General features: G+C 62.1%; 90 protein-coding genes and 1 pseudogene. 45 read left to right on the forward strand and 46 right to left on the reverse strand.

Going from position 1 to position 106,348, the window contains the following annotated elements:
- Positions 1–58: 58 nt before the first annotated feature.
- Positions 59–2,434 carry a phosphoenolpyruvate synthase gene (gene ppsA / locus RGM2987_RS19290; RefSeq protein ID WP_245144309.1) on the reverse strand — a complete coding sequence of 792 codons (2,376 nt, stop codon included), beginning with the start codon at positions 2,432–2,434 and terminating at the stop codon, positions 59–61.
- A 176-nt stretch (positions 2,435–2,610) separates the two neighbouring features.
- On the opposite strand from ppsA, the gene RGM2987_RS19295 reads away from it, so the two are divergent.
- The gene (locus tag RGM2987_RS19295) at positions 2,611–3,429 is read left to right on the forward strand and encodes a pyruvate, water dikinase regulatory protein (protein ID WP_245144312.1); all 819 of its coding nucleotides are present in this window, start codon (positions 2,611–2,613) and stop codon (positions 3,427–3,429) included.
- Between the two features lie 133 nt (positions 3,430–3,562).
- On the opposite strand, the gene RGM2987_RS19300 is transcribed toward RGM2987_RS19295, so the two are convergent.
- The 4 genes from RGM2987_RS19300 to RGM2987_RS19315 all read right to left on the reverse strand — a co-directional run bounded on the left by RGM2987_RS19300 (position 3,563) and on the right by RGM2987_RS19315 (position 7,612).
- Positions 3,563–3,787: an MbtH family protein gene (locus tag RGM2987_RS19300; protein WP_245144314.1), complete on the reverse strand. Its 225-nt coding sequence runs from the start codon at positions 3,785–3,787 to the stop codon at positions 3,563–3,565.
- Between the two features lie 82 nt (positions 3,788–3,869).
- A complete protein-coding gene (locus RGM2987_RS19305) occupies positions 3,870–5,282 on the reverse strand; it encodes an aspartate aminotransferase family protein (protein WP_245144318.1) in 1,413 nt (470 codons plus the stop codon).
- Positions 5,283–5,603: 321 nt separating this feature from the next.
- On the reverse strand, positions 5,604–6,935 hold the full coding sequence (locus tag RGM2987_RS19310; protein WP_245144321.1) for a sensor histidine kinase: 1,332 nt from the start codon (positions 6,933–6,935) through the stop codon (positions 5,604–5,606).
- Positions 6,932–7,612, reverse strand: a complete 681-nt coding sequence (locus tag RGM2987_RS19315; RefSeq protein ID WP_245144324.1) for a response regulator — start codon at positions 7,610–7,612, stop codon at positions 6,932–6,934. The genes RGM2987_RS19310 and RGM2987_RS19315 overlap by 4 nt, the downstream gene beginning before the upstream one ends.
- Positions 7,613–7,788: 176 nt before the next feature.
- Here RGM2987_RS19315 and dsbD point away from each other — a divergent pair, with 176 nt between their 5' ends.
- From dsbD to dsbG, 3 genes are read left to right on the forward strand one after another with little or no spacing between them, the layout of a single operon-like run.
- Positions 7,789–9,516, forward strand: a complete 1,728-nt coding sequence (gene dsbD, locus RGM2987_RS19320) for a protein-disulfide reductase DsbD (RefSeq protein ID WP_245144326.1) — start codon at positions 7,789–7,791, stop codon at positions 9,514–9,516.
- Positions 9,516–10,385, forward strand: a complete 870-nt coding sequence (locus RGM2987_RS19325; RefSeq protein ID WP_245144329.1) for a TlpA disulfide reductase family protein — start codon at positions 9,516–9,518, stop codon at positions 10,383–10,385. The genes dsbD and RGM2987_RS19325 overlap by 1 nt, the downstream gene beginning before the upstream one ends.
- Positions 10,361–11,128 (forward strand): thiol:disulfide interchange protein DsbG, encoded by a 768-nt coding sequence (gene dsbG, locus RGM2987_RS19330; RefSeq protein ID WP_245144334.1) that lies wholly within the window; start codon positions 10,361–10,363, stop codon positions 11,126–11,128. Before RGM2987_RS19325 ends, dsbG begins: the two co-directional genes overlap by 25 nt.
- Positions 11,129–11,268: 140 nt before the next feature.
- On the opposite strand, the gene RGM2987_RS19335 is transcribed toward dsbG, so the two are convergent.
- Together RGM2987_RS19335 and RGM2987_RS19340 are read right to left on the reverse strand one after the other, a co-directional pair.
- Complete coding sequence (locus RGM2987_RS19335; protein WP_245144336.1) at positions 11,269–12,075, reverse strand: alpha/beta fold hydrolase; 807 nt, start codon at positions 12,073–12,075, stop codon at positions 11,269–11,271.
- A 207-nt stretch (positions 12,076–12,282) separates the two neighbouring features.
- Positions 12,283–25,266, reverse strand: coding sequence for a non-ribosomal peptide synthetase (locus RGM2987_RS19340; RefSeq protein ID WP_245144338.1), 12,984 nt, complete (start codon positions 25,264–25,266; stop codon positions 12,283–12,285).
- Between the two features lie 271 nt (positions 25,267–25,537).
- Here RGM2987_RS19340 and RGM2987_RS19345 point away from each other — a divergent pair, with 271 nt between their 5' ends.
- Positions 25,538–26,086, forward strand: coding sequence for an RNA polymerase factor sigma-70 (locus RGM2987_RS19345; protein ID WP_245144341.1), 549 nt, complete (start codon positions 25,538–25,540; stop codon positions 26,084–26,086).
- Positions 26,087–26,220: 134 nt separating this feature from the next.
- Here RGM2987_RS19345 and RGM2987_RS19350 read toward each other — a convergent pair whose 3' ends face one another.
- The 3 genes from RGM2987_RS19350 to RGM2987_RS19360 form a co-directional block, all read right to left on the reverse strand.
- A complete protein-coding gene (locus tag RGM2987_RS19350) occupies positions 26,221–27,234 on the reverse strand; it encodes a GNAT family N-acetyltransferase (protein ID WP_245144344.1) in 1,014 nt (337 codons plus the stop codon).
- A gap of 64 nt (positions 27,235–27,298) precedes the next feature.
- Positions 27,299–28,081 (reverse strand): transporter substrate-binding domain-containing protein, encoded by a 783-nt coding sequence (locus RGM2987_RS19355; RefSeq protein ID WP_245144473.1) that lies wholly within the window; start codon positions 28,079–28,081, stop codon positions 27,299–27,301.
- A 113-nt stretch (positions 28,082–28,194) separates the two neighbouring features.
- Positions 28,195–28,821: a TetR/AcrR family transcriptional regulator gene (locus RGM2987_RS19360; RefSeq protein ID WP_245144346.1), complete on the reverse strand. Its 627-nt coding sequence runs from the start codon at positions 28,819–28,821 to the stop codon at positions 28,195–28,197.
- 181 nt (positions 28,822–29,002) lie between these two features.
- Here RGM2987_RS19360 and RGM2987_RS19365 point away from each other — a divergent pair, with 181 nt between their 5' ends.
- From RGM2987_RS19365 to RGM2987_RS19390, 6 genes are all read left to right on the forward strand, one after another.
- Entirely contained in the window at positions 29,003–30,793 is a 1,791-nt protein-coding gene (locus RGM2987_RS19365; protein ID WP_245144348.1) for an acyclic terpene utilization AtuA family protein, read from the forward strand.
- Positions 30,794–30,821: 28 nt separating this feature from the next.
- Positions 30,822–32,438, forward strand: coding sequence for an acyl-CoA carboxylase subunit beta (locus RGM2987_RS19370; protein ID WP_245144350.1), 1,617 nt, complete (start codon positions 30,822–30,824; stop codon positions 32,436–32,438).
- A gap of 42 nt (positions 32,439–32,480) precedes the next feature.
- Entirely contained in the window at positions 32,481–33,638 is a 1,158-nt protein-coding gene (gene atuD / locus RGM2987_RS19375) for a citronellyl-CoA dehydrogenase (RefSeq protein ID WP_245144352.1), read from the forward strand.
- A gap of 158 nt (positions 33,639–33,796) precedes the next feature.
- Positions 33,797–35,767, forward strand: a complete 1,971-nt coding sequence (locus RGM2987_RS19380; RefSeq protein WP_245144355.1) for an acetyl/propionyl/methylcrotonyl-CoA carboxylase subunit alpha — start codon at positions 33,797–33,799, stop codon at positions 35,765–35,767.
- A gap of 62 nt (positions 35,768–35,829) precedes the next feature.
- Positions 35,830–36,414, forward strand: a complete 585-nt coding sequence (locus RGM2987_RS19385) for an exonuclease domain-containing protein (RefSeq protein WP_245144357.1) — start codon at positions 35,830–35,832, stop codon at positions 36,412–36,414.
- Between the two features lie 53 nt (positions 36,415–36,467).
- Positions 36,468–36,752, forward strand: coding sequence for a pyrimidine/purine nucleoside phosphorylase (locus RGM2987_RS19390; protein WP_245144359.1), 285 nt, complete (start codon positions 36,468–36,470; stop codon positions 36,750–36,752).
- A gap of 189 nt (positions 36,753–36,941) precedes the next feature.
- On the opposite strand, the gene RGM2987_RS19395 is transcribed toward RGM2987_RS19390, so the two are convergent.
- Both RGM2987_RS19395 and RGM2987_RS19400 read right to left on the reverse strand, forming a co-directional pair.
- A complete protein-coding gene (locus RGM2987_RS19395) occupies positions 36,942–37,751 on the reverse strand; it encodes an MOSC domain-containing protein (protein WP_245144361.1) in 810 nt (269 codons plus the stop codon).
- 71 nt (positions 37,752–37,822) lie between these two features.
- Positions 37,823–38,746, reverse strand: a complete 924-nt coding sequence (locus tag RGM2987_RS19400) for a chemotaxis protein CheV (protein ID WP_214999118.1) — start codon at positions 38,744–38,746, stop codon at positions 37,823–37,825.
- Positions 38,747–39,226: 480 nt separating this feature from the next.
- On the opposite strand from RGM2987_RS19400, the gene RGM2987_RS19405 reads away from it, so the two are divergent.
- The 3 genes from RGM2987_RS19405 to RGM2987_RS19415 all read left to right on the forward strand — a co-directional run bounded on the left by RGM2987_RS19405 (position 39,227) and on the right by RGM2987_RS19415 (position 41,474).
- Complete coding sequence (locus RGM2987_RS19405; protein ID WP_245144363.1) at positions 39,227–39,697, forward strand: hypothetical protein; 471 nt, start codon at positions 39,227–39,229, stop codon at positions 39,695–39,697.
- Between the two features lie 227 nt (positions 39,698–39,924).
- On the forward strand, positions 39,925–40,818 hold the full coding sequence (locus RGM2987_RS19410) for a sensor histidine kinase (RefSeq protein ID WP_245144476.1): 894 nt from the start codon (positions 39,925–39,927) through the stop codon (positions 40,816–40,818).
- Positions 40,815–41,474 (forward strand): response regulator transcription factor, encoded by a 660-nt coding sequence (locus tag RGM2987_RS19415; RefSeq protein WP_245144366.1) that lies wholly within the window; start codon positions 40,815–40,817, stop codon positions 41,472–41,474. The genes RGM2987_RS19410 and RGM2987_RS19415 overlap by 4 nt, the downstream gene beginning before the upstream one ends.
- Here the strand turns inward: RGM2987_RS19415 and yegS are convergent.
- Positions 41,458–42,375: a lipid kinase YegS gene (gene yegS / locus RGM2987_RS19420; RefSeq protein WP_245144368.1), complete on the reverse strand. Its 918-nt coding sequence runs from the start codon at positions 42,373–42,375 to the stop codon at positions 41,458–41,460. The genes RGM2987_RS19415 and yegS overlap by 17 nt on opposite strands.
- A gap of 348 nt (positions 42,376–42,723) precedes the next feature.
- On the opposite strand from yegS, the gene RGM2987_RS19425 reads away from it, so the two are divergent.
- The gene (locus RGM2987_RS19425) at positions 42,724–43,032 is read left to right on the forward strand and encodes a hypothetical protein (RefSeq protein WP_245144370.1); all 309 of its coding nucleotides are present in this window, start codon (positions 42,724–42,726) and stop codon (positions 43,030–43,032) included.
- Between the two features lie 60 nt (positions 43,033–43,092).
- Here RGM2987_RS19425 and glp read toward each other — a convergent pair whose 3' ends face one another.
- Together glp and moaB are read right to left on the reverse strand one after the other, a co-directional pair.
- Entirely contained in the window at positions 43,093–44,280 is a 1,188-nt protein-coding gene (gene glp / locus RGM2987_RS19430) for a gephyrin-like molybdotransferase Glp (RefSeq protein WP_245144478.1), read from the reverse strand.
- 22 nt (positions 44,281–44,302) lie between these two features.
- A complete protein-coding gene (moaB, locus tag RGM2987_RS19435) occupies positions 44,303–44,842 on the reverse strand; it encodes a molybdenum cofactor biosynthesis protein B (protein ID WP_245144373.1) in 540 nt (179 codons plus the stop codon).
- Between the two features lie 78 nt (positions 44,843–44,920).
- Here moaB and mobA point away from each other — a divergent pair, with 78 nt between their 5' ends.
- Both mobA and RGM2987_RS19445 read left to right on the forward strand, forming a co-directional pair.
- Positions 44,921–45,523: a molybdenum cofactor guanylyltransferase MobA gene (mobA, locus tag RGM2987_RS19440; protein WP_245144375.1), complete on the forward strand. Its 603-nt coding sequence runs from the start codon at positions 44,921–44,923 to the stop codon at positions 45,521–45,523.
- Positions 45,524–45,598: 75 nt separating this feature from the next.
- A complete protein-coding gene (locus tag RGM2987_RS19445) occupies positions 45,599–45,820 on the forward strand; it encodes a YgdI/YgdR family lipoprotein (protein WP_003183689.1) in 222 nt (73 codons plus the stop codon).
- Between the two features lie 529 nt (positions 45,821–46,349).
- Here the strand turns inward: RGM2987_RS19445 and RGM2987_RS19450 are convergent.
- The 3 genes from RGM2987_RS19450 to RGM2987_RS19460 form a co-directional block, all read right to left on the reverse strand.
- Positions 46,350–47,240, reverse strand: coding sequence for a pseudouridine synthase (locus tag RGM2987_RS19450; protein ID WP_245144379.1), 891 nt, complete (start codon positions 47,238–47,240; stop codon positions 46,350–46,352).
- Positions 47,241–47,311: 71 nt separating this feature from the next.
- Positions 47,312–47,632, reverse strand: a complete 321-nt coding sequence (locus RGM2987_RS19455) for a transcriptional regulator (RefSeq protein ID WP_245144479.1) — start codon at positions 47,630–47,632, stop codon at positions 47,312–47,314.
- Positions 47,633–47,688: 56 nt separating this feature from the next.
- Entirely contained in the window at positions 47,689–47,964 is a 276-nt protein-coding gene (locus RGM2987_RS19460) for a glutaredoxin family protein (protein ID WP_245144383.1), read from the reverse strand.
- A 190-nt stretch (positions 47,965–48,154) separates the two neighbouring features.
- On the opposite strand from RGM2987_RS19460, the gene RGM2987_RS19465 reads away from it, so the two are divergent.
- Entirely contained in the window at positions 48,155–49,867 is a 1,713-nt protein-coding gene (locus RGM2987_RS19465; RefSeq protein WP_245144385.1) for a monovalent cation:proton antiporter-2 (CPA2) family protein, read from the forward strand.
- An 8-nt stretch (positions 49,868–49,875) separates the two neighbouring features.
- On the opposite strand, the gene RGM2987_RS19470 is transcribed toward RGM2987_RS19465, so the two are convergent.
- Complete coding sequence (locus tag RGM2987_RS19470; RefSeq protein ID WP_245144388.1) at positions 49,876–51,084, reverse strand: ammonium transporter; 1,209 nt, start codon at positions 51,082–51,084, stop codon at positions 49,876–49,878.
- Positions 51,085–51,424: 340 nt separating this feature from the next.
- Between RGM2987_RS19470 and RGM2987_RS19475 the strand changes: the two genes are divergently transcribed.
- The 7 genes from RGM2987_RS19475 (at position 51,425) to RGM2987_RS19505 (ending at position 61,823) form a co-directional block, all read left to right on the forward strand.
- Complete coding sequence (locus tag RGM2987_RS19475) at positions 51,425–51,739, forward strand: YqjD family protein (protein ID WP_245144390.1); 315 nt, start codon at positions 51,425–51,427, stop codon at positions 51,737–51,739.
- Between the two features lie 2 nt (positions 51,740–51,741).
- The gene (locus RGM2987_RS19480; protein WP_245144481.1) at positions 51,742–52,131 is read left to right on the forward strand and encodes a phage holin family protein; all 390 of its coding nucleotides are present in this window, start codon (positions 51,742–51,744) and stop codon (positions 52,129–52,131) included.
- Entirely contained in the window at positions 52,128–52,463 is a 336-nt protein-coding gene (locus RGM2987_RS19485) for a hypothetical protein (RefSeq protein ID WP_245144393.1), read from the forward strand. The genes RGM2987_RS19480 and RGM2987_RS19485 overlap by 4 nt, the downstream gene beginning before the upstream one ends.
- Before the next feature lie 243 nt (positions 52,464–52,706).
- Positions 52,707–54,035, forward strand: coding sequence for a deoxyguanosinetriphosphate triphosphohydrolase (locus RGM2987_RS19490; RefSeq protein WP_245144395.1), 1,329 nt, complete (start codon positions 52,707–52,709; stop codon positions 54,033–54,035).
- Positions 54,036–54,506: 471 nt separating this feature from the next.
- A complete protein-coding gene (locus RGM2987_RS19495) occupies positions 54,507–55,133 on the forward strand; it encodes a response regulator transcription factor (RefSeq protein WP_245144397.1) in 627 nt (208 codons plus the stop codon).
- 8 nt (positions 55,134–55,141) lie between these two features.
- Positions 55,142–58,762, forward strand: coding sequence for a transporter substrate-binding domain-containing protein (locus tag RGM2987_RS19500; protein ID WP_245144400.1), 3,621 nt, complete (start codon positions 55,142–55,144; stop codon positions 58,760–58,762).
- Between the two features lie 112 nt (positions 58,763–58,874).
- Positions 58,875–61,823, forward strand: a complete 2,949-nt coding sequence (locus RGM2987_RS19505) for an HD domain-containing phosphohydrolase (RefSeq protein WP_245144402.1) — start codon at positions 58,875–58,877, stop codon at positions 61,821–61,823.
- 20 nt (positions 61,824–61,843) lie between these two features.
- On the opposite strand, the gene RGM2987_RS19510 is transcribed toward RGM2987_RS19505, so the two are convergent.
- Both RGM2987_RS19510 and RGM2987_RS19515 read right to left on the reverse strand, forming a co-directional pair.
- Entirely contained in the window at positions 61,844–62,326 is a 483-nt protein-coding gene (locus RGM2987_RS19510) for a GAF domain-containing protein (protein WP_245144404.1), read from the reverse strand.
- Complete coding sequence (locus RGM2987_RS19515; protein ID WP_245144406.1) at positions 62,323–63,213, reverse strand: ATP-binding protein; 891 nt, start codon at positions 63,211–63,213, stop codon at positions 62,323–62,325. The genes RGM2987_RS19510 and RGM2987_RS19515 overlap by 4 nt, the downstream gene beginning before the upstream one ends.
- Before the next feature lie 163 nt (positions 63,214–63,376).
- Between RGM2987_RS19515 and RGM2987_RS19520 the strand changes: the two genes are divergently transcribed.
- Positions 63,377–65,698, forward strand: a complete 2,322-nt coding sequence (locus tag RGM2987_RS19520) for a response regulator (protein WP_245144409.1) — start codon at positions 63,377–63,379, stop codon at positions 65,696–65,698.
- On the opposite strand, the gene RGM2987_RS19525 is transcribed toward RGM2987_RS19520, so the two are convergent.
- The 3 genes from RGM2987_RS19525 to msrB all read right to left on the reverse strand — a co-directional run bounded on the left by RGM2987_RS19525 (position 65,682) and on the right by msrB (position 67,310).
- Entirely contained in the window at positions 65,682–66,143 is a 462-nt protein-coding gene (locus tag RGM2987_RS19525; protein ID WP_245144411.1) for a MarR family transcriptional regulator, read from the reverse strand. The genes RGM2987_RS19520 and RGM2987_RS19525 overlap by 17 nt on opposite strands.
- Entirely contained in the window at positions 66,140–66,625 is a 486-nt protein-coding gene (locus RGM2987_RS19530; RefSeq protein ID WP_245144413.1) for a glutathione peroxidase, read from the reverse strand. The genes RGM2987_RS19525 and RGM2987_RS19530 overlap by 4 nt, the downstream gene beginning before the upstream one ends.
- Positions 66,626–66,914: 289 nt before the next feature.
- Positions 66,915–67,310, reverse strand: coding sequence for a peptide-methionine (R)-S-oxide reductase MsrB (gene msrB, locus RGM2987_RS19535; protein ID WP_245144415.1), 396 nt, complete (start codon positions 67,308–67,310; stop codon positions 66,915–66,917).
- Positions 67,311–67,530: 220 nt separating this feature from the next.
- On the opposite strand from msrB, the gene RGM2987_RS19540 reads away from it, so the two are divergent.
- Both RGM2987_RS19540 and htpX read left to right on the forward strand, forming a co-directional pair.
- Positions 67,531–68,742 (forward strand): pyridoxal phosphate-dependent aminotransferase, encoded by a 1,212-nt coding sequence (locus RGM2987_RS19540; RefSeq protein WP_245144416.1) that lies wholly within the window; start codon positions 67,531–67,533, stop codon positions 68,740–68,742.
- A gap of 301 nt (positions 68,743–69,043) precedes the next feature.
- Positions 69,044–69,931 (forward strand): protease HtpX, encoded by an 888-nt coding sequence (htpX, locus tag RGM2987_RS19545; RefSeq protein ID WP_245144417.1) that lies wholly within the window; start codon positions 69,044–69,046, stop codon positions 69,929–69,931.
- 105 nt (positions 69,932–70,036) lie between these two features.
- Here the strand turns inward: htpX and RGM2987_RS19550 are convergent, their stop codons facing one another.
- A complete protein-coding gene (locus RGM2987_RS19550; RefSeq protein ID WP_245144418.1) occupies positions 70,037–70,690 on the reverse strand; it encodes a thiopurine S-methyltransferase in 654 nt (217 codons plus the stop codon).
- 103 nt (positions 70,691–70,793) lie between these two features.
- Here RGM2987_RS19550 and RGM2987_RS19555 point away from each other — a divergent pair, with 103 nt between their 5' ends.
- Complete coding sequence (locus RGM2987_RS19555) at positions 70,794–71,561, forward strand: class III extradiol ring-cleavage dioxygenase (protein WP_245144419.1); 768 nt, start codon at positions 70,794–70,796, stop codon at positions 71,559–71,561.
- Between the two features lie 198 nt (positions 71,562–71,759).
- Here the strand turns inward: RGM2987_RS19555 and RGM2987_RS19560 are convergent, their stop codons facing one another.
- Together RGM2987_RS19560 and RGM2987_RS19565 are read right to left on the reverse strand one after the other, a co-directional pair.
- Positions 71,760–73,433, reverse strand: a complete 1,674-nt coding sequence (locus RGM2987_RS19560; protein ID WP_245144421.1) for a DEAD/DEAH box helicase — start codon at positions 73,431–73,433, stop codon at positions 71,760–71,762.
- A gap of 479 nt (positions 73,434–73,912) precedes the next feature.
- Complete coding sequence (locus RGM2987_RS19565; RefSeq protein WP_245144424.1) at positions 73,913–74,668, reverse strand: spermidine synthase; 756 nt, start codon at positions 74,666–74,668, stop codon at positions 73,913–73,915.
- Between the two features lie 143 nt (positions 74,669–74,811).
- On the opposite strand from RGM2987_RS19565, the gene RGM2987_RS19570 reads away from it, so the two are divergent.
- A complete protein-coding gene (locus tag RGM2987_RS19570; RefSeq protein WP_245144427.1) occupies positions 74,812–76,158 on the forward strand; it encodes a 3-deoxy-7-phosphoheptulonate synthase class II in 1,347 nt (448 codons plus the stop codon).
- A gap of 133 nt (positions 76,159–76,291) precedes the next feature.
- Here RGM2987_RS19570 and RGM2987_RS19575 read toward each other — a convergent pair whose 3' ends face one another.
- Both RGM2987_RS19575 and RGM2987_RS19580 read right to left on the reverse strand, forming a co-directional pair.
- On the reverse strand, positions 76,292–77,521 hold the full coding sequence (locus RGM2987_RS19575; RefSeq protein ID WP_245144429.1) for a winged helix-turn-helix domain-containing protein: 1,230 nt from the start codon (positions 77,519–77,521) through the stop codon (positions 76,292–76,294).
- A gap of 64 nt (positions 77,522–77,585) precedes the next feature.
- Positions 77,586–77,807: a DUF1127 domain-containing protein gene (locus RGM2987_RS19580; protein WP_245144430.1), complete on the reverse strand. Its 222-nt coding sequence runs from the start codon at positions 77,805–77,807 to the stop codon at positions 77,586–77,588.
- Positions 77,808–77,904: 97 nt separating this feature from the next.
- Between RGM2987_RS19580 and RGM2987_RS19585 the strand changes: the two genes are divergently transcribed.
- A complete protein-coding gene (locus RGM2987_RS19585; protein WP_245144483.1) occupies positions 77,905–78,759 on the forward strand; it encodes a LysR substrate-binding domain-containing protein in 855 nt (284 codons plus the stop codon).
- Here the strand turns inward: RGM2987_RS19585 and RGM2987_RS19590 are convergent.
- Positions 78,749–79,498, reverse strand: a complete 750-nt coding sequence (locus RGM2987_RS19590) for a sulfite exporter TauE/SafE family protein (protein ID WP_245144431.1) — start codon at positions 79,496–79,498, stop codon at positions 78,749–78,751. The two genes, RGM2987_RS19585 and RGM2987_RS19590, sit on opposite strands and share 11 nt — an antisense overlap.
- Positions 79,499–79,641: 143 nt before the next feature.
- Between RGM2987_RS19590 and RGM2987_RS19595 the strand changes: the two genes are divergently transcribed.
- The 3 genes from RGM2987_RS19595 to RGM2987_RS19605 all read left to right on the forward strand — a co-directional run bounded on the left by RGM2987_RS19595 (position 79,642) and on the right by RGM2987_RS19605 (position 81,928).
- A complete protein-coding gene (locus tag RGM2987_RS19595) occupies positions 79,642–80,103 on the forward strand; it encodes a MarR family transcriptional regulator (RefSeq protein WP_245144432.1) in 462 nt (153 codons plus the stop codon).
- A 356-nt stretch (positions 80,104–80,459) separates the two neighbouring features.
- Positions 80,460–80,879: an organic hydroperoxide resistance protein gene (locus RGM2987_RS19600; RefSeq protein WP_003199389.1), complete on the forward strand. Its 420-nt coding sequence runs from the start codon at positions 80,460–80,462 to the stop codon at positions 80,877–80,879.
- Between the two features lie 35 nt (positions 80,880–80,914).
- Positions 80,915–81,928, forward strand: a complete 1,014-nt coding sequence (locus tag RGM2987_RS19605) for an alpha/beta hydrolase (RefSeq protein ID WP_245144433.1) — start codon at positions 80,915–80,917, stop codon at positions 81,926–81,928.
- Positions 81,929–82,056: 128 nt separating this feature from the next.
- Here the strand turns inward: RGM2987_RS19605 and RGM2987_RS19610 are convergent, their stop codons facing one another.
- Together RGM2987_RS19610 and earP are read right to left on the reverse strand one after the other, a co-directional pair.
- Positions 82,057–82,626: an elongation factor P gene (locus RGM2987_RS19610; RefSeq protein ID WP_003226785.1), complete on the reverse strand. Its 570-nt coding sequence runs from the start codon at positions 82,624–82,626 to the stop codon at positions 82,057–82,059.
- A 48-nt stretch (positions 82,627–82,674) separates the two neighbouring features.
- Positions 82,675–83,808: an elongation factor P maturation arginine rhamnosyltransferase EarP gene (gene earP / locus RGM2987_RS19615; protein WP_245144434.1), complete on the reverse strand. Its 1,134-nt coding sequence runs from the start codon at positions 83,806–83,808 to the stop codon at positions 82,675–82,677.
- Between the two features lie 120 nt (positions 83,809–83,928).
- On the opposite strand from earP, the gene RGM2987_RS19620 reads away from it, so the two are divergent.
- Positions 83,929–84,315: a hypothetical protein gene (locus RGM2987_RS19620; protein ID WP_245144435.1), complete on the forward strand. Its 387-nt coding sequence runs from the start codon at positions 83,929–83,931 to the stop codon at positions 84,313–84,315.
- Positions 84,316–84,317: 2 nt separating this feature from the next.
- Complete coding sequence (locus RGM2987_RS19625; protein ID WP_245144485.1) at positions 84,318–84,800, forward strand: transcription elongation factor GreAB; 483 nt, start codon at positions 84,318–84,320, stop codon at positions 84,798–84,800.
- Positions 84,801–84,808: 8 nt separating this feature from the next.
- Here the strand turns inward: RGM2987_RS19625 and cysB are convergent, their stop codons facing one another.
- From cysB to RGM2987_RS19645, 4 genes are all read right to left on the reverse strand, one after another.
- Positions 84,809–85,783 carry an HTH-type transcriptional regulator CysB gene (gene cysB, locus RGM2987_RS19630; protein ID WP_003183769.1) on the reverse strand — a complete coding sequence of 325 codons (975 nt, stop codon included), beginning with the start codon at positions 85,781–85,783 and terminating at the stop codon, positions 84,809–84,811.
- Positions 85,784–85,893: 110 nt separating this feature from the next.
- The gene (locus RGM2987_RS19635) at positions 85,894–86,394 is read right to left on the reverse strand and encodes a universal stress protein (RefSeq protein ID WP_245144436.1); all 501 of its coding nucleotides are present in this window, start codon (positions 86,392–86,394) and stop codon (positions 85,894–85,896) included.
- Between the two features lie 96 nt (positions 86,395–86,490).
- Positions 86,491–87,396 (reverse strand): 5'-nucleotidase, encoded by a 906-nt coding sequence (locus tag RGM2987_RS19640; RefSeq protein WP_245144437.1) that lies wholly within the window; start codon positions 87,394–87,396, stop codon positions 86,491–86,493.
- Positions 87,397–87,414: 18 nt separating this feature from the next.
- On the reverse strand, positions 87,415–88,368 hold the full coding sequence (locus RGM2987_RS19645; RefSeq protein ID WP_245144439.1) for a putative 2-dehydropantoate 2-reductase: 954 nt from the start codon (positions 88,366–88,368) through the stop codon (positions 87,415–87,417).
- Positions 88,369–88,634: 266 nt separating this feature from the next.
- Here RGM2987_RS19645 and RGM2987_RS19650 point away from each other — a divergent pair, with 266 nt between their 5' ends.
- Positions 88,635–89,711: a 3-deoxy-7-phosphoheptulonate synthase gene (locus RGM2987_RS19650; RefSeq protein ID WP_245144441.1), complete on the forward strand. Its 1,077-nt coding sequence runs from the start codon at positions 88,635–88,637 to the stop codon at positions 89,709–89,711.
- An 86-nt stretch (positions 89,712–89,797) separates the two neighbouring features.
- On the opposite strand, the gene RGM2987_RS19655 is transcribed toward RGM2987_RS19650, so the two are convergent.
- Complete coding sequence (locus RGM2987_RS19655; protein WP_003183779.1) at positions 89,798–90,079, reverse strand: GNAT family N-acetyltransferase; 282 nt, start codon at positions 90,077–90,079, stop codon at positions 89,798–89,800.
- A 635-nt stretch (positions 90,080–90,714) separates the two neighbouring features.
- Between RGM2987_RS19655 and oprI the strand changes: the two genes are divergently transcribed.
- Positions 90,715–90,966, forward strand: coding sequence for an outer membrane lipoprotei OprI (gene oprI / locus RGM2987_RS19660; protein ID WP_011335311.1), 252 nt, complete (start codon positions 90,715–90,717; stop codon positions 90,964–90,966).
- Positions 90,967–91,092: 126 nt separating this feature from the next.
- On the opposite strand, the gene RGM2987_RS19665 is transcribed toward oprI, so the two are convergent.
- The 3 genes from RGM2987_RS19665 to RGM2987_RS19675 form a co-directional block, all read right to left on the reverse strand.
- The gene (locus RGM2987_RS19665; RefSeq protein ID WP_245144443.1) at positions 91,093–92,067 is read right to left on the reverse strand and encodes a L,D-transpeptidase family protein; all 975 of its coding nucleotides are present in this window, start codon (positions 92,065–92,067) and stop codon (positions 91,093–91,095) included.
- A gap of 237 nt (positions 92,068–92,304) precedes the next feature.
- Positions 92,305–92,598 (reverse strand): hypothetical protein, encoded by a 294-nt coding sequence (locus tag RGM2987_RS19670; protein WP_042728326.1) that lies wholly within the window; start codon positions 92,596–92,598, stop codon positions 92,305–92,307.
- Between the two features lie 56 nt (positions 92,599–92,654).
- Positions 92,655–93,260, reverse strand: a complete 606-nt coding sequence (locus tag RGM2987_RS19675) for an arylesterase (RefSeq protein WP_245144446.1) — start codon at positions 93,258–93,260, stop codon at positions 92,655–92,657.
- 10 nt (positions 93,261–93,270) lie between these two features.
- Here RGM2987_RS19675 and RGM2987_RS19680 point away from each other — a divergent pair, with 10 nt between their 5' ends.
- From RGM2987_RS19680 to greB, 3 genes are read left to right on the forward strand one after another with little or no spacing between them, the layout of a single operon-like run.
- Positions 93,271–93,954 carry an ABC transporter ATP-binding protein gene (locus tag RGM2987_RS19680; protein ID WP_245144448.1) on the forward strand — a complete coding sequence of 228 codons (684 nt, stop codon included), beginning with the start codon at positions 93,271–93,273 and terminating at the stop codon, positions 93,952–93,954.
- Positions 93,954–96,458 carry an ABC transporter permease gene (locus RGM2987_RS19685; RefSeq protein ID WP_245144450.1) on the forward strand — a complete coding sequence of 835 codons (2,505 nt, stop codon included), beginning with the start codon at positions 93,954–93,956 and terminating at the stop codon, positions 96,456–96,458. Before RGM2987_RS19680 ends, RGM2987_RS19685 begins: the two co-directional genes overlap by 1 nt.
- A 34-nt stretch (positions 96,459–96,492) precedes the next feature.
- A complete protein-coding gene (greB, locus tag RGM2987_RS19690) occupies positions 96,493–96,990 on the forward strand; it encodes a transcription elongation factor GreB (protein ID WP_245144452.1) in 498 nt (165 codons plus the stop codon).
- A gap of 28 nt (positions 96,991–97,018) precedes the next feature.
- On the opposite strand, the gene RGM2987_RS19695 is transcribed toward greB, so the two are convergent.
- The 3 genes from RGM2987_RS19695 to RGM2987_RS19705 all read right to left on the reverse strand — a co-directional run bounded on the left by RGM2987_RS19695 (position 97,019) and on the right by RGM2987_RS19705 (position 99,546).
- Positions 97,019–97,327, reverse strand: coding sequence for a class I SAM-dependent methyltransferase (locus RGM2987_RS19695; protein WP_245144453.1), 309 nt, complete (start codon positions 97,325–97,327; stop codon positions 97,019–97,021).
- A 262-nt stretch (positions 97,328–97,589) separates the two neighbouring features.
- Positions 97,590–98,024 carry a DoxX family protein gene (locus tag RGM2987_RS19700; RefSeq protein WP_245144456.1) on the reverse strand — a complete coding sequence of 145 codons (435 nt, stop codon included), beginning with the start codon at positions 98,022–98,024 and terminating at the stop codon, positions 97,590–97,592.
- A gap of 100 nt (positions 98,025–98,124) precedes the next feature.
- Positions 98,125–99,546 (reverse strand): transglycosylase SLT domain-containing protein, encoded by a 1,422-nt coding sequence (locus RGM2987_RS19705; protein WP_245144458.1) that lies wholly within the window; start codon positions 99,544–99,546, stop codon positions 98,125–98,127.
- Between the two features lie 237 nt (positions 99,547–99,783).
- Between RGM2987_RS19705 and RGM2987_RS19710 the strand changes: the two genes are divergently transcribed.
- The 3 genes and pseudogenes from RGM2987_RS19710 to RGM2987_RS19720 all read left to right on the forward strand — a co-directional run.
- Positions 99,784–100,593, forward strand: a complete 810-nt coding sequence (locus RGM2987_RS19710) for a TatD family hydrolase (RefSeq protein WP_245144460.1) — start codon at positions 99,784–99,786, stop codon at positions 100,591–100,593.
- A 204-nt stretch (positions 100,594–100,797) separates the two neighbouring features.
- Positions 100,798–102,279 carry a methyl-accepting chemotaxis protein gene (locus RGM2987_RS19715; protein ID WP_245144462.1) on the forward strand — a complete coding sequence of 494 codons (1,482 nt, stop codon included), beginning with the start codon at positions 100,798–100,800 and terminating at the stop codon, positions 102,277–102,279.
- A 292-nt stretch (positions 102,280–102,571) separates the two neighbouring features.
- A pseudogene (locus tag RGM2987_RS19720) lies at positions 102,572–102,790 on the forward strand (terminase); the annotation flags it as partial.
- A gap of 8 nt (positions 102,791–102,798) precedes the next feature.
- On the opposite strand, the gene RGM2987_RS19725 reads toward RGM2987_RS19720, so the two are convergent.
- The 3 genes from RGM2987_RS19725 to RGM2987_RS19735 form a co-directional block, all read right to left on the reverse strand.
- Positions 102,799–103,596 (reverse strand): thioesterase family protein, encoded by a 798-nt coding sequence (locus tag RGM2987_RS19725; protein ID WP_245144464.1) that lies wholly within the window; start codon positions 103,594–103,596, stop codon positions 102,799–102,801.
- A 230-nt stretch (positions 103,597–103,826) separates the two neighbouring features.
- Positions 103,827–104,588, reverse strand: coding sequence for a CHAD domain-containing protein (locus RGM2987_RS19730; RefSeq protein WP_245144466.1), 762 nt, complete (start codon positions 104,586–104,588; stop codon positions 103,827–103,829).
- A gap of 103 nt (positions 104,589–104,691) precedes the next feature.
- Positions 104,692–104,982: a hypothetical protein gene (locus tag RGM2987_RS19735; RefSeq protein ID WP_245144468.1), complete on the reverse strand. Its 291-nt coding sequence runs from the start codon at positions 104,980–104,982 to the stop codon at positions 104,692–104,694.
- Between the two features lie 206 nt (positions 104,983–105,188).
- Here RGM2987_RS19735 and RGM2987_RS19740 point away from each other — a divergent pair, with 206 nt between their 5' ends.
- Positions 105,189–106,226, forward strand: a complete 1,038-nt coding sequence (locus RGM2987_RS19740) for a patatin-like phospholipase family protein (RefSeq protein WP_245144470.1) — start codon at positions 105,189–105,191, stop codon at positions 106,224–106,226.
- The last annotated feature ends 122 nt before the right edge of the window (positions 106,227–106,348 follow it).

Genomic DNA, 106,348 nt, shown 5'->3' on the forward strand with positions numbered 1-106,348 from the left:
CTGTCTGCTCTACCGCCTTCGCGAGCAAGCCCGCTCCCACAAGGGTCCCTCCACTCAATCAGGCCGCGCCTTGCCCCTCAGCCAGGAAGAACCAGGTCTCCAGCACCGAGTCCGGGTTCAACGAAACGCTTTCGATGCCCTGTTCCATCAGCCACTTGGCCAGGTCCGGGTGGTCCGAAGGGCCCTGGCCGCAGATGCCGATGTACTTGCCGGCCTTGTTACAGGCGGCAATGGCATTGGCCAGCAGTTTCTTGACCGCCGGGTTCCGCTCGTCGAACAGGTGCGCAATGATCCCGGAGTCGCGGTCCAGGCCCAGGGTCAGCTGGGTCAGGTCGTTGGAGCCGATGGAGAAACCGTCGAAGAACTCGAGGAATTCTTCGGCCAGGATCGCGTTGGACGGCAGCTCGCACATCATGATCACGCGCAGACCGTTGTCGCCACGGGCCAGGCCGTTTTCCGCCAGCAGGTCGACCACTTGGCTCGCTTCGCCCAGGGTGCGGACGAACGGCACCATGATTTCGACGTTGGTCAGGCCCATCTCGTTGCGCACGCGCTTGAGGGCGCGGCATTCGAGCTCGAAGCAGTCACGGAACGATTCGCTGATGTAACGCGAGGCGCCGCGGAAGCCCAGCATCGGGTTTTCTTCTTCCGGCTCGTAGAGCTTGCCGCCGATCAGGTTCGCGTATTCGTTGGACTTGAAGTCCGACAGGCGCACGATGACCTTTTTCGGGTAGAAGGCCGCCGCAAGGGTACTGATGCCTTCCACCAGTTTCTCGACGTAGAACCCGACTGGATCGTCGTAACCGGCGATGCGCTTGTCGACGCTGTCCTTGATCTCAGGCGGCAGGCCGTCGTAGTTCAGCAGCGCCTTGGGGTGCACGCCGATCATGCGGTTGATGATGAACTCCAGGCGGGCCAGGCCCACGCCGGCGTTCGGCAACTGCGCGAAGTCGAAGGCGCGATCCGGGTTGCCGACGTTCATCATGATCTTGAACGGCAGCTCCGGCATGGCGTCCACGGAGTTTTTCTTGATGTCGAAGCCCAGCTCGCCTTCGAAGATGTAGCCGGTATCGCCTTCGGCGCAGGACACGGTCACGCCCTGGCCATCCTTGAGCAGTTGGGTGGCGTTGCCGCAGCCCACCACCGCCGGGATCCCCAGTTCACGGGCGATGATCGCCGCGTGGCAGGTCCGCCCGCCACGGTTGGTGACGATGGCGCTGGCGCGTTTCATGACCGGTTCCCAGTCCGGGTCGGTCATGTCGGAGACCAGTACGTCACCGGCCTGGACCTTGTCCATCTCCGAGACGTCCTTGATGATCCGCACCTTGCCGGCGCCGATGCGCTGGCCGATGGCGCGGCCTTCCACCAGCACGGTGCCGGTTTCCTTGAGCAGGTAGCGCTCCATGACGTTGGCCTGGGTGCGGCTCTTCACGGTTTCCGGACGGGCCTGCACGATGTACAGCTTGCCGTCGTCACCGTCCTTGGCCCACTCGATGTCCATCGGGCACTTGTAGTGTTTCTCGATGATCATCGCCTGCTTCGCCAGCTCGCTGACTTCGGCGTCGGTCAGGCAGAAACGGGCGCGCTCGGCCTTGTCCACATCGACGGTTTTCACCGAACGACCGGCCTTGGCTTCGTCGCCGTAGATCATCTTGATGGCCTTGCTGCCCAGGTTGCGGCGCAGGATCGCCGGGCGACCGGCCTCCAGCGTGCCTTTATGGACGTAGAACTCATCCGGGTTCACCGCGCCTTGCACGACGGTTTCACCCAGGCCGTAGGCGCCGGTGATGAACACCACGTCACGGAAGCCCGACTCGGTGTCGAGGGTGAACATCACGCCGGCGGTGCCGGTTTCGGAGCGGACCATGCGCTGCACACCTGCCGACAGGGCCACCAGCTTGTGGTCGAAGCCCTGGTGCACGCGGTAGGAAATGGCACGGTCGTTGAAAAGGGAGGCGAAGACTTCCTTGGCGGCGCGGATGACGTTTTCCACACCGCGGATGTTCAGGAAGGTTTCCTGCTGGCCGGCAAAGGAAGCGTCCGGCAGGTCTTCGGCGGTGGCCGAGGAGCGTACGGCGACGGCAACATCAGGGTTGCCTTCGGACAGCTTGGCGAAGGCCGTGCGGATTTCGGCGTTCAGTTGCTCGGGGAACTCGGCTTCCATGATCCATTGGCGGATCTGGGCACCGGTCTTGGCCAGGGCATTGACGTCATCCACGTCCAGGGCGTCGAGCGCATCATGGATCTGTTGGTTCAGGCCGCTCAATTCCAGGAAGTCACGATAAGCCTGAGCTGTCGTGGCGAAGCCACCTGGTACCGATACGCCGGCACCGGCGAGGTTACTGATCATCTCGCCCAGGGATGCGTTCTTGCCCCCCACATGCTCCACATCATGGACGCCGAGCTTATCGAGGGAAACTACGTACTCTACCAAGGTGATCTCTCCACTAACTGTGTTGGAAAAGCTCAAGGCACCGGAGCGCTCCAGGGGAGCGAATGCCGGCGATATGGCCTGGACCTGGAAAATAAGTGAGAATGCGGGCCATTGGCGGCCGGCAAATCGCGCCTATCATATCCAAGAATCGTTGTTAGCTTAAGGCCCAGGCGCAAATGAAACGATCTGCTTTCTTTATCTCCGACGGCACCGGCATCACGGCCGAAACGCTAGGTCAAAGCCTGTTGGCGCAATTCGAGAACATTACCTTCACCAAGTTGACACGCCCGTACATCGACAACGTCGACAAGGCGCGGGCCATGGTACAGCAAATCAATAAAGCCGCCGAAACCGACGGTTTCCGCCCGATTATCTTCGACACCATCGTCAATCAGGACATCCGTGAGATTCTCGCAACGTCCAATGGTTTCATGATCGACATTTTTTCTACCTTCCTCGCGCCCCTGGAGCAGGAACTGAGCGAGCACTCCTCGTACTCGGTCGGCAAGTCCCATTCCATCGGGCACAACTCCAACTACATGGAGCGGATCGAGGCGGTCAACTTCGCTCTGGACAACGATGACGGTGCTCGAACACATTATTATGACAAGGCCGACCTGATCCTGGTGGGCGTGTCGCGCTGCGGTAAGACGCCGACGTGCCTGTACATGGCGATGCAGTTCGGTATCCGCGCGGCCAACTACCCGCTGACCGAAGAAGACATGGAGCGCCTGCAACTACCCAGCGCCCTGCGCGCCCATCAGCACAAGCTGTTCGGCCTGACCATCGACCCGGACCGCCTCACGGCGATCCGCAACGAGCGCAAGCCCAATAGCCGCTATTCGAGCTACGCCCAGTGCGAATTCGAAGTGCGTGAAGTGGAAAACCTGTTCCGGCGGGAGAACATTCCCCATATCAATTCCACGCATTTCTCGGTGGAAGAGATTTCGGCGAAGATCCTGGTGGAGAAAGGGGTGGAGCGGCGGTTCAAGTAACCTGACAAATAACACGCAACCTGTGGGAGCGGGCTTGCTCGCGAAGGCGGTGGGTCAGCAGGATTTGTGCTGGCTGACACTCCGCATTCGCGAGCAAGCCCGCTCCCACAAAAGTTCTTCACAAATCCTGCATTCAGTGACCTGCCGCCTGCTCTTCCATTTTCTTGCGCAGGCTCAAGGGCCGCATGTCGGTCCAGACCTCTTCGATGTAGGCCAGGCATTCTTTCTTGAACCCGCTTTTGCCGACCGTACGCCAGCCTTCGGGAACGGCCTTGTAGTCGGGCCAGATCGAATATTGCTCTTCGTGGTTGACCACGACCTGAAAGACGATGTCCTCGCGGTCGAATACTGAAGTCATGGGTGTCTCTCCATCTTTGTTCGAGATTCTGCGGTGTATGCGCAGCCGGGTTATGTAAGGAACGTACCAGGCCGGTGGAAAATTAGGCGTCAGCCACGGCGGCCTTCAACGCTCGGCCGAAAATTTCCGCGACCCGGTCGATTTCCGCCGCCGTGATGACCAACGGCGGCAGGAAACGCACCACGGCGCCCTGGCGGCCGCCCAACTCCAGGATCAGCCCGCGCTTGAGGCATTCGCGCTGTAGCCGCGGCGCCAGGCGTGGATCCACCGGGGGATGGCCGAGGGCGTCCGGCTTACCTTGCGGGTCCACCAGTTCAACGCCGAGCATCAGCCCGCGACCACGGATGTCCCCCAGTTGCGGGAATTCGCGCTGCAGAATGTGCAAATGCTCACTCAAGCGCTCGCCCATGGCGGCGGCATGGGCCGGCAGGTTGTGCTCCACCAGGTAACGCATCACGGCAGAACCGGCGGCCATGGCCATCTGGTTACCGCGAAAAGTCCCGGCATGGGCGCCCGGCAGCCAGGTGTCGAGCCAATCGCGGTACACCACCACCGCCAGCGGCAGGCTGCCGCCGATAGCCTTGGACAGCACGACCACGTCGGGGATGATCCCGGCATGCTCGAAGGCGAACATTTTGCCGGTGCGGCCGAAGCCGCTCTGGATCTCGTCGACGATCAGCGCCACGCCCGCCAGCTCGGTGATTCGCCGCAAGCCGCGCAGCCACTCAAGATCGGCGGGAATCACCCCACCCTCGCCTTGCACCACCTCGACAATCACCGCCGCCGGCAACAGCACCCCGGCCTCGGGGTCGTTCAGCAGGTTTTCCAGGTAATGCAGATTGGCTTTCACCCCTGCGCTGCCACCCAGCCCGAACGGGCAACGATAGTCATAGGGGTATGGCATGAATTGCACGCCATTGCCGAGCAGGGCGCCCAGGGGTTTCTTCGGCCCGAGGCTGCCCATCAGGCTCAACGCACCCTGGCTCATACCGTGATAACCGCCCTGGAACGACAGCACGGTGCTGCGCCCGGTGGCGGTGCGCACCAGTTTGAGGGCCGCTTCCACCGCGTCGGTGCCGGTGGGGCCGCAGAACTGGATCTTCGCCTCGCCAGCCAACGCTGGCGGCAACAGGCCGAACAGGTCCTGGACGAAGCGGTCCTTGACCGGGGTGGTCAGGTCCAGGGTGTGCAGCGGTAACTCGTCGTCCAGCACCTGACGGACCGCCTCGATCACCACCGGGTGGTTGTGCCCCAGGGCCAGGGTGCCAGCACCGGCCAGGCAGTCGATGAAAGTGCGACCTTCAACGTCCTCGACATGGATCCCCCGGGCCCGCTTGAGCGCCAGCGGAATACGCCGCGGATAACTGCGGGCATTGGACTCCTGGCGGTTCTGGCGGGCCAGCAGCGGCGTTTCGTTGAACTGATACAGCGTCTCGGCCGGCGCAGGGTTGACCCGCGTCGGCTGTGCTTCGATAAGGCTGTTGGCGACTGACATCTCTGGACCTCGCTGTGCACACATGTGCAGGTTTCCTGTTGGGGAAACGCACCAGCGAAGAAGGGATTTACCCCCGGGTCGAACTTTCCCTGGCAGGGATACTACCAAGTGCATGGCCCCCGGCGCCAAGATGGAACGCTGTGGCGAGGGAGCTTGCTCCCGCTGGACCGCGCAGCGGGCCCAAACCAGCGCCCCCGATGGGTCAGACCTACCGTGCTCCCTGGCAGGGGGCTGCTGCGCAGCCCAGCGGGAGCAAGCTCCCTCGCCACATTTGATCGCAGCCGGGCATAAGCAAGCAGGAGAAAAATCGGGGTTCCGGGATTAGCCGGGCAGCGATTGCACCGGTACCGTCAACTCAACTCGCAAGCCATCCGGACGACTGTCGAAATGCAGCCCGCAGCCGCAGCGCTGGACGATGGCCTGGACGATCGCGAGCCCCAACCCGCAGCCGGTGCTCTGGCCGCTGCGCCAGAAGCGCTGGGTCAGGTGCTGGAGATCGTCGGCGGCAATGCCCGGGCCATGGTCACGGACCTGGAAACGCACTCGCTGGCCGATCATTTCCAGGTTCAGTTCCACCTCGGTATCGCCTGGGGTATGGCGCAGTGCGTTATCCAGCAGGTTACGCACCGCGGCGATGGCGAGCACCGCCGGCATCTGCACCGGTGCGTCGGACAGCCCTGGCGAGACCTGCAAGCTGATCCGCCGCGAATCGCCGCTGGCGGCATCCTGGATCGCCAGCCGTGCGACCTGCTCGGCGTTGCACTGCACGCCATCGTCGAACGACAGGCTGCCTTCGACCCGCGCCAGCAACAACAACTGCTCAAGGGTACGGTGAAGACGGTCGGCGCCCTCCTCGGCCCGGGCCAGGGACTGGTCGCGGGCGGCGCCCTCGGTCATGCGCGCCACCTGCAGGTGGGTCTTGATCGCCGTCAGCGGGCTGCGCAGTTCGTGGGCGGCATCACCGGTCAGGCGGCGTTCGCGCTCGATGGTCTTGCCGATGCGTTGAAACAACTGATTCTGGGTTTCCAGCAACGGCCGCAATTCACTGGGCAGCGGATGAATCTGCAAAGGCTCGAGAGAGTCGGCATTGCGCCGCATCAGCGCATCGCGCATCCGATTGAGCGGCGCCAGGCCCTGGCCGATGCCCAGCCACAACAGGCACAGGCAACCAAGCAGCGCCACGCCCACCGGCACCGAGGCCGCCAGCAGCACCGACAAGTTCAAGGCTTCACGCTCGATCTGCCGGTCGGCAGTGGTAATGCGCAAATCCCCCCGGGCCAGGGTGAAACTGCGCCACGGCGCGCCATCGATCATCTGGTCGCGAAAGCCCATTTTCTCGGCTTCCAGCGGTTGCTCCGGCGTGCCATGGCTGCGGGCGAGGATTTCCCCACGCAAGGAACTGACCTGACAGGCCATGCCGCCGGGAATGCTCAACTGCTCAGCGCTGAAATGCGTGCCTTCGCCCTTGCTCGGCAACGGCGGCATCTGCTCCAGCAGCCCGGCGACCATCCGCGCCGAGGCCACCAGGCGCTGGTCGAGGGAGAACATCATCTGGTTGCGCAGATCGCTGAGCATCCACGCCGCGGCCAGCGCCCAGATCAGGGCGAAGGCGGCGCCGAGGGTCAGGCTCAGGCGCAGTCGCAGGCTCATCACTTGGAAGATTCCCCACCGTCGGCCGGCCCCAGGCGATAACCCAGGCCACGCACGGTCTCGACGATTCCGTTACCCAGCTTGCGCCGCAGGTGATGGATGTGCACGTTCAGGGCGTTGCTTTCCAGTTCGTCATTGAACCCGTAGACGCTGTCCTTGAGCTGTTCAGTAGACAGCACCCGGCCGCGGCTGTGGAGCAGTGCCTGCAACAGCGATTGCTCGCGTCGGGACAGGTCCACCGGCTGGCCGCCCAGGGTGGTTTCGCGGCTGCTGGGGTCGTAGGTCAGCCGACCGTGCTCGATCAGATTGACGCTGCGCCCCGCCACGCGCCGCAACAAGGTGTGCAGGCGCGCCGCCAGTTCACGCAGGTCAAAGGGCTTGAGCAGATAGTCGTCGGCGCCGGCCTGCAAGCCGTCGACCCGGTCGGTCACCGAATCCCGGGCGGTGAGGATCAGTACCGGAATCTCCAGCCCCTGCTGGCGCAACTGCCGAAGCAGCTTGAGGCCGTCCTCGTCGGGCAGCCCCAGGTCCAGGACCATGACGTCGAACTCGGCCACGCCGACCATGGCCCGCGCCGCCGAGGCCGTGGCCACGTGCTCGACGGTCAGGCCTTGCGCCGTCAACCCGGCGACGATCCCGCTGGCAATCAACTCATCGTCTTCGCAGACCAGTACGCGCATGGTAAGCCCCGTGGAAAAAGGTACATTAGGCCGCCGGCCGATTAAGCCGACATTATGCGACGAGTACGGCCAATAGGGGCGATCATTGCTGCCTGGCGGTTGCCGCCGGGGTTAATCGACGGTTAATCGCCAGCCGCCATCGTGCTTTCCACTTGCTTCGTTCTAAGGCTTTATCCATGCGTCGATTGTTTTTGCTGTGCCTGCTGCTGTTGTCGGGCCTGGCCCAGGCCGCCAATCCCTTCGAGACCAAACCCGAATTCCTGCCGGTGGAAAAGGCCTTCGTGTTCACCTCCGAACGCCTGGATTCCGGTGAAACCCAGTTGTTCTGGCAGATTGCCGACGGTTATTACCTGTACCAACAGCGCCTCAAGTTTGACGGTCTCGCCGAGGGACAGAAACCAAGGTTGCCGGAGGGCGAGGCCCACAGCGACGAGTTTTTTGGCGACCAGCAAGTCTATCGCCAGGCGCTGGAGCTGAAGATCCCGGCCGGCGCCACCGGCAAGATCAAGGTCGGCTTCCAGGGCTGTGCCGACGCGGGCCTGTGTTATCCACCCCAAACCCAGCTGGTCGACCTCGGTGGCAATGCCTCTCCCGTTGCCAGCGGCGAAGCGCCGGACCAGGCCCTGGCCAGCGGCCTGCAACAACGGGCGCTGGGCTGGAGTCTGCTGGTGTTCTTCGGCCTCGGCCTGCTGCTGGCGTTCACACCCTGCTCCCTGCCCATGTTGCCGATCCTGGCCGGGCTGGTGGTGGGCAGCGGCGCCGGGCCCCGGCGTGGCCTGGCGCTGGCCGGCAGTTACGTGACCAGCATGGCCCTGGTGTATGCCGCCCTGGGGGTGCTTGCCGCGCTGCTGGGGGCCAATTTGCAGGCACTGCTGCAACAACCCTGGCTGCTGGGTGCCTTCGCGGCAGTGTTCGTGGTGCTGGCGCTGCCCATGTTCGGTTTCTTTGAATTGCAATTGCCGGCCGCCCTGCGCGACCGCCTGGAGAACGCCGGGCGCCGGCGGCGCGGCGGCAGTCTGGTGGGCGCGGGGATTCTCGGCGCGCTGTCCGGGCTGTTGGTCGGCCCATGCATGACCGCGCCGCTGGCCGGCGCGCTGCTGTACATCGCCCAGAGCGGCAACGCGCTGCATGGCGGGCTGATCCTGTTCGCCATGGGCATCGGCATCGGTCTGCCGCTGTTGTTGCTGGTCACCGTGGGCAACCGTTTCCTGCCCAAGCCCGGCGCCTGGATGGACCTGGTCAAGGGTGTGTTCGGTTTCCTGTTCCTAGGCACCGCACTGTTGATGATTCGTCCGGTGATCGACGGCTCGCTGTGGGTCGGGCTGTGGGGCGTGCTGTTGCTGATCGGCGCCTACAGCGCCTGGCGCCAGACCGAAGGATTCGGGCGCATGGCCTACACCTGCGGCAGCGCATCGCTGCTGTTCGGCCTGTGGGGCAGCGTGTTGGTGGTGGGCGCCGCCGGTGGCAGCGATGATCTGTTCCAGCCGCTGAAGGTCTACACCGGAGGCCAGGGCGGCGCGACCGTCAGCGCCCACGACGCGTTCACCACGATCAGCGAGCCCGCCGTGCTGCAACGGGAACTGGACGCGGCCAAGGCCCAGGGCCAGTGGGTGCTGGTGGATTACTACGCCGACTGGTGCGTGTCCTGCAAGATCATGGAAAAACAGGTATTCGGCCGCGCCGAAGTGCTGGACGCCCTCGAAGGCGTGCGCCTGCTGCGCCTGGACGTGACCGCCGACAACCCCGCCAGCCGTGAATTGCTCAGCCGTTACCAAGTGCCGGGGCCACCCAGCCTGTTATGGATCGGTGTCGATGGCCAGGAGCGTCGCAGCCAGCGGATCACCGGCGAGGTCAACGCCAAGGAGTTCCTCGAGCGCTGGAACCGCACCCGGGACGCGCGCTGATGCTGACGTTTACCCTGGGCACCTTCGCCATCGCCCTTAATCACCTGCTGCTGATCAGTGCCCTGGCGCTGGCAACATTCGTTGGCTGGCGGGTGGCCAAGCGCGGCGGCGAGAATCCTGAGTCGGTGCTGTTCGTGCTGTTCCTGCTGGGGCTCCTGGCCGCGCGAATCGGCTTCGTCGCGGCCTACTGGCGGCATTACCAGGACGACCTGTGGCAGATCGTCGACCTGCGCGATGGCGGCTTCCTCGCCTGGCCCGGCATCGTCGTGCTGGTGCTTGCGGCGTTGCTGTGGGCCCGACGCCGGCCGGCCTTGCGCCGGCCGATGGGCTTTGGCGTTGGCTGCGGTCTGCTGTTCTGGCTGGTGGCGACCCTGTCGTTGAACATTTACGAGCAAGGCACGCGGCTACCGGAGATCAACCTGCGCACCGCCGACGGCGCGACGGTGAAGCTCACCGACTACCAAGGCGGGCCCCTGGTGATCAACCTCTGGGCCACCTGGTGCCCGCCCTGCCGGCGGGAAATGCCGGTGCTGGAAGCCGCGCAGCAGCAGCGGCCGGACCTGACCTTCCTGTTCGTCAACCAGGCCGAAAGCATGCAAAGCGTCAGCACCTACCTCGCCACCCAGGGCCTGAGCCTGACCAATGTGCTGTTCGACGGCAGCGGTCGTCTCGGCCAGGCGGTCGGTTCCATGGCCCTGCCGACTACCCTGTTCTACAGCGCCGATGGCCGCCTGCTGGGCAGCCATCTGGGCGAATTGTCAGAGGCGAGCCTGGCCCGCGCCCTGGAAAACTTCGATACGCCGGGTTCGACCGCAGCCCCCCACTCCGCCATAAGGAAATCCCCATGCCCCGCCTCCGCCACCTGCTGACCCTGGCCGTTGCCGCCGCACTGGCGCAGGCTCCGCTGCTCCAGGCCGAAGAGCTGCCTGCGGCCATCAAGAAGATCGAAGCCAAGGGCGCGAAAATCATTGGCAGTTTCGAGGCACCCGGCGGCTTGCGAGGCTATGCGGCGCAATACCAGAACCGCGGCATGACCCTGTACCTGACGGCGGATGGTCAGCATGTCCTTCTGGGAAACCTGTACGACGCCGATGGCAAGGACCTGAGCGCCGAGCCGCTGCAAAAACTGGTGTATGCACCGATGGCCAAGCAAATCTGGGCGAAGATGGAGAAGAGCAACTGGATCGCCGATGGCAACAAGGACGCACCGCGCACGGTGTACCTGTTCAGTGATCCGAATTGTCCCTACTGCAATATGTTCTGGGAGCAGGCACGGCCCTGGGTCACCGCCGGGAAGGTGCAACTGCGGCACATCATGGTGGGCATTATCCGCGAAGACAGCCCGGGGAAATCCGCCGCATTGCTCGCAGCCAAGGATCCGGAGAAAGCCCTGGAGACCCACGAAAAGGCCGGCAAAGGCAGCGCCTTGAAGCCACTCAAGGACATCCCGCCGACCATCCAGGCGAAACTCGACGCCAACCAGCAGTTGATGGACGAACTGGAATTGTCCGCCACCCCGGCGATTTTCTACCTGGATGACAAAGGTGAACTGCAACAACAGCAAGGCGCACCGTCACCGGACAAACTGGTGAAGATTCTCGGGCCGAAGTAATTCCATCCGGGACCGTAGCGCCGCTATCGCGAGCAGGCTCGCTCCCACAGGGGACTTGTGGCAGCCTCACGACCGGCGTTAACCACAGATCAAATGTGGGAGCGAGCCTGCTCCGGGCGGCGATCCGACGATGCGGTGGATCAGCTACGCAGGACCTTCAGCAACGCCTCGGTCACGAATTCCGGATTCTCCAGGTTGCAAATGTGCCCCGCCTCCGGGACCAGCACATGCAGGCAGCCGATCATTTCGGCCATTTCCAGCGCCTCGGACGGTGGCCGGGGTTTGTCCTGGTCGCCGCACATCACCAGGGTGCGCTGGGCGTTGAGCTCATGCAGGCGCCCGCGCATGTCGTCGCGGCCGAAAATGATCCGCCCCAGCGGCACGATGCTGTTGCGCAGGCGATCCGCCGGCAGCGCGGCCAGCGTGGCGCGGAACTGTTGGTACAGCGCCGACTGTGGATCGATGCCCGGCCGGAAGAAGATCGGCACGATGATGTCCAGCAACGGCTCGGGGATGCTGCCGCTGTCTTGGATCTTGTCGAACAACGAGAAGTAATACTGACGGGTCTGCTCCGGCTCGACGCCCACGTAAGTGTCCATCAGCACCAGCGACTGGATCCGCGTGGGCGCCGCCAGCGCCAGCCGCGTCCCCCACATCCCGCCGACCGAAAGCCCCACCAGGTGGAAGCAGTCGATGCTCAGATAATCGAGCAGCTCCATCATCTGGCGGGCCAGGTCGTTCAGCGAACTCATGCCCTGCGGCATCTGCCCGGACTGGCCGTGGCCCCACAGGTCCGGAGCGATCACCCGGTATTCCCTCGACAACACCTCGATCTGCGGCGCCCACATGGCGTGGTCCCATAGATAGCTGCCGCCCAGCAACACCACCGGGCCCTGGCCTTGGTCCAGGTAGTAAAGGGGTTGTCCATCGATCATTGCGGTGGGCATCAGTGACCTCCTTGTTCGAAAGTGGAAAAATGCCTGGGGAGACTGAGCCGTGCCGGGCCAGGCGTCAACCTTGGGTCTTTATGTGTCAGTAATGACGCCTTCGCGAGCAAGCCCGCTCCCACAGTGGACCCCATTCCTTCTGAAGAAACCCGCTCCACTGTGGGAGCGGGCTTGCTCGCGAAGAGGCCCTTACAAACGCCTCCGGAATTACAGGTTTTCCAACTCCGCCATCAGATCATTCAGCCGATCCACCTTCTCCCCAGTGATTTCACTGGCCGCCAACCCATCGATGTAGGCCGCCAGTTCCTGCACCGTGCTGCACTCGAACATCGCGCGCAGCGGCACGTTGCGTTGCAGGGCCTTTTGCACCCGTGAGGCGATCTGCGTCGCCAGCAACGAATGACCGCCCAGTTCGAAGAAGTTGTCCCGTACGCCTACCCGTTCCACGTTCAGCACCTGGGCCCAGATGTCGGCCAGGGTCTGCTCCAGGGCATTGCCGGGGGCCTGGTAGTCCTGGCTTTGCAACTGGCCGATCTCCAGGGCCGGCAGGGCCTTGCGGTCGAGCTTGCCGTTGGCGTTGAGGGGCAGGCGCTCGAGCCACAGCCAATGCAGCGGCACCATGTACTCCGGCAACTCGGCGCGCAGGCGCTGCTTGATACGCTCCAGGCGTTCAGCCGGGTTCAGCGCCGAATCGGCGGCGACCAGGTAACCCACCAGATACTTGCCATTGACGCCCTCCTGTACGCCGACCGCGCCATCACGCACCTCGGGCTGTTCGTGCAGTCGCGCTTCGATTTCTCCCAGCTCGATGCGGTAGCCGCGAATCTTTACCTGATGGTCGATGCGTCCGACGTATTCCAGCACGCCGTCGCTGCGCCGCCGGGCCAGGTCGCCGGTGCGATACAGCCGCTCGCCCGGTGTGCCAAAGGGATTGGGCACGAACACCGGGGCGGTGCGCAGCGGGTCGCCGACATACCCGCGCCCCACTCCCGTGCCCGCCACGCACAGCTCGCCAACGGCGCCCAGCGGCACCAGGTCCAGCGCGCCGTCGAGCAGGTACAGGCGATTGTTGTCGGTCGGCGTACCGATTGGCAGATAAGTGCCATGGGTCGAGGCCATATCGACGCGGAAGAACGCCACGTCGTCGGAACATTCGGCCGGGCCATAGGCGTTCACCAGACCAATGTCCGGATAGCGCAGCAACCATTGACGGGCCAGTTCCGGCGGCATCGCTTCGCCGGTGGGCAGCATCCAGCGCAGGCCATCCAGGCCGATGCGCGCCTGGGCCAGCATGCCCTGGATCAGCGACGGCACGCTTTCCAGCACCGTGATGCCCTGGCGCTGCACGTGCTCGAGCAGCCCTTGCGGGTCGTGCGCGATAGCGTTCGGCACGATGTCCACCCGGGCACCGAACAACGGCGCGGCGAGGAACTGCCACACGGAAATATCGAAACTCTGGGACGCGGTCTGGGCGATCACATCGGCCTCGCTCAGCGCCAGGTACGGCACCTTGCTCAGCTGGTTGTTGAGCATGCCGCGTTGTTGCACCATCACGCCCTTGGGCAGCCCGGTGGAGCCGGAGGTGTAGATCACGTAGGCCAGGTGGTCCGGCCCGCTGTAGACGCCGGGGTTTTGCGCGGAAACCTCACTGGTCTGGACGTCTTCCCACACCAGCAGTTTCGGCCGCCCGGCACAGGCGAACTCATCCAGCAGCGCCAGCGCCTGGGCGTAACAGGCCCGGGTGCAGACCAGCAACGGCGTACGGCTCAGTTCGATGATGCGGCTCAGGCGCTGGCCTGGCAGGCCCGGGTCCAGCGGCAGGTAGCCGGCACCGGCCTTGAAACTGCCGATGATCATGCCCGGCAACTCCGCGTCCCGTTCGGCCAGCAACGCCACCGGTTGATCAATCCCCACGCCCAGCTCGACCAGGGCATGGCCGAGACGATTGCTGCGTTCGTTCAACTGCGCGTAGCTGTAGCTGACGTCCAGGCACGTGACGGCAATGCGTTGCGGATGGGCCGCGACATTGGCCTCGAACAGCTCGACGTAGCTGCGCTCCAGGGCATAGGCGTGCTCGCTCTGGTTGCAACCGTCGACCAGGAAGTCCCGCTCCTCGGCGCTAATCAGCGGTAGCTCGGCCATATCGCCGTGCAAACCTTCCATCAACGCCAGCAGCAGGCGCTTGAACTCCGCCAACAAGCCCTGGACAGTCGGTTCATCGAAGTAACGCTGGTCGTAGGAAAGGTGCAGCCCCAGGTCATCCCCCGGATAGCAGACCGCTGTCAGCGGGAAGTTGGTATGGGTGCGTCCCGAGTCAGAGGTCGCGTTGAGACGTTGGGCACGGTCCAGTACTGAAACCTCCACCGGCGCGTTCTCGAACACGAACAGGCTGTCGAACAGCGGCTGGCCCTTGGGCAGTTCACTGGCCTCCTGGATGCTCACCAGCGGCAGGTATTCGTACTCGCGCAACTGCATGTTGCTGTCGAGCAAGCCGCTGAGCCACTGGCGCACGCTGCAAGGCTGATGAGCCTCGGGCACCTGCACCCGCAACGCGACACTGTTGATGAACAACCCCACGGTGCGCTGCATCTGCGGCAGTTCTACCGGTCGCCCGGCCACGGTGACGCCAAACAGGACGTCGCGATCACCGCTGACTCGGCGCAGCACCAGGGCCCATGCGGCCTGGGCGAAGGTGTTGACCGTCAGTTGATGAGCCTGGGCCAGCTCCCGCAGGCGCGCACCGTCCCGGGCGTCGAGACGGGTGTAGCAATCGCCGACGATCATGCCGCCGCTGTCGCCGGCGTGTTCGCGCAGCAATGGGCGGTCGCTGGGGATCGGCGTGGTCCGTTCGAAGCCTTGCAGGTTGCGCTTCCACCATTGCCGGGCCTCTGCCAGGCTCTGGTGCTGCAACCAGCCGATGTAGTCGCGATAGCGCGGCGGCACGGCCAGTTGCGGCTCACGCTGCTCATCCAGGGCGCTGTAGATCTCGAAGAAGTCATCCATCAGCAGCGAACGGCACCACGCATCGATGAGGATGTGATGGTTGCTCATCATGAACCAGTAGCGCGCCGCGCCGACCCGGATCAGTCGCAAGTGAAACGGCGCCTGGTTCAACAGATCGAAACCGGCTTCGCGCTCGCTCTTGAGCAAGGCTTGCAGGCGGGGTTCCTGCTGGTCTTCGGGCAGCTCGCGCCAATCGAGGTAGTCCAGCGCGGTGCTGCCCGGTTTGTGGATGATTTGCAGCATGTCCTCGCCGACGTTCCAGCAGAACGAGGCGCGCAAGGCTTCGTGCCGGGCGACGACAGCCTGCCAGGCCTGGGCGAAACGCTGCGGGTCCAGTTCGCTGTTGATGCGATAGCGGTCCTGCATGTAGTACAGGCCGGTGCCCGGCTCCAGCAGGGTGTGCAACAGCATGCCCTCCTGCGTCGGTGTCAGCGGGTAGACGTCTTCGATCTGCCCGGCGGGCACCGGCAGGCTGTCGAGCTGGCCCTGGGTCAGTTTCGCCAGGGGGAAATCCGACGGTGTTAAGCCGCCCGCCTCGTCCGTCAGGCAATGGGCGATCAACCGTTGCAATTCTTCGAGGTAGGTGTCGGCGAGGGTCTCGATGGTGTCCCTGGCGTGGCGTTCGCGGCTGAAAGTCCAGCGCAGCAGCAGTTCGCCGCCGCTGACCTGACTGTCGACGCTCAGCTCGTTGGGCAGCGGCGCATCAGGGTCATGGATCGCGCCCAGCGGCGCGTTCAGTGGCTGGAACAGCGCTTCGCGGCCCAGGGTCTGGTCGAGCTGGCCCAGGTAGTTGAAGGTGATCGCGGCCGGCGGCAGTCCGGCCATGGCGGTGCGTGTCGGCGCGTCGCTGAGATAACGCAGCACGCCATACCCCAGGCCCTTGTGCGGCACGGCGCGCAGTTGCTCCTTGATGGCCTTGATCGAAGCGCCAACGTCCTCGCCCGCCGGACTCAGGCGCACCGGGTACGCACTGGTGAACCAGCCCACGGTGCGGGTCAGGTCGATGTCATCGAACAGCGCTTCACGACCATGGCCTTCCAGTTGGACCAGCGCCGAGGCATGCCCGCTCCAGCGGCACACCACACGGGCCAGTGCAGTCAGCAGCAGGTCGTCGACCTGGGTGCGATAGGCGCTCGGCGCCTGTTGCAGCAGTTGCCGGGTACGCTCGGCGTCCAGGCGCACGCTGACGGTTTCAGCATGCCGCTCTGCCATTGCGCCGTCAGGTCGCGCACACGGCAATGCCAGCTGCGGACCGTTCAACTGAGCCTGCCACCAGCCCAGTTCCTCGCGCAGGGATTCGCTGCCGGCATAGGCCTGCAAGCGCGCGGCCCAGTCCCGCGACGGGCTGGTCTTGGCCGGCAGCCTGGGCGCTTGTCCGGCGCTGATCTGCCGGTAGACGGCTTGCAAATCGTCCATCAGCACCCGCCACGACACGCCGTCCACCACCAGGTGATGGATGACGATCAGCAGCCGTTGCCGGCCATCGGGCAACTGCGCCAGCACCGCGCGCAGCAGCGGCCCGCTGGACAGATCCAGGCTGCGCTGGGCCTCGGCGAACCGACCTTCACAGGCCTCGACGCCGTCCACGCTCAACTGCTGCAAGAGGGTGGCATCGGTCGACGGCCGGTACTCGGCGCGCCAGTGCCCGGCGACTTCGGCAAAGCCCAGGCGCAAGGCATCGTGATGCTGGAAGACCGCGTGCAGGGCCTGCTCCAGCGCTTGCGGTTCCAAGGCACTGGCCGGTTCCAGCAACAGCGCCTGGTTCCAGTGGTGCCGGTTGGCGATCGGCTGGTCGAAGAACCAATGCTGGATCGGCGTCAGTGCGGACTCACCCGTCAATAGCCCCTGCTCGGCACTGACCTGCAGGCTCTGGGTGGCGATAGCGGCCAGGGTCTGCACGGTCTGGTGTTGGAACAGATCGCGGGGCGTGAAATGAATGCCCTGCTGCCGTGCACGGCTGACGACCTGGATCGACAGGATCGAATCGCCCCCCAGCTCGAAAAAGTTGTCGTTGAGACCGATCTGGCCGACGTTCAGCACTTCGCCCCAGATACTCGCCAGGGTCTGCTCAAGGGCATTGCCGGGTGCCACGTAGTGTTGGCGACTGAGTTCAGGATCCGGCAATGGCAGCGCCCGGCGGTCGAGCTTGCCATTGGCGGTCAGCGGCATGCTCGCCAACAGGATCAAGTGAGTGGGCACCATGTAATCCGGTAACTGTGCCTTGAGATGCTGCTTCAAGGCTTCGCGCAGGATCGCTTGCTGCTCGGCGTCCTGCCCGGCGATCTCGGTCACCAGATAGCCGACCAGTTGCTTGCCCGCCGGTGTGTCGTGGGCCACGACCACGGCCTCACGCACCGTAGCGTGCTCCAGCAGGCGGGTTTCGATTTCCCCCAGTTCGATGCGGAAACCGCGAATCTTCACCTGATGGTCGATCCGTCCCAGGTATTCCACCAGGCCATCGGCGCGCTGGCGCACCAGGTCGCCGGTGCGGTACAGCCGTCCGCCGTCGGCGGTGAACGGGTCGGCGACAAAACGCTCCGCAGTCATGCCCGGACGCTGGTGATAACCCTGGGCCAGGCCCGCACCGCCGACGTACAGCTCGCCGGTCGCGCCCTGGGGCACCAAGGCCAGTTCGGCATCAAGAATGTAGGCCCGCCGTGCGCCGATCACGCTGCCGATTGGCACACTGCCAGCGCCCTCCTCCAGTTGCTCCGGCGCCAGGCTTGCCAACGGCATGACCACGGTCTCGGTGGGACCATAGGCGTTGAAGAACAGGCTCGGCGTGAACGCGGCGCGGATCCGCTGCAAATGTTCGCCGGTCAGCGCTTCGCCGCCGGTAATGCACATGCGCACCGGCAGGGTTTGCCCCTGGGTGGCCAGCCACTGCGCCAATTGACTGCCGTAGCTGGGAGTGAAACCAAGAATGTTGATTCGGTGCTGGCGGATCAGCCCACAGATTTCCTCGGCGTCCCACTGACCCTGGGCCCGCAGCACGACCTGGGCGCCACTGAGCAGCGGCACCAGCAGGCGCTCGGTGGCGGCGTCGAAGTTGATGGAATAGAAATGCAGTTCGCAATCGTCCGGGCGCATGCCGAAACGCTGGATCACCGCCCGGCAGTGCATGGCGATTTCACCGTGGGACACCACCACGCCCTTGGGCTTGCCGGTGGAGCCGGAGGTGTAGATCAGGTAGGCCTGGTGTTGCGGCAGGTTAAGCTGCGGCGGGGCCTGGTCCGGGTACTGCGCCAAGGCCTCGCCGTCGTCTTCCAGGCACCAGCGCCCGACGCTGTCCGGCAGCGGGCCCAATGCCTGGAACATCGCTCTATCGCTGAGCAGCAGGCCGAGTGCGCTGTCCTCGATCATGTAATGCAGGCGGTCCAGCGGATATTCCGGATCCAGCGGCACGTAGGCGCCACCGGCCTTGAGGATCGCCAGCAGGCCGATGACCATTTCCAGCGAACGCTCCACAGCCAGGCCCACTCGCACCTGCGGCCCGACGCCACGCTCGCGCAGCATCCAGGCCAGGCGATTGGCGCGACGCTCCAGCTCGCCGTAGGTCAGGGTCTGCCCGGCAAAAGTCAGGGCTGGCGCATCGGGATGGGCCTGGGCCTGTGCGCTGAACAATGGGTGGATGCACTGATCCAGACGTTGCTCGCCCGGTTCGGCACCCAGGCCGTCGAGCATCTGCTGCTGTTCGCCGGCGTCAAGCATCGGCAGTTCGCTGAGCCGGCGGGCCGGATCGGCCAGCAGCGCTTCGAGCAGGTTGCGCCAGTGCGCGGCCATGCGGGCAATGCGTGGCTCGTCGAACAGGTCGGTGCTGTAGGTCAGGCAGCAACCCAGGCGTTGGTCCAGGTCGGTGACTTCCAGGTTGAGGTCGAACTTGGTGGCCCGGGCATCGTTGACCAGGTAGTCGACGGTCATGCCGGCCAGGGTACGGCTCTGCTGGAATTCCCAACGCTGGACGTTGCACATCACCTGGAACAATGGGTTGTAGGCCGCGCTGCGTGGCGGTTGCAGGGCTTCGACCAGATGATCGAAGGGCAGGTCCTGATGGGACTGGCCTTCGATCACGGTGTGGCGTACCTGCTCGAACAACTCGCCCACCGACATCTGGCCGTCGAGCTGGCAGCGCAGCACCTGGGTGTTGAGGAACGCACCGATCAGCCCTTCGCTTTCCGGACGGATACGGTTGGCCACCGGCGCGCCGATGCGCAGGTCAGTCTGGCCGCTGTAGCGATAGAGCAGCACAGCCAGGGCGGTGGTCATGGTCATGAACAGGGTCAGGCCCTGCTGCGCGTTGAAAGCACGGACCCGGGCGGCCAGTTCGTCACCAAGGTCAAAGCGAAACAGTTCGCCGCGATGGCTTTGCACCGGCGGACGCGGACGGTCGGCCGGCAATTCCAGCAGCGGATGTTCACGGCCCAGTTGTGCGGTCCAGTAATCGAGCTGGCGCTGGCGCTCACCGGATTCCAGCCACTGGCGTTGCCAGACGCTGTAGTCCAGGTACTGCACCGGCAGGGGCTCCAGGGGCGATTCGCGATCATCGATAAAGGCTTCGTAGAGCGCGCTCAGCTCCCGGGCAAAAATATCCATCGCCCAGCCTTCAGTGACGATGTGGTGCAAGGTCAGCACCAGGTAGTGCTCCTGTTCGGCCGTCTTGACCAGACAGGCGCGCAGCAGCGGCCCGGTTTTCAGGTTGAACGGCCGATGGGCTTCGCTGTCGGCCAGTTCCTGTACCCGTTGTTCGCGAACCTCGGCGGCCAGCCTGGAGAAATCCTTCCAGTCCATGCGCAGGCCCGTCTCGTCGCGCACTTGTTGGCGGGCCACGCCGTCGACGCTCGGGAAGGTGGTGCGCAGGGTTTCGTGGCGCAGGATCAACGCCTGCAACGCCGCCTCGAATCGCCCGACATCCAGCACCCCGCGCAAGCGTGCCATGCCGCCAACGTTGTAGGCCGGGCTGTCCGGTTCCATCTGCCAGAGGAACCACATCCGCTGTTGGGAATACGACAACGGCACCGCTTGGCTGCGGTCGACCTTCTCGATCGGCGGCTGCCGGTTGGTCTGGCCGCTGGCCTGGATCGAGCGCACATGCTCGGCAAAGGCGCCCAGTTCACTGGCCTCGAACAGCGCTCGCAAGGGCAGCTCGACGTCGCAGGCCTGGCGGGTACGAGAGATGATCTGGGTCGCCAGCAACGAATGGCCGCCCAGGGCAAAGAAATCGTCCCGCAGGCCGATGCGCGCAAGCCCCAGCACGTCGCGCCAGATCCCGGCGAGCTGCTGTTCCAGGGCACCGGCCGGCTCGACATGCTCACGCACCTGCCATTGCGGTTCGGGCAAGGCCCGCCGGTCGAGTTTGCCACTCGGCCCCAGGGGCATGGCCTCCAGGCGCAGCAACTGCGCGGGCACCATGTAGTCCGGCAACTGTGCGGCCAACGCTGCCTTGAGTCGACTGTTCATCTCGTCGGTGTCTTCAGGGCAATCCGGCGCGGTGTAGTAGCCGATCAGCTGCGGCCCGGCCGCGGTGTCGCGCAGCAGCACCGCCGCCTGGGCCACCTCGCCCTGCGCCAGCAACCGCGCTTCGACTTCCTGCGGCTCGACCCGAAAACCGCGCAGCTTGAGCTGTTGATCGAGGCGCCCAAGGTATTCGATCACCCCGTCGGCGGTCCAACGCGCCCGGTCACCAGTCCGGTACAACCGCGCACCAGCCGCGCCCAGCGGGTCGGCGACGAAACGTTCGGCACTCAGGCCCGGGCGACCGAGGTAACCCCGGGCCAGGCCCAGACCACCGATGCACAGCTCCCCCGGCACGCCCACCGGAGCGGGATTGAGGTGGTTATCGAGGATGTAGCACCGCACGTTGCCCAGCGGCCGGCCGATAGGCGAGCGCTCGCCATCGGCCTCGGTGCAGTGCCAGTGGGTGACGTTGATCGCGGTTTCGGTGGGGCCGTAGCGGTTGTGCAGTTGCACCGCCGGCAGTTGCGCCAGCACGCGGTTGCGCAACTCGGCGGGCAAGGCTTCGCCGCCAGAAAATATCCGGCGCAGGCGGGTGCATCGGGCACTCAAGGGTTCGTCGATGAACAGCCTGAGCAGCGGCGGTACAAAGTGCAGCGTGGTCACGCCGAACTGCTCGACCAGTTGGGCGATGCGCTGCGGGTCCCGGTGTTCGCCGGGGCCGGCCAGCACCAACTGGCTGCCGGTGATCAGCGGCCAGAAACACTCCCACACCGACACGTCGAAACTGATCGGGGCCTTTTGCATCAACACATCGGTTTCATCCAGGCCGTAGGTGGCCTGCATCCATTGCAGGCGCTCGGCCAGCGCTCCATGAGTGTTGCCGACGCCTTTGGGCTGGCCGGTGGAGCCGGAGGTATAAATCACATAGGCCAGGTGCTCGGCATGCAGGTGCAGGCCCGGCGGGTTGCTCGGCCATTGTTCCAGGTGCAGGGCATCCAGAGCGATCACGCTGACACCTTCGCAGGCGGGCAGACGCCCGAGCAACGCGGTTTGTGTCAGCAGTAGATCGACGCCGCTGTCACCGAGCATGTAGGCCAGGCGTTCGGCCGGGTAATCGGCATCCAGGGGCACGTAGGCGCCACCGGCCTTGATGATTGCCAGCACGCCAATGATCAGTTGCGGCGAACGTTCGGCGGCAATCGCCACCCGCACATCCGGGCCAACGCCTTTGTCGCGCAGGTAATGGGCCAGTCGATTGGCCTGGGCGTGCAGTTCGGCATACTCCAGGCGACCGCCGTCCCACAGCAGCGCGGTCCGTTGCGGCGTGCGCCGGGCCTGTTCGTTCAACAGTTCCGGCAGCCATTGGCTGGCCGGCACGCAGGGCGACTCGCCCCAATGTTGCTGCTGGGCGTGCTCCTGCGCGGTCAGTAACGGCAGGTCGCCAATGGCTTGCTGCGGATCGGCGCACACCGCCCGCAACAGGTTGCAGTAATGCTCTGCCAGCCGGGCGATGGTCGCCGCCTCGAACAACTCATTGGCGTAGTCGAACGACAGGGTCAGCCGGCCGTTGCGATCTTCTTCACTGTGCAGTTGCAGGTCGAACTTGGCTTCGCGGCTGTGCCACGGCAGCTCATCGGCCAACAGCCCCGGCAGGCGTCGCAAGGCGCTCAGGTCACGCTGCTGGTGGTTGAACATCACCTGGAACAGGCCCTGCTCCCGCGCCTGGGGAAAGGCTTCGAGCAGCTGTTCGAACGGCAGGTCCTGATGGGCCTGGGCTCCAAGCGTCGCGTCCCGGGCCTGGGCCAGCAAGGCGGAAAATGGCTGCCGAGCCTCGACCTGCCCGCGCAGCACTTGGGTATTGATGAAAAAGCCGATCAGCCCCTGGGTTTCCAGGCGCGGGCGGTTGGCGTTGGGCACACCGATGCGCAGGTCGGATTGACCGGTGTAGCGATGTAGCAAGGCCTGCAATGCCGCCAGCAACAGCATGAACGGCGTCGCGTCGTGGGCCTTGGCCAATGCCCGCAAAGCGTCACCGAGGCCTTTCTCCAAGCGCAGGCTGTGGCGGCTGGCGCTGCGACGACGCTGTGCACTGCGCGGATGATCAGTGTGCAGCGCCAGCGCCGGATGCTCATCGCCCAGTTGTTGTTTCCAGTAGTCCAGCTGACGCTCGGCTTCGCCCTGGGCGAGCCACTGGCGCTGCCAACTGCCGTAGTCGGCATAGTGCAGCGGCAGCGGCGCCAGTTCGGCGCGCTGGCCTTGGCTGGCGGCGGCATAGAGCCGGGCAAACTCTTCCACCAGCACGTTCATCGACCAGCCGTCGGCGATGATGTGGTGCATCGTCACCCACAACTGATGGTCATCCTCATCGAGGCGCAACAGGGTGACGCGCAGCAGCGGGCCGTTCTCCAGATCGAACGGTCTGACCGCCTCATCGTCACGCAATTGGCGCGCCCGGTCGTGGCGTTGGTCGGCCGGCACGTCGTTGAGTTCGATCACCTGCAAGGTGAATTCGCCGGCCGGGTCGACCTGCTGCAACGCCACCCCGTCGCGCTCCAGGAACCGCGTGCGCAGGGATTCGTGGCGCTCGATCAACTGCTGGAAGCTGCTGCGCAGTGCGTCTTCGTCCAATTCGCCGCGCAGTTGCAAGGCACCGGGGATGTTGTAGGCGCAGCTGTCAGGCTCGAGCTGCCAGGTGATCCACAAACGGTTCTGGGCCAGGGACTGCGGCAGGGCTGCGTGGCGCGGCAAGGCGCTGATCGGGCCTTGGGCCGGGCTGTCGTCCTGTTCCTGGGCGGCCACCACCGCCGTAAAGGCCGCCAGGGCCGGGGCTTCGAACAACAGGCGCAGGTTCAGCGTCCGGCCAAGGGTTTCGCCCAACCGTGCAATCACCTGGGTCGCGGCGATTGAGTTGCCGCCCAGCAGGAAGAAGTGATCGTCAGCCTGGACCTGTGGGATCTGCAACACTTCACACCAGACCTGGCCGATCAGTGATTGCAATTGAGACGACGGGCCCGTCTCACGAACGTCTTCAACATTGGCCGAGGGAAACAGCGCATAACTGTTGAGGCTGCCATCCGCCAATCGGGTACGGCAGGCCGAGCGTTGCAGCTTACCGCTGGAGGTCTTGGGCAAGGCACCGGGGTTGAGCAGCACGACCACGCTCGGGGCCTGCTGACAGGCTTCGGCGACGACTTGGCGAATGGTTTTGATCAAGGCTTCGGGCGGCAGGATCTTCTGTACGCTGCGGCTGATTTCCGCGGCAATGCCGATGCCTTCCTCGCCACCGTCGTCGACGGCGAACGCCGCCACCCGGCCCTTGCGCACCACCTCGACTTCGCGCTCGATGGTTTGCTCGATGTCCTGGGGATAGAGGTTGTGGCCGCGCACGATCAACAGGTCCTTCAGGCGCCCGGTGATGAACAGCTCGCCATCACGCATAAAGCCCAGGTCACCGGTGCGCAGCCAGGTCCGGCCATCGCGCTGGACGAAGGTCTTCGCGCTGGCCTCGGGGTTGCGCCAGTAGCCATGGGCGATGCTCGGCCCACAGGCCCAGACCTCGCCGACCCGGTTGTCGGCCAGCGCCTGCAAAGTGTTGGGCTCGACGACCAGCACCCCGTGCCCTGGCTGGCTGATACCACAGCTCATCACCGCACTGCCCTGCCCTGGCTCAATGCGGTTCTGTGCCAGCGCCCCGTCGTCCACCCGAAGCGACGGAATGCCCTGGCGCCGGGGCGTGCCGGCGACGAACAAGGTCGCCTCGGCCAGCCCATAGGAGGCCATGAAGTTGTCCGGGGTGAAGCCGCACGGGGCGAATTTTTCGGCGAAGCGTTCCAGGGTGTCCAGGCGGATCGGCTCGGAGCCCGAATAGGCCACGCGCCAGCGGCTCAGGTCGAGACGCTGCAACGCCGAGTCGCTGACCCGTTCGCAGCACAAGCGATAGGCGAAGTCCGGCCCGCCGCTGATGGTGCCGCCGTATTCACTGATCGCTTCCAGCCAGCGCAGGGGCCGGGCGAGGAAGTACGCCGGCGACATCAAAACACAGGGAACACCGCTGAACACCGGCTGCAACAAGCCGCCGATCAGGCCCATGTCGTGATACAGCGGCAGCCAGCTGACGATCACATCATCTGGATTGAGGTCGATGCCGAAGCCGTGGCGGATCAGGGTCTCGTTGGCAACAAGATTGCCGTGGCTGACCTGCACGCCTTTGGGCGATGCCGTGGAGCCGGAGGTGTACTGCAAAAAGGCAATGTCATCGTCCCGCAGGGTCGGCGCCAGCCATTGTTCGGCGAGGGCCGGGTCGAGGCTGTCGACGCACAGCACCGGCGGTGCCGATTCGATGGCTTGCAACGGCTCACGCAGATCGCTGCTGGTGAGCAGCAGGCGCGGCTCGGCGTCGGCAATGATCGACAGCAACCGCTCCTGATGATGACGGGCGGATTCCGGCGGGTAGGCCGGCACCGCGATCACCCCGGCGTACAGGCAGCCGAAGAACGCTGCGACGTAGTCCGGGCCGCTGGGAAACAGCAGCACCGCACGCTCGCCCAGCGCCGCTTCGGCCTGCAAGGCAGCGGCGATGGTCCGGGCGCGCAGGTCCAGGTCGCGATAACTCAACACCACGCCCTGCTCCGGGGTGTCGGCGAGGAAGCGCAAGGCCACCCGGTCCGGCGTCAACGCGGCGCGGCGCTGGAGGGCATGAGCCAGGGTGCTGGGGAGTTCGAACGCGTCGGTCATGGGGATTCCTGCCTGAAATTCGGCTTGCATGTAGTCACCCATGGGAACGGATAACAGCGCCGGATAATTAGTCGGCAAGCCCCTGCACCCGCTCATGGGCGGTACGGCGCCGCGGCAATGGGTCGCGGACCTCGCACTGGACTTTTTTCAGATCAATAATTCTTTTTCTCAATTGACAATAATTATCATTAAGAATAATTTGGCGCTCGATGTGTAGGACGGCTCCGACATCCACGTCGTCCCGCTAACTATTTGCAGCAAGGTGAATTCCATGACGGAACAAGTATCCACAAGCAGGTGCAACTCACCGTTACTCCAGGCTTTCGTTGATAACCGGCTGATCCTGGTCAAGATTGCCGCACGCATCACCGGGTGCCGGTCTCGTGCGGAAGATGTGGTGCAGGACGCGTTTTTCCGGCTGCAATCGGCGCCGCAGATCACCTCCTCGTTCAAGGCCCAGCTCAGCTACCTGTTCCAGATTGTCCGCAACCTGGCGATCGACCACTACCGCAAGCAGGCGCTGGAACAGCGATACTCGGGACCGGAAGAGGAAGGGTTGAACGTGGTGATCCAGGGCGCTTCGCCAGAAACCTCCCACATCAACTTTTCCACCCTGGAGCACATTGCCGACGCGCTGACCGAATTGCCCAGCCGCACTCGCTACGCTTTCGAGATGTACCGCCTGCACGGCGTGCCGCAGAAGGACATTGCCAAGGAACTGGGCGTCTCGCCGACCCTGGTGAACTTCATGATCCGCGACGCCCTGGTGCATTGCCGCAAGGTGTCGGGGGTTCGTGGGGATACTTTTGCCCGGCGGTGACTTCTGCTGAAAAAACAACCCATGTGGGAGCGGGCTTGCTCGCGAAGAGGGCCTGACAGTCGACATCAACAGTGGCTGTCACGGCCCTTTCGCGAGCAAGCCCGCTCCCACAGGGACTCATCCCTCAGATCCAGTCACACCAACCCACACCGATCAAAAAACCGCTCACGCCCCAGGATCATCAGCGCCGCGCGCTTGTGGGGGAAGTCGAATTCCTTTTCGCAATGGAAACACTGGTTGTGCAGGTGCCCGATCATCCGGGCGTTGTCGGCCCGGGGCTCGGCCACGACGCGCTGGGTGCGTGGATCGTCGAGAAACAGGTAGTGCACCAGCGCAGACAGCCAGCTCGCCACCTTGTGCGGCCCGCGGTGCTGCTCTTCGCCCACCAGCATATGAATGCCGCGGTCGTAGTCCCGAGCTTCATAGAATGGCGCAATTCGATCTTCCTTGGCCCAGTACGCTTCGAAATAGGCAAATGGCTGGTCATCAAAGCAGCCGATCAGGGTCAGGACCCGGGGATCGTCCTGCAGTTTGCTCAGATACTCGCGATGCTGTTCCAGGCTGCCCTCCTCCTGCCAGAAGGCCGCGACTCGCGGGCTGTTCTGCCAGCGGTTGAAACGCACCAGGTCCTGTTCGATTTCCAGGGTGCGCAAGGAGACCCAGGCCCCCAGCCGGGCATCGAAACGCCGATACACTTCACCACGCGGCTTGATCGGCCGACGCGGATGGCGCCGGCCATCGCTGATAATCATCTGCTGCGGGTAACTGCCGCTGAACGATTCCCCCAGCCAGGGCTGCGGCAATTGCCAGAACATCGTGCGCTCGCAAACGTACTCGCCGCTGCGCCCGGTGGTCGTCAGCAAGCCGCTGAGCAAGGCTTCGCCGGGACGCTCGTCGAGGTGCCAGAGCAGCCGCTGGCAATCCGGATCACGGGCGAACAGCCAATAACAGGCCGCCCACAGGGCCGGGCCCACCGGTCGATCATGGCGTTCCTGCAAGTGCACCCGCAATTGCGCGCCGCGCTCCAGGCGCAACCGGATCAGCGGCGCGCCTTCGAGCATCAGGCTCAGGTGACGTTCGGTTTCATCGGCGCCGAGGCGGCGACCGCCCGGCAGCGGTAACGCCGCCGGGTGATTGAGGTTGGACATGGGAGCGGCTCGCGTATTCGTCGGTAGTCAACGTGGGACGTGAGCCAGGAGCAGAAATTTAGTCTCAGGTCGAATGGGTGTGCACAGGCACCAACTCGATCTGGTACGGCTTGAAGATCTTCAGCAGTTGACCGTTGTCCCGCAGTTTCTGCAGCAACTGTCCGAACGCTTCGCTGGTAATGGGCGCCTGCGGCCGGATCAGCGCGTAATGGTGATACAGCTGGTCGATGCGTTCGGACACCAGCAGCTGCGGGCCGACTTCAGGATTGCGCAACACGTAGTCGTTCAGGTACGAACGGGTCACCAGGGCGATGTCCGCACGTCCGCGCAGCACCATCAGCAGGTTACTGTCATGGGAGTAGGTCAGAGTGGCGTTGTACTGACCGGCGAGGAACTTGGGGTCGGCGTTGAATTCGGCAAAGGCGTAGTGGTAGCCGCTGAACAGGGCCAGGCGCTTGCCTCGCAGGTCGGAAAAATAGCTTTGCTGGCGATCCGGCTGACGCTGGGTGACGAAGATTTCCGCGTCCTCCAGGCCCATGTCCACGGCGGTGTGGGGCACGTCCTGCCAGCCCCAGTCCGGGTTCTCGAAAATCGCCATATCGACCCGGCCCTGCTTGAAGTCATTGAAACGGCGTGGAATCGACGTCGGGACCAGGACGAATTGATAGTCGGTCTGCAACCGGTTCAGACCCTCCACCAGTTGCGGGAGCAGGCCGGTATCGGCGCCATTTTCGGGACGCACCGTGTACGGCGGAAAATGTGCCGCGCCGATCCGCACCAATTGCGCCGCCTCGACCTGCAAGGTCAAGAAGGCGGCGAGCGCGGCCAGCAGCACACGCGAGGTCATCCCCATCGGTAAGAACGTCAAGATAACCACTCCCCAAGAGTACCGATCAATACAATCAAGCTAGGCGATCTACGCCGCTTAGCCAGCCATGCGGTCATTTAATGCGCCGCTTTTTATTGTTTTTCTTCAAGCACCAGGACCAGGGCCTGCTCGGCCAGCTCGTCGAGGCTCAGGTTGCCCTCGGCGCGAAACCAGGTGGTGGTCCAGGACAATGCGCCCGTGAGGAAACGCCGGGTGATGAATACATCGCCGCGAATATACCCGGCCTCCTTGGCCTGGCCCAAGACCTCCAGCCACAAGTCTTCATAAATATCGCGCAGGGCCAGCACGTGCTGCTGTCCTGGCTGGGACAGCGAGCGCCATTCATAGACCAGCACCGCCATCGCCTCGCCAGTGCCGCCCATGATCGACTGCAATTCGCAGCGGATCAGCGCCAGCACCCGCTCGCGCACACTGCCCGCCTCGGCCAGGGCAGCACGCATCAACGCGGTGTTGTAGCGGATGGTTTCTTCCATCACCGCCCGCAGGATATCGTCCTTGCTTTTGAAATGATGAAAGATGCTGCCCGACTGGATGCCCACGGCGCTTGCCAGGTCACGCACAGTGGTGCGTTCGTAGCCTTTGTTGCGAAACAGGTGGGCGGCGGTCTGGAGCAGTTTACCGCGCGCGCTGTCCGGATCGGTCAGTTGCCCGCTGTCGACCAGCTCGCGCATCACCCTGAGGGCTTTTTGCTCGTCCACCCGTTATCTCCTACAGTCGATCAACCCATGCGCAGCCATTGCCTCTGTGCAGCAAGGCGGCGCGGGCAATTTAAGCCGAGCGCTCCAACCAAGCAAGCGCTCGGCCAGAAGACAGGAATGGATATTTGCGAACCAAGCGCTTGCTTGGTAGTCTCGAGCGACGTTTGTCGGAGGGTGCCCCATGCCAAAAACGATCCGTATCGGTTGCGCCAGCGCCTTCTGGGGCGATACCTGCACCGCGGCGGCGCAATTGGTCGAAGGCGGGGAACTGGACTACCTGGTGTTCGACTATCTGGCCGAAGTCACGATGTCGATCTTGGCCGGGGCCCGCCTGAAAGATCCTCGGGCTGGCTACGCCAGTGACTTCATCGATGTGCTGACGCCCCTGCTCCAGCGCCTGCATGCAGACCGGATCCGCGTCATCAGCAACGCCGGCGGGGTCAATCCCCGGGCTTGTGCCGCAGCGCTGCAAGCGGCCTGCGAGGCGGCCGGCGTACCCTTGAAGATCGCCGTGCTGCTGGGCGATGACCTGCAACCCCAGCTCCAGCAACTCGCCGGCCAAGGCATCCGCGAAATGTTCAGCGGCGAACCGCTGCCATCCACCTGTATTTCCATCAACGCCTACCTCGGTGCCCCAGGGATTGTCGAAGCCTTGCGCCTGGGGGCCGATATAGTGATCACCGGCCGCGTGGTCGACAGCGCCTTGGTCAGCGCGGCCCTGGTGCATGAGTTCGGCTGGGCCTGGCATGACTACGACAAACTGGCCCAGGCCGCCCTGGCCGGGCACCTGATCGAATGCGGCGCGCAGTGCACCGGGGGCAACTTCACCGATTGGCGGGACGTCCCGGATTACGAGCACATCGGTTTCCCCATCGTCGAGGTCAGCGCCGATGGCCAGTTCATCGTCACCAAGGCCGAAGGCACTGGCGGGTTGGTCACGCCGCTGACTGTCGGCGAGCAGTTGCTCTACGAGATCGGCGATCCGCAAGGTTACCTGCTGCCGGACGTGATCTGTGACTTCAGCCAGGTCAGGCTGATCCAGCAAGGCAAACATGCGGTGCGCGTCCACGGTGCCCGAGGCTTGCCACCCACCGATCAATACAAGGTCTGCGCCACCTGGCCGGACGGTTTTCGCTGCACCGCCACGTGCCTGATCGCCGGCATCGAGGCGGTGGCGAAGGCCGAACGGGTCAGCCAGGCGATCATCGCCCGGACTTCGCAGATCTTCAGCCAGCGCGGCTGGGCTCCTTTCAGCGAGGTGAATATCGAGCTGCTCGGCAGTGAAGCCACTTATGGTCAGCACGGCCAACGCCAGGACAGCCGCGAAGTACTGATCAAGCTGGCGGTACGCCACCCGGACAAACAGGCGCTGGTGCTGTTTTCCAAAGAGATAGCCCAAGCCGCCACCGGCATGGCCCCGGGGCTGACCGGCCTGGTGGGCGGCCGACCCGCGGTGTCGCCGCTGATTCGCCTGTTTTCATGCCTCGTCGGTAAATCCGCCTGCCGGCTGCAAATCGAACTCGACGGCCAGCGCCATCCTTGTCCCCTGCCCGCTCTTGAACCGCTGGCAATCGCCGACCTGCCGACCGCCCCGGACCTGCCCAAACCCCAGGGCCGGGCCGACGCCAGCGTGCCGCTGGTCAAACTGGCGGTGGCGCGCTCGGGCGACAAAGGTAACCACAGCAACATCGGCGTCATCGCCCGCGAGCCGGACTACCTGCCATGGATCGCCGAGGCGTTGACCCCGGAGGTGATGGTCGACTGGATGAGCCACGTGCTCGACCCGCTGCTCGGCCGTGTCGAGCGCTGGTACCTGCCGGGCACCCATAGCCTGAATTTCCTGCTGGAGAATGCCCTGGGCGGCGGCGGTGCCGCGAGCCTGCGCATCGATCCCCAAGGCAAGGCATTCGCCCAGCAGTTGCTGGAAATCCAGATACCGGTACCGCAAAGCATCGCCGATCAGCTCGACTGAACGACGGCCATTGGGGAAGGAAACAGCGATGCCAGTGATCCAATCGCAGCTTGATCCGCACAGCGCCGAATTCGTCCGCAACCATGCGGCAATGCTCGCTGGCGTCGAACAATTGCGCCGGCTCGAACAGGTCGTGCTGGAGAAAGCCGCCCAGGTCCAGGGCAAGTTCGAGCAACGCGGCCAACTGTTGCCGCGCCAGCGTTTGAACCTGTTGCTGGACCCCGGCGCGCCGTTTCTCGAACTGGCGAGCCTGGCCGGCTACAAGCTGCACGACGATAAGGATGGCAGCGGGGCCGGTGCGGGGTTGATCGCCGGGATCGGCTCTGTCAGTGGCGTGCGGGTGCTGGTGGTGGCGAACAACAGCGCAATCAAGGGTGGGACCATTTCTCCCAGCGGCCTGCACAAGACCCTGCGCCTGCAACAGATCGCCATGGAAAACAAACTGCCGGTGATCACCTTGGCCGAAAGCGGCGGCGCCAACCTCAATTACGCCGCGCAGATTTTCGTTGAGGGCGCACGCAGCTTTGCCAACCAGGCGCGGATGTCGGCCATGGGCCTGCCACAGATCACCGTGGTGCATGGCTCGGCCACGGCCGGCGGTGCTTATCAACCGGGGCTCTCGGACTACGTGGTGATGGTGCGCGACAAGTCACGGCTGTTCCTCGCCGGGCCTCCGTTGCTCAAGGCCGCCACCGGCGAAATTGCCACTGAAGAAGAACTGGGCGGCGCGCTGATGCACGCTCAGGTGGCGGGCACCGCCGAGTACCTGGCCGAAAACGACGCCGACGGCATACGCCTGGCCCGGGAGATCATCAGCCTGCTGGCGTGGAACGCACAGCAGCCACCACAGCCGGAGCGGACCTGGACGGAACCGCACTACCCTGCCGACGAGTTACTGGGGCTGGTGCCGGATGACCCGAAGAAACCCTATGACGTGGGAGAAATCATCGCGCGCATCGCCGACGGTTCGAATTTCCTGGCATTCAAGAGCGAGTTCGACCCTCAGACGGTTTGCGGCCACCTGCACATCCGTGGCCATGCCGTGGGCATGATCGGCAACAACGGACCGATCACGCCCAAGGGCGCCAGCAAGGCCGCGCAATTCATCCAGTTGTGCGACCAGAGCCGCACGCCGTTGCTGTTCCTGCACAACACCACCGGGTTCATGGTCGGCACCGAAGCCGAACGCCAAGGGGTGATCAAGCACGGCGCCAAGATGATCCAGGCCGTAGCCAACGCCCGGGTGCCCAAGCTGACCCTCGTGGTGGGCGGTTCCTACGGCGCCGGCAACTACGCCATGTGCGGCCGCGGCCTGGACCCACGGTTCATCTTTGCCTGGCCCAACAGCCACACCGCCGTGATGGGCGGCGCCCAGGCCGGCAAGGTCCTGCGCATCGTCGCAGAGGCCACGCAGATCAGGAACGGCCTGAGCCCCGACCCGAAGGCGCTGGACCTGCTGGAGCAAACCACCGCGCAGCAGCTCGACCGCCAGTCCACCGCACTCTATGGCAGCGCCAACCTGTGGGACGACGGGTTGATCGATCCGCGCCAGACCCGCTCGCTGCTCGGCTTGCTGTTGGACATCTGCCACGAAGCCGAGCGGCGGGCGCTGCAACCCAACAGCTTTGGTGTGGCCCGCTTTTGAACACCTGATGGACTTCCGAGCGCAGACCAGGGGAACAATAAAATGATCTTCACCCAGGAACACGAAGCGCTGCGGCGCACCGTCCGCCAGTTTGTCGACCACGACATCAACCCCTACGTCGATGAATGGGAGAAGGCCGGGCGCTTTCCCATCCACGACATTTTCCGCAGGGCCGGCGAACTGGGCCTGTTGGGCATCTCCAAGCCGCAACCGTTCGGCGGGATGGGCCTGGACTACAGCTATTCGATTGTCGCGGCCGAGGAGTTCGGCACCATCCATTGCGGCGGCGTACCGATGTCCATTGGCGTGCAGACCGACATGTGCACCCCGGCCCTGGCGCGTTTCGGCTCCGATGAACTGCGTGAGGAGTTCCTGCGCCCGGCGATACGCGGCGAACAGGTGGGGTGCATCGGCGTCTCGGAGGTCGGCGCCGGTTCCGACGTCGCCGGGCTCAAGACCACGGCGCGCAAGGATGGCGATGACTACGTCATCAACGGCAGCAAGATGTGGATCACCAACGCACCAAGCGCCGATTTCATCTGCCTGCTCGCCAACACCTCGGACGACAAGCCCCACGTCAACAAGTCGCTGATCATGGTGCCGATGCACAGCCCCGGCGTCAGCCTCGGCCCGCACCTGGACAAACTCGGCATGCGCAGCTCGGAGACCGCACAAGTGTTTTTCGACGACGTGCGGGTGCCGCAACGCAACCGCATCGGCCAGGAAGGCGCCGGGTTCATGATGCAGATGATGCAGTTCCAGGAAGAACGGCTGTTCGGCGCGGCGAACATGATCAAGGGGCTGGAACGTTGCGTCGACAGCACCATCGAGTATTGCCAGGCACGCAAGACCTTCGGCGCGGCGCTGATCGACAACCAGGTGATTCACTTCCGCCTGGCGGAACTGGCCAGCGAGATCGAATGCCTGCGGGCGCTGGTCTACCAGGCCACCGAGCAGTACATCAACGGCCAGGACGTCACGCGGCTGGCCTCCATGGCCAAGCTCAAGGCCGGCCGCCTGGCCCGGGAAGTCACCGACAGCTGCCTGCAATACTGGGGCGGCATGGGGTTCATGTGGGACAACCCCGTGGCCCGGGCCTATCGCGACGTGCGACTGGTGTCCATTGGTGCCGGGGCGGATGAGATCATGCTGGGCATTATCTGCAAGCTGATGGGGATCTTGCCGGGGAAGAAAACATGAGGAACCTGCCTGCTGGATCGTGGGTATATCAAAAAGCTTCGCGAGCAAGCCCGCTCCCACATTGAACCGGGATTGCCTGACGATCTCGGTCAACTGTGGGAGCGGGCTTGCTCGCGAAAGGGCCCTGACAGACACCGCAAAAAACCAGGAATAACCCCATGCCCACCTTCAGCAAAATCCTCATCGCCAACCGCGGCGAAATCGCCTGCCGGATCCAGCGCACCACCCAGGCCCTGGGCTATCGCACAGTGGCGGTGTATAGCGAGGCCGACGCCGACGCGCTGCACGTGCGCATGGCCGATGAAGCGGTGCTGATCGGTCCGGCCCCGGTGCGGCAGTCCTACCTCAACCCGCCGGCGATTCTCGACGCGGCCCGGCGCACCGGCGCCGACGCGATCCACCCCGGCTACGGCTTCCTTTCGGAAAACGCCGAATTCGCCAGGGCCTGTAGCGAATCCGGCCTTGTGTTCATCGGCCCGAGCGCCGAGGCCATCGAACTGATGGGCAGCAAGCGCCGCTCGAAAATCGCCATGGTTGCCGCCGGCGTGCCCTGCATCGCCGGCTACCAAGGCGGCGCCCAAGATGACGATACGTTGCGCCGCGAAGCCGAGCGCCTCGGCTACCCGCTGATGATCAAGGCCAGTGCCGGCGGTGGCGGTCGTGGCATGCGCCTGGTCCAGCGGTCTGCGGACCTGCTGGAGCAATTGCGCACGGCGCGCTCCGAAGCCCTGCACGGCTTTGGAAACGATGAATTGATCCTCGAACAGGCCTTGGTCGATCCACGGCATGTCGAAGTGCAGATTTTCGGCGACCACCACGGCCAGTTGATCCATCTGGGCGAACGGGATTGCTCGATCCAGCGGCGCCACCAGAAAATCATCGAAGAAGCGCCCTGCCCGGTCATGACCGCCGAGCTGCGCCAGGCCATGGGCGATGCCGCACTCGCGGCCGGCCGCGCGGTGAAGTACGTCGGTGCCGGCACCGTGGAGTTCCTGCTTGCCGCGGACGGCCGGTTTTATTTCCTGGAGATGAACACCCGGTTGCAGGTCGAGCACCCGGTGACCGAACTGGTCACGGGCCTGGACCTGGTGGCCTGGCAACTGGACGTCGCCGCAGGCCTGCCGCTGCCCTTGCGCCAGGATCAGTTGCAACTGCGTGGACATGCCATGCAAGTCCGGCTTTACGCCGAGGACCCAGGCGCGGATTTCCTGCCCCAGACCGGAAAACTGGTGGGCTGGGAGCCGCCCGACCGGGACGGTGTGCGTACCGATCACGGACTGCTGGAAGGCCAGGCCATCACGCCGTTCTATGACCCAATGCTGGGCAAGCTCATCGTCCATGGCGCGAGCCGTGAAGAGGCCCGACGCAAGCTGTTGCGGGCGGTGGAAGACTGCGTGTTGCTTGGGGTGCAAAGCAATCAGCGATTGCTGGCCGGGCTACTGGCACATCCTCGGTTCGTCGCCAGTGACTTTGGCACCGGTTTCATCGAAAAGCACTTTACCGAGCCTGCCGCACTCCGAAGCGCCGAACCCTCGGCCGAACAATTGGCCATCGCCACCGCGCTGTTTTATCACGCCTCGTATGCATCGCATGCTCCCGGCCTGGGCGGATGGCGCAACAACGCCGGCGCGGCACTGCACTACCGGATTGGTGTCGGCGAGCACGACTGGCCGCTGACCCTGGCCGCCGAAACCGACGGAACATTGAACATCGGCTGCGCCGGGCAGTTGATCGAGCTGCAACTGCTCGACGTTGATCGACACGGGGCCACGCTGATAGTCAACGGCATTCGCCAGCATCATGACTGGCGCCTCGACGGTGTTGATCTGTGGTTGTCCACTCGCCCCGGCGCCATGCATTTCCAGGATCGCACCCGTGCCGCCGTGGCATCGAAAACGACCATCAGCGACGGCATGCTGAGGGCGCCGATGGATGGGGCTATTGTCGAGGTGCTGGTCAGCGAAGGCAGCACCGTGCGCCAGGGCCAACTGTTGATGGTGTTGGAAGCCATGAAAATCGAACATCCCCTCAAGGCGGGCATCGACGGGGTGGTCAGGCAGTTGCAGGTCAGCCAGGGCGAACAGGTGAAAAACCGCCAGGTTCTGTTGCAGGTCGAAACAGCCCACTAGGCGGATGCGCCGGGTTTGACTACGCTCAAACCCATCAGCGCGCCAATACCGGGAACCTTGCAATGCCTCACTGGCTGGTGATCGATCTGGAGGCCACCACCGATGAAGGTGGCTGGCCGGTAACCGAAATGGAAATTATCGAAATCGGCGCTACGCTGGTGAATCGTGACGGGCGCGAGGTGGATTCTTTCCAGCGCTTCGTGCGGCCCGTGAGGCGACCGCTACTCACGCCTTTCTGTCGCGAGCTGACCCATATCACCCAGGCCAACATTGACAGCGCCGCGCCCTTGACCGACGTCTGGCCGGCATTTGAACGCTGGCTGGCGCCCTACCACGTGAACCTGGAAAGCTGGGTCAGTTGGGGTGACTACGACCGCAAGCAATTGCTTCAGGAATGGCAGCGCCTGGACCTGCACAGCGTCCTCGGCCAGATCCCGCACATGAACCTCAAGCAGCGCTTTGCCAAGGCCCGGCGCCTGGAGCGACCGCTGGGGCTCAATGGCGCGTTGCAACTGGCCGGCCTGCAATTTGTGGGTCAGCAGCACCGGGCGCTGGAAGATGCCCGCAATACGGCGCGTCTGTTGCCCTTGGTGCTTCCGGTTTTGAGCGGCGGGTCGCGCCTCGGTGCGGCAGATGACGAAACCTGAAGCCTTGTGCATACTGGCCGGCCTTTTTCAGCCCCTTTTTCGAGGAATCGCCCATGTTTAAAGTCAACGAGTACTTCGACGGCACCGTCAAGTCGATCGCTTTTGGCACTGCCGAAGGCCCTGCGACCATCGGCGTCATGGCACCGGGCGAATACGAATTCGGCACCGCCCAGCGGGAGATCATGCACGTCGTCTCCGGCGCCCTGACGGTGAAACTGCCTGAGAGCAGCGACTGGGAAACCTTCGCAGCCGGCAGTCAGTTCAATGTACCGGCCAACAGCAAGTTCCAGCTCAAAGTTGCCGTCGACACCGCTTACCTGTGCGAATACCGCGGCTGAAAAACATCACCACACCCTGTGGCGAGGGAGCTTGCTCCCGCTGGACGCGTCAGCGTCCCATCAATGTGACGCGTCAGGTTGGGGGCTGCTTCGCACCCCAGCGGGAGCAAGCTCCCTCGCCACAGAAGCGAACGTCCGAATAAAAACGCCCGTGTCATTGGACACGGGCGTTTTTATTCAAGAGTCTTTTTATTCAAGCACTTCAATCGGCATGCCGATTTCAAGCTGACCGTTGCCGTCGTTGACCAGGTTCTGGCCAAACATGGCCCCGTCCGGCGTCGAACGGTAGTGCTGCAAGGTGGCGAAGGGTTCGCGGTTCGGATCGCGCTCACCGGTGTGCGGATCCACCGTGGTCATGATGCAACGCGAGCAAGGCTTGACCAGGCGAAACTCCACGTCGCCAATACGGATACGCTTCCAGCCGTCCTCGGCGAACGCCTCGCTGCCCTCGACCACGAGGTTGGGACGAAAACGCAGCATGTCCAGCGGGCGACCAACCCGATTCGACAAATCCTCCAGGGAAGCCTGGCCGATCAGCAGTAACGGAAAACCGTCGGCAAAGGCGACCTTGTCGTCATCCTTGCCATAGCCGGCGGCGGTGGTGCGCGCCAGCTCCACCGGCACGTGCACCAGTCGCGTAGGGTTACCGATGAAGTCGCTGACCCAGCCGGCGGCCTCGTCGCCCGCGTCCGGCACGCGCAAGGTGTCGCGCCAGATGATTACACCGCGCCGTTGTTCCTCGACGCTCGCCGGCAGCGGCACGTCAATGGCGCCATGGCCCGGCGCGCTCAGCGTCAGGCCACCCGCCTCGTTCCACAACGCCGAAAGCTGGCTCATCTTCGCCACGGCGCGCTGGGTCAAAAAGCGCCCGGTGCCCTCATCCACCAGCATCCAGCGCCGGTCGCCATCCAGCCCAAGCTTGTCCAGGCCAATCCCTTGCAGGGGCTGGCCTTTGCCGGACTTCAACGGATAACGGTATAACGCGCTCAGCCGCAACATGGTCAACTTCCCTGGTGGTGTAAAAATGCCACCTTATACGAGCCGGCCATTGAAGCAAACCATCATCCGTTCTAGCCGAGCATCAGCCGCTGACGCACCACGTCGACCAGTTTGTCCGGCTGGAATTTGGAGAGGAAATTGTCGCAACCGACCTTCTTGACCATCGAGTCGTTGAAGCTGCCGGACAGCGAAGTGTGCAACACGACATAAAGCCCACGCAGGCGCGGATCGTTGCGGATTTCGGTGGTCAGGCGATAGCCGTCCATTTCCGGCATTTCCGCATCGGTGAAGATCATCAGCAATTTGTCGGTCATCACCTCGCCGGTGTCGGCCCAGGCCTTGAGCATGTTCAAGGCTTTCAAGCCGTCGCTGGCGATGTGCATCTTCACGCCCAACTGCCCCAGGGTGTCACGCAACTGCGAGAGCGCGACGTTGGAGTCGTCCACCAGCAGCACCTCACGACCGCGGGCGCGCTCCAGCACCGGGTCTTCGAGCTTGTCCCGGGAAACCTTGGCGTTGTAGGGCACGATCTCGGCCAGGACTTTCTCCACGTCGATGATTTCCACCAACTGGTCGTCCACCTTGCTGATGGCCGTCAGGTAATGTTCCCGGCCAGCGCTGGTCGGCGGCGGCAGGATGGCTTCCCAGTTCATGTTGACGATGCGGTCCACGCCGCCCACCAGGAACGCCTGGACTGAACGGTTGTACTCGGTGACGATGATGGTGCTGTTAGGCCCCGGTACCAGTGGGCGCATGCCGATGGCCTGGGACAGGTCGATCACCGGCAATGTCTGGCCGCGCAGATTGACGACGCCGCAGACAAACGGGTGACGCTGGGGCATCAAGGTCAATTTTGGCAGTTGCAGCACTTCCTGGACCTTGAATACGTTAATGGCGAACAACTGCCGACCCGCCAGGCGAAACATGAGAATTTCCAGGCGATTCTCACCCACCAATTGGGTTCGTTGATCTACTGTGTCGAGAATGCCGGCCATCGATGACTCCTGGGCTTGTTCGGATGAATCCAATAAAACAGTTATCGGCTGCCTGCGTCGGATCTTGACCCTCATAAAATATGAGCGCGGGACATTGATATCACATTAACATCATGTTTTACTGGCTTCATTGTTTCATCTGGCATTTCTCCCCGGTGCGCGACCTCGGTTTTCGCACAAGGTTCCCTCGCCTAAGGGATTCCCCTAGGCACAATCAGGTCCAACCTGATATTCCCGCTATTCAATAGCCATTAATGTGACGCCATTCTCATTGCTGAACGGAGTCAGGCCTTTGTGCGCGATCACAGGACATCGGTCCTCCAGCCTTTTGGCCGACCTTGCCCGTGCAATCGTTTGCGAGCCTGCCTTCGCCGAGCGGTGCGCACGACTCGACGCGCGCTACGGCATCGCCGTCCTTGAGAACCAGCCGTTGGCCGTACGCGGTTTCCTTTCGCCTGACATGATGTTGTGGAGATAAGCATGCCGAACGATCACAGGAACTGGAATCAGCGCCTGCCCGAATTCCTGATCGAGGCCGAAACGCTGTTGGCCAAGACCGAAGAGTGCTTGAGCCATTTGCAGTTGATCAGCAATGACAACGACGCCATCGATTGCTTGCTCAGCACCTTGCTGAAGCTGGCAAACAAGGCCAATGCCTTGGCACTGGAAGCGGTCTCGGAATTCTCACTGCATATCCACGGCCTGCTCAGCCACGCGCAGAACCACATGGAACTGCATGACCAGGCCTTGGACGCCTTGAAAGATTGCCTGACGCTGATGGCCTGGCAATTGGAACTGGTCGACCCCACTACCGGCAAACTCAGCCTGGACAGCAGCGAACAGACTTCGCTGATCGAAGCATTCGCCTACCAGGTCGGCCAGAGTCCTTGCCAGGCATTGGCCGCGTCACGCCCATTGACCTTGGTGGCCTTCGCTCACAAGCAAGCCTGAGGTCAGTGCTGCCCGCTCGTTGCGAGGCGCCAGGCCCATCACATCCTCAAGCGTTTATACCGGGCGCGACCGATAATCCTTGAAGTGGTACTATCTCTTGCGTCAGTTGCTTCAACGGCGCCACATCGCCGACCGAAGCCACCTTCGACCTGAAACGTTTACCCGACCCGGCCTGTCAGATGCTTGACCGGCCAGCCCGCAGCGAACATTCATTGGCTCCATCCGCTATGTACGCCAGCTTCAAGTCCTTCATCACCTGGCCTCCCTCCCGAGAAAATGCACGCCGCTTTACGTTGATGCTGTGCATCTGCTCGACCGTCGGCTGCCTGCTGGCCTACCTGTTTGCCGATGAAGTACCGCTGGTCCTGCTGGTGCTGAATGTCGCGGCCACAAGCTGCGTCTGGATCCACCATCGGCTGGCGCGCACCGCCATCAGATTCCAGCCGCAGGAACTGGCCGACCGACTGCTCGAAGTCCAGGAAAACGAACGCCGGCGACTCAGCCGTGAACTGCACGACGACATTGGACAATTGCTCACCGCGGCGAAGCTGCAAAGCGAATGGCTGAAACGCCGGATGCCTGAAGACATGCAGGGCCAGTGCACGATCCTCTGCGAGACCCTGGACGAGACCCTCGATAAAGTCCGCGATGTATCGGCAATCCTCAATCCCCGGCAACTGACCAGCCTGGGACTCGAGGCCAGCCTGCGGGCGCATCTGCTCAAGACGCTGGCCAACGCGCCGGTCAAATGGAGTCTCGATTGCCAACAGCGCATGGCCGGCATCCCTGAAGAAATGGCGGTCGCGGTCTTTCGGATCACCCAGGAAGCTGTCACCAACATGTTGCGTCATGCCCAGGCAACCAACCTGCTGGTGCGCCTGCAACGCCTGCCTGACGGCCTCACCTTGCTGATCATTGATGATGGCCAGGGTTTTGTCCCGGCCACCCACCCCGCCCATGAAGGGCAGCGCGGCATGGCCGGCATGTCGGAGCGAGTCGAACAACTGGGCGGCACCCTCAAGGTCGTCAGCGAAGCCGGCAAAGGCACCCACATTGAAGCTCGCTTTCCCTGGGCGCCACGTGCCCTGGAACGGGCCAGTAAGAATAAGGTTCTCCATTGACTTGCAACTTGCTGCTGGTAGATGACCATTCCTTGATCAGGGCCGGTGTACGCGCCCTGATCACGGATATTCCGGGCTATGCCGTCATCGGTGAAGCCAATGATGGCAAGCAATTGGTGGAACTGGTCGAACGGCTGGACCCCGATATCGTGCTGCTGGACATTTCCATGAAAGACACCAGCGGCCTGGATGCCTTGCAGCAACTCAAGCGGGTACGACCGCAAAGCAAGGTGTTGATCCTGTCCATGCACACCGATCCGGCCCTGATCATGCAGGCCCTGGAATCCGGAGCCCATGGCTACCTGCTCAAGGACACCACCCCCACCGAGCTGGAACACGCTCTGGACGCGCTACGCAGCAACGAACGCTACTTGAGCCCGGCCATCGCCCACACGGTGATCAACCAGGCGCTGACCCGCGTCCAGAAGCATCAGCCCGACCCTGCCCAGGCCCACAATCTGACGGCGCGCCAGCTGGAAATCCTGAGGCTGATTGTGCGCGGCAAGTCCACCCGCGAAATCGCCAATGGCCTGAGCCTGAGCATCAAGACCGTGGAAACCCACCGGGCGCAGATCATGAAGCGCCTGCAGATCCACGATGTGGCCGGGCTCGTGCTGTTTGCCGTGCGCGAAAAAATCATCAGCCTGGACGATTGAGCGCCGCCGGGCCTTCCAATAACGGCGAATCGGAAGGCAGGTGTACCCGCAGCGCCTTGGGGCGCACCGTGAAACGCAGCGTCTCGACCTGCAGCGGTTCGCCGTCCAGATTGATATCCAGGCCCTGGGCAACCTTGATCTCCACCCATGGCAGCCGTGCCCGCACGAACATGTTGTCGATACCCAGGCCACCGGCGAGCAGATCCTTCAACGTCCCCACCACTTCCTGCGGCGCCGGCAGGATACTGATGTCCAGTAACCCATCATCAGCCAGCGCCTGCGGGCACAGCACATGGCCGCCCCCCGCCTGTCGGCCATTGCCGATGCCCAGCGCCAGCAAATCACCCCGCCAGTGGAAATCCGGCCCCTGCAACTCGCCGTAAGCCGCACTCAACTCACTGAACCGCGTCAAGCCGGTGAACAGATACGCGGCGCCACCCAGGACTTTCTTCAGGTCTTCAGAGGTGTTGGCTGTCACCTGGCTGCCGAAACCTCCCGTGGCCATATTCAGGAAAATCTCGCCGCCGACCTCCCCCACATCCACCGCTCGCGGGGCAACGTCCAGCAAATCCAGGGCTTGCTCGGGCTCCAACGGAACACCGGCCGCCCGGGCAAAATCGTTGGCGGTGCCCAGTGGCAAAAGTACCAGGCTGGCATCACTGGGGTTGAGGACCATCGCCTCGGCGATATCACGCAACGTCCCGTCACCCCCGCCGGCGATCAGCCGGGTGTAGCCGGCGCCCAGTGCCTCGTCCACGCATCGCCCCGCATCGCCGGCCTCCCACGTCAAGCGTACCGCAAGGTCCCAGCCCTGCTTGCGCTTGAGCATCACCGCCGCACGAACCTCTTCGTTGAGCGCCTGCTTGCCATGCAGAATCAACAGCGCCTTGCCCTTGCTCATCGTTCTCTCCGTCATTGGAAGGTTCAGGAAATGGGACCACTCAGCGCGCTGAAAAAGCCCGTTGCGCGTCAATTTAGTAGAAAAAAAGCACACAGCCGTACCAAGACAAGGACGGCGCAGCAGCTCGCCGGACAGATACTTCGGTATTCGAAGAGTTTTCTTACAAGATCTGGCGAATCAGCTCAATTGACCCTCTAGCGGTATTGAGACACCTTGGGATTCTGTTTTGCTGGATCGTCAAACACGCTCATCACACAAGGAAATATTTACCCATGGATGGATACAACGCGGCCCCAAGGGGCTGGATCAGAGCTTCGAACAGTACAGGCCGAAGGGATGGATCGTCCCATGCATAGCCGTGAATACAAGCTGTCGCCGCGGCAACTCGCATCCTTTGGAGGCGAGCGGGCCAATGCTCAGAACGAGTGCAAAAGTTGCAGTAGACCCCCTGGAGGAATCGATTTGGAACCGCGCGTCGTTGAACTGGAAACCCACCTTAAGTACATCCGCAAAGACATGGATGAAATCCGCACCGACGTAAAGGTGATCCGCCACAGGCTGGCCTATTCGGCCGGCGCAGCGGCGGTGGTGCTCGGCCTGCTGGGCTGGATAGCCAACAGCCGCTTCGACCAGTTGGTCATGTTGCTGACCCGGTGAAAACGCTCGCCCCAAGGCCCGGGCATCTGACTCGGGCCACAGGAAAGCTGCCGCCACGTCCTAGCGCAGGACTTCGCTCAAGGGGATGAAGCTCACTTCGTCGCCCTCGACCAGCGTTTGCTGCTCGAGCACTTCGACCAGCCCTTCGGCCCAGGCCGCGCTGCGCAGGACACCGGAGCTTTGATTGCGGTAGATGATCGCTCGCCCATTCTCCATACGGCCGCGCAAGTATTCTCGCCGGCTGCCGGCCTTCGGCCAGGCGAAACCAGCCGGCACCTTGAACTTGAGTGGCGCGACCGACTGAACGCCTTGGCGCCTGAGCAGATAAGGCCTCGCCAACAGGGCGAAGGTGACAAGGGTCGAGGCCGGGTTCCCGGGCAGGCCAATCACCGGCACGCCACGGTAATGCCCGAAGGTCAGCGGCTTTCCAGGCTTGATGGCAAGCTTCCAGAGCGTCAGCTCACCGTCCTCGCGCAAGGCGATGCCCAGGAAGTCCGCCTCGCCCACCGATACGCCGCCAGTGGACAGGATCAAGTCGACGTCCGACAACTGCGCCAGGCGCTCGCGGGTAGCTGGCAGATCGTCTGGCAGGATACCCGCGTCGATCACTTCGCAGCCCAGGCCTTGCAGCCAGCCGCACAGCAGTACCCGGTTACTGTTATAGATCTGACCAGGGCCCAGTGCCTGGCCTGGCTCCACCAGTTCGTCGCCGGTGGACAGCACTGCAACGCGGACCTTGCGCACCACCTCCAGCGATGCACAGCCCAAGGAGGCCGCCAACCCCAGCTCGATCGGCCCCAGGCGAGTACCAGCACTGAGGACTTGTTCCCCAACGGTGGTCTCCTGCCCTTGAGGACGAATGTTCTGTCCGCTGACCATGGGTTCGGTAAACCGCACCCGCTGGTCGTCTTCGACTACGGCATTTTCCTGCATCTCGACGCAATCGGCACCGGCTGGCACGGGCGCGCCGGTGAAAATTCGCGCACAGGTTCCCGCGGCCAGCGGCTCCGGGGCCTGCCCGGCGAATATCCGCTGGCTGACTGTCAACGGTTCACCGTTCCAGTCAGCCAATCGCAACGCATAGCCGTCCATGGCGCTGTTGGGCCAGGGCGGCAAATCAAGGGTCGACACCAGATCCTCCGCCAGTACCCGGCCGAGCGCCTCGGCCAACGACAGACGCTCGCCTTCGAGGATCGGTGCCGCTTGCGCCATCTCGAGCAGCCGCTGCAACGCCACCTCTACGGCCATCAAGGCACCGGCCTTACCAGGTTTACCCACGGGATTCACAAGGCGCCGCCTGTTTCAGATGGGCCACGAAGTTACACGGCCGATGCCGCACATCCAGTTGTTCGGCCAGAATCCCATCCCACCCGGTACGCACCGCATTGGTCGACCCCGGCAAGCAACATACCAGCGTGCCGTTGGCGAGACCCGCCAGCGCCCGGGACTGCACGGTCGAAGTCCCGATATCCGCCACGGATATCTGCCGGAACAGTTCACCGAATCCATCGACCTGCTTGTCCAGCAGGCATGTAACGGCTTCCGGAGTGCTGTCGCGGCCGGTAAAACCGGTACCGCCGGTAATCAGCACCACCTGCACCACCTCTTCGGCAATCCAGGTCGCGACCTGCGCCCGGATCTTGTACAAATCATCTTTGAGCAACACCCGCGCCGCCAGGTTATGACCGGCAGCGGTGAGCCGATCGACAAAGACCTGCCCGGACGTGTCGGTTTCCAGGGTACGGGTATCGCTGACAGTCAGCACCGCGATATTGAGCGGCACGAAAGGTACATCAGCCTTGGCTTTCATAGGCTCGTCCAGTTGTAGTGGAAACAGCCCGGTGTTATATCACAGCGCCTGATTTTTTCGCCTGTGCGGAGACACGCCATGACCTCGAACACGCCCCTGCCACCCTGCTCCATTCTGCTTCTGGCAGGCGGACGCGGACAACGCATGGGCGGCCGGGACAAAGGCCTGCTTGAGTGGCAAGGCGAGCCGTTGATAGCTCATCTGCACCGCCGGACCCGAGCGATGAGCGATGACCTGATTATTTCCTGCAACCGCAATCGGGACCGCTATGCGATGTATGCCGATCAATTGGTGCACGACGACGAAGGCGACTTTCCCGGACCATTGGCCGGGATCCGGGCAGGCCTCAAGGCAGCCAGGCATGCGTATCTGCTGGTGTTGCCCTGCGACGTACCGCAAATCGACGCAAACCTGCTCGATAGCATGCGCCGGGTCGCCAGCGAGCAGCCTGACAAACCGTTGATGGTCAGGCATGGCGAGCATTGGGAACCGCTGCTGTGCGTCATCCCATTGGTACTGGCAGCGACCTTCGAACAGGCTTGGAACGAAGGCGAACGCAGCCCTGGCCGTATCATGCGCTCGCTGCACGCGGTTGCCCTGCAATGCCCTGTCGACGACCCGCGGTTGGCAAACCTGAACACACCGGAGTTACTGGCCCGACCTAAAGGCGTGTCAGATTGACACTAGCCAGGAACTTGCGCGCGATGTATACGTCTGAAGGTCAGTAACTTGAAGAATCCATTTCGGAGAAACACCATGACTCAACGGACCCTCGCCACTTTCATGCTTGCTCTGGGCCTCGCCACGCTTGCCGGGTGCGCGTCGCCAACAGTGATCACCTTGAATGACGGTCGCGAAATCCAGGCCGTCGACACGCCCAAGTACGACGAAGAAAGCGGCTTTTACGAATTCGAGCAATTGGATGGTAAGCAGACTCGTGTGAACAAGGATCAGGTTCGTACGGTTAAGGATTTGTAATCTTCTGCGCTGGACACAGTTATAGAAAAAGCCCGCGATTTTTTCGCGGGCTTTTTCTTGGGGTTTGGGTTTGGTGTGAATATCCGTTTCTTCGGTTACGGCTACTTATGGTTCCGCCCTGACGGCGGGTTACTTTTGAAAAGTCCGGAATGCCGGCCCAGGCCAAAAGTAACCAAAAGCGCCTCGCCCACCACTGGGCACCTCGCCGAGGCTCGGTGTGCCCTAGATCAAAAGCCAAAGCAAAAGCAAAGCGAGGCGGCCTGACAGCCGACCTGATTCTTCCGGTCGTAACTCAATCCAACTGTGGGAGCGGGCTTGCTCGCGAAGGCGTCGTGTCATTCAGAAAAAGGTTGGCTGACACACCGGAATCGCGAGCAGGCTCGCTCACAGTGGTTCGGCGCGTGCATAAGATTTATGTTCATTGAAGATCAAAGGTGTGGGAGCGAGCCTGCTCGCGATTCCGGTGGTTCAGCTACACACAGGCTCTGGCCTGATTCAACTGAAATAAACCCCCGGAAAACTACCTGGCTTACCACTCCAACCTGATCCCACTCTCAAACACCCGCTCCTGCCCAGTCACTGGATCAACAAACCGCAATCCCTGAGCCAACAACTTCAGCGGATTGGCATAGTCATCTTCCGCATCCCGAAGCACATCGGGATAAAACGGATCATTACAGATCCCAGCCCCCAGGGCATTCATATGCACCCGCAGCTGATGCTTCTTGCCCGTGACCGGATACAAACCATAACGCCACAACTCGCCATTTCGCTCCAGCACTTCGACAGCTGTCTCGGTATTGGTTTCGCCCGGGCCTTCCTGCATCCGGAAGAACGGTTCGCCATCGATCATCCGGCTTTTATGGACCCGCGGGAAAGTCAGCTCGGGGAGTCCACGGGCGATCGCCTGGTAGCGTTTTTCGATCTGCCGCGTCGGAAATAACGACTGATACGCCGACCGGGTATCAGGGTTGGCTGAAAACAGCACCAGCCCGGCCGTGTGCCGGTCGATGCGGTGCAAGGGCACCAGGTGCGGATTGTCCAGTCGCCGGATCAACCGTCGCAACAGGGTTTGTTCGACATACTCCCCCGCCGGCGTCACGGGCAGGAAATGCGGTTTGTCCGCCACCACCAGATGCTCATCGGCGTACAGGATTGTCTCTACCACCGGGATCGGTTTCTCGTCGGGGACTTCCCGGAAGTAATGGATGCGCAGGCCTTCGCGATAGGGCAAGTCGATATGAATAGGCCTGCCCTCACCATCCAGCACCCGGCCACGGGCAATCCGGTCCAGCCACTGCTCGCGGCTGATGGCGCTGAAGTGCTCGCACAGGCACTCCAGCACGGTGTGCCAGGAGCCGGGCGGCAGGTACAGCGTGCTGGCCTGATGATGAGCGGCGGAAAACGACGAACCGGACATTGAACACTCTTACTTATTTTGCGAGGCGGTATTATCCGACAGTCATGCAAGCCAGCCCAGTGATGATTAAATCACGCCGGGACGGATCCAGGCTTTGCCGCCGCCTCCGTAAACTCCTTCAGCCAGCGCAGCACTTGCACCGCCTCCCAGCGCCCCGGGTCGTACAAGGCGTACAACAGGCCTTGGTAACCCACCACGTCCAACTGCCTGTGATAGCCGGCACGCTGGAACAACGCCTCGATCTCAGCGAAACAGGTATTGAAATGCAACTTGTTGAACGGCGTCTTGCCTTCGGTAACCAGCCCATCCAGGCGCAATTCCTGGACCGCCTCGCGCACAACGTCCGTGGACATCCTGTTTACGCTGCTTTTCAGTTGTTCGACATTGACCAATGGACCTTCTCCGGATAGCTGTATGAACATACAGTAACCGAAGAATGCAATTTTCGCTAATCGTCATGTTTTGCAGATGGCGCAGAAATGGATCTACTCAGAAAAGCGGCAACCCGGTCAGCATCGTCGAAAGGCCAGTCCAGCTCCTCCCCGGTATCGATCCTGCGCAGCACCGGGATACGCAAGCCGTAGGCTTCGGATAGCGCCTCGCTCTCGGCGATGTCCACCAGTTCCACCAACAACCCATGCTCGACGAAAGGCATCAGCACCGCCTCGGCGACTTCACACAGATGGCAACCCAGGGTGCCGAACAACTGGCATTCAGGAGACATGGCAAGTAGACCCGAAAAAGATAGACGGTCATTCTAGGCCCGCCCTGGAAAACCGTCGAGTTGCGTCCTCGCTTCAGGGTGTTTCGGTAAAACGCTGACGCAAATCATTGAGCATCAATGCTTTTCCAGCGACGCTGAGCGTTCCATTCCCTTCTACGCTTTGAGCTGCAATCTTGAAACGGAGCGCCCCTTGTTCGCCAATCTGCTGATCATTCTCGCCTCGTCCCTGGTGGTCATCGCCCTGTTCCGGCGACTGCGCCTGCCACCCGTGCTGGGCTATCTGTGCGTCGGGCTGGCGGTGGGGCCGACGGCGCTGGATTGGGTGAACGACAGTGAAGAACTGCCGGACCTGGCCGAGCTCGGGGTGGTGTTCCTACTGTTCTCCCTGGGGCTGGAGTTCTCGCTCTCGAAAATGCTTGGGCTGCGCCGGGTCGTGTTTGGCCTCGGCAGCTTGCAGGTGCTGTGTTCGGGAGTGCTCCTGGCGGTGCTGCTGGGGTTTGCCGGTGCGCCGCTGGTCGCGGCACTGTTGCTCGGCGCAGGACTCGCCCTGTCGTCCACCGCTATTGTCAGCAAGGAGTTGAGCAGCCAGGGAGAGATTTTCAGCAGCCATGGCCAGAACGCCATCGGTGTGTTGCTGTTCCAGGATGTCGTCGCGGTCCTGCTGTTGACCCTGGTACCGGTGTTCGCCGGCAGCAGCGAGCACCCGTGGTACTGGGCGTTGCCCCTTACCCTCGGCAAGACCCTGGTGTTATTCGCAGGCCTGCTGCTGGCCAGTCGACTGCTGCTGCCTCGGCTGTTCCATGAGGTGGCCGCATCCCGTTCGGCGGAACTGTTCGTGCTGCTGGCCCTGGTGATCGTGTTACTGACGGCATGGCTGACCCATCTGCTTGGCCTGTCGCCGGCGCTGGGGGCATTCCTGGCGGGCATGTTGCTCGGGGAAAGCCACTACCGACACCAGATCGAGGCCGATATACGTCCGTTCCGCGACATCCTGCTGGGGCTGTTTTTCGTCAGCATCGGCATGCTGATCGACCTGCAACTGTTCGTCGATGACGGCTTGTTGATCCTTGGATTGACGCTGGCACTGATGTTCATCAAGGGCAGCGTGGTCGCCACCCTGGTGAAATGGCGCGGGAGCGATGGGGAAACCGCCTGGCGCAGTGGCCTGGCCCTGGCCCAGGGCGGGGAGTTCTGTTTCGCCCTGATGGCATTGATGCAGCAGAACCGTCTCATGCCCGACGACATCAGCGGCCTGCTGCTGGCAGCGACGTTCTGCTCGATGCTCCTGACCCCCCTGTTGCTGCGCGCCGCGCCGCAGATTGCCGCGCGCCTGCATCGCAAACCCAGCGAAGAGGCACAACTGGACCAGATCAGCACGCTCAACGCAGGCCTGTCGGGCCATGTCGTCATCTGCGGCTACGGGCGTGTGGGCCAATCCATCGGGCGGTTCCTGCGCCGCGAAGGCCAGGCATTCGTCGCCCTGGATGAGGATCCGGTAATCATCCAGGAAGCCGCTGTCGGGGAAAACTGCGTGCATTACGGCGACTCCCGACGCGGCGACCTGCTTGTGGCCGTTGGCTTGAGCCGCGCCAGACTGCTGGTGATTGCCGTCGACAAGACGGACATCGCCATCAGCGTGCTCAAGGAGGCCCGACGGATCAATCCCCACGTACCGATCCTGGTGCGCACCCGTGACGACAGCCAACTGGCCGAACTGCAAGCCGCCGGGGCCAATGAGGTGGTCCCGGAGCTGCTGGAGTCGAGCCTGATGCTTGCCTCCCACGCCCTGGTCATGCTCGGCCTGCCCGAACAGCAGATCCGGCAGCACGTGGATCAGGTCCGCCACGACCGTTATCGCCTGTTGCACGGCTTTTATCCCGGCAACCCGGACAAGGAGCCCTGATGCGCCGCTCAGTCCTGGCTGACCGCGCCGATCTTGTGGATCGACAGGTCGGCGCCGTAATACTCTTCTTCCTGGCTCAGTCGCAGCCCCAGCAAAGCCCTGATCAAGCCATAGACCGCGAACCCACCGGCCAGAGCAATGACAACGCCCAGCGCCGTGCCGATCAACTGGCTGACCAGGCTGACACCGCCCAGGCCACCCAGCGCGCCTTGGCCGAAGATGCCGCAAGCGACTCCACCCCAGACACCGCACAACCCGTGCAACGGCCAGACACCCAGCACATCGTCAATCTTCCACTTGCCCTGGGCAGCGGTAAAGCACCACACAAACAAGGCACCGGCGACGGCACCTGTCGCCAGCGCGCCCACCGGATGCATCAGGTCGGAGCCGGCACAGACTGCCACCAAACCGGCCAGCGGTCCGTTGTGCAGAAAGCCTGGGTCATTGCGCCCGACGATCAATGCCGCCACGGTGCCGCCCACCATCGCCATCAACGAATTGACCGCCACCAGCCCGCTCACCCCGGGCAGGGTCTGGGCACTCATCACGTTGAAACCGAACCAGCCGACGATCAGGATCCACGAGCCCAGGGCCAGGAATGGAATGCTCGAAGGTGCGAAGGCCACCAGGCGCCCGTCCCGGTAGCGACCATTACGCGGCCCGAGCAACAGCACGGCAGCCAGGGCGAGCCAGCCGCCCATGGCATGCACCACTACGGAGCCGGCGAAGTCGTGAAAACTGGCACCGAAGTTCGCTTGCAGCCAGGCTTGCAGGCCGAAATTCCCGTTCCAGACCAAGCCCTCGAAAAACGGGTAGACGAACGCGACGATCAACACAGTGGCGCACAACTGCGGTGCGAACCGGGCGCGTTCGGCGATGCCCCCGGAAATGATCGCCGGGATCGCGGCGGCAAAGGTCAGCAGGAAAAAGAACTTCACCAGCCTATAGCCATGATCGGCGCTGAGCACCGCAGCCGGTTGCAGGAAAGTCACGCCATAGGAAATCCAATAACCTATGAAGAAATAGGCCAGGGTCGAGACAGCGAAGTCGCTGAGGATCTTCGACAGTGCATTGACCTGGTTCTTTTGTCGGACCGTTCCCACTTCAAGGAAGGCAAACCCTGCATGCATGGCCAGAACCATGACTGCACCGAGCAGGATGAACAGCGTGTTGGAGCTATGGACCAGACTGTCCACGGCACTTTGCATATTTTCCATGGTGTTGGCAGACCTGAAAAAGTTGAAAAAGCACCAAACCGGTTCGCTCGCTTCGCTGACGCACCAAGTTGAAACGATCACTACCTCCAGGTAGGGGGCTGCGAGCCGTTTTGGTGCAGCAGCATCGGCACAACGACATCCCGCCCTGGAGGTGCTTCGCGGGTTGTGATTATTTGGGTTAAGGTTTTACGGGCTTGCGCCCATCTACAGCGCACAGGCGCAGGTAAATGCACCAGTACATGGCAAAAACCTGAGCAAGAGTTGTACCAGGCATTTTCACTGAACCTTCCGGCAAGGCTCATACTCGAACGCTTCAGACGTCACTTAAGGAGATTCACCCATGGCCAGACCCCAGGCAAAAAATGCTCAAGAAACCCTGATGGAAGATTTCCAGACGCTGGTCAGCGACACCGAACGGCTGCTGGATCACACCGCGACCCTGGCCGGCGATCAGGCTGACGTCCTGCGCAGCCAGATCCACGAGACCCTGTTGCGCGCCCGCGAGACGCTCAAGCTGACCGAGGAATCGGTGCGCGAACGCGGCCAGGCGGCGGTGATCGCCACCGAGGAATACGTGCAGGCCAACCCTTGGCAATCCGTCGGCATTGCCGCAGGCGTGGGCTTTCTGATCGGTCTGCTGGCGACTCGGCGCTGATGATGGGTATCGACGAATCCGGCTCGCCTGAAGCGGGCACAAAACCCACCGCGCGCCGCCTGGGTGCGGCGTTTCTCGGTTTGCTGCACAGCCACGTCGAATTGTTCGGTATGGAGTTGCAGGAGCAAAAGGCCCGCACCGTCAGCCTCCTGCTGTTCGCCGGCCTGGCGTTGGTGTTCGGCCTGTTGCTGCTGGTCGGGCTCTCGGCGCTGGTAATGATCCTGGTATGGGACACCTATCGCCTGGCGGGGATTCTCGGACTGTGCCTGTTCTACCTGCTGGCGGCGTTGTTCTGCGGGCTGCGGCTCAAGGCGGCGATCTACGACGAATCCTCGCCTTTCCACGCCACCCTGGAAGAACTTGCCAATGACCGGGAGCGACTGCTGCCATGAGCCTGCCTGATATTCCCCAAGCCCGGACCCGACAGGAAATGCGCAAGGCGCTGGTGCGCCTGCGCATGGAAATGCATCGCCAGGAGATCCGCCAGGAAACGCGCCAGCTGCTGCAACCTCTGCACCGGGTTCGCGGCATGACGCAAAGCTGGCATGAAGGCTTTGGCATCAAGCACGCGCCACTGTGGGGCGTGGCGGCGGTGTCGCTGCTGGGATTCATCACCGGCAAACGGACCCGCAGCGGCCGTACGGGTGGCATCACCGGCCTGGTCCGACTGGCAACCACATTGCTGCCGCTGATCAAACTGGCCAAGGGCATGCGCAAGCCCTGAGGCACCGCTTGAACCGAGGACCTGGTGGACCCGTGGCGAGGGAGCTTGCTCCCGCTGGACTGCGCAGCAGGCTTGTTGTGAGCGCTTCGCACTGGAGCGCCAGCCCGGTCAAGCGGGAGCAAGCTCCCTCGCCACAGGTTTGCAGCATGATGATCCTGACGTCCTGCGCGAGCATGGGTCTTGCAGCGCGGCGCACGAAACGGGAAGCTAGGGCATCGACCTTATCAAACGGAGCAACCGGCCTTGGATTGGCACACCCTGCTGAATCGCGAACGCCTCGGAAAACCCCTGCATAGCCCGCAAGAGCTGGGTCGCAGCCCCTTTCACAAAGACCACGACCGCATCATCTTTTCCGGCGCCTTCCGGCGGCTCGGACGCAAGACACAGGTGCACCCGGTTTCCAGCAACGACCACATCCATACGCGCCTGACCCATTCGCTGGAAGTCAGTTGCGTCGGACGCTCCCTGGGCATGCGCGTGGGAGAAACCCTGCGCAACGCCCTCCCCGATTGGTGCGAGCCAAGCGACCTGGGCATGGTGGTCCAATCGGCGTGCCTGGCCCACGACATCGGCAACCCACCGTTTGGTCATTCCGGTGAGGACGCGATTCGCTACTGGTTCCAGCAGGCGGCGGGCCGCGGTTGGCTTGACGCCATGAGTGAAGCCGAGCGTAACGACTTCCTGAATTTCGAGGGCAACGCCCAGGGCTTTCGCGTTCTCACGCAGCTGGAATACCACCAGTTCGACGGTGGGACCCGGTTGACCTATGCCACCCTTGGCACCTATCTGAAATACCCTTGGACGGCCCGCCACGCCGACTCCCTCGGCTACAAGAAGCACAAGTTCGGTTGCTATCAGAGCGAACTGCCATTGCTGGAGCAGATCGCCGCCAAGCTGGGCCTGCCGCAGCTTGAGGATCAACGCTGGGCGCGGCATCCGCTGGTGTACCTGATGGAGGCCGCCGATGACATCTGCTACGCCCTGATCGACCTCGAGGACGGCGTGGAGATGGAGCTTCTGCAGTATTCGCAGGTGGAATCGCTGTTGCTGGACCTGGTGGGCGACGATATTCCGGATACCTATCGCCAGCTCGGGCCGCTTGACTCCCGACGCCGCAAGCTGGCGATCCTGCGGGGCAAGGCCATCGAACACCTGACCAACGCGGCTGCCCGGGCTTTCGTCGAGCAGCAGGACGCGCTGCTCGCTGGCACGCTCTCGGGAGATCTGGTGGAACACATGCATGGCCCGGCCAAGCGCTGTGTGTTGAATGCCAAGGACATGGCGCGCAAGAAGATTTTCCAGGACAAAGGCAAGACCCTGCATGAAATTGGCGCCTACACCACCCTGGAAATCCTCCTCAACGGGTTTTGCGGAGCGGCGCTCGAACAGCATGGCGGTCGCACGCCCTCTTTCAAGAACCGCCGTATCCTCGACCTGTTGGGCAACAACGCGCCCGACCCGAACGGGCCGTTGCACGGCGCGTTCCTGCGGATGATCGACTTCATCGCCGGCATGACCGACAGCTACGCCAGCGAAATGGCTCAGGAAATGACGGGGCGCACCCGGCAATGATGAGCGGCATCTGGAGATGAGTAGGGAATAGAGATCCCAAGGCACTCCCCCTCCCTGTGGGAGCGGGCTTGCTCGCGAAGACGGCTGCACATTCAATATCATTGTTGACCGTTCTACCGCTTTCGCGAGCAAGCCCGCTCCCACAGGAATTGTGCATGGCATAAGGACCATGATTTCCATACAAACACTGGACTTATGTCCGAAAGTTATCTATTCGCGTCCCCCCATGTAATACCCCACCTCCTACATGTTTGTATAAACAAAAAAACCAAGGAAATTTCCTTTCACAAACTGCCGATTCGCTCACCGTCCTATTTCTCTCGCCTACTAAAACCCCACATCACCGTAATATCTTGCCTCTTTTTTTGTAGGAAACTTCTGAAATTGAAGTTGCATGCCCGTCTGTTCGTACGACCTCGGCTGTAACTGGGCTAAGGTGCGCGCTTTATTAAGCTCGCAGGGAATTTATTCATGAACTCCGTTTTCATTGTCGACGATCATCCGGTCATCCGCCTCGCCGTTCGCATGCTCCTGGAGCATGAGGGCTATAAGGTCGTAGGGGAAACTGACAACGGCGTCGATGCGATGCAAATGGTGCGCGAATGCATGCCGGACCTGGTCATCCTGGACATCAGCATTCCCAAACTCGACGGGCTGGAAATCCTCTCGCGCTTCAACGCCATGACCACTCCACTCAAGACCCTGGTGCTCACGGCGCAATCGCCCACATTGTTCGGTATTCGCTGCATGCAGTCCGGTGCCTCTGGCTACGTTTGTAAACAGGAAGACCTCAGCGAACTTGTCAGCGCAATCAAGGCCGTATTGTCCGGCTACAACTATTTCCCCAGCCAGGCATTGAACCCGATGCGCCCGGATGATCCGCGCAGCGTAGAGCTCGACCTTTTCAAGAGTGTCAATGATCGGGAGTTAATGGTGCTGCAACTTTTTGCCCAGGGTCGCACCAACAAGGAAATAGCCAAGGGAATGTTCCTCAGCAATAAAACCGTCAGCACCTATAAGAAGCGGCTGATGCAGAAACTCAAAGTCAAATCCCTGGTAGACCTGATTGAAATGGCCAAGCGCAACGCGCTGGTGTGAGAAACCGGATGCTCAAATGCATAGCGAAGTATCTCCTGCTGTCCGGCGCGGGGTTGTATGCAGGCCTCCTCGCTGCGACAGCCGCCGCGCCAGAGCCGTACACGCTCCTGGGTCGCTCGCCGACGGCCCCTATCGAGGTCCGGCTGGATGACGTCCACCGCGTCTGGCTGAAGGACCGACGGGAACTGGTGCTGGGAACCTCCGCACCGGATTATCCGCCCTTCGACTTGTCCACCAGCGGTCGCGATTACGAAGGCATGACCGCCGATTACGCGCAACTCATCGCCAAGGCGACCGGCCTGCCCATGCGAGTCCTGCGCTTCGGTTCGCGCGAGGCCGCCGTGGCCGCGCTCAAACAGGGGCAGATCGACCTGCTGGGCACCGCCAACGGTTTCGAGGCGCGCAACCCGGACCTGATGTTATCGACGCCTTATGCCGTCGACCAACCGGTGCTCGTCACCCGCACCAACGAGAACCCGCCCTTGGGCGACAATCTGGACGGGTTACGCCTGAGCATGGTCTATCACTACCTGCCGCTGCCGGAGATCGAAAAGCTCTACCCCAAGGCGCTCATCACCACTTATCCGTCTTACCAGAACGCCATAAACGCCGTCGCGTTCGGCCAGGCCGATGTATTTCTCGGCGATACCATTTCCACCCATTACATGATCAACAGGGGCTATCTGAGTAATATCCGCATGGCCAGCTTCGGCAAGCATGAATCCCATGGGTTCGGTTTTGCGGTCCGACGCGACGATAGCCGCCTACTGGACATCATCAACGCCACGCTCAGCCAGATCCCGATTGCCGAGCAAGCGGCCATCGCCAAGCGCTGGAGCGCCGGCAGCGACCTGTACCTCACGGACCACACGATACAACTGACCGACCGCGAGCAACGCTGGCTCGCGGCTCATCCGGTGGTTCGGGTGGTGGTCAACGAAACGTCTGCGCCCTTCACATTCTTCGATGCACAGGGTGATTTTCGCGGGATCAGCGCCGACCTGCTGGAATTGATCAGGCTGCGCACTGGCCTGCGCCTGGTCATCCAGCGACGCCAGAGTGACAGCGAAATGATCGCCTCGGTCCTGCATGATCAGGCCGACATGATCGCTGCGCTGCTGCCCAGCGGCGAACGGCAGCAACGGCTCAAATTCAGCCGTCCCTATATCGACAGCTCGTTCGTCCTGCTGACCCGCAAGCATGCAGGCACACCGGCGACACTCGATCAGTTCGCCAGCGCAAGCCTGGCTGTCGCCAAGGGCAACCCGATAATTGAATGGCTGCGCAGCCATTACCCCGCTCTGACGATCATCGAAACGGACGGTTCTTCCCGCGCCGTAGAGATGCTCGCCGATGGGCAGGTCGATGGCAGCGTGCACTCGCTGGTCATGGCCAACTACTTCATCGCCTCCCAGAGGCTGTACGACAGATTGCAGATCAGCAGCACGGTCGGTACCCAGCAAGCGCTGTTCTCCCTGGCCACGGCAAAAAATGCCACAGAGTTGAGCACCATACTCGACAAGGCACTGACCAGCATCGACCCTGACGAACTGGGCGTCATCAACAACCGTTGGCGCGGTTACGTCTCGGCATCGCAACACACCTGGCGCACCTATAACCGCCTGTTCTTCCAGGTCGTGGCGGGCGTCGGTCTGTTACTGCTGCTGTCCCTGGCCTGGAACGCCTACATGCAGCGCCAGATCAGGCAACGTCAACGAGCGGAACTGGCCCTCAATGACCAATTGGAGTTCATGCACGCACTGCTCAACGGCACGCCCCATCCGATTTACGTGAGGGATCGCAACGGTTTGCTGCAAAGCTGCAATGACAGTTATTTGGAGACTTTCGATGCACGGCGCGAGGACATCGTGGGCAAGGACGTGATGCCGGGCTCCATGAGCAACGCCTTCGAAGCGCAGCAGTACCAGGCGGATTACCAGCGCGTCATGCGCGAAGGCATCCCCCTGGTCATGGACCGCCCCTTGCACATCGGCGACAGGCAACTGACGATCTATCACTGGATCCTCCCCTACCGAAACTCCGCCGCACAGGTGCAAGGCATCATCGGCGGCTGGATCGATATCAGCGAACGGCGGCAACTGTTCGAACAGTTGCGCGCCTCCAAGCAACAGGCCGAGGACGCCAACCGGGCTAAAAGCACCTTCCTGGCGACCATGAGCCACGAAATCCGCACCCCGATGAATGCAGTGATCGGCATGCTTGAACTGGCGCTGAAACAGGCCGAAAAGGGCCAGGTGGATCGCGCCTCCATCGAAGTCGCCTACGAATCGGCATCGGGCATGCTCGAATTGATCGGCGACATCCTGGACATCGCCCGTATCGAATCAGGTCATCTGAGCCTGGCGCCCGAGCGGGTCAATCTCAGGGCGATGCTGCAATCGGTCATACGGGTATTCGAAGGCGTGGCGCGGCAGAAGAACCTCGGTTTGTCGCTGCAGTTCGATGCCGCAAATGGCAGCCCGGACGTGTTGATCGACCCGTTGCGGTTCAAGCAGGTGCTGTCGAACCTGATCAGCAATGCCCTTAAATTTACCGAAAAGGGTCAGGTCTTGGTGAAGGTCCGGCTGTCTCGAACCGCCGAGGACAACGTCTTGCGACTGCAACTGGAAGTCAGCGACAGCGGCATTGGTATCAGCCCGGCAGACCTGCAACGCCTGTTCGAACCGTTTGCCCAGGTCGACAACACCAGCCGGATGGCCCGCAATGGTGCGGGCCTGGGATTGGTGATCAGCCGCAACCTTTGCCAGATGATGGGCGGCAGCTTGCACATGAACAGCCAGCCAGGCGTTGGCAGCCAGGTCCAGGTCTGCCTGCAATTGACGGTCCTGCCGCCTGCGACGACTGACGCGCCCCCCGGGCCGGCCATCGAAACGACCGAATCTGCCCTGGACATCCTAGTGGTGGACGATCATCCCGCCAACCGCCTGTTGATGTCGCAGCAACTGGAATACCTGGGCCATCGCTACCAGGTCGCCCACGATGGCGCCCATGGGCTCGAAGTCTGGCGCGAGGGGCACTTCGACCTGGTCATCGCCGATTGCAACATGCCCATCATGAGCGGCTATGAACTGGCCCGCTCGATTCGCCGCGATGAGTCCGAACGGCAACGGCCGCCCTGCACCATCCTGGGGTTTACCGCCAATGCTCAACCCGAAGAAAAACAACGCTGCCGGGACGCCGGAATGGACGACTGCCTGTTCAAGCCAATCAGCCTGAGCGCCCTGAGCCAGTGGATCAAGACAGTCAATGCAACCAGTCGCCCCGGGGTATTCAGCGTGCAGAGCCTGGGAGCGCTGACCGGTGGCGATCCTTCGTCCACCCGGCGCCTGTTGGCTGAACTGTTCAGCAGCAGCCGCGCGGACCGTCTGGAGTTGCTCAAGGTCGCCCAAGAGGGCAGCCGCCAGGCACTGACCGAAACGGCGCACAAAATAAAAGGCGTGGCCCGGATCGTCCAGGCAACCGCGCTGATCCAGCGCTGCGAAGCCCTGGAGCAGGCCTGTCATCACGCGCAGGCACCTGGGCAGCTCGACGAATGCATCCAGGCCCTCGACCTCGCCATGCGCGAACTTGAGCAGGCCTTGGGAGCCGAGATCGCCAAGGCAAAATAATCCGGTGTTTACTATGCTGTTCGCAGCAGTGCGTACCGGGGGTGTTCTCGATCGCTTTCCCCTTCACGCGAGGAGCCGATTGAGAACACCCCTATCACTTGGAGTGACTGCAATGCCCAGCGCACCGCCTCCGGAAAAACGCCGGTTTCCCCTGCACGTCCACATCAGTGTCATGTTCACGTTGCTGTTGTTGCTGACCGGGACTGTGCTGGGCATTTTCAACTACCAACAAACCACGCAGATCATCCTTTCCAGCAGTGAAAAACTGTTCAACCGCATTGAACAGGATGTGCGTCTGGATCTGAACGGCACCTACGAACCGATCCGCCATCTGCTGGGCCTGCTGGCCGACTATCCGGCGACCCGTGCGCCTGGGGTGGTGCAACGCCTGGCCTTGCTCACGCCTTTCAGCCAGGCGCTGCGGGACAATCCGGCCCTGGCATCGTTGTACCTGGGCGACAGCGACGGCAATTTCCTGATGGTCCGGCCATTGCGTACCAAAGCCCTGAAGACCGCCCTGCAAGCCCCCGCTAACGCGGCCTATCAGGTCTGGACCGTGGAACAGGCAACCGATGCCAGTGCGCTGCGTTCCCAGTCACTGTTCTATGACGACGCCCTGACCCTCATCGGTCGCCAGGATATCACCGGCGAAACCTTCGATCCCCGCAGCCGCGGCTGGTTTCGCAGCGCAGTAGAAAGCACCGACCAGATCACCACCGAACCCTACGTGTTCTTCTCCACCCACAACATCGGCACCACCCTCGCCCGGCGCAGCGGCGAGCGGGCCGTCATCGGGGCCGACCTGACGCTGGCAGCCCTGTCCGAGACGCTGGCCAAGCACAAGGTAACCCCGGGCACCGAAATCGTTCTACTCGACCCCAAGGGCAACGCGATTGGCTACCCCGACAGCGACCGGCTCGTGGTCGACAGCCAGTCGGCGCGCCTGATCAAGGCGCGGGATCTCAACCCGGCCATCGCCGCGGCACTCGACGACCGCCACAATGCCCCGCGCCTGGAGGCCGTCGGGCGTCGCTGGATCGTGTCCCACAGCCACATGCAGGAAGGCGGGCCGCAAGGGCTGGAACTGGCGCTGCTGGTGCCCGAGGATGAGCTGCTGGGCGATGCCTACCGCCTGCGCTGGCAAGGCGCACTCATTACGCTGGCCACCTTGCTCATGTGCCTGCCCCTGGGTTGGCTGACGTCGCGGATCCTGGTCAAGCCGTTGCGGGCGCTGGTACAGGAAGCCGATGCCATCCGCAGCTTCGACTTCAACTATCCGGTATCGCGACGCTCCCCGGTGCTGGAGATCGATCAATTGAGCGTGTCGATGGCGCGCATGAAGGAAACCCTGGCGAGCTTCTTTGAAATCACCGCCAGCCTGCGTGCCGAAACCCGCTTCGCCCCGTTGCTGGAGCGGGTGCTGTTCGAGACTGTGAAAATCGGCCAGGCCCAGTCCGGGCTGATTTACCTGCGCGAAAACGACGACAATCGGGTCAAGCCATATGGACTGGTCATCGATGGCACCCCACGGGATCTGGACGCTTTCAAACTGCAAGGCTACGAGCTTCAAGGGGCCGTCGGCCCGCAGTGGCTCCAGCAGTTGGCCGCGGCGGAAAACCTGGTGACCTCCCTGGGCTTTGAACAGGCTGCCGACTTACAGGGGGTCTTGCGAGCGCTGGACGCACCCCGCGTGCACCTGATCGGTATCCGCCTGCGCAACCGTCATCACGAAACCATCGGGTTCCTGGTGCTGCTGATCAATGACAGCGGCACCGAAGCGGACCTTGAGAAGCTGCAACCGGATCGCATCGCCTTCCTGCAGGCCGTGTCGGGCGCTGCGACCGTAAGCATTGAAGGCCAGCGCCTGCAGGCCAGGCAAAAGCAACTGCTGGATTCGTTCATCCAACTGCTCGCCGGCGCGATTGACGCCAAGAGTCCGTACACCGGCGGTCACTGCCAGCGGGTGCCGGCCCTGACGCTGATGCTCGCCCAGGCCGCAGCGGCCAGCCAGGCGCCGGCCTTCGACACTTACCGGCCTACCGAAGATGAATGGGAAGCGCTGCACATCGCGGCCTGGCTGCACGATTGCGGCAAGGTCACCACACCCGAATACGTGGTGGACAAGGCCACCAAGCTTGAGACCCTGAACGACCGTATCCACGAAATCCGCACGCGCTTCGAGGTGCTCAAGCGCGACGCCTGGGTCGACTACTGGCAGGCCGTGGCAACGGGCGGCGAGCTTTCACTATTGGCACAACAACGTGATGCAACGTTGGCGGACTTGGATGATGATTTTGCTTTTGTCGCCCGCTGCAACCTGGGTTCGGAGGCCATGGCCGAAGCCGACCTACAACGCTTGCAAAGCATCGCCCGACGCCAGTGGACCCGCACGCTGGATGATCGCCTGGGGGTTTCCTGGGAAGAAAACCGGCGCCAGGAGCGCACACCCAGGCCAACCTTGCCGGTCACCGAAGCGTTATTGGCGGACAAGCCGGAGCACCTGCTGGAACGGCACGACGCCGAACTGATTCCACCGGACAACCCCTGGGGCTTCCAGCTCGACGTGCCGCAATGGAAATACAACCGTGGCGAGCTCTACAACCTGAGCATCACCCGCGGCACGCTGACCCGCGAGGAGCGCTACGTGATCAATCATCACATGGTGCAAACGATCCTGATGCTCAGCCAGTTGCCCTTCCCCAGTCATCTGGACAACGTGGCGGAAATTGCCGGTGGTCATCACGAGAAAATGGACGGCAGCGGTTACCCCAAGCGGCTCAAGCGCGAGCAGATGAGCCTGCCGGCGCGCATGATGGCCATTGCGGATATTTTCGAAGCATTGACGGCCGCTGACCGCCCCTACAAGAAAGCCAAGAAACTGAGCGAAGCGCTGGGGATCATGGCGACCATGTGCCGTGACGCCCATATCGACCCCGAGCTGTTCGAGTTATTCATCGAGGAGAGGATCTACCTGCGCTACGCCGAGCAGTTTCTCGACCCGCAACAGATCGATGAGGTCGACCCGCACAGCCTGCTGGTCAAGGCAGGGCTCCAGCCATGAGCCCTGTTTCAGAGCGCCGCTCAGCAGTCCGTCAGGCGCAGGAATATTCCGGCCAGTTGCTCGATGCCGGCCTGGTCATGTTCGGTAAAGCGCGCCAGTTCAGGGCTGTCCAGGTCAAGCACGCCGATCAGGCGCCCGTCCTTGACCAGCGGCACCACCAGCTCGCTGTTCGACGCGCTGTCGCAGGCGATGTGTCCAGGGAAGGCATGTACGTCCTCGACGCGCTGGGTCTGCAGGGTAGCCGCCGCCGTGCCGCATACCCCGCGACCGAAGGGAATCCGCACGCAGGCAATCTGGCCCTGGAACGGCCCCAGCACCAATTCCTCATTGCGATTGAGATAGAAACCGGCCCAGTTCAAGTCGTCCAACTGACTGAACAGGAACGCCGAGAACTGCGCGGCGTTGGCGATGAAGTCGCGCTCATCCGCCAGCAAGGACTCCAGCTGTGCCGCTAACAAACCGTAGCCATCGAGGCCCTGGCCGCTGCTTTTCAAATCGATCATGCCTTGTGCTCCAACAGTTTCAGGCCTACCCAATACCGGGCAAATTGATAGGCGCAACGTCCATTTCGATTGCCACGTCCGGTGGCCCAGCGCACCGCCTGAATGTCCAGCGCTTCGTCGCGTTGCCAGGCCAGTCCGGCCTTGGCCGCCAGCTCGCCGATCCAGTGCTCCACCACGTTGAGGAAATGCTCCTGGGTAAACGGATAAAACGACAGCCACAAGCCGAACCGGTCGGACAAGGCGATCTTGTCTTCCACCGCTTCGCTGGGGTGGAGTTCGCCGTCGACCCGCTTCCAGTTCTCGTTGTCGCTTTCCTTTTCCGGCACCAGGTGACGGCGGTTGGAGGTTGCATACAACAGCACGTTGTCCGGCGCCTGTTCGAGGGAACCGTCCAGCACGCTTTTGAGCACGCGGTAATCGCCCTCGCCGGACTCGAACGACAGGTCATCGCAGAACAATACGAAACGCTGAGGCAGTTTCGCCACCTGCTCGACCACCCGAGGCAGGTCGGCCAGGTGATCGCGCTCGATCTCGATCAACCGCAGGCCCTGCCCGGCGTGCTCGGCCAACAGCGCGCGCACCAGCGACGATTTGCCGGTGCCACGCGAGCCCCAGAGCAACGCATGGTTGGCCGGCATGCCATCGAGGAATTGCCGGGTGTTGCGGCCCAATTGTTCGACCTGGCGGTCGACGCCAATCAGGTCCGACAGACGCATGTCGAGGCTGACTTGCAGCGGCAGCAGATAGCCACTGCGTCCGTCTCGTTGCCAGCGCGCCGCCAGGGTCTGGGACCAGTCGATGGCGGGCCGCGGCGCAGGCAGCAGAGGCTCGATCCGGGCCAGCACGGCATCGGCACGCTCAAGAAAAGCATTCAATCGCGAGTCCACGTCTTCTCCTCGGGCACGTTCACAGTAATGATGGCGCTACAGCAACGAAACGCCTTATCCAATGGCGGGTCTACCCCACACAACACAAACCGGTTGCACCGGTATTCAGAGATGATCAGCTATGCTTGAGCGGCGAAGGGAAACGTAAGTGGTTCAGCACTCAATGGACATCAGATTTACCCAACGGCTGTCTTACAAGCAGGCACGCCTGACCGTCCTGGTGGGCTTCGTGCTGGGCACCTTGCTCAGCCTGATGCAGATCGGCATCGATTATGCCAGCGAAGACGCCTCGATCAACCGGGAAATCCTGTCGCTGCTGGAAATCAGCCACAACCCGGCCTCGCGCATCGCCTACAACATCGACGCCGAACTCGCCCAGGAACTGTCCATGGGCTTGCTGCGCTCGCCGGCCATCATCGGCGCCGAACTGATCGACAACAACAAGACCGTACTCGCCAGCGTCAAGCGACCCGAACTGCAAAGCAGCTATCGGTTCATCAGCGATTTCCTGTTCGGCGCCCAGCGTCAGTTCGAGGACCGGCTCTACCTGGACCATCTGCCCGGCGAGTCCCTGGGCGTATTGCGCCTGGACGTCGATACCTACGCGTTCGGCGCACGCTTTCTGCGCCGTGCCGAGGTCACGTTGCTCAACGGCTTCGCCCGCAGCCTGATCCTCACCGGCCTGTTGCTGGCGTTGTTCTATGTGATGCTGACCAAGCCGCTGGTGCGGGTGATCCGCGAGCTGAGCAGCCGCGACCCGAGCAGCAGCGAGCAGAATCGCCTGGAATGCCCATCCGGCCACCAATCCGATGAAATCGGCGTGCTGGTGTCGGTCGCCAACCAGCAGTTCGAAAACATCAGCACCGAAATCCAGCAACGGCGCACCGCCGAAAACCGCCTGACCGAATACCTGGCCCAACTGGAAAACATCGTCTCGGCCCGCACCGCCGAACTCAAGGCCATCAATGCGCGCCTCAGCCAATCCAACGAGGAACTGGAAGTCGCGCGGCGCACCGCCCTGGACATGGCCGAGGCCCGCTCCGCCTTCCTCGCCAACATGAGCCACGAAATCCGTACGCCGCTCAATGGCCTGCTGGGCATGATCGCGTTGTCCCTGGACGGTCCGCTGACGGCCGAACAACAACAGCAACTGTCGATTGCCCATGACTCGGGCAAGGTCCTGGTGGAACTGCTCAACGACATCCTCGATCTGTCGAAATTCGATGCCGGCCAGTTGGAACTCGAGCGAATCCCGTTTGACCTGGGTTCCCTGATCGAAGACACCGCCAACCTGCTTTCGCAGAATGCCGCGCCCAGCGTCGAGCTGGCCTGCCTGATCGATCCACAGTTCCCGGCGCAGGTGCTGGGTGACCCGACCCGGGTGCGCCAGATCGTCAGCAACCTGCTGTCCAATGCGCTGAAGTTCACCCGTTTCGGCCGGGTCGATGTGAAGTTGAGCCACTACGAAGGCGGCGTGCGCATCGAGGTCTGCGACACGGGCATCGGTATCCCCAAGGAGGCCCAAGCGCGGATCCTGCAGCCCTTCACCCAGGCCGGCGCCGGCATCACCCGCCAATTCGGCGGTACCGGGCTGGGCCTGGCGCTGACCTACAACCTTTGCGAAGCCATGCAGGGCCGATTGACCATCAGCTCCGAAGCCGGTTTCGGCAGCCAGTTCTGCGCCGACCTGCCCCTGCCTTGCCACACCCCGGCAACAGCGCCCGAGCCGTTGCGTGGCAATGTCGTCGCCATTACCGCCGGTAGCAGTGGGTTGGCCGAGTTGCTGCGGATGCAGTTGCCGGGCTGGGGGCTGGATTATGTACGGCGCTCGGTGGATGACGGGCTGCTGGGGCTCGCGCCTGACGTGCTGATCACCGACTGCCCGGAATGCCTGTTCAACTTGCGACCGACCTTCGACGCCCCCATCCTGCTGGTCACCGCCTATGGCAGCTTCATGCCCAGCGAAGAGGCCGCCGCCCTCGCGCCGCTGGTCCAACAGGCCCGGCCACTGGCGCGCCATGCGCTGCATCAGATTCTGCGGCGCGCCTTGCAAAGCGAGGCGACCACGATCGACGAGGCAAAAATCGAAACCCTGGCGCCGTCCCGCCGCGGACGGATCCTGCTGGTGGAGGACAATCCGGTGAACCAACTGGTGGCCAAGGGCATGTTGGTGAAACTGGGCTGCGAGGTGACCGTCGCGGCCCACGGCGCCGAAGCCCTGAGCCAGCTTGAGCAACGGGTTTTCGACCTGGTGTTGATGGACTGCAACATGCCGGTGATGGATGGCTACGAAGCCAGTCGGCAGATCCGCCATAGCGGGCGCTGGTCAGAGTTGCCGATCGTGGCATTGACGGCCAACGCCATGCCCGAGGAGCGCGAACGCTGCCGGGCATCGGGCATGAACGACTACTTGTCCAAACCGTTTCGCCGTGAAGAACTGGCGGCGATCCTGGATCAATGGGTGCCGACTACGTCAGCGTTTTGATCTGTCCCAACAGGTGATCGAGACCGTCGCGCAAGGTGTCCAGACGGTCCAGGTCGACACTGCTCTCGCACAACAGGCGAGCCTTGAGCGGAGCGACCTGGTCACGCAAAGCCCAGCCTTGCTCCGACAGGCTCAGGTGCACCTCCCGCTCATCCCGGGCCGAACGCTGGCGCTGGACCAGGTCCAGCTGTTCCAGGCGCTTGAGCAGCGGCGTCAACGTGCCGGAATCCAGCAGCAAGCGTTCGCCCAGGGCCTTGACCGTCGGTTGCTCCGGCGCCGTGTCGTGCCATTCCCACAGCACCAGCATCGCCAGGTATTGTGGATAGGTCAGGCCGAGCTGGTCGAGCATCGGCTTGTAGCCACGGATCACCGCCCGCGAGGCGGCGTACAACTTGAAGCACAACTGGCTGTCGAGCTTCAGCGAATCGGCTGACAGGTCATTCATTTGAGCAGTGCTTCAATCTCGCCGGTGAGGTCCTGGGGTTTGGTGGTCGGGGCAAAACGCTTGACCACCTGGCCGTCCTTGCCGATCAGGAACTTGGTGAAATTCCACTTGATGCCCTTGGACCCCAGCACGCCGGGCGCCCGCTGTTTCAACTGGACGAACAACGGATGAGCGTCGGCGCCGTTGACCTCGATTTTCTTGAACAGCGGAAAACTCACGCCATAGTTCAGCTCGCAGAATTCGCTGATCGTCCCTTCGTTACCCGGTTCCTGCTTGCCGAACTGATTGCAGGGAAAGCCCAGCACCACCAGCCCCTGATCCTTGTAGGTCTGCCACAGCGCCTCAAGGCCTTTGTATTGCGGGGTGAAACCGCACTGGCTGGCGGTATTGACCACCAGCACTGCCTTGCCGGCGAAATCGGCGAGGGTTTTCTGTTCGCCCTTGATGGTGGTGCACGGGATACTCAGCAGGTTGTCGCTCATGGCAAGGCTCCGATTGAAGGTTGGATGCTGAAGATAGCGAGCAATTGAATTGCGTGCAATTTAATTGACAAAAATGATACCCCGTCATGAGTGAAGCCTCAGGCATCGCTACACGTCCGTGGCGAGGGAGCTTGCTCCCGCTCGGCTGCAAAGCAGCCGCAAATCCATCACCACTCCATCGAACCGCATCAGGTCCTTTTGGGGCGGCTGCGCCACCCAGCGGGAGCAAGCTCCCTCGCCATGGTAAGCTGGCTGGCGCAAAAATTTGTTCGTACCGAGCCTTTGGCGGTTACTCCCGGGGAACCAGATCCAGGCACACCGAGTTGATGCAATAGCGCAGCCCCGTGGGCGGCGGGCCGTCAGGGAAGACGTGGCCCAGGTGTGAATCACACTTGGCGCAGACCACTTCGGTGCGGATCATGCCGTGGCTGACATCCCGCACTTCCACTACCGCGCTGCCCTCGATCGGCGCATAGAAACTCGGCCAGCCACAGCCGGAGTCGAACTTGGTCCGCGAATCGAACAACGGCTCGTTGCAGCAGATGCAGTGGTAGACGCCGTCGGTCTTGGTGGCGTTGTATTTACCGGAGAATGGTCGTTCGGTGCCCTTCAGCCGACAAACGTTGTACTGCTCCGGATCGAGCATGGCGCGCCATTCTTCAAGGGTTTTTTCCAACTTTTCCATCGTCCTACCTCGGCAATTGAAAAAGCCCGATCCGACGCTTTTAAGCAGATCGGGCGGCACGTATGATTGCGCCTCGTCAGGCGCCAGTCTGGCAGTCACGTCATGCGCATTCAAACGGATTGTGACGCCTACACCGCGTCAGGCCTGGGCACAGACGCAGGAATCCCAGTACGGTAGTTCATACGCCGCCTGGATCGTTCATTTTCGGGAACACATCGCCATGCAGGTCAGCAAATCGAACAAGCTCGCCAACGTCTGCTACGACATTCGCGGCCCGGTGCTCAAGCACGCCAAGCGCCTGGAAGAGGAAGGCCATCGCATCCTCAAGCTGAACATCGGCAACCCGGCCCCCTTTGGTTTCGAAGCGCCCGATGAAATCCTCCAGGACGTCATCCGCAACCTGCCGACCGCCCAAGGCTACAGCGACTCCAAAGGCCTGTTCAGCGCCCGCAAGGCCGTGATGCAGTACTACCAGCAGAAACAGGTCGAAGGCATCGGTATCGAGGACATCTACCTGGGCAACGGTGTGTCCGAGCTGATCGTGATGTCGATGCAGGCCCTGCTCAACAACGGCGACGAGGTGCTGGTGCCGGCGCCGGACTATCCACTGTGGACTGCCGCCGTGAGCCTGTCCGGCGGTAACCCGGTGCATTACCTGTGCGACGAACAGGCCAACTGGTTCCCGGACCTGGCGGACATCAAGGCCAAGATCACGCCCAATACCAAGGCGCTGGTGATCATCAACCCGAACAACCCCACCGGCGCCGTGTATTCGCGCGAAGTGCTGCTGGGCATGCTGGAACTGGCCCGCCAGCACAACCTGGTGGTGTTCTCCGACGAAATCTACGACAAGATCCTGTATGACGACGCCGTGCACGTCTGCACTGCGTCCCTGGCTCCGGACCTGCTGTGCCTGACCTTCAACGGCCTGTCCAAATCCTATCGGGTCGCAGGCTTCCGCTCCGGCTGGATCGCCATCTCCGGGCCCAAGCACCATGCCCAGAGCTACATCGAAGGCATCGACATGCTCGCCAACATGCGCCTGTGCGCCAACGTGCCGAGCCAGCATGCGATCCAGACCGCGCTGGGCGGCTACCAGAGCATCAACGACCTGGTCCTGCCCCAGGGCCGGCTGCTGGAGCAACGCAATCGCACCTGGGAACTGCTCAACGACATTCCCGGCGTCAGTTGCGTCAAGCCAATGGGCGCGCTATATGCCTTCCCTCGGATCGATCCGAAGGTCTGCCCGATCCACAACGATGAAAAATTCGTCCTCGACCTGCTGCTGTCCGAAAAGCTGCTGGTGGTCCAGGGCACGGCGTTCAACTGGCCATGGCCGGATCACTTCCGCGTCGTGACCCTGCCCCGGGTCGATGACCTGGACCAGGCCATTGGCCGGATCGGCCACTTCCTCAAGTCCTATCGTCAGTAAGCCGAAGAGCGTGCGGGGCGTCCTCGTCTCGCACGCTGTCTGATTCAGCAACATATCCACTCAGAAGATTCCGACAGGCCTCCTACACTTGGGATGGGGCAACCAGGAAGCGGCCGTGTCCAACGTTCACGGGGCATCAGCACCAGATTTCTTTTCCTCGCTCACTTTCAGAAAAGTCTTTCAAACATTTAGGACGCTTGTAGGACATAGTTTGAAATAGTCAGCGAGTTGAATAGCCAGCGGCAGCACCTTATATACCCGCATAACGCTACATCTTTAGCATGAGGAGATTTCCACAACCATGATGCGCATCCTGCTGTTCCTGGCCACTAACCTGGCGGTCGTGCTGATTGCCAGCATCACCCTGAGCCTCTTTGGCTTCAACGGGTTCATGGCGGCCAACGGGATTGACCTCAACCTCAATCAGTTGTTGATCTTCTGTGCGGTGTTCGGCTTCGCCGGCTCGCTGTTCTCGCTGTTCATCTCCAAGTGGATGGCGAAAATGAGCACCGGCACCCAGATCATCAGCCAGCCGCGCACCCGCCACGAACAATGGCTGCTGCAGACCGTCGAGCAACTGTCCCGCGAAGCCGGGATCAAGATGCCGGAAGTCGGGATTTTCCCGGCCTACGAGGCCAACGCCTTCGCCACCGGCTGGAACAAGAACGACGCACTGGTCGCGGTCAGCCAGGGTTTGCTCGAGCGGTTCTCGACGGATGAAGTCAAGGCCGTGCTGGCCCACGAGATCGGCCACGTTGCCAACGGCGACATGGTGACCCTGGCGTTGGTCCAGGGGGTGGTGAACACCTTCGTGATGTTCTTTGCCCGGATCATCGGTAATTTCGTCGACAAGGTGATCTTCAAGAACGAAGAAGGCCAAGGCATTGCCTACTACGTGGCAACCATCTTCGCCGAACTGGTACTGGGCATCCTCGCCAGCGCCATCGTCATGTGGTTCTCACGCAAGCGCGAGTTCCGCGCCGACGAAGCCGGCGCACGCCTGGCCGGCACCACTGCCATGATCGGCGCCCTGCAACGCCTGCGCGCCGAACAAGGCCTGCCGGTCCACATGCCCGACACGCTGAATGCCTTCGGCATCAACGGCGGTATCAAGCAGGGCCTGGCCCGGATGTTCATGAGCCACCCGCCGCTGGAAGAGCGCATCGACGCACTGCGTCGTCGCGGCTGATCGGTTCAAGCGTCAAGAAGAAGCCCGCAGCAATGCGGGCTTTTCTTTGTCTGCAGTTTTATGCGTTGCCGGGTCTGGCCTCATCGCCGGCATAGACACACAGCATCAACGACTGGAAATCCGATACACCCGCTCATCCAACCTCGTTACACCCGCCTGCAAAAACTTCCAGCTTTCCCCCAGCACATCCTGTTCCTGCAAGACCTCCAACTGCCAATTGCCCCCCAACAACCGCCGCACCTCGTCGTCATCCACGGCAAAGGGCGGGCCAGGCATCTCGGGCTGGTTGTAATCCAGCGTGATCAGCAACCCAACACAGCTTGGCAGGATGGCCTGCAAATGCGCCGCATATCGCTCACGCATCCGCCCAGGCAGGGCAATCAACGCGGCCCGATCGTACAGCGCCACGCAGTCGACCAGGTCATCCGAACCAAGGGCAAAAAAATCACCGCAGCGGATTTCAATGTCCCCGGCACGGAACACCTTGAAAGCTCCCTCCTCGCTCACGCTCGGCTTCAACTGATGTTCATCGAAAAAATCGGTGATGGCCTTTTCCGACAGCTCCACCCCCAATACCGAATGCCCTTGATGGGCGAGCCACAACAGATCCAGGGTCTTGCCGCACAAGGGCACCAATACCCGGCTGCCCTGCGCCAATCCCATTTGCGGCCAGAAACGTTGCAAGTAGGGGTTCACGTCCGACGAATGAAAACCGATCTGATTCGTCGACCAGCGCTTATGCCAAAACTCGGGCTCCATGACTCGCTCCAAAAAATCGATCAAACCGGGCTAAAACTTATATTAGATTTAGATGATTGACCTGACGGAAGATGACGACATCTTAACGCTCTGGAGTCCTTTCATGCTGCCCAGCCTGTTCATCTCCCACGGCTCACCGATGCTCGCCCTGGAGCCCGGCGCCAGCGGTCCGGCCCTGGCTCGCCTGGCCGCGCAATTGCCCAGGCCCGAGGCTATCGTCATCGTGTCCGCCCACTGGGAAAGTGACGAGCTGCTGGTCAGTGCCAATCCTCAGCCGCGCACCTGGCACGACTTTGGTGGCTTCCCGCCGGCCCTGTACGCGGTGCAATACCCCGCGCCGGGCAATCCGGAACTGGCCGCGCAAGTGAGCGCGTTGCTCAATGCCGCACGCTTGCCGACGCGCCTCGACCACCAGCGGCCATCCGACCACGGCGTCTGGGTGCCGTTGTCCCTGATGTATCCCGAAGCCGATATCCCGGTGGTCCAGGTTTCGCTGCCCAGCCGCCACGGCCCGGTATTACAGACGCAAGTCGGCCAGGCCTTGGCGAGCCTGCGCGAGCAAGGCATCCTGATGATTGGCTCAGGCAGCATCACCCATAACCTGCGCGACCTGGACTGGAACGCCGGCCCCGAAAGCATCGAGCCCTGGGCCAAGGCGTTTCGCGATTGGATGGTGGAGAAACTGGCGGCAGACGACGAGGCCGCTCTGCATGACTACCGTCGCCAGGCGCCCAATGCCGTGCGCAGCCATCCCAGCGACGAGCATCTGCTGCCGCTGTATTTCGCCCGGGGAGCCGGCGGGTTGTTCAGCGTGGCTCATCAAGGGTTCACGATGGGGGCGTTGGGGATGGACATCTATCGGTTTGGCTGACGCTGTACCGAGTCGCCCTCTTCGCGAGCAAGCCCGCTCCCACAGGGGATCTATGGCGCTCACAAATCCCCTGCGGGAGCGGGCTTGCTCGCGAATGAGACGACACCGATCAACCTGAAGGCCCACAAACCAACAGGCAAAAAAATCCCCGAACCAGTCGGGGATTTTTCATGCTCGATCAATCAGCCCAGGGGCCGATCAATCTTCGCGATAGCGACGCAGCTTGAGTTGCTTGCCGGCCACGCGAGTGTCCTTGAGCTTGGCCAGCAACTTCTCCAAGCCATCTTCCGGCAGTTCCACCAGGCTGAAGCTGTCACGCACCTGGATGCGACCGATGGCTTCACGCGCCAGGCCGCCCTCGTTGAGGATGGCACCCAGCAGGTTCTTGGCGGCGATGCCGTCACGGGCGCCCAGCGCGGTACGGCAACGAGCACGACCCTCGGCCAGTGGGATCGGCGCACGACGCTCACGATCACCACGGTCCGGACGATCACCGCTGCGCTCAGGACGATCGCCACGCGGTGCGTTGTTTGGCACCAGCGGACGCTCTTTCTCGATGGCAGCCAGGTTCAACGCCTGACCGTTGGTGGCCTTGCGCAGCAGGGCGGCGGCCAGGGCACGCGGGGAGCAACCGATGTCGGCGGTCAGGCGATCGAGCAGATCACCGTGGGTCGATTCGGCGTCAGCCACCAGCGGCGACAGGCTGTTGGTCAGTTTCTTGATGCGCGCATCCAGAACGGCCTGAGCGTCCGGCAGACGAACTTCGACGACCTTCTGACCGGTCACACGCTCGATCACTTGCAGCATGCGGCGCTCACGCGGAGTGACCAGCAGCAGTGCACGACCTTCGCGACCGGCACGGCCAGTACGGCCGATACGGTGAACGTAGGATTCCGGATCGTACGGCATGTCCACGTTGAACACGTGGGTGATGCGCGGAACGTCCAGGCCACGGGCGGCAACGTCGGTCGCCACAACGATGTCCAGGCGGCCATCCTTGAGGGAGTCGATCACGCGCTCACGCTGGTTCTGGGCGATGTCGCCGTTCAGAGCAGCGGCCTTGTAGCCTTTGGCTTCCAGGGCGCTGGCCAGGTCCAGGGTCGCTTGCTTGGTACGCACGAACATGATCAGGGCGTCGAAATCCTCGACTTCCAGCAGGCTCAGTACGGCCGAGGTCTTCTGGTCGGCGTGAACCAGCAGGTGAGCCTGCTCGATCGCGGTGACGGTCTGGGTCTTGGTCTGAATCTTGACGTGTTGCGGATCGCGCAGATGGCGCTCGGCAATGGCACGGATCGACTGCGGCAGGGTGGCCGAGAACAAGACGGTCTGACGGGTCGCAGGAAGCGCCTTGAAGATGACTTCCAGGTCGTCCATGAAACCCAGTTTGAGCATTTCGTCGGCTTCGTCGAGAACCAGGTGGTTCACGGTGGCCAGTACTTTTTCGTCACGACGCAGGTGGTCGCACAGACGACCCGGAGTGGCGACAACGATCTGTGCACCATTACGGATGGCTTTCAGTTGCGGCCCCATCGGGGCACCGCCGTAAACGGCCACAACGGTAACGCCAGGCATTTGCTTGGCGTAGGTTTCGAAAGCGGTTGCTACTTGCAGCGCCAACTCTCGGGTTGGCGCCAGGATCAGGGCTTGCGGCTCGCGCTTGGCAGGATCGATGCGATGCAGGATCGGCAGGGCGAACGCTGCGGTTTTACCCGTACCGGTTTGCGCCTGGCCAATCATGTCGTGGCCGGCCATGATGATCGGGATCGATTGCTGCTGAATAGCCGAAGGCTCTTCGTAGCCGGTCGCTGCGACGGCTGCAAGAATGTTCGGATTGAGATTGAAAGCGGCGAAGCCGCCGAGTTCCTGGGTCATGGGTCTGCCTCTAAGTGCATCCGCAAAGACCCATGCTCCAAAGCTGCGCATGCCGTGTTGAGACTCAAGAGTCGCCCTGGCAGCTTTGTCGGCGGGGATTTGCGAAAACGAATGAATGAAAAAGAACGTCTGGAAGCATCCGTTGTGCGGACATGCAACCGAAGCTGACTTCGGAAACTGCGCTACCTTGACGCGGCCCGGCTAAAGGCCGGCGCGCACTATACCGGAATTCGGCCAAAAAGGGAGCTTTTTTTACAGGGACTAAAACGTTTCACCTTGGGTAAAGCAGGTTCACCACAGGGTCTCTGCTTCACCCGAAACCTGTGGCGAGGGAGCTTGCTCCCGCTCGGCTGCGCAGCAGACGCCTTGAAGCAGGCGCAGTACCGAAGGGGGACGCTTCGCGCCCCAGCGGGAGCAAGCTCCCTCGCCACAAGAGCACCAGACAGGACAGTGCCCTCGGGCCTGCATTGTTCACCAACTCAAGTCGCCGGCCGAATCGCCTTGATCAACGGCAACAACGAATACCCGAGTCGCGGCGCCAATCCCTCGGCCCGCGTGATCAATCCGTCCATGTCCAACACCTGGTCCAGGTCGGACGGCACGATCAGGATCACGTTGCCCTCCTTCACCGGCAGTTCCCAATAGTGCCGGTGGTACAAACCGCGCAACAGCGCAGCGCCCAGGGGCTTGCCATCGTCGGTGGCCCATTGGTTGATGACCAGCCAGCCGCCCGGGTTGAGGCGTTTCTGGCAGTCTTCAAGGAAACCCCACGCCAAGTGCCCGACGCCGGGGCCGACATCGGTATAGAGGTCGACGAAAATCAGGTCCGCAGGCTCGGCGGTTTCCAGCAGCTCGAGGGCATCGCCGACGCGGATGTACAGCCGCGGATCGTCGTCCAGCCCCAGGTATTCAATGGCCAGGCGCGGCACGTCGGGGCGCAACTCGATGGCTTCGACGTCTTCCAGCGGCAGAAACTTGAGACAGGCCTGGGTCAGGGTCCCGGCCCCCAGCCCGAGGAACAGCGCGCTCTCCGGCTGTTCGTGACACAACGCGCCGATCAACATGGCGCGGGTGTAGTCGTATTCAAGCCAGCTCGGATCGGCGGTGAACACACAGCTCTGCTCGATGGCATCGCCGAATTCAAGAAACCGGTAGTCGGCCACTTCCAAGACTCGGATCATGCCGAACTCGTCATGCACCTCGGCGAGCAGATGCTCGACGCGCTCCTCTGTCATTTCAACTCCTGATGCAACCGGACGGCCGCGGCTACGCGCAGAACCTGGGCAAAAGAGCAATTGTCCGCGAAGCGACGCAAACAGGTCACGCACTAATTTGCTGCTAACATGGCCGTCCGAGCGAAAACCACCTAGAGATCATGATGAGCCAACCCTGGAGTCCTGACAGCTGGCGCGCCTTGCCGATCCAGCAACAACCCCATTACCCCGACGCAGCCCACCTGCTGCACGTGGAGCAGACCCTGGCCAGTTACCCGCCACTGGTGTTTGCCGGTGAGGCCAGGGAGTTGCGCCGCCAGTTCGCCGAGGTGACCCAGGGCCGCGCCTTCCTGCTGCAAGGCGGCGATTGCGCCGAGAGCTTTGCCGAATTCTCGGCGGCGAAGATACGCGACACCTTTAAAGTGTTGCTGCAAATGGCGATTGTGATGACCTTTGCCGCCGGCTGCCCGGTGGTCAAGGTCGGGCGCATGGCCGGCCAATTCGCCAAGCCGCGCTCGGCCAACGACGAAACCATCGACGGCGTGACCCTGCCGGCGTATCGGGGCGACATCGTCAACGGCATCGGCTTCGACGAAAAAAGCCGTGTACCGGACCCGGAGCGGCTGCTGCAGTCGTACCATCAGTCCACTGCCACCCTGAACTTGCTGCGTGCCTTCGCCCAGGGCGGGTTTGCCGACCTGCACCAGGTCCACAAGTGGAACCTGGATTTCATCGCCAACTCGGCCCTGGCGGAAAAATACAGCCACCTGGCCGACCGCATCGATGAAACCCTGGCGTTCATGCGTGCCTGCGGTATGGACAGCTCGCCGCAACTGCGCGAAACCAGTTTTTTCACCGCCCACGAAGCGTTGCTGCTCAATTACGAAGAAGCCTTCGTGCGCCGCGACAGCCTGACCAACGACTATTACGACTGCTCGGCCCACATGCTCTGGATCGGCGACCGCACCCGCCAGTTGGACGGTGCCCATGTCGAATTCCTGCGCGGGGTGAACAACCCGATCGGGGTCAAGGTGGGGCCGACCATGGACCCTGACGACTTGATCCGCCTGATCGAGGTGCTCAACCCGGACAACGATCCTGGCCGCCTGAACCTGATCGCGCGGATGGGCGCGAACAAGGTTGCCGATCACCTGCCGCCGCTGTTGCGCGCCGTGCAGCGCGAAGGCAAGCAGGTGCTGTGGAGCTCCGATCCGATGCATGGCAACACCATCAAGGCCAGCAGCGGCTACAAGACCCGGGACTTTGCGCAGATCCTCGGCGAGGTGAAGCAGTTCTTCCAGGCTCACGAAGCCGAAGGCACCTACGCTGGCGGTATTCACATCGAAATGACCGGGCAGAACGTCACCGAATGCATCGGCGGCGCCCGGCCCATCACCGAGGACGGACTGTCTGACCGCTACCACACCCACTGCGACCCACGGATGAATGCCGATCAGTCATTGGAATTGGCGTTCTTGATTGCCGAGACGTTGAAGCAGGTGCGGCGGTGAATCAGATGGTTCTGTAGCGCCTGGATGATCGCTTTCGCGAGCAAGCCCGCTCCCACAGTTGATCTTCAGTGAACAAACTACTTGTGAACGACTCGGTCATTGTGGGAGCGGGCTTGCTCGCGAAGAGGCCCTCTCAGTTGCAGCCTATTTCAGCCAACACCCCCGCCAACCGAACCCCACCCTCACGCCGACAATTAAGCTGCACCCACTCCAACCCCAACCAATCAGCCATGCGCCGCAAGTTCAGCGCCAGCGCCTGCACGCCCTCCTCGTCCAGCCCGGGCGCTTCCTCGTGCACCGCGTGCACCGCCAGCCGCCCCAGGGCCCGTTCCGCCCGCAGGTCAACCCGAGCGGCGATGCGCTCGTTGTGCAGGAATGGCAGGACGTAATAGCCATACACCCGCTTGTGGGCTGGCGTGTAAATCTCCAGGCGATAGCGAAAGTCGAACAGCCGCTCGGTGCGACTGCGTTCCCAGACCAGCGAGTCGAACGGCGACAGCAAGGCGCTGGTCGCCACTTTGCGCGGGATTTTCACCCCGGGACGACACCAGGCCGGTTGCTTCCAGCCCCGGACCTCGCAGCGCAGCAATTCACCGGCCTCTTCCAGTTCAGCCAGGCGCGCGCGACTGTCAGCCGGATCGAGGCGAAAATAGTCACGCAGGTCCTTCTCTGTCCCCACACCCAAGGCCTCGGCGGCATGCATCAACAAGCCGCGCTGGGCCTGGGCCTCGTCCGGTAGCGCTTGTTGCAGAACGGCGGCGGGCAGCACCCGTTCCGGCAAGTCGTAGAGCCGCTCGAACCCCCGGCGTCCGGCCACCGTGACCTCACCCGCAGCGAACAGCCATTCCAGGGCATGCTTTTCGGCGCTCCAGTCCCACCAAGGGCCGGCCTTCTCCTGGCGCGTGGACAAGCTGCCCGCGCCCAGCGCGCCCTGCTCCCGGACCGAGTCCAGGACCCGGCGAATCACGTCCTGCCGCTCCTGGCCGAACCGAGCCAATTGCTGGTAGATCCCCTCGCCACGCGACGCTCGGTGCATGCGCCAGCGCATCAACGGATACATGGACATGGGCAGCAGCGACGCTTCGTGCCCCCAATATTCGAACAGCGTCCGACGTCGGCCCTGGCTCCAGGCCGCTTGATCGAGCAAATCGGGGTTGTATTGACCGAGACGGGAGAACAGCGGGAGGTAATGCGAGCGCACCAGCGCATTGACGGAATCGATCTGCACTACGCCCAGGCGTTCGATCAACCGGTTGAGGTGCGTGGATTGCACCGAAGCTGGCGGCGACCGCCCATTGAATCCCTGAGCGGCCAACGCCAGACGCCGGGCCTGTTTGAGGGTAAAGGACAGAGTCGCGGGCATGGAGATCTCCTTGTCTGCTCGCAACCTACCTCACCAATAAGGGGTTTGTGTAGGGAAGGATGGCTCATTTGTGCATTGGGTCATCCCAGAATGGTCGAACCACCTCCTGCTCTACGTCGGCGCGGCTGACGCCGATATCCTTGAGCGCCTCGTCGCTCATTCCGGCCAGCAGTTCGCGTTCATGGTGCAATTCGTACCAGCGGCTAAACTTGTGCAGCAGGCCGCTGATCGAGAAGCCATGGGACGAGAGTTTGTCTATCAGTAGATAACCTTTTTGACCTTTCATCGTGATGTCCTCCGTTGGGGATGGCTCAAGTCTCTCGCCAACGGTAAGATCAATCCAACGAATGTTTCTTATGCAATACATCTCGGAGATTGATCAATTGTCGAGTTACCCGAGTATCGATACGGAAGTGCTGCGTACCTTCGTCGCCATTGCAGACCAGGGCGGTTTCACTCGGGCCGGCGAACTGGTCAATCGCACCCAGTCGGCCGTCAGCATGCAGATGAAGCGGCTGGAAGAAGATGTATTGCAGCGGCGGCTGTTCGAACGTGACGGGCGTCAGGTCAAGCTCACCGCCGAAGGTCAGGTATTGCTGGGTTACGCCCGGCGGATCCTCAAGCTGCACAGTGAGGTATTCAATACCCTGCGCGAACCGCACATGGTCGGCACGGTGCGCATCGGCACGCCGGACGATTATGTGATGCGTTTTCTACCGGGGATCCTGCAGCGCTTTGCCCAGTTCTATCCCTTGATCGAAATTGAAGTGCACTGCGAATCGTCCAAGCAACTGCTGCTGCGCCAGGACCTGGACCTGTCCATCGTCACCCGCAAGCCGGGGGACGAGATCGGCCAGCTGTTGCGCAAGGAGCGATTTGTCTGGGCGGAAGCCGCGTGCTTCAACGTCCATGAGCAGACACCGCTGCCGCTGGCGATGTTCAACAGCGACTGCTTCTGCCGGCAATGGGCCTGTAATGCGCTGGATGCGATGGGCCGCGATTATCGCGTGGCGTACAACAGCTCGAGCCTGTCGGCACTGATGGCCGTAGTGGGCGCCGGCTTGGCCATCACTGCACAATTGGAAAGCCTGCTGACTCCGGACATGCGGGTACTGGGCGAGGCCGAAGGCCTGCCGGAACTGCCCGAAGCCAGCATCATGCTGATCCGCAACTTGCACAACCCATCACCCATCACCGAGTGCCTGGCCGAGCACATCGTCGAAGGCTTCAAACTTTAAGAGCCAGCAGCACCGCACACAGCACCAGAAAACCGCAGAACAGCCCACGCAACAGCCGCTCCGGCAACGCGTGGGCAACTTTTACGCCCCAACTGATACTCAATAGCCCACCGACGGCCAGTGGCAGGCCGATACTCCAGTCCACTTCGTGATGAAAGGCATAGGTGGCGAGGGTCACGCCGGTGCTGGGCAAAGCCAGCGCCAGGGACAGCCCTTGGGCCACTACTTGCGTGGTGCCGAACAGGCTGGTCAGGATCGGCGTCGCGACAACGGCCCCGCCGACACCGAACAGACCGCCCATGGTTCCCGACACCGCGCCCAGCACAGCGAGCCATGGCCAGCCATAACGCATCTGCGCAGAAGGTGGCGTGGTGGCTGCGAACATCCGGACCAGGTTGTAGAGCGTCAGCACGATCAGGAACGCCACGAAGCCCAGGCGCATGCTCTGCGCATCGATCCCGACGGCCCAGATCGAGCCAAGCCAGGCGAAGCAGAACCCCATGCAGGCCAGTGGCAGCACATGGCGCATCTCGATGCGATTGCGCTGATGGTAGCGCCACAACGCGAGCATCACATTGGGCACCACCATGACCAGTGCAGTACCCTGGGCCATCTGCTGGTCGAGGCCGAACCATACCCCCAGCACCGGAATCGCGATCAACCCCCCACCGATCCCGAACAATCCCCCCAATGTGCCCAACAAGGCGCCAAACACCACGAACACCAGACTTTCGATCACAGACCATTCCCCTTCACCAAGGCGTCTATCCTACGCATTCCGGACAAATGGGGAAATGTAACTTCTGTTCAGGACGCCAGAATTATCTGGCGCATTAAAGATTCGCCCGCTAGATTTAGCGTTCATTGAATGAAGGTTTTGCCATGAGTACCCAGCGCGACACCCCCGAAGCCTGCGCAGCCCTGCTGCTCGACAATCAGGTCTGCTTCGCCTTGCACTCCACGTCACTGCTGATGACCAAGGTCTACAAGCCACTGCTGCAGGCCTTGGGCCTGACGTATCCGCAATACCTGGCGATGATGGTGTTGTGGGAGACGGACGGTTTGACCGTCGGTGAAATCAGCACACGCCTGCTTACCGACCCCGGCTCGTTGACACCACTGCTTAAACGCCTGGAGGCTGAAGGCCTGTTGAGCCGCACTCGCAGCCGGGAAGACGAACGCGTGGTGATTGTCGAACTCACCGCAAAAGGCCGCGCCCTACGCGAAAAAGCTCTCGACATTCCCCAATGCATCCTCGCCGCCAGCGGCCAGACGCTGGAGCAGTTGAAAAAGCTGCAAGAGGACCTGCAGGCGCTGCGCGGGAATTTGCAAGACAGCCTCTGATCACGCATCCACTGCTAATCGTCGGATCGCCGAATCAACGCCCGGAGCCCGCTCGCTCCCACAGGGACCAAGCCAGCCTCAGGTGCTGTTAACACCACAGATCCAATGTGGGAGCGAGCTTGCTCGCGATGGCGGCAGTCCTGCCCCCAAGAAGCAATTACCCATCAAACCCTGAAAAATTTTTCCCCTCCTGAACGGCTCTAGATCAAGGGTTTCGAGCCCCTTCTTCTACGGCATTCGAAAAATCTCAAAAATTTATCTTGCGCACTAAACATTAGCGCTATACATTCTCTTCACACCTACTTAGCGCGCAAATATTTAGTGCAAATAAACCACCCAGAAACGAGGCTCTGATCATGCAAACTCTCTACACCGCAATCGCAACTTCCACTGGCGGCCGCGACGGTCGTGCGATCTCCAGCGACAACATCCTCGACGTCAAGCTCGCCACGCCCAAGGAACTCGGCGGTGCAGGCGGTGCAGCAACCAACCCTGAACAACTGTTCGCCGCCGGTTACTCGGCCTGTTTCATCGGCGCGTTGAAATTCGTTGCCAGCCAGAGCAAGCGCAAGATCCCTGACGACGCTTCGATCACCGCCCATGTCGGCATCGGCCAGATCCCTGGCGGTTTCGGCCTCGACATCGACTTGCACATCAGCCTGCCAGGCCTGGACCAGGCCGACGCGCAAAGCCTGGTGGATGCGGCTCACCAGGTCTGCCCGTACTCCAACGCCACCCGCGGCAATGTCGATGTGCGCCTGCACGTGACCGTCTGAACCAGCGACCCGAATTCGAACTCAAGGAGATGCACATGAAAACGCTCAGCAAAGTCTTGACCGGTACCCTTCTGGCCCTCAGCGTTGGCAGCGCCTTCGCCGATAACATCGTGGAACACAACACCCAGGCGTTTCTCGATGCACTGAACGCCGGCACCGGCAAGCCGTTGGAACAACTCTCGCCCAAAGACGCCCGCGCCGTTCTGGTCGGCGCCCAGGCGGGCGTGAAACTGACCTTGCCCAAGGCTGACGTCAGCGAGAAGACCATCCAGGTCGATGGCCAACCGATCAGCCTGACGATCGTCCGCCCGGCCGGGGTCAAGGGTGAGCTGCCCGTGTTCATGTTCTTCCACGGCGGTGGCTGGGTACTGGGAGACTTCCCGACCCACGAACGCCTGGTTCGGGATCTGGTGGCGGGCTCGGGCGCCGTCGCGGTGTTCGTCAACTACACGCCGTCACCCGAGGCGCATTACCCGGTGGCAATCAACCAGGCCTATGCGGCAACGAAATGGGTGGCCGAGCACGGCAAGCAGATCAACGTCGACGGCAAACGCCTGGCGGTGGTGGGTAACAGCGTCGGTGGCAACATGGCGGCGGTCGTAGCGCTGATGGCCAAGGACAAAGGGACGCCAGCGATCCGCTTCCAGGCCCTGTTGTGGCCGGTGACCGACGCCAGCTTCGAGACGGCGTCCTACAACCAGTTCGCCGAGGGACACTTCCTCAGCAAGAACATGATGAAGTGGTTCTGGGACAACTACACCACCGACGCAGGCCAACGCAACGAGATCTACGCCTCGCCACTGCGTGCCAGTACCACCCAGCTCAAAGGCCTGCCGCCCGCGCTGGTGCAGACTGCAGAAGCCGACGTGTTGCGTGATGAAGGCGAAGCCTATGCCCGCAAGCTCGACGCAGCCGGGGTTCCCGTCACGGCGGTGCGCTACAACGGCATGATCCATGACTACGGCCTGCTCAACGTCGTCAGCCAGGTGCCGGCGGTGCGTTCGGCGATGTTGCAGGTGTCCGAAGAGCTTAAACAGCACTTGAAGTGATGGGACCAGCCGCAACCTTTGTGGCGAGGGAGCTTGCTCCCTCGCCACAGGGTCCACTGCCGATTCCAGACAGCAGAAATAAAAAAGCCCGACTCAATGGTCGGGCTTTTTCATGCACAAGACTTCGCTTATTTAGCGCGGCCTTTGTAGGAACCGCCTTCGCGGGTATCGATCTCGATCATGTCGCCGATTTCGATGAAGTCAGCCACCGACAGCTCGGTGCCGTTCTTCAGTTTGGCAGGCTTCATGACCTTGCCGGAAGTGTCGCCGCGAGCGGAACCTTCGGTGTAGTCAACCTGACGCACGATGGTGGTCGGCAGCTCTACGGAAACCAGGCGCTCTTCGAAGAACACGGCTTCGCAGACGTCGGTCATGCCTTCTTCAACGAAAGGCAGAACGCTTTCGATGTCTTCGGCGTTCAGCTCGTACATCGTGTAGTCGGTGGTGTCCATGAACGTGTAGGTGTCGCCGCTGATGAAGGACAGGGTCGCTTCTTTGCGGTCGAGGATCACGTCGTCCAGTTTGTCGTCCGCACCGTAGACGGTTTCGGTCTTGTAACCGGTCAGCAGGTTCTTCAGCTTGGTCTTCATGATCGCGCTGTTACGACCCGACTTGGTGAATTCAGCTTTCTGAACCAGCCAAGGATCGTTGTCGATACGAATCACTGTACCGGGTTTGAGTTCTTTACCAGTTTTCATTGCGAATATCCGAATTTGGATGGGAATGACAAAAATCTAGGCCGCGTATCATATCCAATTTCCATAAAACTTCACCAGCGCCGCGGCAAGATCCGGCCGCGAGGCCTGTTCCAGACACCAGACCTGGGCATGTTTAGCGAGTTCCGGCTGCTGTTGGCGGGCAGCTTTCCAGTGTCCGGTCATGTCCTGGCCGGCATTCCAGGCTCGCCAAAGACCGCTGATCGCTTTTTCCGCCGGCTCCGCCAGGCCCCGGGTGTACAGCCTGAGAAACGCCTCGAGTTTTTCCAGGTGAACGTCTTCCTCTTGCTGATAGATGTGCCAGAGCATGGGCCGGCCGGCCCACTGGGCGCGTACGAAGGAATCTTCGCCACGCACCGCATTGAAATCACAGCACCACAGCAACTGATCGTACTGATCCTGCCGGATGAACGGCAGCACTTGGACCGTGAGGGCACCACGCCGATGCACCGCTCCGGCCTTCAGGTCAGCGACCCCGAGCCAGCGCTCTACGTCCCCCAGCACCCGACCTTCGGGAACCAGCACCTGAAAGGCCTCGTCGCCCGTCGCCATCGCGTCGAACCAACTGGCCAGGCCAGTATTTTCGTAGGCGAAGAGCGAAATCAGATACGCATCCGGCGCTCGATCGACGCCCAATCCTTGCAGGAAATTTCGCTGCGCCTCGGCATCCTGCTGAAATTGCCGACGGTGCTCAAGAAGCCCCGCCTCCCGCAGCAAACCGCCCGTCCCCTCCTGGAAGCCCGGGAAAAAAAAGTACTTCTGCACGTGTTTGTATTTGACCGAAGGCAAGCCATGACAGCCCACCACCCAGTCCTCGGCGCTCAAATAGTCGAGATTCATCCACAATGGCGTAGTCTGGCGCTCGGCCATCGCGTCCATATAGACACCAGGCAGTTGGCAGGCGAACGCGGCAATCACCACATCCGCGGCCTCGGTAGGCGGCCAGGTCTGGGGCCAATGTCGTACCTGCACACCCTGCTGCCACTGCTCGTCAAGGCTGGCGTCGATCCCTGGACAGAGCCGTTCGAAGGCCCGCAGGTCATCCACCCACAGCCGTACCGTGCAATGATGCTCGGCCACCAGTTGCCGAGCCAGGCGCCAGGTGACGCCGATGTCGCCATAGTTATCGACAACGGTGCAAAAAATATCCCAGCGCACGGTCATTCCCGACTCCTTGTGGCAAATGCCCGATTGTCCCGAATAAACCTGTGATGCAGAAGAGCCGACGGCGATTAATCTTCATGCGACAATCAGGCCTGTCCACGATCCTGCCAGGAAGCAGCCATGCCCGATCACTCGCCTGCCCCGTACCTTTCAGCCCTGAAGCTGACCGTCAGCATTGCCCTGGGCCTGTGGCTGGGGTTCCTCGCCATCGTATTGACCGGTTGGCTGCTGTCCAGATTCCTGTTCAACGAACAACTGGCGCCGGTGGCCGCCGCCGTCCACCAACTGGCGCAACCACCCGCGGTGCAACCGCCGCCCGAAGCACCGACGCCGATGTTCGAGCAATACCAGCAGAACCTGCAAAGGAACGAGCAGCGCCAGGCCCTCGATCAAGCCCGCAACAATCCCCGCAACCTGTCCAACCCCAAGTGCCAGTTCTGGCTGCAACAGGACCAGAACGCCGCCAGTGAAAAAAGCCGCGCCAACGTCCTTCAGTTCTGTGAATGACTATGAACAAACAGACCGTTCACCAGTTGATCCTGGACAAGCTCAAGATTGACCTCGATATCGCCGAACGCGCCGCCCAGACCGCGTACGAAACTGCGACCCACGAAGAGAACATCGCCGAGAACAAATACGACACCCTGGGCCTCGAAGCGTCTTACCTGGCCGCCGGCCAAGCCCGGCGGGTGGAAGAAATCCGTCAGGCCCTGGCGCTGTGCCAGAACCTGACGCTGCGGCCTTACGATGCCCGGCGCGGCATCCAGGTTGGCACGTTGATCGCTCTGGAGGATGAGGACGGTCGCGAGCAGTGGTTGTTCCTCGGACCGGACGCGGCGGGACTGAAGATCGCGCTGGTGGGGCAGCCGATCACCGTCATCACCCCTCGCTCGCCGCTGGGCCGAGGCTTGCTGGGCAAGTTCGAAGGGGATGAAGTGGAGATCGTCGTGGCGGGCGCCCGGCAACAGTTTGCTGTTACCGAGGCGATCTAGCACAAGCCTTAATGAACCGGCAGTTCGACCCCGTCGAACAGCTCTTCGAGTTCCTGCTTGTTGTGGCACTGGATGGCCTTGGCCATGACTTCCCGGGTCAGGTGCGGTGCGAACTTCTCGATGAAATCGCACATGAAGCCTCGCAGGAAGGTGCCGCGCCGGAAACCGATCTTGGTCACGCTGGATTCGAACAACTCGCTGGCATCGAGCACCACCAGGTCATTGTCGAGCTTGGTATCGACGGCCATTTTCGCCACGATCCCCACGCCCAGCCCGAGGCGAACGTAGGTTTTGATCACGTCGGCGTCGGCGGCGGTGAACACCACTTTCGGCGTCAGGCCACGATGGCTGAAGGCTTCGTCGAGCTTCGAACGGCCGGTGAAACCGAATACGTAGGTCACGATCGGGTATTCGGCCAGGGCTTCGAGGGTCAGTTTCGGCAGTTTGGTCAACGGGTGGCCCTGGGGCACCACCACGCAGCGGTTCCAGCGATAGCACGGCATCATCACCAGATCCCCGAACAGCTCCAGGGCCTCGGTGGCGATGGCGAAATCCACTGTGCCGTCGGCCGCCATCTCGGCGATCTGCATCGGCGAACCCTGGTGCATGTGCAGCGCCACGTCCGGGTATTGCTTGATGAAGTTGCTGATCACCGGAGGCAATGCGTAGCGGGCCTGGGTGTGGGTCGTGGCGATCGACAGGGTGCCTTTCTTCTCGTTGGAGAATTCCTGGGCGATCTGCTTGATGCTTTCAACTTTGCGCAGGATCTCGCCGGCCGTGGTGATGATGCGCTCGCCGGCAGGGGTCACGCGGGTCAGGTGCTTGCCACTGCGGGCGAAGACTTCGACGCCCAGTTCATCTTCCAACAGGCGGATCTGCTTGCTGATGCCGGGTTGCGATGTGTAGAGGCTTTGAGCAGTAGCGGAAACGTTGAGGTCGTGGTGCGCCACTTCCCAGATGTAGCGCAGTTGTTGAAGCTTCATATGTATCCCTCAAAGCAGTTGGACGCCACGGGCATCAGCGGCGGTATATAACTATATGAAAGGTTTGGACAATAAATCTAGAACTTTTTATAGAATGCCATCATTTAGCCTCAAACCTCGCCCTGGCGCCGGCGCTGCACCAGCGGCACCAGGTAGACCGGCACACGGGATAACTGCAATACCCGCGCAGCGGTCCTGCCCAACGGCGTCTCACCGCTGGCCCCCTGACAATGACTGCCTACGATCAGCAAATCGACCGAGAGTTTCGCAGCCTGCTCCAGAATGACCTGCGACGGATCACCCTGGTACACCCTGACCGATTTGATCAACTGCAGATCCTGCTGCCCTTCCCCCAGCTCTTCGCGAAAGCTGTCGAGCACTCGGTGTTCGATATTGGCCATCACCGTATTCAGACCCTGGCGATGAAATTCGTTCAACGCCTGCTCGTCGAGATAGCTTTGCAACACCGACTCGGCAAACAACCCCATCGGTTCTACCGCATGCACCACATACAACTCGGCTTTAAACGTCCGTGCCAACGCCAAGGCATGCTGCATCACATACGGGGCATAGAGCCCCAGGTCTGTGGCGTACAGCATCGAACGAATCATGTGACCTCCTCGCGAGCCAGAATGGCGGAGATTGATTCAGCTTAGCAGCGCCTCGGAGAGCGCGACGTGCCGCTTGCGGTCTCGGACCAAGGGCAATCAAGGCGTCACTTCGTTGCTGATGCCATGGGGCACATGACCGGTAGCAACCACCTCCCGGGCCAGTTCACAGTGACCGGTCTGATCGTCGAAAAACACATCGGCGGCGAACGCTTCGAGGAAGGCCGATTTGGTCAGGCCGCCGAGAAACAATGATTCATCCAGACGAATATCCCACTCGCGCAAGGTCCGGATGACTCGCTCGTGGGCCGGTGCCGAACGCGCCGTCACCAGCGCCGTGCGGATGGGACAGGCATCTTCGGGAAATTCGCGTTGCAGGGCATTGAGCGCCGCGAGGAAGCCCTTGAACGGCCCGCCACGCAGCGGCTCGCGTGCGGCCTGGCGCTCGCTGGCCTGGAACGCGGCCAGGCCACCCGCCTGATAGACACGCTCCGACTCATCGGAAAACAGCACCGCGTCGCCATCGAAGGCAATGCGCAATTCATCGCTGGCGGCCCGGCTGGCACCACCTGACAAAATGGTCGCGGCGGCAAATCCGGCCTCCAGGGCGCTGCGCACGTCCTCGGCGTGGGTGGACAAAAACAGATCGCAGCCAAACGCCTTGAGATACGGATAAGGGCTGCGACCGCCGACGAACGCGGCCCGCGAAATCGCCAGGCCATAATGATGGATTGAGTTGAACACCCGCAGGCCCGTGTCGGCACTGTTACGCGAGACCAGGATCACCTCGACCCGGGCCCGTCCCAGATGCTCGTTGAGGTTCAAGAGTTTTTGCACCAGGGCAAACGCGTCCCCGGGCGCCAGCACTTCGTCTTCATGCTCGATCTGGTACTGCCGGTAGGCCTCGACGCCACTGGACAGATACACCTTGTGGCTTTCGCTCAGGTCGAACAGCGCCCGCGAGGAAATCGCCAGCACCAGTTTGTCGTCGATATTGTTTGCCATGTCATCTTCTCCGCTCGCTCAGCGATTGCGTCGATCCATGAATCCCAACGCCTGGTACAAGGCTTCGATTCTTGGCAGCTCGCACCCCGCCGCTTTTGCCGCCGCCAGTGGCCTGCCGTAGATGGCCTCCAGTTCCAACGCCCGCCTGTGGGAATAGTCGTGATACATGCTCGGCCAATAATCGGGCATCTTCTCGGTCATCGTGAACAGATACCCGGCGTAGCCCGGGGCGATGTGATGCCCACAGGCCAGTGCGCCGCGTACCACTTCCTCCATCAGGGCCTGGATAAGCCCACGGCTATGCTCGTCGGCCATCAAGGGCGTGGTGCTGGCCCCGAGCAGAACCGACAAGCCGTTGTAGGGCACGTTCCACACCAGCTTCTGCCAGCGGGCCTGTTGCAGGTCGGGCATGGCCTGGGATTCGATGCCGGCGCTGCGAAACAGTGATGCCGCGGCCTCGACGACTGCCATGCGCGCCGCCTGATCACTGCAAGGGCCACTGTGATAACCGATGTTGACCGCTCCGAGTGCCTGATGGGCGACAACGCCGGGGCCAACCCGATGCACACAGACCAGGCACAAGCCGCCCAACAGGTGCAGGGAGTCGGGCAGCAACGGCCGCAGGTGTTCCTCGACATCCAGGCCGTTCTGCAACAACAGGACTCTTGCCCCGTCCGCGGCAGCCTGGATGATGGCAGGGGCAAGATCGGCATTGCTGGTGGTCTTGGCGCCGACCAGCAGCCAGTCGCAGGGTGGCATGTCAGCCGCCGAGCGATAGGCCTGGACCGGGTTGAGGGTCAGCGCGCCGTGGACCGCGCTGTCGACCTGCAAGCCGTTGTCAGCCACCGCGCCGAATTCGCTACGCAGCAAAAAGTGCACATCGAAACCGGCGCGCGCCAGCATCACCCCGTAGAACCCGCCGATCGCCCCGGTGCCGATCATTCCGATCCGCGGTTTAGCACCTGCCTGCATCTTGCCACTCCCCTGATAAACGACCCTGGCACACTATCGGCGCGAGCGGCACGGCATGCAATCCTCATTACACCCGGTTACGAATCTGCATGTTGTCGCGGTTTCCGGCTCATTCCCCTGACAACAGGGGATTAAACCCGCCCCTGCCCATTGTCGAGCAACCTCGTAACGCGATAAGGTTCGGCTCCCCGACGCGCTTAAATCCGCTGTGCACCGCCGCGCGGGGATCGCTGGCGGCCGGCACCCGTGACCTGACGAGTAACACGATGGCTGATTTACCGATCAACGACCTTAACGTCGCCTCCAACGAGACCCTCATCACGCCTGACCAGCTCAAGCGCGATATCCCCCTGAGCGACGCTGCCCTGCGCACCGTGACCAAGGGCCGGGAAGTCATCCGCAACATCCTCGACGGCACTGACCATCGCCTGTTCGTGGTGATCGGGCCTTGCTCGATCCATGACATCAAGGCCGCCCACGAGTACGCCGAACGCCTGAAAGTGCTGGCTGCGGAAGTCTCCGACACCTTGTACCTGGTGATGCGGGTGTATTTCGAGAAGCCTCGCACCACCGTCGGCTGGAAAGGCCTGATCAACGACCCTTACCTGGATGACTCCTTCAAGATCCAGGACGGCCTGCACATCGGTCGCCAGCTGCTGCTGGACCTGGCGGAAATGGGCCTGCCCACCGCTACCGAAGCCCTGGACCCGATCTCCCCGCAATACTTGCAGGATCTGATCAGCTGGTCGGCCATCGGCGCGCGCACCACCGAATCCCAGACCCACCGCGAAATGGCCTCTGGCCTGTCGTCGGCAGTGGGCTTCAAGAACGGCACCGACGGCGGCCTCACCGTCGCCATCAACGCCTTGCAGTCGGTGTCCAGCCCTCATCGTTTCCTGGGCATCAACCAGGAAGGCGGCGTCTCGATCGTCACGACCAAGGGCAATGCCTACGGTCACGTGGTGTTGCGCGGTGGCAACGGCAAGCCGAACTACGATTCGGTCAGCGTCGCGCTGTGTGAACAGGCCCTGAACAAGGCGAAGATCAAGCCGAACATCATGGTCGACTGCAGCCACGCCAACTCCAACAAGGACCCGGCGCTGCAACCGCTGGTGATGGAGAACGTGGCCAACCAGATCCTGGAAGGCAACCAGTCGATTATCGGCCTGATGGTCGAAAGCCACCTGAACTGGGGCTGCCAGGCGATCCCGAAAGACCTCGCCGACTTGCAGTACGGCGTCTCCATCACCGATGCCTGCATCGACTGGAGCGCGACCGAGAATACCCTGCGCAGCATGCACGCCAAACTCAAGGATGTACTGCCCAAGCGTCAGCGAAACTGATCGGCCCTCTTCAACACATCAAATGTCGCGCAATAAAAAACGCCGGGCTTCTCAGCCCGGCGTTTTTTATTGGGGAATCCGTTTTATCAGAGCTTCGCCGCGTGCCGCTGATGACGCTCCATGTAGCGTTCCACATAGGAGCAGGACGGGATCACGGTGTAGCCCATTTCTTCGGCGTACTGCAGCGCCCGTTCGGTCAACGCCGCCGCGATGCCCCGGCCACGCAAGGCGTTGGGCACGAAGGTACGATAGATATCCAGGGTCTGCTTGCCCAGGTCCATATAGGTCAGATAGGCACGATGACCGTCCACATTGGTCTCGAACTGATGACCAGCCTGGTCATGGTGGATGGACAACGCCTCGCTCATCACTACTCCTCGCGGGTCTTAATATTGACCCCTACCTTACCGATGTTTTTCCGGCGAAGGAACCTCTACGCCACCCCGTGCCTTCCTGGTCACCGAGCGCAAAAAACCGAACCGCTCAAACCCGAGCACGTCGTGAATAGTAGGCACCAATGACGCAAATGCTCAAGGCATGCCTGCCATCGAACGGCTAACCTCGTCGGATTTATCGATTGCGCGCCGTCGTGGTGCTGCAAGCGGTCACGGTGCAATAGCCGAACATCGCCAGTTGTTGAGTCTTGAGACGAGCAGCGGCAGTTAAAGTCACCGCCTACAGCAATAAAAGAGGCCTTGGAGGTTGCGCAAAAAATGTACAAAAGTGTAGGCAAATCAATAAACAGCGACACTAGCGGGCGTTGAAGAGTTCCACTCGATTGCGGAACTTTTCTTCAGCGGAACGCTCCATTCACGGGCTGGCGGCTGTATATTTTTTAAACAACACTAAGAAAAGTTGCTTGAAAAAGAATCACCGCCTACAATTTTTTTGCTTCTTGCGCTACGTCAGTTTACTTACTACAAGTAATGGGTAGTATGTACGCCGGCTAACTCCCCAGTCTGGGGAGACAGTCACTAATAGAAAGTCCTTGAAGGGGAACACGATGAACAACGTTCTGAAATTCTCTGCTCTGGCCCTGGCCGCAGTTCTGGCTACCGGTTGCAGCAGCGCATCGAAAGAAACCGAAGCACGTCTGACTGCTACCGAAGACGCAGCAGCTCGCGCCCAAGCTCGTGCAGACGAAGCATACCGTAAAGCTGATGAAGCTCTGGCTGCTGCTCAAAAAGCACAACAGACTGCTGACGAAGCTAACGAGCGTGCTCTGCGCATGCTGGAAAAAGCTAGCCGCAAGTAATAGTCCTTCGGGATTGTTATCGAGCCGACCCATTCTTGGGTCGGCTTTTTTATTGCCCGGTGTTTTCCCCAGGCCATAAAAAAACCCGCCGGCGTCGCGAAATGCCGGCGGGTTTCCTCAAGACGGTTACTGCTGCAGGTCGATCGACGGCGCGCTCGAGACCATCGGGGCCGAGGTGTTCGGAACAGCGACCTCGACCGGCAAGCCATCTTCGGCAGCCACCACGTCCCGCACTACATCCCAGTTCATGCGCAGGTTGCTGGTGATGTCTTCACGCTTGAGCATCGCGTTGATCACCGCGGTGTGTTTGTCCACGACCGACGGGTTGCCCTTGTCATCCAACGGTGTATGGGCTTCCAGGTAAACCTTGCCGCCGCTCACACCCAGCTTGTAGGGGTCATTGATGATCCGTACCGACGTGCCCACCGGCACCATCCCGGCCATCTCCAGCACGTTGTTGTTGAACATCCGGAAGCAACCGTGGCTGGTGCGCATGCCGATGCCGAACTTCTTGTTCGAGCCGTGGATCAGGTAGCCCGGGGTGCCCAGGGTGAACTTGAACGGACCCAGCGGGTTGTCGGGGCCGGCCGGCACGACGTTGGGCAGTGGATCACCGTCAGCGGCATGCTCGGCCTTGATCGAGGCCGGCGGAGTCCACGTCGGGTTCGGCGTCTTGGCGATGATGCTGGTGTGGGCGATCGGCGAGCCCCAGCCTTCACGTCCAATCCCCAGCGGGAAGGTGTAGACCACATTCCGGCCCTTGGGGAAGTAGTAGAGACGGTATTCGGCGAGGTTGATCACGATGCCCTCGCGCGGGCCCGGCGGCAGGATGAAACGGGTCGGCAGCACGATCTCCGTGCCAGCACCCGGCAACCACGGGTCAACCCCCGGGTTGGCGGCGACCATCTCGCTGTAGCCCAGGTCGTAGGTGGTGCCCAGGTCAGCGAAGGTGTCTTCGTACTTGGCCTTGATGACCTGCACCTGGCCGACAATGTCTTCGCCCGGCGGTGGCAGGGGCAGCTCCAGTGCTGCAACGGGGCCTGCCATACACAAGGCAGCAAGAGACAGGCAGCGGGCGACGGCAGGCAAGCGCGGCAACATCCGGGAAATCCTTCGCAGATCGAACAGAGGGAATGAAAGCGGCGATTGTACACCGCAGGCAGTTATTACGGGGAGAGCGGCGTTGGCGTGTCCGATGTGCAGCAGCCTGAACGTTGCGTCCACCTCATGTGGGAGCGGGCTTGCTCGCGAATGCGGTGTATCAGGCAATGAAGAATTATCTGGAACGCCCTCTTCGCGAGCAAGCCCGCTCCCACAATGTTCATTGAGACTGGATGATCACAACTCGAACCGCAACTCCGGCCAGATCGGGGAAGTGCCGCGCTTCTGGGATTCGAGGATCGCCCGGCACAGCGAGCACAGGCGATGGTCCTGGAAGATCCGCCGATCAACGCTCGACCAACGCGGCTGGGCTGGCAAGAGGCTGCCGCAGAGGGTCCGGTCGGCCGAGCCGCCAAGTTCCAGCTGCCGCGTCACCAGGTGCACCCGCACTTCCTGGCAGGCGAACAGATCCAGCTGTTCGTCAGGCTCGATCAGTTGGTAGGCAAACAGGGACCAGGCGGGACGCGGCATCGGGGGCTCCAGATCGGGGGCGCCACATTAGCCGAAAGCCTGCCACTAGAAAAGCGTCAAAGCAGCGGTTTGAGCGTCGGCCAGACATTTTCCAGCAACTTGCCCTGGGCGGCGACGGACGGGTGCAATCCATCGCCTTGCATCATCCCCGCAATCCCTCCGACATCCTTCAGGAAAAACGGCACCAGCGGCACGTTTTTCTCATCTGCCAACGTGGTGTAGACCTTGGCAAACGCATCGGTGTATCGCCGTCCATAGTTGGGTGGCAGTTGCATGCCCAACAGCAACACCTTGGCACCGCTGGCGCGGGAGCTGTCGATCATCGCTGCAAGGTTTTGTTGCAATTGTGTTGGCGGCTGTCCGCGCAGGCCATCGTTGCCTCCCAGTTCGAGGATCACCAGGTCCGGCTTATGGGCTGCAAGCAGCGCCGGCAGGCGTGCCTGGCCTCCGGCGCTGGTGTCGCCGCTGATGGAGGCATTGATCACTTTGTCGTCAAAACCCTCGGCCTTGAGCCGTTGTTCGAGCAACGATACCCAGCCTTGTCGGGTATCCAGGCCGAAAGCCGCGCTGATACTATCGCCAACGATCAGGACTGTACCCGCCGCTGCGTTCTGGACCATGCATATCAAGGCCAGGCCGGCACTCAAAAACCACACACGCATCGGATTCTCCATGGGCTCAAGCATTCTCACCGCGACGGACCTTAGCAAAGTGGTCTCCAGCGCGGAAGGTGAACTGACCATCCTGCACGAACTCAGCCTGGAACTGAACAAAGGCGATAGCCTGGCCATCGTCGGCGCTTCCGGTTCCGGCAAATCCACCCTCCTGGGCCTGCTGGCCGGTCTCGACCTGCCCAGCAGCGGTGAAGTGACACTGGCCGGCCAGGCCCTCAGCGCACTGGATGAAGACCAGCGGGCGCGGATCCGCGCCGAGCATGTCGGGTTCGTCTTCCAATCGTTCCAGTTGCTCGACAGCCTCAACGCGCTGGAAAACGTCATGCTGCCGCTGGAGTTGGACGGGCGCAAGGATGCCCGCGAACGCGCCGCCGAACTGCTGCAACGGGTCGGCCTGGGCCAGCGACTGACTCACTCGCCCCGCCAGCTTTCCGGTGGCGAACAGCAACGCGTGGCGATTGCCCGTGCCTTTGCCGCCGAACCCGACGTGCTGTTCGCCGACGAGCCCACCGGCAACCTCGACAGCCACACCGGCGAGCGCATCAGCGATCTTCTGTTCGAGCTGAACAAGGAAAGCGGCACGACCCTGGTGCTGGTCACCCACGATGAACGCCTGGCCCATCGCTGCCGGCGCCTGATCCGACTTGAAGCCGGCCAGATGGTCGCGCCCCTGGAGCCTTGATGGCACGCTTGCCGCTGTTGCGCCTGTTCAGTCTTGCTGTCCGTCAATTGCTGCGCGATGCCCGCGCCGGCGAACTTCGGGTGTTATTCTTCGCCCTGCTGGTGGCGGTGGCGGCAAGTACCGCCATCGGCTACTTCGGTGCCCGTCTCAATGGCGCGATGATGATGCGCGCCACCGAGTTCCTCGGCGCCGACCTGCTGCTCGAAGGCAGCTCGCCTGCCCGCTCGGAACAGATCCGCAGCGGCACCGAACTGGGCCTGGAACACGCCCGTGTGGTGGAGTTCTCCAGCGTCGTCGCCACTGACAATGGCATCCAGCTTTCCAGCGTCAAGGCCGCCGATGACATCTACCCGCTGCGTGGGGAACTGAAAAGCGCCCCCGCCCCGTTCGCCCCGGAAGAAACCGGCGGACGACCGAACCCTGGCGAGGCCTGGGTCGAAGCCCGGCTGTTGACCGCCCTGGACCTGAAGATCGGCGACAGTATCGATGTCGGCAACCAGACCCTGCGCCTGAGCCGGGTGCTGACCTACGAGCCGGATCGCGCCGGCAACTTCTACAGCCTTACCCCCCGGGTCCTGATCAACCTCAAGGACCTGGACGCCACTGGCGTGGTGCAACCCGGCAGCCGCGTCAGCTATCGCGACCTCTGGCGCGGCCCGGCGCCCGCATTGCAAACCTATCGTGACCTGATCAAACCCGGCCTGGAGCCCAACCAGCGCCTGCAGGATGCCCGCGATGGCAATCGACAGATCGGTGGCGCCCTGGGCAAGGCCGAGCGCTACCTGAACATGGCCAGCCTGGTGGCGGTGTTGCTGTCCGGGGTCGCCGTCGCACTCTCGGCCAACCGTTTCGCCAGCCGACGGTTCGACGCCAGTGCGCTGCTGCGCTGCCTGGGCCTGTCGCGCCGGGAAACCATGGTGCTGTTCAGCCTGCAACTGACCGTGCTGGGCCTGTTGGCCAGTATCAGCGGCGCCCTGCTCGGCTGGATTGCCCAGTTGGGCCTGTTCGCGCTGTTGCATGACCTGTTGCCCACTACTGTTCCACCCGGCGGCCTGTTGCCGGCAGTCGCCGGAATCGGCACGGGCCTGGTGGCATTGGCCGGGTTCGCCCTGCCTCCCTTGGCCGCGCTGGGCCGGGTGCCGCCGTTGCGGGTGCTGCGCCGGGACATGTTGCCAATCCCTTCCAGTACGTGGATGGTCTATGGTGCCGCGCTGGGTGCCCTCGGCCTGATCATGTGGCGCCTGAGCCTGGACCTGGTCCTCACCTTCGCCCTGCTCGGTGGCGGCGTCGTTGCCGCGCTGGTGCTCGGTGGCCTGCTGTTGCTGCTGCTTCAAAGCCTGCGCCGCATGCTGGCTCGCGCTTCCCTGCCCTGGCGACTGGGCCTCGGCCAACTGCTGCGTCACCCATTGGCAGCCGCCGGCCAGGCCTTGGCGTTCGGCCTGATCCTGTTGTCCATGGCGTTGATCGCGCTGCTGCGAGGTGAGCTGCTGGACACCTGGCAAAACCAATTACCGAAAAACGCGCCGAACTACTTCGCCCTGAACATTCTCCCCAACGACAAACAGGCCTTCACCGACAAGCTGCTGGCATTGTCGGCGCAATCGGCGCCGCTCTATCCCGTGGTACCGGGGCGACTGGTCAGCATCAACGGCGAGCCGGCCAGCGAATTTGTCACCAAGGACTCAGCGGGAGACCGCGCACTGCAGCGGGACCTGAGCCTGACCTGGGCCGCGGATTTACCGGCGGGCAATGTCGTGACCGCGGGCACCTGGTGGCCGCAGCAACCGCCCGACGATATTCCGGGGGTTTCGGTGGAAGGCAAGGTGGCCGAAAACCTCAAGATCAAATTGGGTGACCGGCTGATCTTCAGCGTGGGTGGCGTGAATCGCGAAGCAAAGGTCACCAGCCTGCGAGAGATTAACTGGGACAACTTCCAGCCCAACTTCTTCATGATCTTCCAGCCGGGTACGCTGAAGGATCTGCCGGCGACATACCTGACCAGCTTCTACCTGGCAGCGGGTCACGATCAGCAGATTGTCGAGCTGTCCCGGGCATTTCCGGCCGTGACGATCCTGCAAGTCGAAGCCTTGCTCGAACAGCTGCGCAGCATCCTCGCCCAGGTCACCCTGGCCGTGGAATATGTGCTGCTGTTTGTGCTGGCGGCAGGGATGGCGGTGCTGTTCTCCGGCCTGCAAGCGACGCTCGACGAGCGGATTCGCCAAGGTGCGTTGCTACGCGCACTGGGCGCCGAGCGGCCGTTACTGGTCAAGGCCCGGCGCATCGAGTTCGGGCTGCTGGGTGCAGTCAGCGGGTTGCTCGCGGCCCTGGGTTCGGAGCTGGTCAGCCTGGTACTCTACCGCTACGCCTTCGACCTGCCCTGGCACCCGCATCCGTGGCTGCTGGTATTGCCGCTGGTGGGCGCCTCGTTGATCGGTGCAGCCGGGGTGTTTGGCACCCGTCGAGCACTCAATGCCAGCCCGCTGACAGTGTTGCGCGAGGGTTGATAGACTTGCGGCATCGCTATTACAAGAAGTCACCATGAGTCGTTATCGCCCTCCCCGCACCGCCGGCACCGCGCTGATCACCCCCGAGGGTGAGGCGCGGATGCGTGCCGAATTCCATGAACTGTGGCATGTGCGCCGCCCCCAGGTAACCCAGGCGGTCAGCGAGGCGGCGGCCCAGGGCGATCGCTCGGAAAATGCCGAGTACACCTACGGCAAGAAAATGCTCCGGGAAATCGACAGTCGCGTGCGCTTCCTTACCAAGCGCCTTGAAGCGCTCAAGGTTGTCACGGAAAAACCCAGCGATCCGAACAAAGTGTATTTCGGCGCCTGGGTCACCGTGGAGGATGAAGACGGCAAGCAATCGCGCTATCGCATCGTCGGTCCGGACGAACTGGATTTGAAGCAGAGCCTGATCAGCATCGATTCACCCCTGGCTCGGGCGCTGATCGGCAAGGCCCTGGACGCCGAAGTCCGCGTCCAGACGCCAACCGGAGAAAAGGTGGTCTACATCGTGGATATCTCGTACCCGTAATCGGCGCCCGTCGCTACAGCCGGACAGCTCAACGGCGGGTGATCAATCCCTGCCGGGCGACACGGGTCAATTGCCGGATCATTTCAGGAGCGTCCGCCGCGCTGGGGGACTGGATGACGGCCAGGTCGAAACTGTCACTGGCAAAACGTGCCAGGGACTCACCGTCTTCGACAAACTGGATCAGGAAAGCAGCGGGCCCGTGATGGCGGCGCGGCCAGCCATCGAGGTAGCGCAAGAGTGTTGGTTGGTGAGTACCGCCCAAGAGGATTTTCGGATTGCGTTGCACAAGGTTCGCCGTGATAGGCGCAAGACGTACAAGGGGGCTGGGTGCATTCATCGTGTCGTGTCTCTGCCTCAAAAGTCTGCATGGCAGGTGAGAGGCAACACCGAACCAGCGCTTTAGCGGTACTTCGAAGCCGTGTCTTTATGGCTTCTATCGGCAACTGTAGAAGTTGCCTGGCGCCCCGCAAGTAGCTGTTTAAATCGGCGCATGGGGCAATCGTAGAGAAGCTGGACGGTGAGTGTCAAGAATCGGCTTCTCCAAAAAAAACGGCGCCTCCCCTCCCAGGACCAGCGCCGTTTTTCTCGACCAAGCAAACTCAGCCAGCAACAGCCCGATCCACCGAAAGCTTCCCAGCCCCCTCGATAAACACCGCAATGCTCCCCGCCAGCAACGCCAGGGCAAACTCATAGCCATTGTTGGCCATGAACAAGCCGTTACCAATGTGCACCGAGAAGATCGCCACCAGCGAAAGAACAGCCAAACCCAATGCCGCCGGGCGTGCGAACAGGCCGATGATCAATGCCAACCCGGCGAAGAACTCGGTACCACCGGCCAGGGTCGCCATCACGTAGCCCGGAGTCAGGCCGATGCTTTCCATCCATTGCGCCGTTCCGGCCAGACCGTAGCCGCCGAACAGGCCAAAGAGTTTCTGCGAGCCGTGAGCGGCGAAGATGATGCCTACAACGATGCGCAGGACGGTCAGGCCGTAGCCGGCGCGGGTGAACAGTACTTTGTTGATCAACGAGCTCATGTGCATGCATCCCTAAGTATGTGGTTGTTGGTCGCCATATTAATCGATAAAGCTTGTTATAAAAGCTAGAAATTCGCACCATACCAATCGATATAATCGATTATTTTCGCAGAGCTACCTTTTGCTCCTGCGGTTCCAGCGATTCTCGCTCCCGGTCAAAGGCCAAGTAGTACTTGTTCACACTATTAACGTAGCTGACGGGTGCCATTCCCACCTGCTCCATGGCGATTCGCTCGACCTGGAAAAACCACTGGTTGGGGTTCAAGCCTCGCCGCCGGGCCTCGGCCCGCATGCCTTGGACGCGCTCAGGTCCCATGTTGTAGGCGGCCAGGACGAAGGCCATGCGTTCGCGCTCGTTGAGCTTGGGGCTGGCGAAGAACTTGCGGCGGATCATGGCCAGGTACTTGGCACCGGCCTGCACGTTGGCGTCCAGGTTCTGGATGTTGTCGACGCCCACGCGCTGGGCGGCCGACGGGGTGATCTGCATCAGGCCGGTGGGACCACCGCCGCCGCGGGCGCTGGGTTGCAGCGCCGACTCCTTGAAGGCCAGGGCCGCCAGGTTGAGCCAGTCCATGCCTTGGGCGTCGGCATGTTTTTGCAGTACCGGGCGCAGCTTCTCAAGGCGCTGGCGATCGGCCCGGGCCAGCGGGTAGTGAACTTGGTACAGACGGCGATAAATGCGCAGGAAAGCGGCATCCTCGTTAGCCGGCACCTTGTAGGCCGCCAGGAACCGGTCGATGCTTGCCCGCAGCATGGCGGCGTCGCGACGCACGAACCAATACTCGTCGCCCGGCTCGCCAATCAGTACCTGGCGGTCAAAGCGCAACTTGGGGAGGATCTTGCCCCACCGTTCAGCGATGGGCTGCTCGACGATGGTCAGGTGGAAAATCCCACCCTGGACCATTTCCAGCACATCTTCCACAGCCAGGGTCGGGTCGACCCATTCGACCTTCACCGGTGGCAACTTGAGCAACGCCAGTTTCTGGTTGATCTGGCTCACTGCATCCCCCGCCGCGCTGCCGTTGGGCAGGGCCAGGGTCTTGCCGGACAGTTGCTCCACCCGTGTGTATCGCTTCTCGCCCTTGATACCGACCAACAGCAAGGGCACGCCGGTGCGGATCGGATCGCTGGCACTGATCGCATAGCCGCCCTGGGGTTCGAGCAACTCACCCGGCGCCACGAGATCGCCCTCCCCGCGCTGCAACGCGCCGAGCAATTGATCCTTGGCCATGGGTATGATCTTGAGCGAGATCGCCTGACCATCCCGGGCGTGACCGTTAAGGTACTGTTCGAAAGCCCGCAGCCGGTGATATTCAACGCCGATGGGTTGGCCCTGGACCTCACCGGAGCTGTTGCGGCTCTGGTTGACCAGGACCTTGAGAACCCGGCTGCTGCGGATCTGTGCCAGATCGCGCACCGTGCCCGGCGCCACCGTTTGCATCGGACCAGGCAGCCGCGCTTCGGCCAGCATCGGCAACAGCAGCGAACAACACAACAGTAGCAATACCTGGGGACGTGTCATCCACTCTCCGGAAGGAATACTGCCGGCTTCAATCCTCTGACAAAAGAGATTGAAGCAACAGAAACAGAGCGCCTTGGGGCGCTGAAAAGTGCGCAAGACTGGCACAGTGATGGCCTTTATACCAACCCGACCTGTCTCGCGGCCTCAACAGACAGCCACAACTTGTTGTAGTTCTTGGCTTTTCTTATAAATCTACAGCTCTGATATGCTTTCCGACCTTTGGGCCGAGGTAGCACCATGCAACTCATCGATATCGGCGTCAACCTGACCAATCCCAGTTTCGCGGATAAACACCAGGCGGTGCTTGAGCGCGCCTATGAATCCGGGGTCTGCCAATTGGTCCTGACCGGCACCAGCATCGAGGGCAGCGAGCAGGCTCTGGAGCTGTGCCAGCGCCTCGACGACACCGGCCAACGGTTGTTTTCCACCGCCGGCATTCACCCTCACAGCGCCAGCGAATGGACCTCCGACAGTGCCAGGCACCTCAAGGATCTGCTGATCCAGGAGCGGATCCGCGCGGTGGGTGAATGCGGGCTGGATTTCAACCGTGACTTCTCCCCCAGGCCGCAACAGGAAAAGGTCCTGGAAGAGCACCTCGCCCTGGCGGTCCAGTTGCAACTGCCGGTATTTCTCCATGAACGCGACGCCGACCAGCGTTTACTGGAAATCCTGCGCAATTTTCGCGATCAACTGCCGGCGGCCGTCGTGCACTGCTTTACCGGCGAAAAAAAGGCCCTGTTCAATTACCTCGACCTGGACCTGCATATCGGCATCACTGGCTGGATCTGCGATGAGCGCCGGGGCACGCATCTGCACCCGCTGGTGCGGGAGATCCCCCGTGGTCGATTGATGCTTGAAAGCGATGCCCCCTACCTGCTGCCACGTACGCTGCGGCCCAAGCCGAAGAACGGCCGGAACGAACCGGCCTACTTGACCGAAGTGCTGCGCGAAGTGGCGTTGCATCGAGGCGAAACCCCGGAAGATCTGGCGGTCCATAGCACCGCGTGCGCACGGGCGTTTTTTGGGTTGCCCAGCACTTCTGATTAAACGCCGTCCTTGTGGGAGCGGGCTTGCTCGCGAATGCAGTGGGTCAGCCAATACGGAGGCTACTGATGCACCGCCTTCGCGAGCAAGCCCGCTCCCACAGGGTTTTGCGGTGTCTGTTGACCCACATCAACATCCCGGCCCATGGGTAGCGGCACAATAATGGCACCTTGCCAAAACTGTTTCCGCTATCAGAGAAGACCTACCATGGGTGCCTGGCTTAGCAATATCTCGCTGAAGTATAAATTCTGGGCGGTCAATGCGGTCGCCTTTGTCACCACCCTGCTGCTGGTGCTCTACGCGGTGCACCTGGAACAACTAGCGCGCAACCATGCGGCCCAGGCAAATGCCCAGGCGCAGGCGCATCTGCTCAGCGGTTGGCCTGCCGGACAATCCTTGCCCAAGGTGGATGACCTGCTGATCTATCAGCGCGACCAAATACCCGTATTCAATGATCACCCGCTGCCTTCGCTGGCCCAGGCCGATGGCTGGGTCGTGCTCGACTCCGCACTGGTGTTCGGGATAAATCCACTGCTGGGCGCCGAGGTGATCCGTCGCAACGACAGCCAACAGCTCGCGGTGCTGGCCCACGGCGTCAGCCTGACCCAGGTGTTCGGCGAACGCTTCAGCCAATACGCGATGGCCGTGTTCGTGCTGATGTTGGCGATGCTCGGCGCGTCGCAGTTGTTGATCCGTTTTCTGCTCAGCCAGCTCAACACGTTGAAAGACGTAATGCTGCACGTGGAACAGACCGGCGACCTGGCCGCCCGCGTGCCGCTGGCTTGCAAGGACGAAGTGGGCCAGATGGCAGCGGCATTCAATGCCATGCAGGCCGGTTATCAACGCGTGGTCGACACCGTCGCCAGCACGGCCCGCCAGCTGGATACGGGGGCGGCGCGCCTGGCGTCGAGCATGAACGAGGTGCGCCACGGCATGCTCGGCCAGCAGAGCGAAACCGATCAGGCCGCCACGGCGATCAACCAGATGTCCGCCACGGTTTATCACATCGCCCAGCACGCCGGCGCCACCCGCGACCTGTCGAAAACCGCCGACACCCTGGCCGGCAACGGCCATGAAGTGGTCAACCGCGTGCAGCAGTCGATTTCCGGGCTGTCATCGGGCGTGCAGCAGACCGCCGAAATGATCCAGCGCCTGGCCGAAGACAGCCAGAAGATCAACGGTGTGGTCAGTGTGATCCACAGCATCGCCGAGCAGACCAACCTGCTGGCCCTGAACGCGGCCATCGAAGCGGCGCGGGCCGGGGAAATGGGCCGGGGATTTGCTGTGGTGGCCGATGAGGTACGCAACCTGGCCAAACGGGTCCAGGCCTCCACCGATGAGATCACCTCCATGGTCTCGGCGCTCCAGGCCGGCACCCGGGATGCGGTGGATTTCATGCAGGAGAGTTCGTACAAGGCCGACGACTGCGTGCAACAGGCCCGCGAGGCCGGCGAGGCACTGGCACAGATCGCCGGAGCCGTGGCGCAGATGCGCGAGAGCAACACACAGATTGCGGTCGCGGCCGAACAGCAGAGTCACGTCGCCGAGGAAATGAACCGGGCAGTGGTCAGCATTCGCGACGTGACGGAAAACACCGTGCGCCAGACGGTGGACTCGGCGACCACCAGCCATGACCTGGCGACTCTCGCAGGAGAGTTGAGCAAGGCAATTGGGCAGCTCAAGCTTTAAAACACGCAGCCTACTAACAGACGCAATACCTGTGGCGAGGGAGCTTGCTCCCGCTGGGGTGCGCAGCGCCCCCCCTCCGCAGGCCCTAAGCAATCGGCCAAGCCTGGCTGACAGTTGGGCCCGCTGCGCGGTCCAGCGGGAGCAAGCTCCCTCGCCACAAGAGCGATCCGTCTCGCTACAGTCACAATGGCTATGGCCACCTATCAGATCGATAGCCAACGGCGATTCGCCGCCCCGTCGGGCCATGCCTATTCTTGGGTCATTCGGTTTAATGAACTCAAGGATCCGCATCATGGGCAAACGTCACCTACACCTCCCGGCCTGGCAATGGCGCATCGCCCCTTACAATCGGCGCCACTCCAGCCACCCGGTTTCCCGGATGATGGCGGTGCCGCTGTTTATCGTCGCGTGCCTGCTCATGGTTTCAGGCGTGTTCAGCGAGAGCCTGGCCGACGTCGCCATCGGTGTGATCGGTATGGCCGCTGCATTCCTGGTACAGCGCCACGATCACCCCGAACCCTAGGCGAAAATCGTCACCGTCTGGCGACTCAGGGCAATCAGGCGGCCATCGGCGCTCCAGAATTTCGCCGCGACATGGCCATAGCCGTCCTGGGCATGTTCGATCTCGGCGAGGTATTTGCACCAATCCAGCGTCGTCAGTTCAAGCAGCGGCTGGATGAACTCAATGGTCCAGGTCAGCGTGCTGCCCGGCGCCATTTGTGTGAGGTGCGGCAACAACGCCGGGGGCCAGGCGTCAACCAATGCCAGGATATGACGCTCGCTCAACGCCTCTTCCTTCACATCCCCACGCAAGCGCACCCAGCCGCCCATGCTTCGCGATTTGTTACCCGTGAACGGCAGGCCGCCAACACTCCAACGCATCGCCAGGTGACGCATGAATTCCGGCGTGGCGCCCTTGATGTAGGGCAACTCCTGGCATTGCTCCACGCTTTTGAACTCAGGGGCAGGATCGGACTGAACCGCTACCACGGAGGAACGCGACGCGCCAAAACTGCCCTGCACCACGGTGACGACCTGGCCGTTCTGCACCGCTCGCCCCAATACCTGGCTCACAGCCTTGCCTTCACGCAGCACTTCGGCCTCGAAGGAAACAGGCACATCGGGTTCGACCGGACCGACAAAAGTGATCGCCAACGAACGTATCGGGCGATCTGCCGGCACCTTGGCCCGCATTGCCTCGTATTGCAGCGCCGCCACCAACCCGCCAAAACTGGCGCGGCCCTGGCCCCACTCCGGCGCGATAGTCACCGCGTCTGGCTGGCGGCGCACGGCATCGATCAAATCGGAAAAGCGCATGATGACCTCGAAGACAGCGGGAAATATGAAAGGATCTTAACCAGCAGAAGTCGGCGGCACAGCGCTCATTCCGGCCAAAGAGGCGGACAGATAGGCCGCTCTTTTGAATCCCGCCTCGATCAACTGTGGGAGCGGGCTTGCTCGCGAATGCGGTGGATCAGCGAAAGCTGTATGAACTGATCTATTACAATTCGCGAGCAAGCCCGCTCCCACAGAGTGGAATTTGTGGCTCAGGACTTTTCGAAACAACTGGCGATCAGCTTGTCCAGCACCCTGTCGGACTTGGCCTCGGCCTTTTCCATCGTCGTCTGCCAGACCGGCACGCAGGGGCGCAGGTCGGTCTCTTCTTCAGCCCGGGCCAGCCATTGCCAGCAATCGTGCCAGTCGCCCAACGCGCCCTGGGCCGACTTGAGCCGTGGCATCGCAGCTTTTGGCAGGCGATCGAGTTCTGGGTAAGCCTCGATGGCATAGCGCACGCGCTTGATCAGCAGACGCAGCCGATGGCGGTCATGGGCTGGATCGCGCAGGGCCTTGCCAAGTTTTTTCCATTGCTTGTCCAGGCGCTTTTCGATGCGCTGGCGCAATCCGCCAAGCAGCCCCTCGCGCTGGGCCGCGCGGATGAAGCGCGGGAACGCATCGAGGATCATCAGCAATTGCGTCAGCTCCGGGCTGTCAGCCACGGCGGGATAGGCGCCGGCCATTTGCGCCCGGCGCCGCTGCGCCGCTTCGGTCTTGCCATGTTGCTCAAGGTAAGCCGCCAACACTTCCCGGTCACGCAGAGGCGTGGTCAAGGTGCCCACCGCCGACGCGGCTGATTCCAACTGCTCGACGCCGGGTAACCCGCGCAACGGCCGCAGCAGACTGCGCAAGCGACGGACCGTGGTGCGCAAGTCGTGCAACGCTTCGCTGTCGGTATGGGCATTCAAGCGGGCCTGACAGGCCAACAGGCGGACTTCAAGGCCCAGTATCCGGGCCACCAGCCGATCGATCATGGGGGCGTACTCCGTACGCAGCTTCAAGCGTCGAGCTGCAAGCTTCAAGTGGGGAGCGATGCGCTTTTACTTGTAGCTCGCAGCTTGCGGCTTGTCGCTGCTTTTATCGTCCTGCGCGGGATTCGCGAATATAGAAACGCGCCTTCTCGGCTTTTTTGGTGCAGCCTTCAAAGGCTTCGAATTGTTGCTGGGTCTTGGCGCCGGTCAGCAGCGACAGGGCCTTGGAATAACTCACGGTACCGGCAAAACCTTCGGCCTTGGCCAGGTCCAGTTCATGCCAGGCGGCATCGAGTTGGCTGCCGCAGCTGTCACGGTAAGCGGTTTTGCCTGCGCAACCGGCCAGGGTCAAAACCATCAGGGATGCCACCAGGGGCAGGCAGATCCGGGCTTTCATCGATTACACCTCAAGTCAGGTAAACAGTCGTGCTGGTAAGACGGTCCCGCCGGCAAAAAGTGCCTGGGCCGGCCCGCTTATTCAAGTGTGGGCGAGAATACGCAAATGCCACGTCGGCGTGTCAAAAAACGACGCCTGCGCCACAACGATTGAGCCGAGCCGTAGATGCGTGCATTGTTGAAGTCTGTACGACAAGGGGCCAGGTCATGACAAAACGTGTCGCATTGGTATTGGGTTCGGGCGGCGCCCGGGGCTATGCCCATATCGGGGTGATCGAAGAAATCGAACGACGTGGCTACGACATCGCTTGCATCGCCGGCTGCTCGATGGGCGCGGTGGTGGGCGGGATCTATGCTGCGGGCAAGCTTGAGGATTACCGCAACTGGATCGAAAGCCTCGACTACCTGGACGTCCTGCGACTGGTGGACGTCAGCTTTCGCCTGGGGGCGATTCGTGGAGAGAAAGTCTTCGGCCAGATCCGCAAGATCGTCGGCGAACTCAATATCGAAGATCTGCGCATACCGTACACCGCTGTCGCGACCGACCTGACCAACCAACAGGAAATCTGGTTCCAGGAAGGTTGCCTGCACCAAGCGATGCGCGCCTCGGCGGCCATTCCCAGCCTGTTCACCCCGGTGATGCAAGGCAACCGCATGCTGGTGGACGGCGGCTTGCTCAATCCGCTGCCGATCGTGCCGGTGGTATCAAGCCACTGCGACCTGATCATCGCGGTCAACCTCAACGCCACCAACCAGAAGCAATACAAGTTGCCGGTGATTCCACGCCCCGCCGCGTTCCGGCGTCGCTTCGACACCCTGGTCAGCTCCCTGGGCTCACGCCTGCCGTTTCGCCGCAAGCAAGCCGAGCAACTGTTGCTGTTGGAGCAGGAAGCGCTGAAGGCCGAGGCCGCCGAGATCAACCCGTGGATCGATTCCGCCGAACCTGAAGGCCAGCAACCGGCCGCCGCGCCAGAGGCCGAAGGCGCGCCGAAATCCGCCACCGGCTCGTTCATCATCGACAACGTCGGCCCGGCCTCGTTGCTGGATCTGATCAACCAGAGTTTCGAGGTCATGCAGACCTCGCTGGCCCAGTACAAGATCGCCGGCTACCCACCGGATGTGCTGATTAACGTGCCGAAACGAGTATGCCGGTTCTTTGAGTTCTACAAGGCGCCGGAGTTGATCGCCCTGGGGCGGGAGATTGCCAGTGATACCTTGGATCGGTATGAGAGTGAGCAGAATTAAGCATCAGCACTGAGTCCATGTGGCGAGGGAGCTTGCTCCCGCTGGGGTGCGCAGCGCCCCCCGAACCGAACAGCTCGGTGTATCAGGCTCATTGAGTTGGCTGTACGGGGGCTGCTTCGCAC

Origin of the sequence: Pseudomonas sp. RGM2987 (assembly GCF_022952855.1) — a bacterium.
GTDB lineage: Bacteria > Pseudomonadota > Gammaproteobacteria > Pseudomonadales > Pseudomonadaceae > Aquipseudomonas.

Excerpts from the sequence above, each read along its gene's own strand:
- RGM2987_RS19295 (WP_245144312.1), top strand. The coding sequence starts at position 2,611 with ATGAAACGATCTGCTTTCTTTATCTCCGACGGCACCGGCATCACGGCC.
- RGM2987_RS19300 (WP_245144314.1), bottom strand. The coding sequence starts at position 3,787 with ATGACTTCAGTATTCGACCGCGAGGACATCGTCTTTCAGGTCGTGGTC.
- RGM2987_RS19305 (WP_245144318.1), bottom strand. The coding sequence starts at position 5,282 with ATGTCAGTCGCCAACAGCCTTATCGAAGCACAGCCGACGCGGGTCAAC.
- RGM2987_RS19315 (WP_245144324.1), bottom strand. The coding sequence starts at position 7,612 with ATGCGCGTACTGGTCTGCGAAGACGATGAGTTGATTGCCAGCGGGATC.
- dsbD (WP_245144326.1), top strand. The coding sequence starts at position 7,789 with ATGCGTCGATTGTTTTTGCTGTGCCTGCTGCTGTTGTCGGGCCTGGCC.
- RGM2987_RS19325 (WP_245144329.1), top strand. The coding sequence starts at position 9,516 with ATGCTGACGTTTACCCTGGGCACCTTCGCCATCGCCCTTAATCACCTG.
- dsbG (WP_245144334.1), top strand. The coding sequence starts at position 10,361 with ATGCCCCGCCTCCGCCACCTGCTGACCCTGGCCGTTGCCGCCGCACTG.
- RGM2987_RS19335 (WP_245144336.1), bottom strand. The coding sequence starts at position 12,075 with ATGCCCACCGCAATGATCGATGGACAACCCCTTTACTACCTGGACCAA.
- RGM2987_RS19340 (WP_245144338.1), bottom strand. The coding sequence starts at position 25,266 with ATGACCGACGCGTTCGAACTCCCCAGCACCCTGGCTCATGCCCTCCAG.
- RGM2987_RS19345 (WP_245144341.1), top strand. The coding sequence starts at position 25,538 with ATGACGGAACAAGTATCCACAAGCAGGTGCAACTCACCGTTACTCCAG.
- RGM2987_RS19350 (WP_245144344.1), bottom strand. The coding sequence starts at position 27,234 with ATGTCCAACCTCAATCACCCGGCGGCGTTACCGCTGCCGGGCGGTCGC.
- RGM2987_RS19355 (WP_245144473.1), bottom strand. The coding sequence starts at position 28,081 with ATGACCTCGCGTGTGCTGCTGGCCGCGCTCGCCGCCTTCTTGACCTTG.
- RGM2987_RS19365 (WP_245144348.1), top strand. The coding sequence starts at position 29,003 with ATGCCAAAAACGATCCGTATCGGTTGCGCCAGCGCCTTCTGGGGCGAT.
- RGM2987_RS19370 (WP_245144350.1), top strand. The coding sequence starts at position 30,822 with ATGCCAGTGATCCAATCGCAGCTTGATCCGCACAGCGCCGAATTCGTC.
- atuD (WP_245144352.1), top strand. The coding sequence starts at position 32,481 with ATGATCTTCACCCAGGAACACGAAGCGCTGCGGCGCACCGTCCGCCAG.
- RGM2987_RS19380 (WP_245144355.1), top strand. The coding sequence starts at position 33,797 with ATGCCCACCTTCAGCAAAATCCTCATCGCCAACCGCGGCGAAATCGCC.
- RGM2987_RS19385 (WP_245144357.1), top strand. The coding sequence starts at position 35,830 with ATGCCTCACTGGCTGGTGATCGATCTGGAGGCCACCACCGATGAAGGT.
- RGM2987_RS19390 (WP_245144359.1), top strand. The coding sequence starts at position 36,468 with ATGTTTAAAGTCAACGAGTACTTCGACGGCACCGTCAAGTCGATCGCT.
- RGM2987_RS19395 (WP_245144361.1), bottom strand. The coding sequence starts at position 37,751 with ATGTTGCGGCTGAGCGCGTTATACCGTTATCCGTTGAAGTCCGGCAAA.
- RGM2987_RS19400 (WP_214999118.1), bottom strand. The coding sequence starts at position 38,746 with ATGGCCGGCATTCTCGACACAGTAGATCAACGAACCCAATTGGTGGGT.
- RGM2987_RS19405 (WP_245144363.1), top strand. The coding sequence starts at position 39,227 with ATGCCGAACGATCACAGGAACTGGAATCAGCGCCTGCCCGAATTCCTG.
- RGM2987_RS19410 (WP_245144476.1), top strand. The coding sequence starts at position 39,925 with ATGTACGCCAGCTTCAAGTCCTTCATCACCTGGCCTCCCTCCCGAGAA.
- yegS (WP_245144368.1), bottom strand. The coding sequence starts at position 42,375 with ATGAGCAAGGGCAAGGCGCTGTTGATTCTGCATGGCAAGCAGGCGCTC.
- RGM2987_RS19425 (WP_245144370.1), top strand. The coding sequence starts at position 42,724 with ATGCATAGCCGTGAATACAAGCTGTCGCCGCGGCAACTCGCATCCTTT.
- glp (WP_245144478.1), bottom strand. The coding sequence starts at position 44,280 with ATGGCCGTAGAGGTGGCGTTGCAGCGGCTGCTCGAGATGGCGCAAGCG.
- moaB (WP_245144373.1), bottom strand. The coding sequence starts at position 44,842 with ATGAAAGCCAAGGCTGATGTACCTTTCGTGCCGCTCAATATCGCGGTG.
- mobA (WP_245144375.1), top strand. The coding sequence starts at position 44,921 with ATGACCTCGAACACGCCCCTGCCACCCTGCTCCATTCTGCTTCTGGCA.
- RGM2987_RS19445 (WP_003183689.1), top strand. The coding sequence starts at position 45,599 with ATGACTCAACGGACCCTCGCCACTTTCATGCTTGCTCTGGGCCTCGCC.
- RGM2987_RS19450 (WP_245144379.1), bottom strand. The coding sequence starts at position 47,240 with ATGTCCGGTTCGTCGTTTTCCGCCGCTCATCATCAGGCCAGCACGCTG.
- RGM2987_RS19460 (WP_245144383.1), bottom strand. The coding sequence starts at position 47,964 with ATGTCTCCTGAATGCCAGTTGTTCGGCACCCTGGGTTGCCATCTGTGT.
- RGM2987_RS19470 (WP_245144388.1), bottom strand. The coding sequence starts at position 51,084 with ATGGAAAATATGCAAAGTGCCGTGGACAGTCTGGTCCATAGCTCCAAC.
- RGM2987_RS19475 (WP_245144390.1), top strand. The coding sequence starts at position 51,425 with ATGGCCAGACCCCAGGCAAAAAATGCTCAAGAAACCCTGATGGAAGAT.
- RGM2987_RS19480 (WP_245144481.1), top strand. The coding sequence starts at position 51,742 with ATGGGTATCGACGAATCCGGCTCGCCTGAAGCGGGCACAAAACCCACC.
- RGM2987_RS19485 (WP_245144393.1), top strand. The coding sequence starts at position 52,128 with ATGAGCCTGCCTGATATTCCCCAAGCCCGGACCCGACAGGAAATGCGC.
- RGM2987_RS19495 (WP_245144397.1), top strand. The coding sequence starts at position 54,507 with ATGAACTCCGTTTTCATTGTCGACGATCATCCGGTCATCCGCCTCGCC.
- RGM2987_RS19500 (WP_245144400.1), top strand. The coding sequence starts at position 55,142 with ATGCTCAAATGCATAGCGAAGTATCTCCTGCTGTCCGGCGCGGGGTTG.
- RGM2987_RS19505 (WP_245144402.1), top strand. The coding sequence starts at position 58,875 with ATGCCCAGCGCACCGCCTCCGGAAAAACGCCGGTTTCCCCTGCACGTC.
- RGM2987_RS19510 (WP_245144404.1), bottom strand. The coding sequence starts at position 62,326 with ATGATCGATTTGAAAAGCAGCGGCCAGGGCCTCGATGGCTACGGTTTG.
- RGM2987_RS19520 (WP_245144409.1), top strand. The coding sequence starts at position 63,377 with ATGGACATCAGATTTACCCAACGGCTGTCTTACAAGCAGGCACGCCTG.
- RGM2987_RS19525 (WP_245144411.1), bottom strand. The coding sequence starts at position 66,143 with ATGAATGACCTGTCAGCCGATTCGCTGAAGCTCGACAGCCAGTTGTGC.
- RGM2987_RS19530 (WP_245144413.1), bottom strand. The coding sequence starts at position 66,625 with ATGAGCGACAACCTGCTGAGTATCCCGTGCACCACCATCAAGGGCGAA.
- msrB (WP_245144415.1), bottom strand. The coding sequence starts at position 67,310 with ATGGAAAAGTTGGAAAAAACCCTTGAAGAATGGCGCGCCATGCTCGAT.
- RGM2987_RS19540 (WP_245144416.1), top strand. The coding sequence starts at position 67,531 with ATGCAGGTCAGCAAATCGAACAAGCTCGCCAACGTCTGCTACGACATT.
- htpX (WP_245144417.1), top strand. The coding sequence starts at position 69,044 with ATGATGCGCATCCTGCTGTTCCTGGCCACTAACCTGGCGGTCGTGCTG.
- RGM2987_RS19550 (WP_245144418.1), bottom strand. The coding sequence starts at position 70,690 with ATGGAGCCCGAGTTTTGGCATAAGCGCTGGTCGACGAATCAGATCGGT.
- RGM2987_RS19555 (WP_245144419.1), top strand. The coding sequence starts at position 70,794 with ATGCTGCCCAGCCTGTTCATCTCCCACGGCTCACCGATGCTCGCCCTG.
- RGM2987_RS19560 (WP_245144421.1), bottom strand. The coding sequence starts at position 73,433 with ATGACCCAGGAACTCGGCGGCTTCGCCGCTTTCAATCTCAATCCGAAC.
- RGM2987_RS19565 (WP_245144424.1), bottom strand. The coding sequence starts at position 74,668 with ATGACAGAGGAGCGCGTCGAGCATCTGCTCGCCGAGGTGCATGACGAG.
- RGM2987_RS19570 (WP_245144427.1), top strand. The coding sequence starts at position 74,812 with ATGAGCCAACCCTGGAGTCCTGACAGCTGGCGCGCCTTGCCGATCCAG.
- RGM2987_RS19575 (WP_245144429.1), bottom strand. The coding sequence starts at position 77,521 with ATGCCCGCGACTCTGTCCTTTACCCTCAAACAGGCCCGGCGTCTGGCG.
- RGM2987_RS19580 (WP_245144430.1), bottom strand. The coding sequence starts at position 77,807 with ATGAAAGGTCAAAAAGGTTATCTACTGATAGACAAACTCTCGTCCCAT.
- RGM2987_RS19595 (WP_245144432.1), top strand. The coding sequence starts at position 79,642 with ATGAGTACCCAGCGCGACACCCCCGAAGCCTGCGCAGCCCTGCTGCTC.
- RGM2987_RS19600 (WP_003199389.1), top strand. The coding sequence starts at position 80,460 with ATGCAAACTCTCTACACCGCAATCGCAACTTCCACTGGCGGCCGCGAC.
- RGM2987_RS19605 (WP_245144433.1), top strand. The coding sequence starts at position 80,915 with ATGAAAACGCTCAGCAAAGTCTTGACCGGTACCCTTCTGGCCCTCAGC.
- RGM2987_RS19610 (WP_003226785.1), bottom strand. The coding sequence starts at position 82,626 with ATGAAAACTGGTAAAGAACTCAAACCCGGTACAGTGATTCGTATCGAC.
- earP (WP_245144434.1), bottom strand. The coding sequence starts at position 83,808 with ATGACCGTGCGCTGGGATATTTTTTGCACCGTTGTCGATAACTATGGC.
- RGM2987_RS19620 (WP_245144435.1), top strand. The coding sequence starts at position 83,929 with ATGCCCGATCACTCGCCTGCCCCGTACCTTTCAGCCCTGAAGCTGACC.
- RGM2987_RS19625 (WP_245144485.1), top strand. The coding sequence starts at position 84,318 with ATGAACAAACAGACCGTTCACCAGTTGATCCTGGACAAGCTCAAGATT.
- cysB (WP_003183769.1), bottom strand. The coding sequence starts at position 85,783 with ATGAAGCTTCAACAACTGCGCTACATCTGGGAAGTGGCGCACCACGAC.
- RGM2987_RS19635 (WP_245144436.1), bottom strand. The coding sequence starts at position 86,394 with ATGATTCGTTCGATGCTGTACGCCACAGACCTGGGGCTCTATGCCCCG.
- RGM2987_RS19640 (WP_245144437.1), bottom strand. The coding sequence starts at position 87,396 with ATGGCAAACAATATCGACGACAAACTGGTGCTGGCGATTTCCTCGCGG.
- RGM2987_RS19645 (WP_245144439.1), bottom strand. The coding sequence starts at position 88,368 with ATGCAGGCAGGTGCTAAACCGCGGATCGGAATGATCGGCACCGGGGCG.
- RGM2987_RS19650 (WP_245144441.1), top strand. The coding sequence starts at position 88,635 with ATGGCTGATTTACCGATCAACGACCTTAACGTCGCCTCCAACGAGACC.
- RGM2987_RS19655 (WP_003183779.1), bottom strand. The coding sequence starts at position 90,079 with ATGAGCGAGGCGTTGTCCATCCACCATGACCAGGCTGGTCATCAGTTC.
- oprI (WP_011335311.1), top strand. The coding sequence starts at position 90,715 with ATGAACAACGTTCTGAAATTCTCTGCTCTGGCCCTGGCCGCAGTTCTG.
- RGM2987_RS19665 (WP_245144443.1), bottom strand. The coding sequence starts at position 92,067 with ATGTTGCCGCGCTTGCCTGCCGTCGCCCGCTGCCTGTCTCTTGCTGCC.
- RGM2987_RS19670 (WP_042728326.1), bottom strand. The coding sequence starts at position 92,598 with ATGCCGCGTCCCGCCTGGTCCCTGTTTGCCTACCAACTGATCGAGCCT.
- RGM2987_RS19675 (WP_245144446.1), bottom strand. The coding sequence starts at position 93,260 with ATGCGTGTGTGGTTTTTGAGTGCCGGCCTGGCCTTGATATGCATGGTC.
- RGM2987_RS19680 (WP_245144448.1), top strand. The coding sequence starts at position 93,271 with ATGGGCTCAAGCATTCTCACCGCGACGGACCTTAGCAAAGTGGTCTCC.
- RGM2987_RS19685 (WP_245144450.1), top strand. The coding sequence starts at position 93,954 with ATGGCACGCTTGCCGCTGTTGCGCCTGTTCAGTCTTGCTGTCCGTCAA.
- greB (WP_245144452.1), top strand. The coding sequence starts at position 96,493 with ATGAGTCGTTATCGCCCTCCCCGCACCGCCGGCACCGCGCTGATCACC.
- RGM2987_RS19695 (WP_245144453.1), bottom strand. The coding sequence starts at position 97,327 with ATGAATGCACCCAGCCCCCTTGTACGTCTTGCGCCTATCACGGCGAAC.
- RGM2987_RS19700 (WP_245144456.1), bottom strand. The coding sequence starts at position 98,024 with ATGAGCTCGTTGATCAACAAAGTACTGTTCACCCGCGCCGGCTACGGC.
- RGM2987_RS19705 (WP_245144458.1), bottom strand. The coding sequence starts at position 99,546 with ATGACACGTCCCCAGGTATTGCTACTGTTGTGTTGTTCGCTGCTGTTG.
- RGM2987_RS19710 (WP_245144460.1), top strand. The coding sequence starts at position 99,784 with ATGCAACTCATCGATATCGGCGTCAACCTGACCAATCCCAGTTTCGCG.
- RGM2987_RS19715 (WP_245144462.1), top strand. The coding sequence starts at position 100,798 with ATGGGTGCCTGGCTTAGCAATATCTCGCTGAAGTATAAATTCTGGGCG.
- RGM2987_RS19725 (WP_245144464.1), bottom strand. The coding sequence starts at position 103,596 with ATGCGCTTTTCCGATTTGATCGATGCCGTGCGCCGCCAGCCAGACGCG.
- RGM2987_RS19730 (WP_245144466.1), bottom strand. The coding sequence starts at position 104,588 with ATGATCGATCGGCTGGTGGCCCGGATACTGGGCCTTGAAGTCCGCCTG.
- RGM2987_RS19735 (WP_245144468.1), bottom strand. The coding sequence starts at position 104,982 with ATGAAAGCCCGGATCTGCCTGCCCCTGGTGGCATCCCTGATGGTTTTG.
- RGM2987_RS19740 (WP_245144470.1), top strand. The coding sequence starts at position 105,189 with ATGACAAAACGTGTCGCATTGGTATTGGGTTCGGGCGGCGCCCGGGGC.